Below are 111,602 nucleotides of genomic sequence, written 5' to 3'. Positions count from 1 at the left end.
GAGTGCGGGGGAGCGAGGTGCGCGCGGCACCCCGCCCCGGCCTCGGATCAGGCCTGACCGCTGCGGTCCGGTAGCTGCTGGAGTGTCCAGGTGTTGCCGTCCGGGTCGTCGAAAGTGACGAAGCGGCCCCAGGCCTGCTCGTCGACCCCCTGCGCGTCCACGCCGACCGCGCGGAGCTGCGCGAGCGCCGCGTCCGCATCGGGCACCACGATCTGCACCATGTTCTGCTGGCCGGGCTGGATGCGGTGCTCGCCCAGCCCCGTCCCGAACGCGATCGAGCACGCGGATCCAGGAGGGGTCATCTGCACGAAGCGCAGGCCCTCGAACGGCGTCTGGTCGTGGTCGGCATGGAAGCCGATCCGCTCGTAGAACTCCTTCGATCGGTCGACGTCCGTGACCGGTACGAAGATGAGCTCGATCTTCCAGTCCATGCTGCACGCTCCTTCGGTGAGAATCCCCTGGCGGTGGATCCGCCGTCCCTCCGGACGTTACGCCGGGCCTCGGACATTCGGGGTGCACCGGTTGACGAGCGTCCGACGCCCCCTCTGAGCGTCCGCGCCCCCGCGGGCGCACGCACCTGCGGGGAGGCGCGGATCCTGCGAGGGGGCCTCGACGCAACGAGCCTGCGACCGGGTCAGTCGTCGTCGCGCAGGGCCTCGGTCGCCTGGCGGTGCGGGAGCACGGAGTGCATGCCGGTGAAGCCCTCGCGCTCCTCGGCGGCGGCGATGATGCGGCGCCGGGAGGCGAACCAGCCGACGATGAGCGCCGGGATGATGACGACGAGGGAGAGCAGCACCCAGCGACCCGTCTCGGTGAACCCCATGGTGACGAGGACGAAGACCAGGAACGCCAGGGTGAGGTACCCGGTGTAGGGAGCGCCGAACATCCGGAACGAAGAGCGCCGCAGCACCCCCTTCTTCGTGAGGGCGTGCAGCCGCAACTGGCACAGGACGATCGTCGCCCAGCCGCCGATGATGCCCAGCGCGGAGACCTCGAGCACGATCTCGAACGCCTGCGACGGGACGACGGCGTTGAGCACGACGCCGGCGAGCGTGATGACCGAGGTGAGCAGGATCCCGCCGTACGGCACGCCGTTGCGGCTCATCCGGGCGGTGAAGCGGGGAGCCGAGCCGTTCACCGACATCGAGCGCAGGATGCGTCCGGTCGAGTACAGGCCGGCGTTGAGGCTGGAGAGCGCGGCGGTGAGCACGACGAAGTTCATCACCGAGCCGGCCACGGCCCCGGTCTCGGCACCGCCGAGGTGCGAGAAGAACGTCACGAACGGCGACTCTCCCGCCTTGTACGCGTTGAAGGGCAGCAGCAGCGAGAGCAGCAGGATCGAGCCGACGTAGAAGATCGCGATCCGGATCACGACCGTGTTGATCGCACGCGGCATGATCTTGGCGGGCTCCGCGGTCTCTCCGGCCGCCGTCCCGACGAGTTCGATCGACGCGTAGGCGAACACCACGCCGGAGATCGCGATGAGTGGTGCGAACAGACCCATCGGGAACATTCCGCCGTGGTCGGCGATGATCGAGAAGCCGGTCGGACCGACGTCCGTCGACCCCTGCATGATCAGGATCACCGTTCCGACGATCAGGAACGCGACGAGCGCGACGACCTTGATCATCGCGAACCAGAACTCCATCTCGCCGAACACCTTGACGCTGACGAGGTTGAGCGTGAGCACGACGAGCAGTGCGATGAGCGCGATCAGCCACTGCGGTACGGCCTGCAGCGGCGGCCAGTAGTGCGCCCAGAACTTCACGTACAGCGCTGCCGCGGTCACATCGACGATCGAGGTCATCGCCCAGTTCAGGAAGTACAGCCAGCCGCTCGCGAAGGCGAACTTCTCGCCGTAGAACTCGCGGGCGTAGGAGACGAAGGATCCGGACGACGGGCGATGCAGCACGAGCTCGCCGAGCGCGCGCAGGATCAGGAACGCGAAGAAGCCGCAGACGGCGTAGACGAGGATCAGCGCGGGACCGCTGGAGGCGAGGCGTCCGCCCGCGCCCATGAACAGGCCGGTGCCGATCGCGCCGCCGATCGCGATCATCTGGATCTGCCGGGGCTTGAGGGCCTTGTGGTAGCCGGCGTCCTCGCTCGAGAAGTCCTCGACCGCCATGAGGCGGTCGCCGGTGAGCTCGCGCTCGTTCTCCAGGGCGTCCTCGGGATCCACGGCGCGGCCGGGGTTCTGATCGCTCATCTGCGATGCCTTTCCTCTGGGCCGCCCCGGGGCCGACAGCCGATCAATCGTGCATCGGAGATCATCCCCCGCAGGTGGTGCGCAGGGCAACGAACGAACCGGCGGAGGGAGAGGATGAGTCATGATCGAGACCGACCTCGTCGGTGACACGATGCTCTCCGCGCGGAGGGGCTCGCGGCGTGCAGGACCTGGCAGCTCGCCGATATCCTGGTGAGCGGGGCCAACGCCTACGCCGCCCTGGCCGAGCAGGACTGCCGGTCGTTCGCGGCGCGGGCGGCGGGGCAGGGGGCGGCGAACGCCGCTCCGCACACAGCGCAGCGGACTGCGCAGGAGGAGAGCAGGGCATGAAGCAGATCCGATTCGGATCCGGATCCGCCCCGGCGGTCGTCGCGGGAATGATGCGCATCGACGGCCGCACGGACGCGCAGATCCGTGAGCTGTACGACACCGCCCGCACCAACGGGATCGACTTCTTCGACCATGCCGACATCTACGGCGGGGCGATGCACGTCTGCGAGGACCGCTTCGGCGCGGCGCTCGGGCTGTCCGCCGCCGAGCGCGACGAGATCATGCTGCAGACCAAGTGCGGCATCGTGCCCTCGGAGGGGATCTTCGACTTCTCCTACGAGCACATCATGCGACAGGTCGAGGGCTCGCTTACGGCGCTGCGCACCGACCGCATCGACGTGCTGCTGCTGCATCGCCCCGACGCCCTCGTGGAGCCGGAGGAGGTCGCCCGCGCCTTCGACGAACTGCACGCCTCGGGCAAGGTGCGCTCGTTCGGCGTCTCCAACCACACCCCGCGCCAGATCGACCTGCTGAAGACCGCGGTGACCCAGCCGCTGGTCGCGAATCAGCTGCAGCTGTCGATCACGCATGCGCCGACCATCGCGCAGCCGCTCGCGGCGAACATGGCAGGCCTCGATCAGAGCATCGTCCGCGACGGCGGCGGGATCGTGGAGTACTGCCGCATCGAGGGCATCACGATCCAGGCCTGGTCGCCGTACCAGGCGGGCTTCTTCACGGGCGTCTTCCTGGACAACCCGGCCTATCCCGAGCTCAACGCGGCGATCGACCGGATCGCGGCGGCGCACGGCGTCACCCCGATCGGCATCGCCACCGCCTGGATCACGCGGCACCCCGCGGGCATGCAGGTGGTGCTCGGCACGACCACCCCTTCACGCGTGCAGGAAGCCGCGGAGGGAGCGGATGTCGAGCTCAGCCGTGCGGAGTGGTACGAGCTGTTCCGCGCCGCCGGACACACCCTGCCGTAAGCCGCCGGACACACCCTGCCGTAAGGGGAGTGGCCGGGGCGCGTCCGTGATCTCCTAGGCTGTCGGCATGGGCCTGGTGTTCTCGATCCTCGTGCTGATGCTGATGATCGGCGCGCTCATCGACATCATCACGCGGCGCGATGACCAGGTGAAGCACCTGCCCAAGGTGTTCTGGATCATCCTCGTCATCATCGTCCCGCTCGCCGGATCCCTGATCTGGTTCCTGGTCGGACGGGAGTACGACGGGGAAGGGATCCGGCTGCCGCGGCCTCGCGAGCGCCGGTCGGGGCCGCCTGCCCCCGCCGCGCCGTCGCAGCCCGCCGACACGCGCAGCACCGAGCAGCAGATCGCCGACCTGGATCGCGAGATCGAGGAGTGGCGGCTGCGCGCGGAGATCGAGAAGCGCAAGAAGCAACAGGGAGAGACGGGAGCCGAATGAGCACGGCACCGCGCGGTCCCCGCGCCGTGATCGGCGGCGGCAGCGGTTATCTCGGCACCGCCCTGCGCGACGCGCTGAGGCTCGACGGCTACGACGTGCGCACGATCGGGCGCGGCGGCGACGCCGATGCGCGCTGGGACGACGAGGCCGGGATCCTGCGCCTGGTTGACGGCGCCGCTCTCGTGATCGGCCTGGCCGGGCGGCGCATCGACTGCCGCTACACCGACCGCAACCGCGATGAGATCCTGCGCTCGCGCGTGCGGACCACCGCGGCCCTGCACCACGCGATCTCGACGGCGGCGAACCCGCCCGCCGTCTGGATGAACGGCAGCTCCGCGACCGCTTACCGCTACTCGCTCGACACGCCGCGCTCCGAGGCGGATCCGCTCGAGGAGAGGGGCTTCTCGCCCGACGTGACGCGGGAGTGGGAGGCGGCGCTGTACGCGGGGGAGCTGCCTGGCACCCGCCGGATCGCCCTGCGCACGTCGCTCGTGCTCGGCCGGGGCGCCCCGGTCATGACGATGCTGCTGCGCCTCGCGCGGCTGGGGCTCGGCGGCCCGCAGTACGACGGATGGTGGTTCCCGCACCGGCGCTATCGGGGGATCGGTTCCCATCCCACCGAGCCCGCGCGCCCCGACTACGCGCACTCGCGGGGTCGGCAGCGGCTGAGCTGGATGCATGAGCAGGACTTCGTGCAGGCGGTGCGGTTCCTCCGCGACCACGACGACATCGCGGGCCCGGTGAACATGGCGTCGCCGAACGCGGTGACGAACATCGAGCTCATGCGCACGCTGCGCCGGGCTGTGCGCGCGCCGTTCGGACTTCCTGCGCCCCGCTTCGTGCTGGAGCCGGGGATGGCCGTGCTGCGCACCGAGTCCGAGCTGATCCTGAAGAGCCGGTGGGTGCTGCCGCAAGTGCTCGAGGACGCCGGATACGTGTTCCGGTTCCCCGAGCTGGACGGCGCGGTGCGCCAGATCCGCGGGCGCTGATCGCCGGAGCCTCGCGCCGAGGCCCGCTGGCCCGCCGAATGACGGGTCAGCGGGCGGAAGACGGGGCGAAGGACGCCAGGACGGCCTCCTCGAGGGCGGGGTGTGCGAAGACGTATCCGGCGTCGAGCAGCCGCTCCGGTGCGACCCACCGGCTCTTCAGGATCAGCTCCGTCTCGGTGCGGATCCCGATCGCACCGAGCTCGAGCATCCAGCGCGGCTGCGGCAGGCCGAACGGCACCCCGAGGGCGCGCCGGATCGTGGCCATGAGTGTGCGATTGTCGCTCGCCCCCGGCGCGACGGCGTTCACGGGCCCCTCCAGTTCGGGATGCTGTTCCAGGAAGGCGATGATCCCCGCCACGTCGTCCAGGTGCACCCAGCTGAACCGCTGCCGCCCGCCGCGGGCGCGGAAGTCCTGTCCCGTCCCGGCCTCGCGTCGGGCGCGGCCGACGGGCCAGTGCCCGTCGTACTGGGTGCCGCCGAGCCCGCAGCGCGCGAGCGTCCGCAGCGTGCCCAGCACGCCGCCGCCGCCCAGTACGATCGCGGTGCGCAGCGCCACGCGGCGCGTGCGGGGCAGGTCTCCCGTGAAGAGCTCGCGTTCCCAGACCTTCGCGACCTCGACCGAGAAGCCGGTGCCGAGCTCCCCGGTCGACTCCGTCTGCGGGCGATCCTCCGCGTGCCGGTAGATCGTCGCGGTCGAGGAGTTCACCCAGAGCGGGGGAGGCGTCGCTGCGCGCTCGACGGCGGTGCGCAGGGCTGCCGTCGTCCACTCGCGCGACCGGAAGATCTCGGCCCTGTTCGACGGCGTGTAGCGGCAGTTCACGCTCTTGCCGGCGAGCCCGACGACGAGACTCGCGCCGTCGACGGCCGCGTCGATCCCGGCCTGATCCTCCCAGGCCAGATCGGCGTCGTGGCGCGAGATCGTGACGACCTCGCGCCCCGCGTCGCGCCAGCGCCGCGCGAGGTCACGGCCGATGAACCCCGTGGATCCGCCCAGCACCACCCTGCCGCGGGTGCCGTCGTGCGCGTGCTCGGTCATGCGTCCTCCTCGATGTCATAGCGGAACGTCCCGGCGTACTCGTGGATGCGACCGATCAGCGGCACGTCCACGGACAGGGCGACCCGCTGCAGACCGGAGTCGTCGTCGGCGCTCTCGACCAGGCGGATCCGGGGAGCGATGCACCGCGGGAACCGGATCCGCCGTCTCCCCACCCGCACGCTCACCCGGGTGCTGCGCAGTTCGACGGCGCCGTCGGAGGGCGCCACTTCGAAGATGGCCGCGAGCACGCCGGGGCGCCCGAGGCGGTCCACGATCCGGCCGTGCGGCAGGGCGCGCACGCGATCGCGCATGGTCCAGTCCCCGCCGGGGAGGTGCAGCGTGCGCTCCGCGGATCGGCCCTCGTCGTCGCGGTTGCGCACCGTGAACGGGACGTCCTCCGCCCAGCCGGCGTAGACCGCGCCATGGCGCTGCAGCGCGCGCAGAGCCGGACTGAGCAACGCCCGCACCACGGGGTTCCGGCAGCCGACCCGCTCGAAGACGCCGTGCCCGACGCCCACCTCGCCCGAGGGGATCGCCGCGAAGTACCGCCGCAGGCGAGGATGCAGCTCCTCCGCACGCGCACCGAGCGCCGCGGCGTAGGGGGAGCGAGGATCCTCAGTCACGACCACAGCATATCGAACATGTTCAAAAAAAATACGAACGCTCTCGCGCCCTCTCCCGAACGCAGGGTCCGCGAGACTCCAACTGGGCGACGAGACTGCGCGCAAAAGCTGCAGTCTCGTCGCCCAGTTGAAGTCTCGCGGGTTCTGTCGAGGGCGGGTCAGGGGCCGGCGTCTGCGCGGGTCGTCGCGTGCGCGACGTACGCGTCGACGTTCGCCGAGGAGAGGATGTGGCGGGCCACCATGATCGCCGCACCGAGCACGGCCGCCTTCTCGCCGGCGTGCGTCTGCACGATCGCGAGATGCTGCGTCGCGAGGGGGATGGACCGGCGGTAGACCACCTCGCGGACACCCGCGAGAAGGTGCTCCCCGGCGCGTGCGATGCTGCCGCCGAGCACGATCACCGACGGATTGAGCAGGTTCACGAACGTCGCGAGGACCTCGCCGACGTCACGGCCTGCCTGCCGGGTGGCCTCGATCGCCGCGGGGTTGCCATTGCGGACGAGCTCGACGACGTCCGAGCTCGTGACCGCGTCGAGTCCCTGTGCCCGCAGCGCCGTGGCGATCGCGGTTCCGCTCGCGAGCTCCTCGAGATCCCGGTCCTCGCCGGGGGCGTGCGAGGACTCGGGGGAGTAGGGCACCTTGACGTGCCCCATGTCGCCCGCCGAACCCTGGGCGCCGCGCTGGAGTCTTCCGCCGGCGATGATCCCGGCGCCGATGCCCGTGGCGACCTTCACGAACACGAGATCCTCGACGTCGGGAAAGCTCGTGGCCTGCTCGCCGAGTGCGAGGACGTTGACGTCGTTGTCGACGAGCACCGGCACGTCGAAGGTGCGCTGCACGTAGCCGGGCACGTCGAACCGATCCCAGCCCGGCATGATCGGCGGGTTGTACGGCCGGCCTGTCGAGTGCTCGACGGGGCCCGGCACGCCGATGCCGATGCCGACGAGGGGGATGTCGCCCAGGCCCTCGGCCTCGAGCAGCGCGCGGCCGTCGGTGAGCACGCCATCGAGCACGGCGGCGGGGCCGTCCGCGATGCGCAGCGGCCGCGTCGTGCTGTCCAGGATCCGCCCGCCGAGATCGGAGACGGCGACCGTCGCGTGCGAGGCGCCGAGGTCGGCGGCCAGGACCAGGCCGACGCGGGGATTGAACGCCACCCGCGACGGCGGGCGCCCGCCGGTCGACAGGCCCTCGCCCGCGGGCACCACGAGGCCCGAGGCGAGCAGAGCGTCGACGCGCGCCGAGACCGTCGAGCGGGCGAGACCGGTGAGGTGCGCGAGGTCGGCCTTGGTGCGCGCCTGGCCGTCCAGGAGCAGCTGCAGCATGTCGCCCGCACCCGGCGAGGTGCCGCCGTTCAGCCGGTCGGGGTCGCTCATAGGGTCAGTAAACCACACGGCAATTGCCGAGTCGGACAGCGACATCTGTCGGTTGCGAAAAGACTTTTGACTAATGCTTGACAAAAGGGTGTCGATCCGTGTCAGAATCGTCGGCATGACAACGGAGGTCACTCAGACCGGTCTCGGGACGATCCGATCCGGCTTCCTCGGCGGGGGATTCATGGCGCAGGCGCACACCAGGGCGGCGCGTGCTGCGGGTGCGGTCCTCGCCGATATCGCCAGTTCCTCGCCGGAGCGGGCGGCTGTCGCGGCGGCCGAGCTCGGCGTCGAGCGTGCGGGCACGATCGACGAGCTTCTGGCGGGCAGCAGCGGGGTCGTGCATGTCTGCACGCCGAACTCGACGCATGCGCCGCTGGCGTTGCGGGTGATCGAGGCGGGCAAGCACGTGATCTGCGAGAAGCCGCTGGCGACGTCTCTCACCGACGCGAGGGCGCTCGCCTCCGCCGCCCGCGAGCACGGCGTCGTCGCCGCGGTGCCGTTCGTGTACCGGTATCACCCGATGGTGCGCGAGGCCCGCGCCCGTGTCTTGGCGGGGGAGATCGGGGCGCTGCTGACCGTGGACTGCGGGTATCTGCAGGACTGGATGCTGCTGCCGAGTGATGACGATTGGCGGGCGACCTCGGACGAGGGCGGGCCGTCTCGTGCGTTCGCCGACATCGGGTCGCATCTGTGCGATCTTCTCGAGTTCGTCGCGGGAGAGCGGATCGTGCGGCTCACCGCGCGGACGCGGCGGGCGTTCGCCGAGCGCGGTGGGCGTCCGGTGCAGAACGAGGACGCGGTCGCGATCCTCGTCGAGACCGCGTCGGGGGCGATCGGCACGCTGCTCGTCTCGCAGATGGCGGCGGGCAGGAAGAACGCGCTCACGCTCGAGCTGCACGGCACCCGGGAGAGCATCCGGTTCGACCAGGAGCGTCCTGAAGAGCTCTGGATCGGTCGCAGGGAGGGCAACGGGCAGCTGTTCCGGGATCCGCAGACCGCGCATCCCGGCGTCGCCCGGTTCTCCCGGCTCCCGGTCGGGCACGCGCAGGGCTACCAGGATGCGTTCAACGGTTTCGTCGCCGACGTCTACGCCGCGATTGGCGGGGAGCAGCCGGATGGGCTGCCGACCTTCGACGACGGGGTGCGTGCGGCCCAGCTGACCGAGGCCGTGCTCCTCGCTGCGCGTGACGAGCGCTGGGTCGAGGTCCCGGCCGAGGCGCCCTGACCCCCGACCGCTTACCCCCACGAGCTCCTGAACCGAAGAAGAGGAAGAAGCAATGTCAGACGAATACGATCTCGTGATCGTCGGATCCGGTCCGAACGGCGCGATCATCGCACGCCGGGTGCACGAGCAGAACCCGGAGGCGTCGATCCTCGTGGTCGAGGCGGGTTCTCGGATCACCGGCGTCGACGGCGAGCACCTCGTCGAGGTCGACGAGAATGCGATGAATGCCTCCTACGAGGATCTGATGCGCCGTGCGCGGCAGATCGAGTACGTCCGCGGCGCCGCCTCGATGAACGAGCTCGACGGCGACGGGTGGACGGCCGACGACACCGGCATCTTCCCCGCGGCGTTCCTCGGACACAACTTCGCCCAGTTCCCCGGGGCCTCCGTCGCCTGGAACATCGGCGGCATGGGCGTGCACTGGACCGCGGCCACCCCGTGGCCCTACGCCGAGGAGATCCCCGACTTCCTGCCGCGTGAGCAGTGGGACGAGGATCTCGAGAGCGCGCGGGGCCTGCTGCGCACCTACGTCGGACCGCTCGTCGACAATCCCTTCACGGAGCCGATGTTCGCCGCGCTCCGCGACGCCGTGCCGAGCCCGGATCCCGAGCGGCAGTTCGGGTACATGCCCATGGCGGGCATCCCGCACCGGGACCGTCCGTTCGCCCGCACCGGCCCGCGCGACATCGCCCCGTACCTGTTCGACGGCAGCGAGCCGAACGTGACGCTGCGCACCGGACTGCTCGTCACGCGGATCGAGCACGACGGCACTCGGGCGACCGGGCTCGTCGGCCGCGATCTCACGACCGGGGACGAGGAATCCTTCCGCGGACGGGTCGTGCTCGTCGCCGGGGACGCACTGCGCACGCCCCAGCTGCTCTGGGCCTCGGGGATCAGGCCGGAGGCCCTCGGCGTGCGGCTCAACGAGCACGCCTCGATCGACGGCGACGTCGTCATCGACGCGGCCCGGTTCGGCCTCACCGCCGCCGACATCCCGGTGCCGCCGGCCGGCGAGCCGTTCATCGGCTCGTACTGGAGCCCGTCGATCGGTGTCGCGCGCCCCGCGCACGGACAGCTCATGGAGCGCGAGTTCGAGGGGCAGCATGTGCTCGGCGTCGGCTGGTACTGCGCCACCGAGATCCGCCCGGAGAACCGGATCGAGTTCTCCGACGACCGCACGGATGCCCTCGGCCTGCCGCACATGACCGTGCGCTTCTCATACTCCGAGGCCGACCTGGCCGAGATCCGCCGCACGATGGACGTGCAGCGCGCGGCGGCGAACGCGATCGGCGTCTTCCCCGCGCAGGACTCCGAGATCCTCCCCGCCGGCGCCTCGCTGCACTACACGGGCACCGTGCGCATGGGCCCCGTCGACGACGGCACCTCCGTGGTCGACACGGACGGGCGCGTCTGGGGCTTCGACAACCTCTATCTCGCAGGGAACGGCGTCATCCCGACCGCCCTCACCTGCAACGCCACCCTCACGGGCGCCACGATCTCGGTGCGCATCGCGCGCGCCGTGTCGGCCGCGCTCTGACCGGATGCCCGCACGGGCGATCCACCACCCGAAACACCACCCATCATCACAGGAGAGAGCGATGCACATCACACCCTCACGGTCTCGCCGAGCGGTGCTGCTCGGCGCGGCCCTCGTCGCTTCGAGCGCGTTGCTGCTGGCCGGTTGCGGCCGCAGCGGCGACAGCGGCGCGGCCGGCAGCGGCGGCGGCGCGAAGATCGACGACAAGCCGGCCAAGGGAACCGTGGAGATCTGGACGCAGGGCGCCGACGGCGCCAAGCTCCCGGACATGTTCACGGAGTTCAAGAAGGACAACCCCGACGTCACCATCAACATGACCCAGGTCCCGGAGGCCGAGTTCATCTCCAAGATGACCGCGGCGATCACCGCCGGCACCGTGCCAGACCTCATCTATTCGTTCACCGAGTCCCAGTCGGCGCTGCTGGCGACCGGGGGGTTCGAGCCGGTGCCGGACGGCCTCGTGAAGCCCGATGACTTCTTCCCGGTGATCTGGGAGAACTCGGTCGTCGACGACGTGGCCTACGGCGTGCCCTGGTACGCCTACGCCGACATGACCATCTACCGCAAGGACTTGGCCGCGAAGGCGGGCGTCGAGGCGCCCACCGACTGGGCGAGCATGCGCACCTTCGGTGAGAAGCTCAAGGCCTCCGGCGTCGAGTACCCGCTCGCCCTCTACGTGAACTACGACGCGTACACGGCACGCCAGCTGCTGACCTTCGCCAAGCAGAATGGCGGAGGGTTCATCTCGGACGACCAGAAGACCTGGACGATCAACTCCAAGGAGAACGTCGAGGCGCTCGAGTACTGGTCCGGCCTGATCAAGGACGGCCTCGCCTCGCCGGACGGGCCCGCGTTCCTCGACACGGTCTCCTGGTCCACGACCGGGAAGAACGCCGCGATCATCGACGGCGGTCCCTGGTTCATCGGCTGGTTCGACGACGCGAACGGGAAGGGCTGGGCCGACCAGAACCTGTCCCTCGCGGTGGCCCCGACCGGTCCTAGCGGCGACACCGCGACCACGGTCGGCGGCGGCAGCTGGTTCGTTCCCAAGGACTCCAAAAACAAGGACGCGGCGTGGAAGTTCGCCCGGTTCATGTCGACGCCGCAGAGCCAGGTGAAGTGGTACCAGATCTTCCACAACATGCCGGCGCTCAAGGCCGCGTGGGACGACCCCGCGATGAAGGGCGACCGGGTGCTGGAGACGGTCAAGGCCGGTCTCGAGACCGGTGTGAACCTCCCCAAGGTCGCGACCTGGAACCAGGTGGGCGACGTCATCGGCCAGCAGATCGAGAAGGTCGTCCGCGGCAACACGTCCGCGAAGGACGCGCTCGATGAGGCGCAGAAGCAGGCGGAGTCGATCGGGACAGGCAAGTAGGACGTCATGACCTCCACGGCAACCCGTGCCCTTGTCGCCCCGGAGGTGCCTTCCCGGCGCCTCCGGGGCACCAGGAGAGCGCACGAGGGCTCCCGGGCCGAAGCGATCACGGCATGGACGTTCCTCGCCCCGTTCCTGGTGCTGTTCGCGCTGTTCACGGGAATCCCGGCCGTGTTCGCGCTCAGCGCGAGCCTGACCGACATGACCGCCCGGGACATCCGGGATCCGTTCGGGGTGAACTTCACCGGGTTCGAGGCCTTCTTCAAGATCATCGGCAATCCCGGCTTCCAGAGCGCCTTCCTGAACACCGTGATGTTCGTGGTGCTCTGCGTGCCGTTGAGCATGGGGCTGGGCTTCGCGCTCGCCCTGATGCTGAACAGTGCGATCCGCCGGCTGCGCACGTTCTTCCGCGCCGCGGCGTACGTGCCGGTCATCACGAACATCGTCGCGGCGGCCGTGATCTGGCAGTACGCGTTCTCGATCACCGGACCGGTGAACAACTCGCTCGGTGCGCTGGGGCTCCCTCAGCCGAACTGGCTGGGCGACCCGGGATGGGCGATCACCACGGTCGTCATGATGGGTGTGTGGCGCACCGCCGGCACCTGCATGATCCTGTTCCTCGCCGGCCTGCAGGCCGTGCCAGAGGAGATCTACGAGGCGGCCTCGACCGACGGCGCAGGACGCTGGCGCACACTGTGGTCGATCACGCTGCCGCTGCTGCGGCCGACCACTCTGCTGGTCACCGTGCTGCAGACCGTGTCGTTCCTCAACATCTTCGAGGAGCCCTACCTCCTCACCAAGGGCGGTCCGCTCGGCTCGACGAAGTCGATCGCGCTCTGGGTGTACGAGCAGTTCGGGTTCGGCAACATCTCCGCATCGATGGCGGGATCCGTCCTCCTGCTCCTCCTGGTTGGCATCGTCGCCATCGTCCAGTTCAGAATGCTGAGGCCGAAACATTGAAAACGCTCTCGCCGACGCGTCAGGCGCTCGCCTACGCCGCCCTGGCCATCATCACGGCCTTCATGCTGCTGCCGTTCGTGTGGGTGCTCTTCGGGTCGTTCAAGACCCAGTCCGAGTTCCTGCACAGTCCAGGAGCCTGGTTCCCCGAGTCGTTCCAGATCCAGAACTACGTGCAGCTGTTCGCCGAGCGCGGGTTCGGCAACTACATGCTCAACAGCATCATCGTCTCGGCCGTCGCCGTCGTCGGCAACGTGATCTTCAGCGCGATGGCCGGATACGCGCTCGCGAAGCTGCGCTTCCGCGGACGCGGGTTCGTCTTCCCGCTCGTCATCGTCTCGATGATCGTGCCCTATGTGGCGCTGTTCGTGCCGCAGTTCATCGTGGTGGTGCAGATGGGGCTGGTCAACACCCTCACCGCCATCGTGATGCCCGTGCTCGTGCTGCCGCTGAGCGTGTTCATCATGCGGCAGTTCGCGCACTCGGTGCCGTTCGAGCTCATGGAGGCGGCGCGCCTGGACGGCTCGGGGGAGGTGCGGCTGTTCTTCCGCATCTTCCTCCCGCTCACCGGTCCCGGACTCGCGACCGTGGCCATCCTGTCGTTCCTCTCCTCGTGGAACAACTTCCTCTGGCCCCTGGTCGTGGCGCAGTCCCAGGCCACCTATACGGCGCCCGTGGGACTGTCCGTGGCGTCGCAGGCGTCGAACACGGTGTCGTTCGGCCTGCTGCTGGCCGGTGCGATGGTCGTCCTGCTGCCGATCCTCATCCTGTTCCTCTTCCTGCAGAAGTACTTCATCCAGGGCGTCGCCGCCACCGGACTGAAGTGACCCGTCGAAAGGACCCGTCATGCCCCTGAGCGATCTGAACTTCGCCCTCAACGCCATCCAGTGGATCAACGTCAAGGAGGATCCGGACGACCTCGACAGCGCGAGCCTGTGGCGCTTCGCGGATCCTTCCTTCGTCGCCGAGTATCCGGGCGTCCTCGCCGAGATCCGCAGGGCCGGCTTCGACGCGACGATGTTGGAGGTGCTCGACACCCAGACGCTGCAGAACTACGCGGCGATGGTGGAGGAGTCGGGCCTTCGGCTCGCGCCGGGCTACGTCCAGGTGCCGCTGGCGAGCGAGCATGGCGGAAGGCTCGAGCGGGGCAGCTTCGAACGGATCCACTGGTTCGACGGGGTGCGCCGCAAGGCCGAGGAGTCGAACTACTTCGGGCTGTCGACGATCTTCCTCGCCGCAGAGGTGAACCAGGACGCGATCCGCTGGCAGCGTCCGGCCGTCGGGCACGACTTCTCCCAGGATCGTCTCGACGAGCTCACCGACCTCATCGACGAGGCCGTCGACGTGCTCAACGCCGAGGGAGTGCGCCCCGGCCTGCACAACCACGTCGGCACCTGGATCGAGACGCAGCACGAGTACGAGCACGTCCTGCAGGCTATCGACGCGTCCCGGCTGGGCGCCTCCTTCGACATCGGCCATCTGGAATGGGCCGGCATCGAAGCCAAGCAGGCCATCGCCGACTGGGCCGACCGGGTGCAGGATCTGCATCTCAAGGACCTCGATCTCGACCTGGCCCGGCGCAGCCGCGAGGAGGGCATGGGCTACGAGCGTGCGACCGACCTCGGGCTGTACCGCGAGCCAGGCCTCGGCCAGATCGACCTCGTCGACACGCTCTCCGCGCTGCCGGACGGCTTCGGCGGATGGATCATCATCGAGGTGGACCGCGCGAGCATGGATCCAGTGCAGAGCGCGCAGTACACGGCGCGCTGGGTCGCGGACGTCACGGCCGGCTGAGGAGGGACGACATGGCACTCACACGGGAGCACTTCTCGCTCAACACCCTGCAGTGGATCACCGTCTCGCTGGGGGAGTCCACCGGCGAGCCCGGCAGCGTCGGCTGGGAGTTCGACCGGCCGAGCTTCCTCGCCCGCCAGCCGCGAGTGCTCGCAGAGGTGGGCGAGGCCGGGTTCCCCGCCGTGATGCTCGAGGTGCTGCCCACGCAGACCCTGCAGGCATACGCCAGGGTCATCGCCGACTCGGGGCTGCGCGTCACCCCGGGATACGTGCACATCGGCCTCTCCGAGGAGTTCGGGCTCGACCACACGGGCGACGACGAGGCGCGCTTCCGCTGGTTCGACGGCATCCGCCGCCGCGCGGAGGAGTCGCTCTTCATGGGGCTGGACCGGGTGTTCCTGGCCGCGGACATGGCTCCGGGACGCCCGCGCATCGACGAGGCCGCGGCGGTCGGCCATGCATACGATGCCGCCCGCCTGGACCGCGTGACCGACATGATCGGCGCCGCCGCCGAAGTGCTCAGGGCCGAGGGCGTCACCGCCGCGCTGCACAACCACGTGGGCACCTGGATCGAGACTGAGGCCGAGTACGACCACGTCCTGGACGCGGTGCCGGCCTCGCTGCTCGCCGCCGGCCCCGACCTCGGCCACCTCGCCTGGACGGGGGCGGACGTCGTCGCGTGGGTCGCGGCGCATGCCGACCGCATCTCGGACCTGCACGTCAAGGACATGGACCTGGGCATCGCGGCATCGGCGCGGAGCACCCCGACCCCGTACTTCGACGTGATGTCGCGACGGTTCTTCCTCGAACCAGGCCTCGGGGACGTCCCGATCCGCGAGGCACTCGCCGAGCTGCCCGAGGACTTCGCCGGCACCGTGCTCGTCGAGGTCGACAAACCGAGCATGGAGCCCTTCGCGAGCGCGAAGACGAGCTGGGCCTGGATCGCCGAGAACTATCCGGAAGGACGATCATGAGCACGCATCCCGTCACCCTGTTCACCGGCCAGTGGGCGGATCTGCCCTTCGAGGAGGTGGCGCGGCTCGCCGCCTCCTGGGGCTACGACGGGCTGGAGATCGCGGCATCCGGCGATCATCTCGACCTGAAACGCGCCGACGAGGACGACGCCTACGTCGCGTCGCGGCTCGAGATCCTCGACCGTCACGGTCTGAAGACCTTCGCGATCTCGAACCATCTCGCCGGTCAAGCCGTGTGCGACGCTCCGATCGACTTCCGACACCGCGCGATCCTGCGCGACGACGTGTGGGGGGACGGCGACGCCGAGGGCGTGCGGCAGCGTGCGGCGGAGGACATGAAGCGTGCCGCGCGCGTGGCCCGCAAGCTCGGCGTCGACACGGTCGTGGGGTTCACGGGCTCGTCGATCTGGCCGTACGTGGCGATGTTCCCGCCGGTCGGGGAGGACGTGATCGCGGCGGGGTTCGAGGACTTCGCGCACCGCTGGAACCCGATCCTGGACGTGTTCGACGGGGAAGGCGTGCGATTCGCGCACGAGGTGCATCCCTCGGAGATCGCGTACGACTACTGGAGCTCGGTCCGTGCGCTCGAGGCGGTCGAGCACCGCGACGCGTTCGGCTTCAACTGGGATCCGTCGCACATGATGTGGCAGAACATCGATCCGGTGGGCTTCATCTGGGACTTCCAGGACCGGATCTATCACGTCGACTGCAAGGACACCCGGATGCGTCCGCAGAACGGCCGCGCGGGCGTTCTCGGTTCGCACCTGCCGTGGGGCGACCCCCGCCGCGGCTGGGATTTCGTCTCGACGGGACACGGCGACGTGCCGTGGGAGGACTCGTTCCGCGCGCTGGACGCGATCGGCTACACCGGGCCGATCTCGATCGAGTGGGAGGATGCGGGCATGGACCGCCTGCACGGCGCGGGCCAGGCCGTGCAGTACGTGCGCTCCTTGCTCTGGCCGAAGCCCACCGCGTCCTTCGACGCCGCGTTCCGCAACCAGTGAGGAGGGCGGCTCAGCTCTCGCGCAGGCGCACGAGGCGCTCGTGGCCCGATTCCTCGAGCTCGGCGATGTCGGCCCGCGACTTCAGGAAGGCGTTGAACGAGCGGTAGCCGAGCGCCTTCTCGCTGAACGACGGATCCATCCGCCGGATCTGTGTCTTCACCGCGGAGCTGTGCAGCCACTCGTCGCCGTCGCTCTTGTCGTGCCCGAGTCGCAGCGCGCGCACGAGCGTGGCGGTCGCCTGCTCCTGGTCGGAGGTGCTGGGCTCCTCCTTCTCGGCGGTCGCCCGGGACTGCTTGCGCGCCCCCTGGGTCTGCTTGGCGGCGGTCTTCTTGGGCGCCGCCTCGGCCGCGGGCGCCGGTGCTGCCGCGCGCTCGACGCCGGGCAGCGAGTCGTACGCCTCGAACTCGTCGCACGCGGCGGCCAGCGACTTCGCCGTGGATCCCGCGACGCCCACGCCGATCACGTAGCGGCCGAGGCGCTTGCAGCGCTGGGCGAGCGGCACGTAGTCGCTGTCGCCCGCGACGATGACCACATGGGTGAGGTCGGGCAGGCGGAACATGTCCTCGACCGCGTCGACCGCGAGGCGGATGTCGGCGCCGTTCTTCGCATACGCCGCCGCTGGGAAGAGCTGCACGAGGTCGACGGCGCGCGCCACGAGCTGGGAGCGGTACTCGGCGTTCACCGGGGACGACCAGTCGGCGTACGCCCGCGTGAGCACAAGGGTGCCGAACGACGACGCGTAGTCGATGATGGCGCCGACGTCGATCATCGCGGCCTTGAGCCGCTCCGCGACCTCGGTGTCGGCCGGATTGTCCTGGATCCGCTGACGGTCCTTGCTGTAGGAGTTGCGCCCGTGGACGCGGTCGTACCAGGAGATGACGATGTTGTCGAAGTCGAGATAGACGGCGACACGGGTGTCCTGCGGCTCAGCCATGGGGGTTCTCCTCCGGATTCGGTCAGTCGGTCTCGTGGGGGTAGCGGACCCCGATCTGCGCGCGGATCTCGTCGAGCAGGCCCATGATCGCGACGGACTCTGCCACGGGGAGCAGATCGCTGTCCAGGGATCCGTCGGCGACGTAGCGTTCCGCCGCGATCGCCTCGTACTGCATGCCGCGCCCCTCGCCCTCGCCGGGCCGCGCGGAGAACTCCTCGAGCACGACGCCCTCGGGGTCGATCACACGCAGGACGGAGGGCGACCACCACCAGCGCTCGATCTCCACGCGCGCCTTCGTGCCGAGCACGACCGCGGTGTTCGGCCCCGCGCTGCGCGAGGAGGAGAACGTGGTCGAGATCGCTCCGCCGTCATGCGTCATGACGGTCGCGACCTCGGCGTCGGCGCCGGTCTCGATGAGCCGGCCGACGGCCTTGACCTCGGTGGGCACGCCCAGCACGCCGACGACGAAGGAGATCGGGTAGATCGCGAGATCCAGCAGCGCCCCGCCGCCCAGCTCGAGGGCATTCAGTCGGTGCGCGGGATCCGTCGGGAGCGTCTGCGTGTGGTCCGCGGAGACGGCGCGGATCTCGCCCAGGGTGCCGGCCGCGATGATCTCGCGCAGGCGCGCCATGTGCGGCAGGTAGCGGGTCCACATCGCCTCCATGACGAGCAGGCCCTTCTCCCGGCCGAGGTCGGCGAGCTCCTGCGCCTCGGCGCGGTTGAGCGTGAACGCCTTCTCGACGAGCACGTGCTTGCCGTGCTCGAGCGCGAGACGTGCGTCGGCGAGATGCATCGGGTGCGGGGTGGCGACATAGATGATGTCGACCTCGGGATCCGCCGCGAGCGCCTCGTACGAGCCGTGCGCCCGGGCGATGCCGTAGCGTGCGGCGAACGCGTCGGCGGAATCCTGCGACCGGGATCCGACGGCGACGAGGTCGAGACCCGCGGTGCGCAGGTCGGCGGCGAAGGCGGCGGCGATGCCGCCCGTGGCGAGGATGCCCCAGCGAAGTCCGGTCATGGCTCCAGCGTACGGGCTTCACCACCTCGAGTCGTCCCCGCCAGCGGAGGCCAGGGGGTGCGCTCGTGGGGACGACTCGAAGTGGAGGGAGCGGTGTGGGGGTGGGGAGTTGAGAGGATGGGGGCATGGATGACCTCATCACCGCTGCCGAGCTCAGCGCTCTCCTCGACGAGGGGGCGGAGCTGCGCATCCTCGACGTGCGCTACCGCCTCGGTTTCACCGACGGGCATGAGAACTACCTCGCCGGACACCTCCCCGGGGCCGTCTTCGCGGATCTGGAGGCGGACCTCGCAGGCCACGGCGCGCCCTCGGACGGGCGCCACCCGCTTCCTTCCGACGAGCAACTCGAGCAGGCCGCGCGGCGCTGGGGCATTCGTCAGGGCCAGACCGTCGTGGTCTACGACGACTCGCGCTCGCTGCCGGCGTCGCGCGCCTGGTGGGCGCTACGCCGGGCCGGAGTGGCCGACGTGCGGGTCCTCGACGGCGGACTCCGCGCCTGGCGCGAGGCCGGGGGAGCCCTCGAACAGGGCGAGGTCGTGCCGCCGCCCGGCGACGTGATGCTGGGCCGTCCCGGAACCGCCGACGTGCTCGACGCCGATGAGGTGGCGGCGTGGACCGGGGTGCTGCTGGACGCGCGGGCGCCCGAGCGGTTCCGCGGCGAGACCGAGCCGATCGACCCGGTCGCCGGGCACATCCCCGGCGCGCGCAACCTGCCGATCGTGGAGCTGCTCACCGCCGATGGACGCTTCCGCAGCCCCGCCGAGATCGTGGCCGCCTTCGAGGCCGTCGGCGCCGGCGAGGAGGTGCCGATCGCGGCCTACTGCGGGTCAGGGGTGACCGCGGCGCAGCTCGCGCTCGCCGGCGCGCTCATCGGCCGCGAGGTGACCGTGTATCCCGGATCCTGGAGCGCCTGGTCGAACACACCCGGACGCCCGATCGAGGTCGGAGCCGTGCCGGGGGAGGACGATCCGCTGGAGGACTGACCGGGCCGGGTGCGAGCGAGGCACGAGGCCGGCGTCAGAGCGCTTCGATGACCTCGCGGAGCACGTCGGGGTCGTACCAGGCGATCTCGCCGCCCGCGAGGGCGTGGTAGCGCTCGTGGCCCTTGCCGAGGATCACCACGGTGTCCTCGGGGCGCGCCATCCGCACCGCTGCGGCCATCGCCTCGCGGCGGTCGGCGATCTCGGTGATCTCGACCGTGCTCGAGCGCGCGCCGGCCATGAGCGAGGCGCGGATCTCGGCGGGGTCGTCGTCGTAGGGGTTGTCGTCCGTGATGACCAGCACGTCGGCGAACATCGCGGCGAAGCGGCCCATCATGCGGCGCTTGGCCGCGTCGCGGTGGCCGTTCGCACCGAGCACCGCGATCAGGCGCCCCTCGGGCGTCGTGGTCCTGATCGCCCGCAGTGCGGCGTTGATGGCCTCGGGCTTGTGCGCGGAATCGACGATCGCGGTGAAAGGCTGCCCGAAGTCGAATCGCTGCAGGCGTCCCTCGACGCTCGGCAGCGCGGCGATGCCGGGGGCGAGGTCGGCGAGGCTCCGCCCCGACTCGGTGAGCGCGGCCACCGCGGCGAGGATGTTGTTCACGTTGAACGCCCCGGTCAGCTGCGTCGTGAACCGTACGCGCTCGCCGCCGGGGGAGCGGACCGTGAACGAGGATCCGTCCGCGCGCAGCGCGACGTCCTCCGCGCGCCAGTCGGCGGACTCGGATCCGCTCGCCGACGTGGTGCGCACGGGCACCGTCGCTTGGGCTGCGAGGACGCGGCCCCAGTGCGAGTCGATGTCGACGATGCCGATCTTCGCGTGCGCCGGCGTGAGCAGCAGCGCCTTCGCGGCGAAGTAGTCGGCCTGCGTCGGGTGGTAGTCGCGGTGATCGTGACCGAGGTTCAGGAAGACGCCCGCGTCGAAGGCGAAGCCGTCCACGCGGCCCAGGGTGAGCGCGTGGCTGGACGCCTCGACGGCGACCGTGCCGAGCTTCTGCTCGCGCATGACGGCGAAGAGCGCCTGCAGCTCCGGAGCTTCCGGCGTCGTCAGCACGGGCGGGAAGAAGTCGTCGCCCACGGTCGTGCCGATGGATCCGATCGTGCCGGACTGCTGCATGCCCGCGGCGGCCGCCACGTAGAAGGCGGTCGTCGTCTTGCCCTGCGTGCCGGTGATGCCGATCGATGTCATCGACGCCACCGGGTCGCGGTAGAGGAACGCGGAGGCGGGGCCGGCGGCCAGACGCGCGCTGTCCACGACGAGCGTCGGCACGTCTGCGGGGACGAGCGCGGCGCCTTCGGCATCGGTGAGGACCGCCGTCGCGCCTGCGGCGACGGCCTTCTCGGCGAACCGGGCGCCGTGCGCGTTGGCTCCCGGGATCCCGAGGAAGAGGTCGCCCGGGCGCACGTGGTCGGTGCCCAGTGCGACACCCGTGAATCCGGTGCCTGCGGCGTCGGGCGCCTCTGCGCCGAGGTGTGCGGCGAGGTCGCCGAGCGTGGCGCGGAAGGCCTCGATGGGGCGGGAATCCAGGCGCGGGGCGGGGTAGTTCGACACGGAGGGCATGACCGTCCGAGTCTACCGGGGCGCAGATGGACGCGATGCAGGAGGTCCCGCCGGGCGTATGGCGATCCCGGCGCGCGGATCACGGTGCGCGCATGAACTCCTCGGCCTCGCGCACCTGCTCATCGGTCGGACGGATCCCGGTGTACAGCACGAACTGCTCCAGCGCCTGCAGTGTGGCGACAGAGGCGCCGTTGATGACGGTCTTGCCCGCGGCGAGTCCGGCGCGCACGAGCGGGGTCTCGGCGGGGAGGGCGACGACGTCGAACACCGCCGTCGCGGCGTCGATCGCCGAGGACGGGAAGGAGAGGGCATCCGCCTCGGCGCCGCCCGCCATTCCGATCGGGGTGACGTTGACGAGGATGTCGGCCGTGCGCTCGCCCACGTCGGCGGCCCAGCCGAAGCCGTAGAGGCCGGCGAGCGCGCGGCCCGCGTGCTCGTTGCGCGCGACGATCGTGACGTCGGCGAAGCCGGCGTCGCGGAAGGCGGCCGCCGTCGCCTTCGCCATGCCGCCCGACCCGCGCAGCAGCACCGAGGACGCCGGATCCAGGGCGTTGCGCGCGATGAGCTGCGCGATTGCGGAGTAGTCGGTGTTGTAGGCAGTGAGCACCCCGTCGTCGTTCACGATCGTGTTGACCGAGTCGATCGCGGTGGCGGAGGGGTCCATCCGGTCCACCAGCGCGATCACGTCCTCCTTGTAGGGCATGGAGATCGCGCAGCCGCGGATCCCGAGTCCGCGCACGCCGGCGATCGCCTGGGCGAGGTCGGTCGGCGCGAAGGCCTTGTAGATCCAGTTCAACCCGAGCGCCTCATACAGGTGGTTGTGGAACCGGGTGCCGTTGTTGCTGGGTCGCGCGGAGAGCGAGATGCACAGGGTCATGTCTTTGTTCAGGATCGGCACCCGTCCAGAGTACCGAGCACCCGAGTCCCGAACTCAGTCGATCCTGCTGCCCGTCCGGCGCGCTGTCCGGGCGGGCAGCAGGATCGACTGAGTTTCGAACGGGGTGGGGGTTCAGACCGCGGCGAGCGCCGGCTCCACGACGGCGAGGGCCAGAGCCTGTTCGAGGTCGGCGAGGATGTCGGCGGGGTCCTCGATGCCGATCGACAGGCGAACCGTCGTCGCGCCGATGCCGGCGGCGGCGCGCTGCGCCGCGTTCAGGTGCGAGTGCGTCATCGATGCGGGGTGCGAGACGAGGGACCGTGCGTCGCCGATGTTCGCCACGAGGCGTACGACGTTCAGGCCGTCCACGAACCGTTCCACGCGCTCCTGATCCAGGGCTTCGTCGCCGGCCGAGACCAGGTCGATCGAGAACACCGAGGGGATCCCGCGGGGGAGGTAGCGCGCGGCGAGGTCGTGCCACGGGTTGCCGGCGAGGCCGGGGTGATGCACGGCCGCGACGGCGGGGTGCGCGGCGAGGGCCTCGGCGATCGCCTGGGCCGACGCGCTCTGCCGGGAGACGCGCAGATCGAGCGTCTCGATGCCCTGCAGGATCTGGTGCGCATTGAACGGCGAGAGCGAGGGCCCGAGGTCGTGCACATACTTGGCCTTCACGAGCGCCCCGAACGCGAAGCCCTGCCCGAACCGCTCCCAGAGCGACTGCGGCCCGAACCGGTCGTGGGTGTCGGTGAACTGCGGCCAGCGCGCGGGATCGGCGCCGAAATCGAAGGATCCGAGGTCGACCGCGACGCCGCCGAGCGAGGTGCCGTGGCCGCTCAGGAACTTCGTCGCGGAATGCACGACGAAGTCGGCGCCGTGCTCGCCGGGGCGGATCAGGTACGGGGTACCGACCGTGCTGTCGATCACGAGGGGGACGCCCGCGGCGTGCGCGATGTCGGCGACCGCGCGGATGTCGAGCACCTGGGCGAGCGGGTTCGCGACGGATTCCGCGAAGAACAGCCGGGTGCGCCCGTTCGCCGCGGCGCGCCAGGCCGCGGGGTCGTCCTGGTCGACGAAGGTCACCGTGATGCCGAAGTCGTCGAGGGTGTCCTGCAGCAGGTCGACTGTGCCGCCGTAGAGCCGGTCGGCGGCGACGACGTGGCCGCCGCGGCCCGCGAGCGCGAGGATCGTGACGGCGACCGCGGCCTGCCCGCTCGCGACGGCGACGGCGGAGACGCCGCCCTCGAGCGCGGTCACGCGCTCCTCGAGGAGCTGCTGCGTGGGGCTGGCGTTGCGGCTGTAGATGTTGCCCGTGCGGCGCAGCGCGAACAGATCGCGCGCCTCGGCCAGGGACCCGAACTCGTAGGCCGCCGACTGGTACAGCGGGGGCACGGCCGTGTTCTGCGGCGTCCCCGCGACGTACGCCGCCTGCACCTGCTTCGTCGCGAAACGGGTGTCGGGGGCGGAGGCGGCGGGAACGGTCACGCACCCATCCTCGGGCGCGCGGGCTCGATCCGCCGGGATGTTTCCGTCTGTTGCGGATCCGGCGGGGCGGCGAGCGTGCGCTCAGTCCTGGGCGAGTCTGTTCACGAACCCGGCGATCGCGGACAGCGCTGCAGCGTGCCCCTCGACGTGCGGGAGGTGCGCGGCGTCCTCGAGTTCGACGAATTCGGCGCCGGGGATCGTGGCCGCGGCATGGCGGGCTGCTGCGCGTACATGACTGAGATCCAGGGACCCCACCAGGACGAGCGTCGGGACGCGGATCTCGCCGAGGCGATCCCACGCAACGGCGTCCTGTGCTTTCGTACCGGGCGTGCCGGCTGCGAGAGCGTCGCCGTTCATCGCGAGGAAGAGCCGGCGCGGTCCGTCGCCGACGCGTCCGGTACGGCCCGGCCCGTCGAGCCAGAGCTCCGCCTCGATCCGGTTCACCGTCGCGAGGTCCCCGCGATCGAGGGCCTCGTCTCCGCGCCGGTCGAGCTCGGTCGTGATCTCGTCGAGAACCGGAGCGGGCGCGCCACTGATCGCGGGGGCGATGAGGACGAGAGCCCGCACCCGCTGCGGGGAGACGAGGGCGAGGTCGATCGCCGTGCGTCCGCCCATCGAGCAGCCGATGACGATCGCGGTGTCGAGGGCAGCGGCATCCAGTACGGCACGCGCGTCCGCGACCGGTGACCATCCGTCGTGCTCCTCGGTCACCGTCGCCCCGTACCCGCGGGCGTCGTAGCGGATGCTCCGGATCGTCGGATCCAGCACCTCGGTGAGGCCGGACCAGGAGCGCCGATCGGTCACGCCGGCGTGGATCAGGAGCGCGGACACCGCGTCGGAAGGACCGCTCTCCTCGACCGCCAGACGGGCACCTGGAACGGCGATCGTCGTCGTCCTGCCCGCGGTCACGGGCGCAGCAGGATCTTGCCGCGCGCGGCGTGCGTCTCGACGAGGCGGTGCGCCTCGGCGGCGTCGGCGAGCGGCAGCTCGGGGCCGAACTCGATCGAGAAGCGACCCTCGGCGATGAGCGCGAGCGCCACCGGCACGGCCTCGGCGCGCCACGCGAGCTCCTGTGCGGTGAGGGGGACGGGGCTGCCGCCGCTGAACGCACGGATGCCGAACGACGCCGCATCGGGTCCGCGCACGATCGTGGCGATCCGGTCGCGGTCGGCGACGAGGGCCAGTGAGGCGGCGATGGCCTCGTCCGTGCCGGCGCCGTCGAGCGCCACGGTGATCTCTCGACCACCGGCGGCGTCGCGGATCCGCTGCTCGAGGCCCTCGCCGTAGACGACGGGGATCGCGCCCAGCTCGCGCAGACGCTCCTGCGAGGACGCCCCGCCGGTGGCGATGACGTCGGCGCCCCCTGCGACGGCGAACTGGATCGCCGCCTGTCCGACGGCCCCCGATCCGGCGTGCAGGAGCAGCAGATCACCCTCTCGGACACCGAGCGAGCGCAGCGACTGGTACGCGGTGCCGGCGGGGATCCCGAGTGCGGCGCCGTGCGCGGCGTCGACCTCGTCCGGCATCACCGAGGCGTGCGCGGCCGGCACCGCGAGGGTGGTCGCATACGTGCCGCGGGTGTCCCGGATGGCGACGCGATCGCCGACCCGCAGGTCGGCGACATCGGATCCGATCGCGGTCACGACGCCCGCGCCGTCGAAGCCCTGGCGCCTGGGATCCGTGATCGGAGGGAGCGGGCGGAGGCCGCTGCGCTGCTTGACGTCGATCGGGTTGACCCCCGCCGCCTCGATGCGCACCACGACCTCGCCCGCTGCGGGGACCGGATCCGGCACCTCCACGAGGGTGAGGACCTCGGGTCCGCCGATCTCGGTCTGCACGATCGCCTGAGCCATGGCTCCAGGCTACGACGGGTCGGAGGAGTCGAGGCGCGTCCTCGGCTCGGCCACGGGGCCGCCGGCGTCGCCGACAGGAGTAGCAGGGCGGACCGAGAGCAGCACGACGGAGGCGCCGATGAGCGCGAGCCCGATCCAGCCCACCGGCGTCAGCCGTTCGCCCACGACCAGCACCGCGAGCACGGTCGCTGCGGCGGGCTCGAGGAGCGTGATCGTCGTCGCCGTGCCCGCACCGACCCTGGCCAGTCCGAGCCCGAACAGCACGTAGCCGAGGAACATCGGCACGAGCGCCATGTACGCCGCGACGGCGAACGCCGAGCCCGAGGCGACGAGGGGAGCCCCTGTCACGAGGAGCACCGGCATCAGCAGCAGCCCGCCGAGTCCGAAGACCGAGCCCATCGCGGCCGCGCGGGGGATACCGCCGGTCATGAGCGCCGCCGCAGCCCAGGAATAGGCCGCGTACGTGACGCCGGCGACGAGGCCGAGCAGGATCCCGTACACGGTCCCCGCGGGATCGGCTTTCGCGTCGCCGAGCTTCGCGGCGCAGAGCAGCACGCTCCCGGCGATGCCGAGTGCCGCAGCGATCCACCAGCGTGCGCCGAGGCGGCGGTCGTCGAGCACGCGCTCCATGACGCCGGCGGCGAGGGGAGCGGAGGCGAGGGAGACGACTGTGCCGACGGCGACCCCGGCGAGGTGCATCGAGCTGTAGAACGCGAGCGGGTACACCGCTACCGACAGGCCGCCGACCGCCACGATCCGCCACCGCGCGCGCAGCTGCGGTGCTGCCCTGCGCAGAGCCCGTGGGGCGATCAGGGCTTGCAGTATTCCGCCGATGCCGAGCGCGGCCGCGCCGATCGCCAGCGGCCCCGCGTCCGGCGCGAACGTAGCCGCGGTGCCGGTGGTGCCCCAGAGCAGCGCGGCCGCGGCCACCGCGAGCACGCCGAGGGTGTGCCCGCGGTACGGGGCCGCGGTGGTCGCGTGCGCCATGGTGCTCAGGGTAGTGGCGGCGCGCAGCAAGACCGTGTCCCCGTTCTGGTTCTGGATCCTGGTGCTTCCGGGGGCCTGGTAGGACCGTGTCCCAGTTTTGGCTCTGGATCCGGGTGTTTCGGGGCCGGATGTGGGACATGGTGCGGCCGGAAGTGGGACACGGGTGGGGCAATAGGACCCTGTCCCAGTTTTGGCTCTGGATCCGGGTGTTTCGGGGCCGGAAGTGGGACATGGTGCGGCCGGAAGTGGGACACGGGTGGGGCAGCAGGACCCTGTCCCAGTTTTGGCTCTGGATCCGGGTGTTTCGGGGCCGGAAGTGGGACATGGTGCGGCCGAAAGTGGGACACGGTACTGCCCGAACCGGGACAAGGGTGCGGGCGGACCACCCCACAGCGGGCGGGCCCCGCCGGCCTCACTTCTCGGCGAGCGCCTTCATGATGCGCTGCGGAGAGACGGGCTGTGCGGTGCCCAGGCGCTGGGCGAACAGGCTCACCCGGTACTCCTCGAGCAGCCAGCGCACCTCGACGAGCCGCGGGCCGGATCCGGCGGACAGCGGGATCGTGCCTCCGGCATCGGCGTAGGCCTGGGCCATGCGCTCGTACTCGCTCTGCCGGGTGCGGTCCTTGCCCGGGGCGTCGGCGAGGGTGCGCAGCCGATCCAGGATGCCGTCGAGGTAGCGCGGGAACTGGGCGAGACGCTCGGCGCCCGCGCCCGAGATGAAGCCGTTCGGCAGCAGGCCCGCGAGCTGACCGCGGATGTCGCCCAGCGGGCCGAGCAGGGCGAGCGAGTTCTGGCCCTTCATCCCGCGCTCGACCTCGCGCGCCTTGGTGAGGATCTTCGCGACGAGCGACACGAGCGCGAACAACTCGTCCACAACGATCGCGGAGACGCCGTCCCGCACGCGGGCGAACTCCGCCTCGGTGCGCACGATCCCCCTGGTCTCCGAGGCCGTCGAAGGCCCCGTCATCCGGTCGATCGCAGCCCGCGCGACGGCCGCGCGCGCATCCTCGATGAGAGCGGCGACAGTCGGGTACGGGGAGGCGGCGAGCGCGAGCTTCTCCGGGCTCGTGAGGTGCTGCTGCACATAGGAGGCGGGGGAGGGGATCCCGAGGAGCACCAGCCGCAGCAGGCCGTCACGGGTCGCCGCGAGCGCCGCCTCCGCCGTCGCCTCGACCCGCAGGGCGACGGACTTGCCCTGGTCGACCAGGGCGGGATAGCCGCGCACCACGCCGCCGGCCACGCGGGTGTCCAGCACTTCGGGGAGCTCGCCGAGATCCCAGGTCGTGATGCCGTCGCGCTGGGCGACAGCCGGCGCGGGCGACGCCGCAGCCACCGCCGCGGCGCCGCGGCCGCGTCCGGGGCGGGCAGGCTCGGGGCCGCGCTCGATCGAGCGGGCCACGCTCGCGCGGGACCGGTCCGCGAGTTCGCTCTGCAGCACGCTCAGATCCCGCCCTGCCCCGACCACGCGGCCGCGTTCGTCGACCGCGCGGAAGTTCATCCGCAGGTGCGCGGACACGCGCTCCATGTCGAAGTCCGCGGCGGACATCGGCTGATTCGCGAGCGGCTGGATGAGCCGGGCGAGCGCCTCGCGCAGGCTCCGCGAGGGAAGACCCTGATGCGACTCAGGGCCCTCGGCGGCGAGTTCGGCGCCGAAGGTGTCCGCCCAGTCCGCGGCGGGGACCACGTGCCGGCGGATCGCCTTCGGCAGTGCGCGCAGCAGCGCGGTCACGAGCTCTGCGCGCAACCCGGGGACCTGCCAGTCGAATCCGGTGTCCCGCACTTGCTGCAGCAGCGCGAGCGGGATGACGACGCTCACGCCGTCGTCCGCGGCTCCCGGTTCGAAGCGGTACGCGAGGCCGAGCACCTGATCCGCCTGCGTCCAGCGCGTGGGGAAGTCCTGCTGATCTGCCCGGTCGGCATCGTCGAGCAGGTCGCCCTCGCGCATCACGAGCAGCTTCGGCGTCTCGGCGAGGGCGTCGCGCCACCAGGTCTCGAACGAGCGCACGTCGAACACGTCGTTCGGGATCCGCTCGTCGTAGAATCGGAACACGGCCTCGTCGCCGACGAGGATGTCGCGGCGGCGCTCGCGCTCCTCGAGTTTCTCCAGGCGCCGCCGCAGCTCGGCGTTGCTGCGCCAGAACGCGGAGACGCGCTTGTCGATGCGGCTCGGATCCCACTCGCCCTCGACGAGCGCATGCCGTAGGAAGAGCTCGCGCGCGGCGGGCCGGTCGATGCGGGCGAACTGCACGCGCCGGCGCGCCACGATCTCCACGCCGAACAGCGTCACCTTCTCGAAGGCGACCGCGGCTCCGGACTCCTTGGACCAGTGCGGCTCGGAGATCTGCCGCTTGGCGAGGTCTCCGGCGAGCGCCTCCGCCCAGGCGGGATCGATCGCCGCGGCCGTGCGTGCGAACGTGCGGGAGGTCTCCACGATCTCCGCCGCCATGACCGCGCGCGGCGCCTTCTTGCGCAGCGCGGAGCCGGGGAAGAGCGAGAACCGGATCCCGCGGGCGCCCCGGTACTCGGCGATGCGGCGCTTCGGATCCTTCTGCCCGCCCTTCGTCGGCGGGCCCTTGGTCAGGTTGCGCTCGTCGAGGATCCCGATCTGGCTGAGGAGCCCGGCGAGCAGCGCCTTGTGCACCGCATCCGGATCGGCCGAGACGGGGTCGTTGAGCGAAGACCCCTTCTTGGGGACCAGTGTGCGCAGCTGCCGGTGCACGTCGAACCACTCGCGCACCCGCACGTAGTTCAGGTGCTCCGAGCGGCAGAGGCGGCGGAACGCGCTGGATCCGAGTTCCTTCTGCTGCTCGCGCAGGTGGTTCCACAGGTTCAGGATCGACAGGAAGTCGCTGGTCGGATCGGCGAACCGCGCGTGCATCCGCTCCGCCTCGTCGCGCACGGCCTGCGGCGCGTCGGCCGACGGGCGCTCGCGCACGTCCTGGATCGACAGCCCTGCCACGATCGCGAGAACCGCTCCGATCACGCCGCCGGCGGAGTCGGTCGCGGTCCCTGGGCCTGTCGAAGCGCGGCTCGCCTCGACGAGCATGCGGGCGAAGCGCGGGTCGATCGGCATGCGGGCGATGTCGCGCCCGATCCGGGTGAGCCGCGGGGCCTCGGTCGCGGCCCCGGCCGAAGGGCGACCCGGCTGCACCGCGCCGAGCTCGACCAGCAGATCGATCGCCGACTTCACGTCGCGAGAGCCCGGGGGAGTGAGGAACGGGAACTCCGCGATGTCGCCGAAACCCAGGCTCAGCATCTGCAGCACGACCGACGCGAGCGAGGTGCGCAGGATCTCGGGTTCGGTGTACTCCGGCCGCTTCTCGAAGTCGTCCTCGCCGTAGAGGCGGATCGCGATGCCGGCGCTCGTGCGGCCGGCGCGCCCGGAGCGCTGGTTCGCGGACGCCTGCGACACCGCCTCGATCGGCAGCTGCTGCACCTTCGAGCGGTTGCTGTAGCGCGAGATGCGGGCCGTGCCCGTGTCGATCACGTACTTGATGCCGGGCACGGTGAGGCTCGTCTCGGCGACGTTCGTCGCCAGGATCACCCGACGCCGCAGCCCCGCCACGGTCGACGGCTCGAACACCCGGTGCTGCTCGGCGGCCGAGAGGCGTCCGTACAGCGGCAGCACCTCGACCGGCGCCGTCTGGGAACGGTAGGCGCCACGGATCGCGTCGGCGGCGTCCCGGATCTCGGCCTCACCCGGCAGGAACACCAGCACGTCTCCGCGTTCCTCGCGGTCGAGTTCGCGCAGCGCGGTCACGATCGCCGTGACCTCGTCCTCGGGCTCGGACTTCGCACCCCGAGTCGGCTTGGTCGCGGTCGCGGTCGCGGTCGCGGTCTCGGCCTCGTCGTCGTCGTCGACGAGCGGCCGGTACCTGATCTCGACGGGATAGGTCCGACCCGAGACCTCGACCACGGGGGCGGGCTCGCCGTCCGCGTCCGCGAAGTGCCTCGCGAAGCTGTGCGGGTCGATCGTCGCCGAGGTGATGACGACCTTGAGGTCGGGGCGCTCGGGCAGGATCCGATGGAGGTAGCCGAGGAGGAAATCCACGTTGAGGGAGCGCTCGTGCGCCTCGTCGATGATGATGGCGTCGTAGCGGCGCAGCAGCCGGTCGCGGTGGATCTCGTTGAGCAGGATGCCGTCGGTCATGAGCGCGATCCGGGTCTCGTCCGAGACCTGGTCGGTGAAGCGCACCTTGTAGCCGACGAGTCCGCCGAGGGGCACCCGCAGTTCTTCCGCCACGCGCTCGGCGATCGTGCGGGCCGCGAGCCGACGCGGCTGGGTGTGCGCGATGCGCTCCCTGCCGAGCTCGAGCAGGATCTTCGGAAGCTGCGTGGTCTTGCCGGATCCGGTCGCGCCCGCGACGACGACCACCTGATGGTCGCGGATCGCCGCGGCGATCTCGTCGCGCGCGGCACTGACCGGGAGTTCCGGCGGATAGGAGATCACGGGCGCAGACATAGCCCTCCAGCCTATCGCGGGAGAGAGGCGCGTATCGGGGCTTCGTCCCCGTCCCGGCGAGCCGCGATACTGAGGCATCATGAGCACACCCGTCATCCTCGACTGCGACCCCGGCCACGACGATGTCTTCGCGATCTGGCTCGCCGCCGCCAACCCCGCGATCGACCTGCGCGCCCTCACCACCGTCGGCGGCAACGGCCTGCTGGAGTTCACCACGCGCAACGCCCGCATCGCGTGCACGGTCGCAGGCATCGAGGGCGTGCCGATCGCCGCCGGCGCGGCCGGGCCGATCCACGGACGCCTGCACCCCGCGGAGCAGATCCACGGCGCCAATGCGCTGGGCGGTCCGGAGCTGCCGGAGCCGACCGTCCCGGAGGATCCGCGTGACGCGCTGACGCTCATGCGCGCGGTGCTCGAGGAGTCCGAGGAGCCGGTCACGATCGTGGCGACGGGTCCGCTCACCAATATCGGTCTGCTGGTGCGCGACCACGTCGACCTGCTGCCGCGCATCGCCCGCGTCGTCTGGATGGGTGGATCGACCGGTCGCGGCAACGCGACCCCCTACGCGGAGTTCAACGCCTGGACCGATCCGGAGGCGATCGCCCTCGTGCTGGAGAGCGGGGTGGACTTCACGATGGTCGGGCTGAACATCTCGCATCAGGCGCTCATCACGCGAGAGGTGCGGGAGCGGATCCGCCGCATCGGCACCCGCACCGCGGCGTTCGGCGCGGAGCTGCTCGAGTTCTTCTGCGCCACCTACGAGATCGCCGAGCACATGCCTGACGGGCCGCTGCACGACCCGATCACGGTCGCGATGCTCATCGAACCGGCCGTCGCGACGACCGTGCGCGCCCGGCTGGACGTCGAGATCGAGGGCGTCTTCACGCGCGGAGCCACGAGCGTCGACCTCCTCGGCGTGCTCGAAGCCGAACCGAATGCGGCGATCGCGATGGACCTCGACGTCGACCGGTTCTGGGTGCTCATCGAAGAGGCGGTCGGCGCCCTCGCCTGAAGGCTGCCGACCGCCTCGCGCGGATCAGAGGACCGCGGGGATCAGAAGTGGGTGCCGCCGTCGATGCGCACCTCGGTGCCGGTGATGAAGGCGCCGTCGGCGCTCGCGAGCATCGCGACCACGCCGGCCACGGACTCGGGGCCCGCGAAGCCCTGGCCGATGGCCGGGGCGAGCTTCATGAACAGGCTCATGTCGGCGTCCTCCGGAAGGCCGGGTCCCCGGCTCTGCCCGCTCTGACCGGATCCGTCGGTCATCCCCGAGGAGATCGACCCGGGCTGCACGGCGGTGAAGCGGATGCCCCGCTTGGCGTACTCCGCCGCCAGTGCGTGGGTCATCGACTGCACGCCGCCCTTGCTCGCCGCGTAGGCGGCCATGTACGGGTGCGCGAACATCGCGGAGGTCGAGCTGAAGTTCACGACCGCGGCGTCGCGGCCCTCGAGCAGAGCGGGGATCGCCTCGCGGATCATCAGGAAGGTGCCCACGAGGTTCACCTGGATGACCTGCTGGAACTGGTCGAGCGTGGTCTGGGCGGTGTGCGAGGAGCGCAGGATGCCCGCGGCGTTCACGAGCACGTCCAGGCCGCCGAGCGCCTCGACCGCCGCGGCGACGCCCGCCTTCACGGAGGCCTCGTCGCCGATGTTGACCTCGATCGCCGTGAGGCGATCGGCGGCATCCCCCGCCTTCGCGACGGTGTCCGCGAGACCGGCGGCACTCACGTCGGCCGCCACCACGCGCCCGCCTTCGGCGAGCATGCGCAGCACGGTGGCCTGACCGATGCCGGATCCGCCGCCGGTGACCAGAGCGCGGCGACCTTCATAGCGGTTCATGTCGAAATCCTTCTTCCCTCGAAGTCCTGTCGTGCCGATATGGCACAACGTGTCATATTGACACACAACACCATGAAACGGAAGGCATTCCCGTACCCTCGGAGCATGCAGACCCGCACCGGACTCGTGTCCCGTCGCAAGGCCGCGACCGCCGGCGAGATCGCGACGGAGGCGGCGCGCCTGTTCTCCGAGCGCGGCGTCGCCCAGGTGACCGCGGCCGAGATCGCGGAGGCTTCCGGAGTCTCGCTGCGCACGTTCTACCGCTACTTCCCGACGAAGGAGGACGCGGTCGCCCCGGTGCTCGAGATCGGCGCCGCGCGCTGGCAGGCCGCGCTCGAAGAGGCCGAGGAGGAGCCGGCGGTCGCGATCCCCGCGGTGCTCGCCGCGCAGCTCACCCCGGAGACGCCTGAGGATGCCGAGGGCCTCGCCCGCATGCGCCCGCTGCTGCGCGCGCTCGCCGAGGACCGCGAGCTCAGGGCCGTCTGGCACCGGGTGAACCACGAGTCCGAGGAGCGCCTCGTCGCCCTCATCGCCGAACGCGGCGAACGCGACCGGCTCGCCGCGCGTGTGCTCGCCTCCGCGGCGACCGAGGCGATCCGGATCGGGCTGGAGGAGTGGTCGAGGTCGACGGCCGGGGTGCGCGGAACCGGATCACCCGCGGCGCTCGCCGCCCGCGCGTACGCCGCGCTTGCGCCGAGGCGCTGAGCGCTTGTCCGGCAGGGGCGAGCACCACCGCGCCGGCCTGCGGCCCCGCGCGGGAACCTAGGCTGGAACCATGACGATCCCCGGAATCCTGCTCAACGACGGCCACACGATCCCTCAGCTCGGCTACGGAGTCTTCAAAGTCGATCCGGCCGACACCGAGCGCGCGGTCAGCGAGGCCCTCGAGATCGGATACCGCCACATCGACACGGCGGCGATCTACGGCAATGAGGCCGGCGTCGGTGCGGCGATCGCGAAGAGCGGCATCCCGCGCGACGAGCTGTTCGTGACGACCAAGCTGTGGAATGACCGCCACGACGGCGACGCCCCCGACGCGGCCATCGCGGAGAGCCTGGAGAAGCTCGGCCTCGACCACGTCGACCTGTACCTCGTGCACTGGCCGACCCCCGCCAAGGACAACTACGTGCACGCCTGGGAGAAGGTCGTCGAGATCCGCGACCGGGGTCTTGCCCGTTCGGCCGGCGTCTCGAACTTCCTCGTGCCGCACCTGGAGCGCATCGTCGCCGAGACCGGTGTCACCCCCGCGGTCGACCAGATCGAGCTGCACCCGGCCTACCAGCAGCGCGACGTCGGCTCCTGGGCGCGCGATCACGACGTGAAGATCGAGGCGTGGGGTCCGCTCGGCCAGGGCAAGTACGACCTGTTCGGCATCCCGGCCGTCGCGGACGCCGCGGCGGCGCACGGCAAGAGCCCGGCGCAGGTCGTGCTGCGCTGGCACCTGCAGAAGGGCAACATCGTGTTCCCGAAGTCGGTGCGCGCCGAGCGCCTGCGGGAGAACCTCGACGTGTTCGACTTCGCCCTGAGCGACGTCGAGTTCGCCGCGATCTCGGCGCTCGATCCGGGTGACGGATCCGGCCGCGTCGCCTCCCACCCGGACGAGGTCAACTGACCGTCCTCCGGGGTCGTTTCGTCTCGACGCTGCGCTCCTCGCTCAACGACCCCTGGGGTCGGCGCGGCGTAGCGTGAAGTCATGAGCAATCGCCTCGCTGGCACCGGCAGTCCCTATCTGCGCGCACACGCCGACAACCCGGTGGACTGGTATCCCTGGGGCGCGGAGGCGTTCGCCGAGGCTGCCCGCCGCGACGTGCCGGTGCTGATCTCGATCGGATACTCCACCTGTCACTGGTGCCATGTCATGGCGCGGGAGTCGTTCCAGGATCCGGCCACGGCCGAGGTGCTGAACCGCGGCTTCGTGTCGATCAAGGTCGACCGGGAGGAGCATCCCGAGGTCGACGCCGCGTACATGGCGGCGGCCTCGGCGTTCACGCCCGATCTGGGCTGGCCGCTCACGCTCTTCGCCACGCCGTCCGGGCGGGCCTTCCACGCGGGCACGTACTTCCCGCCCGTGGCGCGAGGGCAGCTGCCGGCGTTCGGCACCGTGCTCGCGGCTGTCCGCGAGGCGTGGACCGACCGTCGCACGGAGGTCGAACAGCTGGCCGGCGCGGTAGCCGACGCCCTGGGGTCCTCGGACGCGGCGGATCCCTCCCCGCTGCCCGACGAGGCGGCGCTCGCCGCGGCCGCGGAGGAGATCGTCGGCCGGGAGGACCGTCGGTACGGGGGATTCGGCACGGCCCCGAAGTTCCCCGTCGCCACCACTCTGCGCTTCCTGCAGGCCGAAGGGCGCACCGACGTCGTGGAGCGGGCGCTCGACGCGATGGCCGCATCCGAACTGTGCGACGAGGACGGCGGGTTCTTTCGCTACGCCACGCAGCAGGACTGGTCCGTGCCGCACTACGAGCGCATGCTCATCGACAACGCGCAGCTGCTCGACGTGGCGATCGATGCGGAGCGCCCTGATGTGGCGCGCGGGATCGCCGTGTTCCTGCTCACCGTGCTGCAGCGTCCGGAAGGCGGGTTCGGCGCCGCGCAGGACTCCGAGTCGGTGATCGACGGGCAGCGCAGCGAGGGCGGCTACTACCGCCTCCCGCTCGCCGCCCGCCAGGACCTGCAGCCGCCGGCTGTCGACAGCAAGGTCATCACGGGCTGGAACGGCCTCGCGATCGGCGCCCTCGCGCACGCCGGCGCGGTGCTCGGCGAGCCGGCCTGGATCGACGCCGCCCTCCGTGCCGCGGAGACCGTGCTGGCCGTGAACCGCGATGCGACGGGACGTCTGGTGCGCACGTCGCTGGAGGGCGTGCCCTCGGACGCCGTCGCGACCGACGCGGATCTCGGACTGCTCGCGGACGGGCTGTTCGCCCTCGCGCTTGCCACCGGGGATGTGCGCTGGGCGACGCGTGCGCTCGAGGTGCTCGCCGCGGATGCCGACGCCGATCCGGTGCTCGCCGCCTTCGCGATCCCCGGGGCCGCGGACGGCGGCGACGGCGACCTTCCCTCCGGTGCGTCGGCGCGGGCGCACGCCGAACTCACCGCGTGGAGGCTCGGGGCGGGGGAGGAGCACCGCGAGCGGGCCGCCGCCCTTGTCGCTGCGCGTGCAGGCCAGTCCCTTCGCCACCCGTTCGGATCCGGGGCGCTGCTGCGGGCCGCGGCAGGGCTCGCCCGCGCGCCGCGGCAGATCGTCGCCGTGGCCTCGGAGCCGCACGGGTCGCTCGCGATCGCCGCGCGCGCCGCCGACGCCGATCTCACCGCAGTGCTGACTCGGGAGCAGGTGCGCGCCTTCGCCGACGCGGGCTTCACGCTGTTCGAGGAGCGCGACGGCGTCGACGGCGTCGTGCACGACTGCCGGGGCTTCGTCTGCCTTCTGCCTGTCTCGGATCCCGCGCTCGTCTCCATCGCGCGCTGAGCCTCGGATCCGGAAGCGCTGTACATTCTGACCAGGCAGCCTCCGCAGATGGTCGGCAGGCTGTGCGACATGCGCAGGGGTCGCTGATCCGTTTGTCCAGCGATCCAGGGCCTGGATACAGTGGCCGGATCCCCGGCGACGTCGCCGCTCCGGCCCTGCCGCCCGACGCGCCTGCCCACCGGCCCGAACGAAAAGCAGCAAGGACGCCTCGACGATGACCCTCCCTGTCACCACGCCCCCGGCCACCCCGCCGACCAACGCGCGCCTGGACGCCGTGCCGGCCTACAAGCAGGGCCGCTCCGCCCCGGAGGGCGCCTCGAAGCTCTCCTCCAACGAGTCCCCGCACCCGCCGCTGCCGTCCGTGGTCTCCGCGATCGCCGAGCGGCTCGGATCCATCCACCGCTACCCGCAGATGGCGGCGCCCGAGATCATCGGCCGCCTCTCCGAGCGCTACGGGGTCGACCCCGCGCTCGTCACCGTCGGCGCCGGATCGGTCGAGCTCGCCTCCCAGCTCATCCATGCGACGGCGGGCGAGGGCGACGAGGTCATGTTCGCCTGGCGCTCCTTCGAGGCCTACCCGTCCCTGGTGCGCATCGCGGGCGCGACCCCGGTCATGGTGCCGCTCGACGCCGAGCACCGGCACGACCTCGACGCGATGCTCGCGGCCATCACCGCGCGCACCCGTCTGATCTTCGTGTGCAACCCGAACAACCCCACCGGCACGGTCGTCGGGCCTGCGGAGCTCGAGCGCTTCGTGGCCGCGGTGCCCCGCGACGTGCTCGTCGTGATCGACGAGGCGTACGTGCACTTCGACGGTTCGCCCTACTTCGCCCCGGCGCCCGGCGCGACCGACCCCGAGCGCGGCGCGGGCATCGAGCTGTTCCGCCGCTACCCGCACGTGGCCGTGCTGCACACGTTCTCCAAGGCCTACGGGCTCGCGGGCCTGCGCATCGGCTACGCGATCGCGCCCGCCGAGATCGCCGCGGCCCAGCGCAAGGTCGCCGTGCCCTTCGGCGTCACCGACCTGGCGCAGTCCGCCGCGGTCGCCTCCCTTGATGCGCAGGACGAGCTCGCCCTGCGCATCGCCGAGGTCACCGCGCAGCGCGACCGCCTGCACGACGTGCTCGTCGACGCGGGCTGGCCCGCCGTGCCCTCCGAGGCGAACTTCGTCTGGGTTCCGGCGGGGGAGCGCGCCGCCGAGCTCGACGAGATCCTGCACGCCGGCGCCGTCGTCGCCCGGACCTTCCCCGGCGACGGCGTGCGGATCTCCGCCGGATCCGCCGAGGACATCGACCGCGTCGCGGCAGCCCTCGCTGCCGGCGCGACCCCGAGCTCCGCTCACCCCACCGCTGCCGTTCGCGAGGAGGCGACCGCATGACCACCGAAGTGCCCCTGACCACGACCACCACGAAGGGCCTGCATCCCGGGCTCACCCGCCGGCAGATCTCCATGATGGGGCTCGGCGGCGCGATCGGTGCCGGCCTGTTCGTCGGCTCCGGCCAGGCGATCGGCATCGCAGGGCCCGCAGTGATCGTGTCCTACTTCGTGGCCGGCACGATCGTCGTGCTCGTCATGGCGATGCTCGCCGAGATGGTTGCTGCCAACCCCTCGTCGGGCGCGTTCAGCTCCTATGCGCAGAAGGCCATGGGCCGCAGCGTCGGCAGCGCGGTGGGCTGGCTGTACTGGATCCAGCTCGTCGTCGTGATCGCCGCCGAGGCCACCGGGGCCGCCGGCATCGTCGCGCACCGCTTCCCCGGGCTCCCGGAATGGGCATGGGTGCTGCTGTTCGTGCTCGCCCTCACCGTCGTGAACCTGCTCGGCGTGCGCAACTACGGCCGGTTCGAGTTCTGGTTCGCCGCGATCAAGGTCGCCGCGATCATCGCGTTCCTCGTCGTCGGCGTGCTCGCGATCGTCGGGCTGATCTCCGGCACTCCTGCCACCGGCATCGGCAACCTCGTCGATCACGGCGGCTTCGCGCCGACCGGTATCGCCGGCATCGCGGGAGCCCTGCTGATCGTCGTCTTCGCGTTCGGCGGCACCGAGGTCGTCGCGATCGCGGCGGCCGAGTCGGACGACCCGTCGCGCAACATCAGCCGGATCGTGCGTCAGGTGATGGTGCGGATCCTGGTGTTCTACGTCGGATCCATCTTCGTGATCGTCGCCGTGCTGCCGTGGAACTCCGAGTCCGTGCTGGCCGGCCCCTTCTCCGCCGTGCTGGACACGCTCAAGATCCCCGGCGTGGGGCTCGTGATGGACCTCATCGTCATCGTGGCGCTGCTGTCGGCCATGAACGCCAACATCTACGGCGCCTCGCGCATGGCGTTCTCGCTCGGCGAGCGCGGTCTCGCCCCGCTCGCGCTCACCCGCACGAGCGCCGCCGGCGTGCCCCGCGTGGCCGTGCTGAGCTCGGTCGCGTTCGGGTTCGTCACCGTGATCCTGAACTGGATGTTCCCGAATCAGGTGCTGCCGGCGCTGCTGAACGTGGTCGGATCCACCCTGCTGATCATGTGGACGGCCACCGCGCTCGCGCAGTTCATCCTGCGCCGACGCGCCGACGCCGACGGCACGCCGCTGCCGATGCGCATGTGGGGTTTCCCGTGGCTCTCGATCGTGACGCTCGTGCTGCTGGGTGCCGTGATCGTGCTCACCATGTTCGACCCCGACGCGCGCACGCAGCTCCTGCTCACGATCGGGCTCACCGTCGTGCTGCTCCTGGTGGCGCGCCTCACCCGCGGGCTCTCGCGTCCCGGAGTGCTCAAGGACTCCGCCGACGAGGTGTTCCGGAGCTGACGATGCGCATCGATGCCCTCGACGCGGCCCTGATCCGGCTGCTCACCGACACGCCGCAGCTGCCCGTGCTGGAATGCGCGCGGCGGCTCGGCGTGGCCCGCGGCACCGTCACCAGCCGTCTCGCGCGGCTGCACGAGAACGGCGTGATCGAGGGCATCGTGCCGCGCATCGACCCGCGAGGGTTCGGGTACGCGCTCACCGCATTCTGCCAGGTGGAGATCGACCAGAAGGTCGGCCACGACGACGTCGCGGAGGCGCTCGCGTCGGCGATCCCCGAGGTCGTGGACATGTACACGGTCACCGGGGCGAGTGACATGCAGCTGCGCCTCGTCGCGCACAGCGCAGAGCAGCTGCAGGAGGTGCTCGACCGTATCGCCCTGGTGCCCGGCGTCGCCCGCACCGCGAGCTCGATCGCGATGCGCACGCACCTCAGCGGCCGCGTGCTGCCCCTCGTGGAGCACGCGGCCCGCGGCTGAGCCTCGCGCGGCGGAGCGTCTTCCGCGGCCGGCCTCGGCCTACTCGTCGTTCCCGGTCCAGCCCTTGTGGCGGAACCACCACCACATCAGGCCGGCCGACAGCGCCATGGAGCCGAGCCCGAGCAGGAGGAACGACCAGGGCCCGGTGAACACATGCGTCACGGCGAAGTCGAAGTTCATGCCGAAGAAGCCCGTGAGGAAGGTCAGGGGCAGGAAGATCGATGCGATGATCGCGAGCTGCTTCGACGTCTCGCCCTGCCGGTTCGCGACCGTGGAGAGGTAGAGGTCGGTGCAACCTGACACCATCTCGCGATAGCCGTCGATGTCGTCCGTGATCCGGATGAGGTGGTCGTAGATGTCGCGGAAGTGGTCGTGGCTGTCGGCTTCCAGCCCGGCCAGGTCCGTGATGACCTCGGCCTGCCGGGCGAACAGATCCCGCATCGGGACGACGGCTCTGCGCAGCTTCAGCAACAGGCGCTTGAGGCCGAACGTCTGCTGCAGCTCCTTGCGGCCGCCGCCGGCGACGATCGAGTCCTCGAGGTCGTTGATCTCCTCGTCGAGGTCGCTGAGGAGCGGGAAGTAGCTGTCCACGATCACGTCGATGATCTTGTAGACGTAGTAGCGCTCGGTCTTGGGCGCCGACGAGTTCTGCAGCAGCGCACGCACCTGGCGCAGATCCCGGGAGCGCTCGGAGTGCACCGTGACGATGAAATCGCCGCTGAGGTGGCAGTGCACCTCCTCCAGCGGGTGGTCGTTCTCGTCCTCGGGGTGCACCTCGACGGCGCCCTGCAGCACGAGCAGCGCCCCGTCGCCGTAGACGTCCAGCTTGGGGCGCTGCCCCATGCGCTGGGTGTCCTCGATCGAGAGCGGATGCCAGCCGAGCAGAGTGCCGAGCCGCTGGATCTCCTCTTCGGAGGGCGAGACCAGGTCGAGCCAGAAGAACTCGCCCTGTCTGCGCAGCTCTGCGATCAGGGATTCGTCGACGGTGTCCAGAGTGCGCATGTCAGATCCAGGTGATCATCCAGTTGTGCGCCTGCCAGAACCACCACGGCACGGGCAGGCCGATCCAGAGCGGGTAGAAGAACGCGCTCAGCAGCACGATCAGCACCAGGATGACCACCACCGTGCGTTGTCCGGACTGCCTGCGGTGCCTCGGATCGCTCCGCCGCCCGGCGATGTCGCGCAGCGCGAGCGCGAGCGCGAGGATCAGGAAGGGCGCCATCACCACCGTGTAGAACTGGAAGATCGTGCGCTCGGGGAAGGCCAGCCAGGGCAGGTAGGTCGCGGCGAGTCCCACCAGGGGGATCGCGTAGCTCCACGGCATGGGCGAGCGCAGCACCAGTCCGCGCACGAACCGCACCAGCAGGTAGACCGCGGCGGCGACCCCCAGGTACCAGATCAGCGGATTCGGGATCGAGGTGATCGTGCCGATGCAGTGGTCCGTGCCGAAGCACGGCGCATTCTGCCCGCCCACCCAGAACGCGGTGGGACGGACCAGCAGCGGCCACTGCCACGCGGGGCTCGCATAGGGGTGCGAGGACGTCAGCCCGACGTGGAACGCCAGGATGTCGGAGTGGTACTTGACCCACGAGGTGAGCACGTTGTCGGTGATCTGGCGGTCGTAGCCGCCCGTAGTGAGGAACCAGCCGCTCCATGACGCGACGTACACGGCCGCGGCGACCGGTACGAGCAGCACGAAGCTCGCGAGGCCCTGCCGGAGGACGGCGTCGGTGGGCCACAGGGCGACCCCCGCGCGGCGGCGGGCGAGCGCGTCGGTCACGACCAGGTAGATCCCCGCAGCGGCGAGCACGTAGGCGCCGGACCACTTCACCGAGGTCGCAGCTCCCAGGGCGACGCCCGCCGCGATCACCCACGGCCGGCGCCAGAACACGCGCCCCCACAGCGTCGGGTCATCGCCGCGCTCGTGGGAGGCGCGGTCCTCGAGCCGCGGCATCGTCTGCCGCCGGTCGTATACGAGGAACAGGATCCCGAGCACGATGAAGAAGGTGAGGATCCCGTCCAGCAGCCCGATCCGGCTCAGGACGATGCCGAGGCCGTCGACGGCCATGAGCAGGCCGGCGATGCTGGCGACCGTGGTCGAGCGGGTGAGGGCCTTGGCGAGCAGGTAGACGACGAGCACGGTGAGCGTGCCGATGATCGCCGTCGAGACGCGCCAGCCGAAGCTGGATCCGGGCCCGAACGCGGCGATGCCGAGCGCGATCAGCCACTTGCCGAGGGGCGGGTGCACCACGAATGACGCGGTGTCCTCGAGCGCGCTCGTGTCGCCCTTCGCGAACATCTCGTTTGCGCCGGTGCGCCAGGATCCTTCGTACCCCTGCACCCACAGCGACCAGGCGTCCTTGACGTAGTAGGTCTCGTCGAACACGATCGTGTGCGGATGCCCGAGCCCCACGACGCGCAGCACGGCGGCGAGCAGGGTGATGAGGGTCGGCGCGAGCCAGGACACCAGGCGGAGCCGGGCCGGATCCCCGAGCCAGGCGTCCCGCAGTCGCTCCCAGGCAGTGGGGCGGCCGTCGATGCGAGCGTCGAGGCCGGGCAGCAGAGGCGCGGTCACCCGCTCAGCCTATGCTGGGGCGGGTGATCATCCTCGCGGCCACTCCGATCGGAAATCTGGGCGACGCATCCCGCCGCCTCATCGAGGTGCTGGAGGACGCCACGATCATCGCGGCGGAGGACACCCGCACCACCCAGCGGCTGCTGAAGGGGCTCGGGATCGCGAACCGCCCCCGTCTCATCGCGCTGCACGACCACAACGAGAAGGCCAAGGCCGCGGAGCTGGCCGAGGCGGCCGAGACCGAGGATCTCGTGGTGCTCAGCGACGCCGGCATGCCCACCGTGAGCGATCCCGGATACGGGCTGGTCGCGGCGGCTGCGGAGCGCGGCGTCACCGTGACCGTCATCCCCGGCCCGAGTGCGGTCGTCACGGCGCTCGCCGTGTCGGGCCTGCCCACCGACCGGTTCACGTTCGAGGGCTTCCTGCCGCGCAAGCCGGGGGAGCGGCGCTCTGCGCTGACGGCGCTCGCCGGCGAGCCCCGCACGATGGTCTTCTTCGAGTCGCCGTCACGCCTCGCAGCGGCCCTGGGCGACATGGCGTCGGCCTTCGGCGCTTCTCGGCGCGTGGCGGTGTGCCGCGAGCTCACGAAGCTGTACGAGGAGGTGCGCCGCGGTGGCGCCGCCGAGCTCGCCGCATGGGCGGAGCAGGGCGTCAAGGGCGAGATCGTCGTGGTGGTGGAGGGCGCCGCGCCCCGTGCGGTCTCGCCGGAGGACGCCCTGGCCCAGGTGCAGGCGCTCGTCGCCTCGGGCGTGCGCCTCAAGGACGCCTGCACCGAGGTCGCCGCGGCCACGGGCCTCGGCTCCCGGGAGCTGTACCAGGCGGCGCTCGCCGCACGGTGAGTCGGGCGCTGAGAGAACGTCCGCCGCGCGCTGGGGTGGCGCTCACCGTGCGCTGAGGCGGCTGCCGGGGCACCCCGTGCTCCCGATGCCGGCCGGACCGAACGCTTCGCGCGGAGATGTGCGACATCGTCGGACGTATCCGCGGATCCGGTCCGACGATGTTGCACATCTCCGCGCATGCGTTGCCGCCGACCGCGTCCGGCGGACCCTGCGACGCGTTCGCGATGCGAGAACCCGAAGGCGCTGCGACTCACCGCAGCGCCTCCAGGCCTCGACCGGCGAACGGGTCAGCGCGAGTGCGACCGGATCCCTCGCTGCGGATCCGGCACGGCCGGATCCGCAGGGGGGCGGAAGACCAGTGGCACGGGCACGCTGATCGTCGGCGGTAGCGTCAGCGCAGCGGGGGTGAGCGTCGCGCTCATCGCCGTTCAGCCGTTCTCGTCGCGTGCCGGTGTGGTCGCCGGCGGCACGGTGTCGACCACCGTCGTGGACATCGCGGTCAGAGTGGTCTGCTCCTCGCCGGCCGACACGGTGCCCGCAGGATAGAACCGACGTTCGCCGATGACCTGCCCCGAGCTCGGGTCGATGATGATCTCCTGGCGCTCCCCGGCGCGCTGCGGTTCCTCCCGTCCGATGGCCACGCCGACCTGACCGTCGAGGTTCGCGACACCGTCGGTCGACGTCGTGCCGGGGATCAGCGCGAGTGCCTCGAACAGGCGCGCGCGCACGACCGCAGGCACCGGATAGGTGCGCAGCAGATCCGTGATCCGGACGAAATCGTCCTCGTCGTGGCTCGCCGACCCGCCCTGGTACTGCGCGTGGAAGTAGGCGAGCGTCTCGGCGGCGGATCCGATCGGGATCGCGCTCAGATCCTGAGATGCCCAGGCGCCGCCGTAGAACCGGCCCTCCGGAGCGTGGATCGTCTCCGTGGTGAAGCCGCCGTCGCCCGTCTCGCCGTGCTCCCAGTCCCTATACAGCGCCCAGTCGGCGCCCGCGTCGGAGGGGATGTAGACATCGATGTTCTGAATGTTGGAAGGCATCCGCGTGGTCGTCCCGTCGGCCGCGCCCTGGTGGCTGGCCCAGTCCGCGCGGATGTGGAACTTCACGTACTGCCCTGGCGCCGCCTTGGGATCGCTGTAGGTGATCGCCTCGGCGGCCGCCTTGCGCAACACGATCGCCGCGGCGCTCGCCGATTGCGGATGCGGCGGGGCGAGCACGCCGCCCACGACGACCGCCGTCGCGACGGCGGCGGCGGCGGTGAGGCCGATGGCGGCCCAGCGGACCGAGTGCCGCCGGCGCTCGCGCGGGGGACGGTTCGTCGCGGCTTTCTTCTTAGCCGAGTGCATGGCGGTCTCGAGGTTCAGATACGCGGGAGCGAGTCGAGCCGCGTCGGGCTCGGCGATATCGTCACGCAGACTGCGGAGCAAGGTCAGGTCGTCCATTTTCACCCTCCTCAGGTGTGGAGCGGAGCAGGCGCCGGGCGCGGTTGAGTCGTGACTTCACCGTGCCGACGGGGATGTGCAGGGCTTCGGCGATCTCGTCGTACGAGAGCTCGGCCCAGGCGAACAGCAGCAGGCAGTCGCGGTCCCCGGCGGAGAGCCGGCGGATCCTCCCCGCCAGCCGGGCGACCTCGCGCTGAGCGTCCAGCGCGTCGTCCGAGTCGACGGCGGCGGCTTCTGCCTCCGGCACGCTGCGCTCCATCGCCCGCAGCACGCGCGCGGTGGCGATGCGGTGGCGGTGGATGAGGTTCGTCGCGATGCCGAACAGCCAGGGTCGGGCATCCTCCCGTGCGGGGTCGAACCGTGCGCGGCGCTGGAACGCGATCAGGAAGGTCTCGCTCGTGACGTCGTCGGCGACGGCGTCACCGGCCCGCCGGGCCGCATAGCGATGCACCGCTCCTGCGTACCGGTGGAAGATCTCGCCGAAGGCCGACGGATCCGTCACCGATCTCGCGATCACCGTGTTGTCGTTGTTCACATCCTGTATTCCTCGGAGGGGCGGATTGTGTTCACGATTCTCCCGGGTTCGGGCGCGCCGGAGTGGCGAAGGCGCCATCGGCGGCGGTGCTCGGGCAGGATGCTCGACGTGGATGACGACGAGGTGGCGGCCGCCTACGACGCGCGTGCGGCGGAGTACATCGCGCTGATCGGGAGCCTCGACCAGATGGAGCATGCCGACATCGCGCTCATCGAGCGCTGGCGGGATGAGACTCCCGGCAGGTTGCTCGATGCCGGGTGCGGTCCTGGGCTGTGGACGGCGCTCCTGGGGAACCCGAATCCGAACCAGGACCCCGCGTCGGCCCCGGCCCATCACCGCGCGGCAGGTCGCGAGGTCGTCGGCGCCGACGTGTCGGGCGCGTTCCTCGCGGCGGCCCGCGCGCGGCATCCCGCGCTGCGGTTCGAGACCGCCTCGATGCGCGACCTGCCGTTCCCCGATGGCTCCTTCGGCGGAATCCTCGCCTGGTACTCGCTGATCCACCTGCTACCGGGCGAGCTGCCCGAGGTGTTCGGCGAGCTCGCCCGGGTGCTCGCGGACGGTGGCCGGATCCTGATCGGCTACTTCGACGGCCCGCCGGGCGAGCCGTTCGCGCACGCCGTCGCCCCGGCGTACTACTGGTCGTCGGATGCGCTCACTCCGCTTCTTGAGGATGCGGGGTTCTCCGTGACCCACGCCGAGCGCCGCGAACGCGAGCCCGGCTCCGTCGGCAGCGTACGCCCGCACGGCGCGATCATCGCTGAGCGAGGTGCGAGCGCCTTGGCCGGAGATGAGCAATTGCCGTGGACGTGATCGCGGAATGGATCCGCAGAACGCGAACGTCTCCGAAGAACGCGAACGTCTCCGAAGAAGGCGCATGACGCAGAGTCGCGAGGGCCGGAAGCCCGCCCGCCGTCATCGTCCGAACCGGCCCTCGCATCCCGCCTAGAATCGAACGCATGCCCGCAGGCGAGTCCTTCTACATCACCACGCCGATCTACTACCCATCGGACGTGCCCCACATCGGGCACGGCTACACCAGCGTCGCCGTGGACACCCTCGCGCGCTGGCACCGTCAGTCGGGTGACGACACCTGGATGCTCACCGGCACCGACGAGCACGGCCAGAAGATGCTGCGCGCGGCGGCGGCGAACGGCGTGACCCCGCAGGAGTGGGTGGACAAGCTCGTCAGCGAGAGCTGGTTCCCGCTGCTGACGACCCTCGACGTCGCGAACGACGACTTCATCCGCACCACGCAGGAGCGGCACGAGACCAACGTCCAGGTCTTCTTCCAGAAGCTCTACGACGCGGGCTACATCTACGCCGGCGAGTACGAGGCGCTGTACTGCGTGGGCTGTGAGGAGTTCAAACCCGAGTCCGAGATCGTCGACGGCACCGGCCCCTTCGAGGGCCTCAAGGTCTGCGCGATCCACTCCAAGCCGCTCGAGCTGCTGCAGGAGAAGAACTACTTCTTCAAGCTCAGCGAGTTCCAGGACCGCCTGCTCGAGCTGTACAAGACCGAGCCCGACTTCGTGCGCCCGGATTCGGCGCGCAACGAGGTGGTCTCGTTCGTCTCGCAGGGCCTCAAGGACCTCTCCATCTCGCGCTCCACGTTCGACTGGGGCATCCCGCTGCCCTGGGACACCTCGCACGTCATCTACGTGTGGGTCGACGCGCTGCTGAACTACGTCACCGCGGTCGGCTACGGATCCGATGAGGCGACGTTCGATCGCCGCTGGCCCGCGTACCACGTCGTGGGCAAGGACATCCTGCGCTTCCACGCCGTCATCTGGCCTGCCATGCTCATGGCCGCGGGCCTCGAGGTCCCGAAGGGCGTGTTCGCGCACGGCTGGCTGCTCGTCGGCGGCGAGAAGATGTCGAAGTCGAAGCTCACCGGCATCGCGCCGACCGAGATCACCGACGTCTTCGGATCCGACGCGTACCGGTTCTACTTCCTCTCCGCGATCGCCTTCGGGCAGGACGGATCCTTCTCCTGGGAGGACCTGTCGGCGCGCTACCAGGCCGAACTCGCGAACGGCTTCGGCAACCTGGCCTCGCGCACGATCGCGATGATCGAGCGCTACTTCGACGGCGTCGTGCCGACCGCGGGGGAGTACACCGCGCAGGATCTCGCGATCCAGCAGCTCGTCGCCAAGGCCGCGGCCGATGCCGATGCCGCCGTCGAGCGGTTCCGCATCGACGAGGCGATCGCCGATGTGTGGACGATCGTCGACGCGCTCAACGGCTACATCACCGAGAACGAGCCCTGGGCGCTCGCCAAGGACGAGGAGCAGCGCGAGCGCCTCGGCACGGTGCTGTACACCTGCGCGGAGGGACTGCGCGCGCTCGCCGTGCTGCTGTCGCCGGTGATGCCGCAGTCGACCGCGAAGCTCTGGGGTTCCCTCGGTGCGGAGGGCGGCCTCGGCGCGCTCGCCGCGCAGCCGCTGCGCGACGCCGGACGCTGGGGGCAGCTGCCCGCCGGCACCGTCGTGCAGACGCTCGCACCGCTGTTCCCGCGCATCGAGGCCACGGCCTGACCGCATGACCGAGACGCCGGACACCTACGTGCGCGAGCGTGCGACGGAGGGGCGCAAGGACCTGCGCTACCCCTCGGCGCCCGAGCCGCTCGCCGTGCCGGTGTATGACAACCACTGCCACCTCGAGATCGCCGATGGCGAGGTGGGGCTGTCGCTCGCGGAGCAGTTGGACCGGGCGCAGTCCGTCGGGATCGTCGGTGTCGTGCAGGCCTCCGGCGACATCGAGTCGTCGCGCTGGGCCGTCGACGCGGCGGAGGCGGATCCGCGCGTGCTCGCCGCCGTCGCGATCCACCCGAACGACGCCCCGACGTACGCCGAGGCGGGACGCCTGGACGATGCGATCGCGGTGATCGACGAGCTGGCCGCCCGTCCGCGCACCAGGGCGATCGGCGAGACCGGACTGGACTACTTCCGCACGGAGGAGCCGGGGCGCGTCGCCCAGCACGCATCCTTCGAAGCGCATATCGCGCTCGCGAAGAAGCACGGGATCGCGATGCAGATCCACGACAGGGACGCCCACGACGACGTGCTAGAGACGCTGCGCCGGGTCGGCGCCCCGGATCGCACGGTGTTCCACTGCTTCTCGGGCGACGAGGCGATGGCGCGGATCTGCGCCGACGCCGGGTACTACCTCTCGTTCGCGGGCAACGTGACGTTCAAGAACGCGCAGAACCTGCGCGACGCACTCGCGGTGACGCCGCGGGAGCGGATCCTCATCGAGACGGATGCCCCGTTCCTCACGCCGGTGCCGTTGCGCGGGCGCCCGAACGCGCCCTATCTGATCCCGATCACGCTGCGCTTCATGGCCGCCGAGCTGGGGCTCGACGTCGACGAGCTCAGCGCGCAGATCGCCGCGAACACGCTCGAGGTCTACGGCTCGTTCGCCTGAACCTCGTCGAGCACGGGGCGCGCGGAGACGATCTGGGAGATCGGACGCCAGACGAACAGCAGGGTGAGCGCCGCGCCCGCGAAGGCGAACCACCACGGGGCGGTGAGGCCCCAGGCTTGCGCGATCACGCCGCCCAGCGCCTGCCCGATGACCATGCCGCCGAACACGCCGACGGAGTTCACCGACGACACCCGGCCCTGCAGCTCATGCGGCACGAGCCGCTGCCGCACGGTCGTCGAGATCGTGCCCCAGACGAAGGCGTAGAACCCGAACACGACCATGATCAGCAGCGCGATCCATCCCTGCGCGGTCAGGGCGAAAGCCAGGTGCATGACCACTTCGAGCGAGAGGCAGACGCGCATCATGGCGGCGAACGACACGTGACGCTCCAGCCAGCCGAAGCTCACCGTCGCGAGCAGTCCGCCCGCAGCCGATGCCGTCGTCAGCATCCCGTAACCGACCGCGCCCATGTGCAGGTGCTCGGTCGCATAGAGCACGAGCACGCCCCACGGCGCCGCCCAGGTCACGTTGAACAGCAGGATGATGAGCACGAGCATCCGCACCGGAGGGTTCCGCCACAGCCAGCGCAGGCCTTCCGCGATGTCGGTGTGCACTTTCGCGGCGCCAGGGACAGGTGCGGTCGCCTCGGTCCCCGACCCGCTCGCCGCGCGCGGCGGCACCGGTGTGCGTGCGATGCGCGAGATCAGCACGACCGCGAGGCCCACGCACACGGCCTCCAGCAGGAAGGGCCACGCGTGCCCCGCGGCGAACAGGAACGCGCCGAGCGGAGGACCCGCGAACTGGTTCGCGACGAGGAACCCCGCTTGCAGGCGCGCGTTGCCGAGGCCGAGGTCCGCCGGCTTCAGGAGCATCGGCAGCAACGTGGATCCCGCGGTGTCGACGAACACCTCCGCGGTGCCGTAGAGGAACGCCGCAGCGAGCACGATCCAGATGTTCGCCACGCCGGTGACCAGGAACGCGCACAGTGCGAGCAGCACCAGCCCGCGCGCGGCGTTCGCGACCATGACGAGCCGGCGGCGGTCGAACCGGTCGGCGATCGCGCCCGCATGCAGGCCGAACACCAGCCAGGGCAGGAACTGCAGGATGGCACCGGCTGCGACGAGGATCGGCGACGAGGTCATCGACGCGATCAGCAGGGGAGCGGCGGCCAGTGCCACGCCGTCGCCGACGTTGCTCGTCCAACTCGAGGCGAGCAGCCAGCGGAAATCCCTGCCCATGCGCCGAGGCGCGACGAGTTCACCGATCCGGGGCATCCGAGAAGACTATCGACCGTAGGGGACAATGGTCAGATGACCGTCTCTCTGCTCGGCGCCGCCGACATCCGCCGGCTCGCGGCCGAACTCGATGTGACGCCCACCAAGAAGCTCGGCCAGAACTTCGTCGTCGATGCGAACACGGTGCGCAAGATCGTCCAGGCCGCCGACGTGCGGCCCTCCGAGCGGGTGGTGGAGATCGGGCCGGGCCTCGGATCCCTCACCCTCGCGATCCTCGAGACGGGCGCGAGCGTCACGGCCGTCGAGATCGACCACCGCCTCGCCGCACGCCTGCCGCAGACCGCCGTCGAACGCGGCGTGCCCGAGGGGGCGCTGACCGTGGTCGATGCCGACGCGATGCGCGTGACCGCACTGCCGGGGGAGCCGACGGTGCTCGTCGCGAACCTGCCGTACAACGTGTCCGTGCCGGTGCTGCTGCACTTCCTCGAGACCTTCCCCTACCTCGAGCGCGGCGTCGTGATGGTGCAGGCGGAGGTCGCCGAGCGCCTCGCGGCGAAGCCCGGCTCGAAGATCTACGGCACGCCGAGCGTCAAGGCCGCCTGGTACGGGCCGTGGAAGCTCAGCGGCACGGTGTCGCGCCAGGTGTTCTGGCCGGTGCCGAACGTCGACAGCCTGCTGGTCGGGTTCCACCGGGATCCGCAGCCGCGCGGATCCGAGGAGGAGCGCCTGCGCACGTTCGCGATCGTCGACGCCGCGTTCAACCAGCGCCGCAAGATGCTGCGCCAGGCGCTGTCCGGGATCTTCGGCAGCTCCGCCGAGGCGTCCGCCGTGCTGGAGTCCGCGGGGGTCGCGCCGACCGCGCGCGGCGAGGACCTCACGGTCGATGACTACCACCGCATCGCGCTGGCGGCCCCGATCGTCTGATCGCCGTGGACCCCGACCCTGATGCGGGTGCGTAACCCGAGAGGTCGGCCAGGGCGGAGTTCAGACCGGCCGGCGCGCGGGGCGCGCGGTCACCGGGGAGAAGCCCGCTGCGCTCCCCGCTGCACGGCTGAGCGGTCCGCCGGACCTCCGGTGCGCGCAGGCGGTGCTTCGTCAGGCCGTCCGTATAGAGGTGTGGATCTACCTGGCGGCGGGCGCGCTCCTCGGGTTCGAGGGGCTGGAGGCGCTGCTCGGCGCGATGCTCATCGCACCGGAGCTGGTTCCGCTGGTCCTGCTGGCGCTCGCGGTCGTCTGGACGGCGAAGAGGCGCGGTCGCTGGATTCTGAGGCGCATCGCGCTCGCACGACGCCGGCGCAGGGCGCGAGGCGAGCGGGGTTCGGAGGCCTGACAGGCCCCAGTGCTCGGGCGAAGTTGTGCCCTCTCGAGATCGGGTTCCCAAGAGGGCACATTCACTTCGACTGGAGGTACCTTCACGTCGGCCGAGTCCCCAGTCCCGGTCGACTTCTTCAGCTGAGGATTAGACAGTAACACCGGATCGCCTTGTCCCCCAAATGGGGGACAAAAACAAATGCTGAGAGTTTGCCGTGAATGAGTTCGCGGGGCCGGGCGGGAAGCGCTTCGCGCGCATCTCGAGGGCGTGCAACCAGGCGATCACCGACCCGAATGCGAGCCCCTCGAACACGGTGAGAGTGAGCACGCCGGCGATCAGGCAGGCCATGCCGAGGGTCAGGACGATGATCGCACCCATTGCGACGCGGTCCAGGCTCCGGGACAGGCCGCGCAGGTATCGGCGGTGCATGAGCAGCAGTCCCGCCGACGACGCGAGTGCTCCGTTGGCCGCGCGCTCGTGCGCGAAGACGTTGAACGAGAGCGGCAGCATCCCGATCAGGATGAGGCTGAGTCCGAGGGTTGCGATGAGCAGCGGCACGAGCGCGGCGGCGGCTGCCGTCCCCCGGAATCCCGCGGGAGAAGCGCCGCGGAGGCCGCGCATCACCGGCACGGCGGAGAGACCGATCACCGCGCCCGCCAGGACCATTCCGCCGTTGAAGAAGATGCTGGACGCGTCGCCCGTCGCACCCAGCCTGCTGAAGCAGGACAGCCACCAGAGCGGGGCGGAGGCCGTCAAGGCGGCGGAGGGGACACTCGCGCAGAGCACGCCCGCTGCCGTGAGGACGAGCGGTACGCGTCGGTGCCAGCGCATGACGATCCTGTCGCCGCACGCTCGGGCGAATGCACTGGCCGGGTATGGATCCGCACTCGGGCGAGCGTGATCGGACGCGGATCGGGCTCGGTCCGCGGTTGGCGGATCATCTTAGCGAGCCTGCGATGAGACGGCGACCGGCTCGATGATCGGCACGGCGTCGGATCCGGCGGCCGTGTGCCGCGGCCCGTGCATCGCACAGGCGCCGAACAGGGCGGGCGACGCTAACCTGGGACGGTGACCGAGCCGCGCTTCCGCCCTGACGTCCTCGACATCCACCGCCCCTACACCGCTGCGGCGGACCGGTACGAGGGGGCGCATTTCCGGCAGGTCGGATCCTCCGGTCTGTACCTGCCGGCGATCTCGCTCGGGCTGTGGTGGAACTTCGGCGACAACATCCCTCTGGACGATCAGCGGACCCTGCTGCGGCACGCCTTCGACCGGGGCATCACGCATTTCGACCTGGCGAACAACTACGGACCGCCCTACGGATCCGCCGAGAAGAATTTCGGCCGCATCTTCGCGGAGGACTTCCGGCCCTACCGCGACGAGCTGATCATCTCGTCGAAGGCGGGCTGGGACATGTGGCCGGGTCCCTACGGCGATCTCGGCAGCCGCAAGTACATCCTGGCGAGCGCAGAGCAGTCGCTGACCCGGATGGGACTGGACTACGTCGACATCTTCTATTCGCACCGTGTGGACCCCGTCACGCCGGTGGAGGAGACGATCGGTGCACTCGACACCCTGGTCCGCCAGGGCAAGGCCCTGTACGTCGGCATCTCCTCCTACAGCGCGGAGCGCACCGAGGCCGCGATGGACGTCGCCCGCGAGCTCGGCACGCCGCTGGTCATCCATCAGCCGTCCTACTCGATCCTGAACCGCTGGGTCGAGGACGGGCTGACCGAGGCCCTCCGAGAGGAGGGCATGGGAGCGATCGCGTTCACCCCGCTCGCACAGGGACTGCTCACCGACAAGTACCTCGGCGACGGCACGGCCGCGCGCGCGCAGAAGCGCGGCTCCCTGCCCGACAAGCCGCTCAGTGACGAGGGCCTGGCGATCCTGCGCGCGCTCAACGAGCTCGCGCGCGAGCGCGGGCAGAGCCTCGCCCAGCTGGCGCTGCAATGGGTGCTCCGCGACGGCGTCGTGGCCTCGGCGCTCATCGGCGCCTCGCGTCCGGCGCAGCTCGATGAGAACCTCGCCGCTCTCGACGCGCCCGAGCTCACCGCCGCGGAGATCGCTCGCATCGACGCCATCGCGGGGGCGGGCCTCGACGTGAACCTGTGGTCGGTCTCGTCGGAACTGTGAGCCGATGAGCATCGCGGAGGAGCAGGCGGACGAACAGCCGGTGCAGCGCGTGCACGTGCGCGCGCCGGGCAAGGTCAACCTCTTCCTCGGCGTCGGGGATCTCGACGCCGACGGCTATCACGAGCTCTCCACGGTCTTCCAGGCGGTCTCGCTCTACGAGGACGTGATCGCGACCCCCGCGGACGGCTTCACACTCTCCGTCTCCGGCGTGGCTGATCCGTCCACGGTCCCGCTCGACGACCGCAACCTCGCGATGCGCGCGGCCAAGGTGCTCGCCGCGGCCACCGGCTACGAGGGCGGCGTGCACCTGGACGTGCACAAGAGCGTGCCCGTCGCCGGCGGGATGGGCGGAGGGTCCGCCGACGCCGCGGCGGCACTCGTCGCCTGCAACGAGCTGTGGCGCACGGGCCTCGACCACGGACGTCTGCACGAGCTCGCCGCGCGGCTCGGCGCCGACGTGCCCTTCTCGCTCATGGGCGGCACCGCCGTCGGATCAGGGCGCGGCGATGTGCTGACGCCCGCGCTGTCCCGCGGCCGGTACGAATGGGTGCTGCTCCTCGACGACGAGGGCCTGTCCACACCCGCGGTGTACCGCGCGTTCGACATGGTGATGGCGGAGGACCTGAAGAGCGACCCGGAGCGGCACGCCCAGCACCGCCGCCTGGACCCCGTGCAGGTGCCCCCGTCGTTCTTCGAGGCGCTGCTCTCCGGGGAGGCGTTCGAACTCGGGCAGAGCCTGCGCAATCAGCTGGAGGCCGGATCCTTCCGGCTGCGCCCGCAGCTCGAGGAGACCATCGCTGCGGTGGTCGGCGAGGGCGGGGGGCCGGTCGTCGGAGGCATCGTGTCGGGCTCGGGTCCGACCCTCGCGTTTCTCTGCGAGACGGCCGAGGGTGCGGACGGCACCGCCGAGCGGCTGCGCGGACGGGGCCGCACGGCGTTGCGGGCGCACGGTCCGGTGCGCGGTGCGCACGTCGTCGTCGCCGATATCTGAGGCGTACCGGGCTATCGCACGGATCGGATCGGCAGGACCGCGAGGCCGCCGATGACCCCGTACACGATCGCGGCGATCAGCAGGGCCGTGTAGTTGTGCCCCGTCCCGCCGATCATGAGTATCGGCACCGCCATCACCGGCACGATGAACTGCGGCAGCTGGTAGGAGAGCGCCACGATGCCGAGATCCTTCCCCGCATCGCGGAAGTGCGGCAGCACCTCGGTCATCATCGCGACATCCACCGAGACGTACGCTCCCTGCGCCGCCCCGACGAGAGCGAGCGCGATCAGGAAGACGGGTTGGTCCGGGGCGAACATCGCGACGACGAGGCCCGCGACGGAGAAGGTGCAGGAGATCCAGATGATCGGCTTGCGCCGGCCGGTCCGATCGGAGATCCAGCCGAACAGGACCGTGGTGACCAGGCCGAACAGCGTGAACACGAGAAGGCTCGTCGCCTGCACAACGGAGGCCTCCTCCTTCGCCACGCCCAGGCGATCCATGATGAAGAACAGCAGGTACGTCGCGACCGAGAAGATCGACATCGTCACGAACATGCGACACAGGAAGGCCCAGAAGAAGTCGGGGTATTCGCGAGGGCTCAGCCAGTAGGTGGTGAGCACATCGCGCCAGCTCCACGGAGCGGGCCGCTCGACGCGCACGATGTCGCGCAGGCGGAAGAACAGCAGCGCCGACAGCAGCGCACCGACCGTGCCCGGCACGAGGAACCAGGCCCACCGCTGGTCGTTCGGCAGCGCTGCCACGATCTGTGAGCCTACGATCAGCGCAAGACTGCCGCCGGCGCTGGCGATCCCCGAGACGCGTGCGCGGATCCGCCCGGGGATCTGGTCGGCCAGCAGGGCGTGCACGGCGGCGTTCGTGGCGCCGAACCCGATCTGCACGATCACCCAGCCCGCCACGATCGCCCACAATCCCGTCGCTCCGGCCAGGACGACGACGCCGACGAGCCCGATGACCGCACCGCCGAGGATCCATGGCCGACGGACGCCGAGGCGCGACATGGTGCGGTCGCTGAACCGGCCGAACAGCGGTGTGATGACGATCACGACCAGGCCGCCGATGGCCGTGGTGATTGACAGGTTCACCTCCTTGGTCGCGTCGTCGAGGAAGGCGAAGGCCTTCGGGATCGCCGCGCTGCCGAGCGTGGACAGCACCAGATTGATGCCGAACCAGCTCAGCACGAACAGCGTCAGGAAGCCACGAGGCTGCGGGGATCCGGCGATCTCCGGGCCGAGCGCGGGAGTGCGGGTACGGGAAGCGGGGGAGGACATCGTCGTCCTTTCGGGTGGAGGGACAGGGTGGATGGACATGGCGGAGGCGCAGAGCGGGTGGGCAGGTGACGAGGCGCGGGGCCGGCGGCGCAGCTCAGCCGGGGACCGCATGCCCGGTGCCGTAGGCCCGCGCGAGTTCGTCTGCGAAGACGTGCTGCCAGTCGCGCGCGCCCTGCCACCGTGCTGTGAGGCCCGGGGTGCCGTGCAGGTGCCCGGCCCCCACATGCACCGTGACCGGTACGCCGGCCGCGCGAAGCAGCTCGCCGTAGGCGAGGCCGCCGTCGCGCAGCGGATCGAACTCGGCCAGCATCAGGAGCGCGGGCGGAAGATCCCGGTGGTCGGCGGCGAGCAGGGGAGACGCCTCGCTGTCAGGAGCCCCGGCGCGGTACAGCTCGGCGACCTCGAGCGCGTCATCCAAGCCGAAGCCGTGGCGGTACTCCGCAGCAGATCGCCCGTATGGCTGCAGCGTCGCCGGGAGCACCTCGAGCGCCTGGTGGTGCACGCGGGTGCCCCCGTCGCGCAACCGCAGCATGGCAGAGGTCGCGATCGCCGCCCCGGCGGAGTTTCCGCCGATCCCGAGACGGTGCGGGTCGACGTCGAACCGGTCGGCGTGGGCGCGCACGTGTCCGAACGCGGCCACGGCGTCGTCGACCGGGGCGGGGAAGGGATGCTCCGGAGCGAGGCGGTACTCGAGCGAGATGATCTGCACGCCCGACCGCAGCGCGAGCGCGGATCCCAGCCGGTCGTTCAGGATCTCGTCGATCGTGCCGCCGACGAACCCTCCGCCATGCAGCCACAGGAGCGAGGGAAAGGGGGGCACCGCCGCGCGGGGGCGGAATCGCCGCGCGCGCAGCGGCCCGGCGCCTCCGGACAGCGCGATGTCGTCGATCAGGACGCCGGGGGCGACGGGGTCGGCGAACTCCGCGGCGAGCCGATCGCTCAGTCGCAGCCCGGCCGCCCGCCGCACGGCGGGATCGGGCGAGGCGAGCCGGGGCAGGCCTGAGGACAGCTCGGCGACCCGCCTCATCCAGTCGCGGACCGCCGCGTCCAGGGGCAGCGTCGCGGGGTCGGCGGGGGCGAAGGCGGTCATGCGGACACCGTGGATGCGGGCGCGGAGTCCAGTGCCGGGTCCGGCTCGCCGTCGTGCAGGGCGCGCAGCCGCGCGATCACCGCACGGCGCGCCTCGGCGGCTCCCGGGATGAATCGGTCCCAGCCGAGCGAGGTGTGCGTCTGGCCGATGTAGCGCACGATGCTCACGGGCACGCCGGCCACCGCGAGCGCCCTCCCATACGCCTCGCCGTCCCCGCGAAGTGGATCCAGCTCCGACGTGCAGATCCATGCGGGGGGCAGTCCGGCGTGCGAGGTGGCGAGAATGGGGGAGGCGAGGGGATTCCTCGCCGTGCGCCCCCGCGGGCCGAGGTACTGGCGCACCAGCAGGCGGCCCATGCGACGCAGGATGACGCCGGGGACGCTCGGTCCGATCCCCCGCATGTCGGCGTGGCCCATGGTGAGATCGACGACCGGGTTCTCCAGAAGCTGCAACCGGATCGGCCGGCACCGGCGTTCGCGGTTCAGCAACGTCGTCGCCGCCGCGAGATTGCCGCCGGACGATGCACCGCCGATGGCGAGGCGCTCCGGCGAGCCGCCGAGCTCCGCGGCGTGCGCGAACACCCACTCCAGTGCGCTCCAGCACTGCTCCGGCTGCGTCGGGAAGCGCGCCTCGGGGGCGCGCGCGTAGTCGGCAGCGACGACGATGATCCCCGCATCCCGCGCGCGCTCGCGGAATCGGGCGTCCCAGGAGACCCAGTCGATGCCGCCGATCGTGAAGCCGCCGCCATAGAAGTACAGCAGCACGGGCAGACCCGCTCCGGGCTCCGCCGGCTCCGGCGTCGGCCAGTAGACGCGCACGCGCACCGCGAGGTGCCCGTCGACCGCGACGCGGTGCTCGGCGGTGGCGACGTCGATCGGTGCGATCCCGAGGGCGGCGCACATCCGGGCATCGTTCTCCTGTGCGACGCGGCGGCGGTCGGCCGCTCGGCGCGGCTCGCGCTGCAGCAGCGGCGCGACGCGCTCCTCGAACGCGGTGACATGGGAATCGACAGCGGGACGACGGTAACCGCGCTTCGGCATGGGTGACCTCCTTGGCATGTGCAACGATTGTCCGCAATCGAAGAACTTCGATGAAAGCCGGATCCGAAGGAGACGGGCATGCGGGCAGGGCCGGGCAGCGTGACCATCTACCATGTCGCCGAGCGCGCAGGCGTCAGCATCTCGACGGTGTCCCTGGTGGTGAATGCCCCGCACCGCGTGAAGCCCGCGACCCGGGAGCGCGTCGTCGCCGCGGCCACGGAGCTCGGCTACCGGATGACGGCGGGACGGCGGGTCGGCGCGATCAGGGTCGCCGTGGCGGCGCCGTTCACGGCCTATCCTTCGTACCTGCGGCGGCTCGCCGGCATGCTGGCGCGTGCCCGCACCGCTGCGGTCGACGTGATCCCGTACGACCTCGCCTCCGCCGCCAGTGCGCCCTCTCCGCTGCTGGATGCGCTGCCGGTGCGCACCGACGTGACGGGGCTGGTGCTCATGGGGGTGCCGCTGGGCGGCGCCGCGCGGCGGGCGAGCAGGGCGGCGCGCATCCCGGTCGTCCACGTCGACGTCGTTCCGCGTGAGCACGCCTCGCTGGACGGTCCTGTCGTGCTCGTGGACGACAGGGAGGGCGGGGCCCAGATCGGTGCGCACCTCGCGGCGCGCGGCCACCGGCGGTTCTGCTTCGTGCACGACGTGCAGCGCTCGCCCGCGTACGTCTCGGCCGGCATGCTGCGCGCCCAGGGGCTGGGGGAGCACGGCGAGGTGATCGGGTTCCCGGTCACGACGGCGGACGATGTGGCGGCGGCTGTACGCCGCGCGGCCGCACAGGGCTGCACGGCGATCGTGGCCGGACATGATCGGCTCGCGGCGGCGGTGCTCGCGGTGACGCGATCCGATCCGGCGCTGCATGCGCTGGCGGTGGTCGGCTACGACGACGGGGACCTCGCGCAGGCGCTCGATCTGACGACCGTGCGCCAGCCGCTCGAGGAGACGGGCCGGACAGGGCTCGAGCTGCTGCTGGGCATCGTGTCATCGGGGCGGCAGTCCGCGGAGATGGTGCGCCTCCGCCCGGAACTCATCGTGCGCGGATCCTCGTCCGCCCCCATAATGGGTAAATCCATGTGACCGTGCACATCGAGGAGGCTCTGCGTGTCGACCTCCTCCGAGCGTGCCCGGATGCCCAGCATCCGCGACGTCGCTCGCTTGGCGGGTGTCTCGCATCAGACGGTCTCCCGCGTGCTGAACGACCACCCCAGCATCCGCCCCGAGACCAAGGAGCGGGTGCTCGACGCCATCCGCGTGCTGGACTACCGGCCCAACATCGCGGCGAGGGCGCTCGCCACCAGTCGGTCGAACACGCTCGGGATCCTGTCCGCGACCACCGGCGAGTTCGGCCCGACATCCTCGATCGCGGCGATCGAGGATGCGGCGCGCGCCGAGCGCTACTCCGTCAGCACCCTGAATCTGCCGGATACCACGCCGGAGGCGATCGGCGCCGCGGTGCGCCAGCTCGTGCGGGAAGCGGTCGACGGGATCGTCGTGCTCGCGCCGCAGGTGCGGGTCTTCAACGTGCTGCGGGGGATGGCCGTGTCAGTGCCGTTCGTCAGCCTGCAGACGGCTTCGGGATCCGACGGCTTCAGTCACTCCGCGGATCAGCTCGCCGGCGCCCGCATGATCACCGAGTACCTGATCCGGCTCGGGCACAGCGACATCCTGCATCTCGCGGGCCCCCAGGACTGGATCGAGGCGGAGTCGCGCATGCGCGGCTATCTGGACGCGATGCGCGATGCCGACCTGCCGACGATTCCACCGATCCGCGGCGACTGGACCGCCGACTTCGGCTACTTCGCAGGCCAGGAGCTCGCCCGCAGGCGGGACTTCACAGCCGTGTTCGCGGCCAACGATCTGATGGCGATCGGCCTCATGCACGGCTTCCGCGACGCGGGCCTGCGGGTGCCGATCGACGTGAGCGTCGTGGGCTTCGACGACATTCCGGTCGCGGCACATGTCGCCCCGCCGCTGACGACCGTGCACCAGGACTTCGCCGAGCTCGGCCGGCGCGCGGTGCGGATCCTGCTCGCACAGCTGCGCGGAGATCAGGTGCCCGCGTTCGGGCCGGTCGTGCCGGTGCTGTGCGGCCGCGAATCCGCGGCGTCACGGTAAGGACACGAATTCGGCTTCGACACTTGACACTGTCGAAGCACACGTGCACGATGTAACCCGATGTGAACGGTAACATTGAACGTAACATCACCGGACCTGGTATCGAAGGAGATCCGTGAGCGAGACGACGACGCTGCCCACCGTGGCCGGACCGATCCTCGAGATGCGTAGCATCACGAAGGAGTTCCCGGGCGTGAAAGCCCTCTCGGACGTGTCGATCACCGTTCGCACCGGAGAGGTGCACGCCATCTGCGGCGAGAACGGCGCCGGCAAGTCCACGCTGATGAAGGTGCTGTCCGGCGTCTACCCGTACGGCAGCTATGACGGCGAGATCCTGCTCTACGGACAGGAGCAGCGCTTCAAGGACATCGCGGCGAGCGAGCATGCCGGAATCGTGATCATTCACCAGGAGCTCGCGCTGATCCCGGAGCTGTCGATCACCGAGAACATCTTCCTCGGCAACGAGATCCGTCGCGGTCCGCGCATCGACTGGACCGCGCAGAAGCAGCGCACGGTCGAGCTGCTCGCCCGCGTCGGCCTCAAGGAAGACCCTGATGTCTCGGTCAAGCACCTCGGTGTCGGAAAGCAGCAGCTCATCGAGATCGCCAAGGCGCTCAACAAGGACGTGAAGCTGCTGATCCTCGACGAGCCCACGGCGGCGCTGAACGAGAACGACTCGCAGCACCTGCTCGACCTGATCCTGGGCCTGAAGGCCAAGGGGATCACGTCGATCATCATCAGCCACAAGCTCAACGAGATCGAGCAGATCGCCGACGAGATCACGATCATCCGCGATGGACGCACGGTCGAGACGCTCGACGTCGGCCGCGGCGAGATCAACGAGGACCGCATCATCCGCGGTATGGTCGGCCGCTCGCTGGAGAGCCGCTATCCCGATCGCACCCCGGAGATCGGGGACGTGTTCTTCGAGGTCAAGGACTGGTGGGTGCGCCACCCGTCGGTCGCCGAGCGCATGGTCGTCAAGGGGTCCAGCATCGAGGTGCGCCGCGGCGAGGTCGTCGGCATCGCCGGGCTCATGGGCGCGGGGCGCACCGAGTTCGCGATGAGCATCTTCGGGCGCTCCTACGGACAGTTCCTCTCCGGCACGATCATCAAGGACGGCAGGGAGATCTCCCTCCCCGACGTCCACAGCGCGATCAGGCACGGCCTCGCCTACGTGAGCGAGGACCGCAAGGTGCTGGGCCTCAACCTGCTCGACACGATCAAGCGCTCGATCGTCTCGGCCAAGCTCTCCAAGATCGCCCGCCACGGCGTCGTCAACGACATCGAGGAGGCGCAGGTCGCGGAGCGCTACCGCAAGTCCCTGCGGATCAAGACCCCGACCGTGGATCAGGGCGTCGGCACGCTCTCCGGCGGCAACCAGCAGAAGGTCGTGCTGGCGAAGTGGATGTTCACGGATCCGGATCTGCTGATCCTGGACGAGCCCACGCGCGGCATCGACGTCGGCGCCAAGTACGAGATCTACGGCATCATCAACGAGCTCGCGGCCCAGGGGAAGGGCGTCATCGTCATCTCCAGCGAGCTGCCAGAGCTGCTCGGCATGTCCGACCGCATCTACACCGTGTTCGAGGGGCGGGTCACCGACTGCCTCCCGGCATCCGAAGCCACCCCGGAGGCGCTCATGCGCAGCATGACCTCCCTCAACCAGAAGGCGTCCGCATGAGCACCACGACCACCCCGACCCCTCCGACGACCACTCCGGCGCCGGACGAGGGCTTCCGCTTCCGCGACATCTCCAAGATGATGGGCGGCGGTCAGTCCACGCTCCGCCAGTTCGGCATCCTCGGCTCTCTGGTCGTGATCATCCTCATCTTCCAGTTCTGGACCGGCGGCCTGACGCTGTCGCCCGGCAACCTGATCAACGTCGTCAACCAGTACTCCTACATCCTGATCCTCGCGATCGGCATGGTGATGGTCATCATCATGGGGCACATCGACCTCTCGGTCGGCTCGGTCGCCGCGTTCGTCGGCATCGTGGTCGCCAAGTCGATGGCGGACTGGCACTTCCCGTGGTGGGGCGCCATCCTGCTGGGCCTGGCGCTCGGCGTGCTGGTCGGAGCCTGGCAGGGCTTCTGGGTCGCGTTCGTGGGCGTCCCGGCGTTCATCGTGACCCTGGCGGGCATGCTGTTCTTCCGTGGCGCGAACCAGTGGGTCGGCCAATCCACGTCCGTCGCGGTCCCCGCGGAGTTCCAGTACATCGGCGCCGGCTACCTGCCCGAGTTGCCGATCGCCGTTCCGTTCAACTTCCTCACCATGCTGCTCGCGCTCCTGGCCGTCGTGTGGGTCGTCGTCTTCGAGGGCTTCCTGCGTCGCTCGCAGCGCAAGGCCGGCACCGACGTGGCCCCGGTCTGGGTGAGCGTCGTCAAGGTCGTCATCCTGTCCGCCCTGATCCTCGTGGCCGGATGGCTGTTCGCGACCGGTCGGCCGGGGACGAGCTTCCCGGTCTCGGGCGTGATCCTGCTGGTCCTGGTGATCGTCTACACGTTCGTCACCCGCAACACCGTGTTCGGCCGCCACCTGTACGCGGTCGGCGGGAACCGCCAGGCCGCGCGCCTGAGCGGTGTGAAGGACCGCTGGACCGACTTCTTCGTGATGATGAACATGTCGGTGCTCGCCTCGGTGGCGGCGATGATCTACGTCGCCCGTGCCACCGCCTCGGGCCCCCAGGACGGCAACGGCTGGGAACTCGACGCGATCGCCGCGGTGTTCATCGGCGGCGCCGCCGTCTCCGGCGGCATCGGCACCGTGATCGGATCCATCATCGGTGGTCTGGTCATGGCCTTCCTCAACAACGGCATGGCCCTCCTCGGGTTCGGTGCCGACGTGGTTTCGATGGTCAAGGGCCTCGTGCTGCTGCTCGCGGTCGCCGTCGACGTCTGGAACAAGCAGCAGGGCCGTCCCTCCCTGACCGGCTTCATCACCCGACGGTTCTCCCGCGCGGAGGAACCGTTCGCCACCACCGCTCCCGGCACCGCGAGCGGCAAGTAAAAGAGGTCCGCGCCGTTCGCGGCACGATCCTGCATTCACCTGAGATGCACATACCAAGAGAGAAAGAGATCCCAATGAAGAAGATCCTCCTTTCGGCGACAGCGGTCGTCGTCGCGGGTGCGTTCGCCCTCACCGGCTGCTCGTCCGAGCGCGGCGGAACCCCCGCCTCGAGCGGCGCCGCAGCGAAGGGTTTCGCCGCCGACGCCAAGATCGGTGTCGCCCTGCCGGACAAGACCAGTGAGAACTGGGTGCTCGCGGGCAAGCTGTTCACCGACGGCCTGACCAAGGCGGGCTTCAAGCCCGACGTGCAGTACGCGCCGGCCAGCAACACGGTCGCCGAGCAGCAGAACCAGATCCAGGCCATGGTCACCGGCGGTGCGAAGGTCATCATCATCGGGGCGAAGGACGGCAAGCAGCTGTCCACCCAGGTCAAGGCCGCGCACGACGCCGGCGCGACCGTCATCGCCTACGACCGCCTGATCGAGAACACCGACGCCGTGGACTACTACGTCGCGTTCGATAACTTCAAGGTCGGCCAGCTGCAGGGCCAGGCACTGCTCGACGGCCTCGCCAAGCGCGCGGGCCACCCGGCGCCGTACAACATCGAGCTGTTCTCCGGATCCGCGGACGACGCCAACTCGGCGGTCTTCTTCAAGGGTGCGATGGACGTGCTCGAGCCGAAGATCAAGGACGGCACGCTCAAGGTCGTCTCGGGTCAGACCGAGATCACCCAGACGGCGACCGACGGCTGGAAGGCGGAGAACGCGCAGCGCCGCATGGACTCGCTGCTCACCTCCAGCTACAGCTCGGCGGCGCTCGACGGCGTGCTGAGCCCGAACGACACCCTCGCCCGCGCGATCATCACCTCGGTGCAGCAGGCCGGCAAGACCGTCCCGGTGGTCACCGGTCAGGACTCCGAGGTCGAGTCCGTGAAGTCGATCATGGAGGGCGTGCAGTACTCCACGATCAACAAGGACACCACGCTGCTCGTCGCCCAGGCGATCAAGATGGCGCAGGAGCTGCAGAAGGGCGACAAGGCCGACGTCAACGACACCAAGTCGTACAACAACGGCGTCAAGGTCGTCCCGTCGTTCCTGCTCGCACCGGTCATCGTGACCAAGGACAACGCCGCCGAGGCGTACGCCAACGTCCCGAACCTGCTCGAGGTCGTGAAGTCCTACAAGTAAGCACGAATCCCCGAAGGGCCGCGCGGACGCATCCGCGCGGCCCTTCGCCGCATGCGTGCGGCGCTTCATCGTCTGCGCCGCGAGGGCGGCTCCGACTAGACTGGGCGGCGGATCGACGTCGCTCCACCACCCCACTTCCCTCTTGAACAAGGAGCACTCTGTGGCACTGATCGAGGCTGTAGGCGCACGCGAGATTCTCGACTCCCGTGGCAACCCGACCGTCGAGGTGGAGGTGCTCCTCGACGACGGCATCGTGCAGCGCGCCGCCGTCCCGTCCGGTGCGTCCACCGGTGCGTTCGAGGCGTACGAGCTGCGCGACGGCGACAAGAGCCGTTACGGCGGCAAGGGCGTCCTGAAGGCCGTCGAGGCGGTCATCGACGAGCTGGGTCCCGCGATCGAGGGCGTCGAGGCGAGCGAGCAGCGCGTGATCGACGAGATCCTCATCGAGGTCGACGGCACCGAGAACAAGAGCCGGGTGGGGGCGAACGCGATCCTGGGCGTGAGCCTCGCGGTCGCCAAGGCCGCCGCCGACTCGGCCGACCTGCCGCTGTTCCGCTACCTGGGCGGCCCCAACGCGCACCTGCTGCCCGTGCCGCTGTTCAACGTCATCAACGGCGGCTCGCACGCCGACAACGGCATCGACATGCAGGAGTTCTTCCTCGCTCCGATCGGCGCCGACAGCTTCTCCGAGGCGCTGCGCTGGGGCACCGAGGTCTACCACGTGCTCAAGGGCGAGCTCAAGGCCGCCGGCTTCGCCACCGGTCTCGGCGACGAGGGCGGCTTCGCCCCCGACCTGCCCAGCAACCGCGAGGGCCTGGAGTTCCTGGTCAAGGCGATCGAGAAGGCCGGCTTCACGCCGGGCACCGACATCGCGCTGGGCCTCGACGCCGCCGCCACCGAGTTCTACAACGAGGGCGTGTACCGCCTCGACAACAAGGACTGGGACGCCGCGTCGCTCACCGACTACTACGTGGGCCTGGTCAAGGACTTCCCGATCGTCACGATCGAGGACGCCCTCGCCGAGGACGACTGGGACGGCTGGAAGGCTCTCACGGAGAAGCTCGGATCCCAGATCCAGCTGGTCGGCGACGACCTGTTCGTGACCAACCCGGAGCGCCTGCAGAAGGGCATCGACCTCGGCGTCGCGAACTCGCTGCTGGTCAAGGTGAACCAGATCGGCACGCTGTCCGAGACCCTCGACGCGATCAACCTCGCGCACCGCTCCGGCTACACCACGATGCTCTCGCACCGCTCCGGTGAGACCGAGGACACCACGATCGCCGACCTCGTCGTCGCTGTGAACTCGGGCCAGATCAAGAGCGGCGCGCCCGCTCGGTCGGAGCGCGTCGCGAAGTACAATCAGCTTCTGCGCATCGAGGAGGAGCTGGGCGACGCGGCGGTCTTCGCCGGGCGTTCCGCCTTCCCGCGCTTCAAGGGCTGAGCTGTACGACCGCATATCGCGGGTCTGGTCATCGGCCAGAGGCCGCTGACGGACACGAAGGAGGAGTCATGACACCACGTCGGACTCCTCCTTCGTCATCTCCGTCCGCCGGGCCGGCGAACGGCCGCGGGGCGCGCGCGCAGCGCGCAGTCGACGCGCGCGGCTGGGTTGGCGGCATCCGGCTCAGCGGGTTCATGGTGATCATGCTCTCTCTCGTGATCCTCGGCGCCTGGGTGCTTGTGCCCACGCTCGGCACCTACCTCGATCAGCGGCAGCGGATCGCAGCGCTCGAGCATTCCGTCCAGGTCACGCAGAAGCAGATCGACGCCCTCACCGCGGAGCGCGAGCGCTGGAACGATCCGGCGTACATCACCGCGCAGGCCAGGGAACGGCTGTTCTACGTCAAGCCGGGCGAGGTGGTCTACCTCATCGACAATGACATCGACCCCGCGGCGCAGCCCGTCGAACAGGGCCCCGTCAGCGACACCGTGAAGGAGAAGTCCTCGGACTGGGCGGGCCAGCTGCTGCGGAGCGTGACCGGGGCGGGCCTCGCCAAGACGGCCGCGGGCTCGGGCGCGCGCTGAGGCGTCCCGCAGGCGGACCACGTACCCTGGAGGGGTGACCACGCCCCCCTTCGCCCCGCCCACCGACGCCGAGATCGCGGTCGTCTCCGCACAGCTCGGCCGCGAGGCCAGGGGAGTCGTCGGTATCGCCGCGCGCTGCGCCTGCGGCAACCCCACGGTCGTCGCGACGCTGCCGCGGCTGGCCGACGGGTCGCCGTTCCCGACGTTCTACTACCTCACCCACCCGGCTGCCGCGGCCGCGATGTCGACTCTCGAGGCCGAGCACGTGATGCCGGAGCTCGCCGAGCTGCTGGACGACGAGGACACCGCCGCCGCGTACCTGCGGGCGCATCAGGCCTACCTGTCCGACCGCGTGCAGTACGGGGACGTGCCGGAGATCGCCGGAGTCTCCGCGGGCGGCATGCCCGCGCGCGTCAAATGCCTGCACGCACTGGCCGGCCACGCACTGGCCGCGGGGGAGGGCATCAACCCGATCGGCGACGAGGCGCTGCGCCGCGCCCGCTGGTCGCCCGAGCGCTGCGAGTGCGTCGAGCCGGGAGCCGCGCGGGCGCGCTGATCCGAGTCCGATGACCTCGCCGACCACACGCCCTCCGAACGCACGGCGGATCAGATCCGTCGTGGCGGTGCTCGCCCTCGCGCTCGCGGCCCCGCTCGTGATCGGGGCGACTCCGACCCCGACGCCGAGCGCGGATCCCGAGCGCGCCGCCGAGTACTGGCTCGAGGGCGCCCATGTCGACGCGGCGTGGAAGACCACGCGCGGTGCGGGGGTCACGATCGCGGTCATCGACACGGGCATCGCGAAGGGCCCCTCGCAGTTCGAGGGCGCCGTCACCGACGGCACCGACGTCTCGGGCATCGGATCCGAGGACGGGCGCACCCCGCTCGGTCCGCTCGACAGCGACCACGGATCCCGGGTCGCCTCGCTCGCCGCGGGCAGACCCAAGGCTGACGGCACGGGCATGATCGGCGTTGCGCCCGACGCGAAGCTGCTCTCGATCTCGCTCGGCTTCGGCACCACGGCCCCCGTGCCCTTCGCGAAGCAGGTGGCGGAGGCGATGAAGTGGGCGGTCGATCACGGCGCGAACGTGATCAACCTGTCCTTCACGACGAACACGCTGGAGTGGGACCGCAGCTGGGACGACGCGTTCCTCTACGCCTTCCAGCACGACGTGGTGGTCGTGGTCGCGGCGGGGAACCGCGGCAGCGGCACGGCCATGGTCGGCGCCCCTGCCACGATCCCCGGCGTGCTCGCGGTCGGAGGAGTGGATCAGCGCGGCATCGCCAGCAAGGCCGCCTCCACGCAGGGGATTACGATCGCCGTCTCGGCGCCCAGCGAGTCGCTGCTCGGCGTCGACGCGAACGGTTCGATCGAGACCTGGAACGGCACCAGCGGCGCGGCCCCGATCGTGGCGGGAGTGGTCGCCCTGGTGCGCGCCGCGCATCCCGACATGGACGCGAACAACGTGATCAACCAGATCATCCAGACCGCGCGTCCCGCCCCCCAGGCCACCGCGCACCCCGATCCGCTGTACGGCTACGGCCTCATCGATGCGGGCGCAGCGGTGTCCGCATCGCTGCCGGCGGTGGATCAGAACCCGCTCGGCGACCTGTCCGACTGGATCCGACTGCACCGCAGGGCGCAGGCTCCTGAGCCCGCGCAGCCGACGTCGACCCCGGTCGCGATCCCGCCGCTTCCGCACGCGGACGCGCCGACGAAGGCCACCTCGCCGCTGATCCCCAGCCCCGATTCGCTGCTGTACGGTACCCTGCCGCTCACAGCCCTCACGGTGCCTGGTATCCTGATAGCGCTTGGCGTCACCGCTGCTGCCCGGCGCATCCGTTCGGCGCGCGCATCTGCACGCCAAAATCCCGATGACTGAGGAGTTAGCCTCCGTGACTGAGAGCACCGTGGCAAAGAGCGCTGCCGCGCCCAAGATCCTGATCGTGGGTGGTGGTTACGCCGGCTTCTACACCGCGTGGAAGCTGGAGAAGCACCTCCGCAAGGGTGAGGCCGAGGTCACGATGGTGGACCCGCTGCCGTACATGACCTACCAGCCCTTCCTGCCGGAGGTCGCCGCCGGCTCGATCGAGCCGCGGCACGCGGTCGTCGCGCACCGCCGCCACCTGAAGCGCACGAACGTGGTGACGGCCAAGGTCACCGGCATCGACCACGCCAACAAGGTCGCCACGATCGCGCCGGCCATGGGCGAGCCGTACGAATTCGCGTACGACCAGATCGTCGTGACCGCGGGAGCCGTCTCGCGCACCTTCCCGATCCCCGGCATCGCCGACAACGCGATCGGGCTCAAGACCATCGAAGAGGCCGTCGCCGTCCGCGACAAGCTGCTGTCGAACTTCGACAAGGCCGCCTCCATCCCGGCCGGGCCCGAGCGGGACCGCCTGCTCACGGTCGTCGTCGTCGGCGGCGGGTTCGCCGGCATCGAGGCGTTCGCCGAGCTCCGCTCGTTCGCTTCCTCGCTCATCGCGAAGTACCCGCAGCTGTCGTTCGATGACACGCACTTCCACCTCATCGAGGCGATGGGCCGGATCATGCCCGAGGTCTCGCTGAAGACCAGCGAGTGGGTGCTCAAGGACCTGGCCAAGCGCGGCGCGAACGTGCACCTGGACACCCAGGTCAAGGGCGCCGTCGACGGCAACGTGGAGCTGTCCACCGGCGAGGTCATCCCGTCCGACCTCATCGTCTGGACTGCCGGCGTCATGGCCAACCCCACCGTCGTGCGCGGCGGCGACCTCCCCGTCGAGGAGCGCGGACGCATCCAGACCCGCGCCGACCTGCGCGTGGGCACCCCCGAGGCGTTCGTCGAGGGCGCATGGGCCGCCGGTGACGTCTCGGCCGTCCCCGACCTGTCTGGCGGCGGCGTCGGCGGCATGTGCGTGCCCAACGCGCAGCACGCCGTCCGTCAGGCCAAGCTGCTCGCGAAGAACCTCGTCGCGGTGCTGCGCGGTGAGACGCCCAAGGACTACTTCCACAAGAACCTCGGCGCCGTGGCGGGCCTCGGCCTCTACAACGGCGTCTTCCAGTCCGGCAAGCTCGCGCTCAAGGGCTTCGTGGCCTGGGTCGCGCACCGCGGCTACCACGGCCTGGCGATGCCGTCCTGGGAGCGCAAGTTCCGCGTGCTGTGGGGTTGGTGGAACAACCTCTGGCTCGGTCGCGACATCGTCGGTCTCGAGGCGATGCAGACGCCGCGTGCGGTGTTCGAGGAGTTCGCCGCGCGTCCGCGTCCGGCCGTGGACGCCGCACCGGCGCCCGCAGCCGCCGCAGCGCCGGCCGCGAGCAAGACTGCCGCGGCCCAGCGCCCGGCCGCTGCGAAGAAGCCCGCCGAGGCCGCAGCCAAGTAAGGCTCTCCCGGACGCCCCCGGATTCCGCTCACGAGCGCGGATCCCGGGGGCGTTCGTCGTTCACGGCTCGAATCGGCGCCGATGCTATCGTGGCGCGCGAACGCCGCGCTCGGATCCGGGAGGCACCCATGTCGCAGGAACGCATCCACGTCAACCCGCTGCACCGCCGGGCCTCCCGCGCTGCGGGGGCGGAACGATGAACGTCGTGGTCCTGTATCGTCTGCGCGACGGCGTCGATCGCGTCCGGATTCTTGAGGTCTTCCCGCGTCATCAGGCGTACTACCGGGCCTTCCACGAGACGGACAGTGGTCTGATCGCGCTCGGCCCGTTTGCGACGCCGGACCCCGCCGCCGGATCGATGGGCGTCTTCTCGTCACGCGAGGACGCGGAGCGCTTCATCGCCGCGGATCCGTTCGTGACCGAGGGCCTCGCCGACCCGCGGATCCTGGACTGGAACGCCGTCTGGCTGGAGCCCGGCCTCGTTGATGGCGCGGAGAAGGGCGAATGACCGGACGGGAGGAACCGTGACCGACCTCGAGACGATCGCGGCGGACCTGTACGCAGGGCCGCCGGGCGACTTCGTGTCCTCCCGGAATGCGCGCGCGAAGGAGACGGACGATGCCGATCTCGCCGCGCGGATCAGGGCGCTGCGCAAGCCGAGCGTCTCCGCCTGGGTCGTGAACGTGTTCGCCCGCGAGCGCGCGCAGCAGCTCGGCGAAGCGCTGCGCCTGGCGGACGAGCTCAGGGAGGCGCAGGCCGATGTCGACGCGGTGACGCTCGCCCGCCTCACCCGCGAACGCCGTGCCCTGACGAACCGGCTCGCGGCCGATGCTGTCGCGCTGGCGACGGCGCGCGGTCAGAGGGTCACGGCTGCGACCCTCGAAGCGGTCCGGCAGACGATCACGGCCGCGTTCTTCGATGCGACTGCGGCCGCGGCCGTCGCATCCGGCCGGCTCGTACACGAACTCGAACCTGCCGCCGAGTCGCCGCTCGACCTGGAAAAGGTTGTCGGAGGCGGCGCGCCGCACGCCCCGGAGGTACCGCCCGTGCCCGTGGACGAGGTGAAGGCGCGGCGCGAGCTGAGGAAGGCGCAGAGCGCGCTCCACGATGCCGAGCAGGCGCACGCCCGCGCCGGCCGGGATCTCGCCGCGGCGGATCGGGACGTGCGCGACGCAGCGAATCGCGCCGTGCAGGCGGAGGCCCGGGTCGCCCGGCTCGAAGCCGAGCTCTCCGCGGCCAGAACGGTGGTCAGTGCCGCTCGTGACGAGGCGACGACCGCCGAGGATCGTCAGGCGCAGGCCGCCGACCACGCCGCAACGACGGAGAAGGCGGTGGAGGCGGCACGACGTGCCCTGGGCCGGCTGACCGACGACTCAGCCTGATCTCAATACTCCTCGAACGCGGATCCCTGAGCGCGCTGCGTCGCCGTGGCCTGGGCGTTGAGCCCCTCGCACCAGCTCGGGTACACCCGGAATCCGCGCTTGCCAGGGCGCTTGCCCGAGGTGATGCCGAGCTCTGCGAGGTGTGCGCTGGTGAACCGGAACACGCCGCGGCGGCCCTGCTGCTCCACGAAGACATACAGTCCTGCGGTGGGGTCGTCGTCACCGAAAGGCGCCGTGGAACCGCCGGCATCCCGCTGCCAGAAGGCGACGAAGGCGCCCGGCTTGGTGGGAGTGTTCCGCGCCGTCCGGATGTGCCACGTCTTGTCTCCGATTCGGGCGACTCCCGACTCGTAGTCGCTGTTCTGCGCCGCCGGAGTCACCGCGACAGGCATCCGCCGGGAGGCCGCGAAGGTCTCGAACGCAGGGAACCGCATCCTGCCAAGATATCGCGCCTCGCGCGGAGCCGTGGTGGACGTCAGCGGGCGGGCACCCATTCGACGTTCATGTCGGGGCGGATCACCATGGTCTCGCCCGGCTGGAGGGTGTGGTCGCCTGGGTCGGTGCCGACGTGGTTGTACCGCCCGATCATGAGGCCGTTCGTGCAGGCGGTCGCCGATCGACCAGGTGTTGTCGCCGGGGGCGGCCGTGTCGCTGACGATGTTGCCCGCGGCGTCGCGATTCACGGCGCCGGTCGCTCCCTCGGATGGCAGGCTTATCGCCGTCGCAGCAATGGTCGGTTTGGTCGCGGTCGTCGGGCTGGTCTTTGCCGTCTGGGTGAGGATCTCGGCAGTGACGGCAACGGGGATGGAGACGCTGATGGTGCCAGTCCTTGTCTTCCTCGGCGCCTTCGCTTTGGCGGGTGGCATCGGTTGCGCCGTCCTGATCCCGCGGATCCTCAAAAGCAGAGCCCGCAGAGCAGCAACCACGTTCGTGGCGCTCACGCTTCTGCCCGGCCTTTTCGTGCTCTGGGTTGCATTGCCGACCGTCCTGTTTGGGCACAGCCGGTTCGAAGCCATCCCCTACTTGCTTCCCCTGCCCATCACCGTCGCCACGCTCGTTCTCCTCCTACTACCCGGCACAAAACGAGCATTCGCATCGGAACAGACTGCTCAGTAGTGGACTGCCTGCCTCCGATCGCCGCCCTCCGCTGAGGCCCCCGCAGGAAGCACCGAATCGCCCCGCACTCCCGAAGGAGAGCGGGGCGATTCATGCGGCGGAGGTTGTGGCTGCCAGAAGAAGCCCCACCATGTAGAGCACGACGACGAAAATTACGACCAACGGTACGGCGCACAGTACGACAGCGACGATTCCCAGCCATCGGGGTCGGGAACGCACGATGGCCCACACGCTCACCCCCGTGGCGACCAGGGAGGGAAGGAGGGAACAGCCGGCCACGAACAGGAGTGCCTGCGCGTTGGACATCCCCATGAACCCGAAGCCGAAGCCCGTGAGGACCACGAGCAGCCCCTGGTAGATGACGTTCAGGAGCGCGAGCGCCAAGGCGAGAACACCTAACCACAGCCACGCAGGACGGGGTGCGCCAGATCGGAGGGGTCATGGCGGTCATCCTATGAGGGACCTGAGGGGCCGCGGGCGGGGCTAAGGGCAACCCTAAAGGCGCGACGAACAACCCCCGCCGCCGGAGGGCCGGGGCGGGGCGGGTAGCGGGACTATCCGCGAGGAAGGTCCTTACCGCCGAGCTTGTCCGCACGAGGATCGTAGGGATCGTACGCCGCCCAGCGCTCCCCGCCCGTGATCGGGGAGCCCATACCGCTCTGGGTTTTCAGGTAGGCGTCTCGCTGTTCCGTGGTCTTGAAGACCATCAGCGTGACCGAGTCACCTTCGTCGCAAGAGGCTGCCTCGCCGCCCTGTGGCAGTTCGTTCGACGCATCGCTGTACTTGGTGCAGGTGCCGCCGGCATTCGCATACGCGGCCTTGAGGTCGTCAAGAGACGAGTATTCAGTGGTCGGTTGAAGTGCTCCAGATATGTCGCTCACCGCAATGCTGCCCGTAAGCCAGAGCGCCAAGGCCAGCGGGACGGCGCATAGTGCGGTTGCAACGATTCCCAGCCATCGGGGGCGAGAACGCACGATCGCCCACACACCGACCCCCGTCGCGATCAGAGCGGGGAGCAGGACGAAGAGGGCCAGCATCGGGAGCCTCTGCGCGGTAGGGCCACCCATGATCCCGTAGACGAATGCTAATGAAGAGACCGCCAGGTACCCGAGGAACAGGAGCGCGAGAACCAAGGCAAGAACGCCTAGCCACAGCCGCGCAGGACGCGGGTGCGCCAGATCTGAGGATGTCATGGCCGTCATCCTATGAGGGACCTGAAGGGACTGGGAGCGGAGTCAGGGCAACCCCGTAAGACGCGGCGATAGGCCCGTGCCGCCAGCACAGGCCGGGCGGGGTTCTTCTGGCGGCGATGATCGTCGGTCGTCAGCGACGGTCGTGTTCTCGCCGGTGTCAGCGCCGTCCACCATCGAGCGGTACTTGCGCCAGCTTAGGCTTGTCAGATCGGGCAGAGAAATACCTGGTCAGAAAGGCGATTCTGTGCCCTGCTGGGATTCGAACCCAGACTGAAGCGTTACGGGGTGCCCTCTAATGGGCTCTCATCAGGGTTAATATTCCGCATGATTCCGGGCCAGCAGTAGAGCGGATTAGAGCCGACTAGATTCGCAATTCGACGAGCAAACGGCGGATTCCTTCAGCCGGGCTTCTGCTTCGGCGTCACGTTCCGCCAGGTTGTAGAGGATCCGGGCTCCGATGTCACCGGACCTGCGCCAGGCGGCATATGACGGTTCTCCTCTGGACGTCACTCGGACTCGCGGCTCGCTCATCGGGAGCCCCAGCGGATCCGCGGAGGCTTGAGGGCGAGCAGCCGGCGCGCGCCAAGCGGATCCGCCTGCCTGCCCTCAATGGACGCCGCGGCGCGTTCGAGCAACACGACGTAGCGCGCGGGGGAGAGGCCGAGCTCCTTCCGGATCCGCGTCTCCTTGTCCCCGCGCCACGACGGATTGCGCGCCTCGAAGGTGAGAAGTCTGGCGGGAGTCATGTGGGTGATGCTGCCACCGGCCACGGACATAAGCTGACCGCGTGCAGACCGCGATCGAGGACGACGGGTTCGTGAGCGAGGTCTGCCCGCTGTGCGGCGTCGTGCTGCGCGACGAAGGCGGTGCGCTCGTCTGCCCCGAGCACGGCGTCGTGCACGCGCGGCCGACCGGAGTCGTCATGCCGCCCGAGCTCGATGGGCCAGACTTCCATCAGGCGTGATGTCGGCGCCGAGGCGTACGCTCCCCGCATGCCATCACACCCGCTCAACCGTGACACCCAGCTCAGTATCGCGATCGGCGCTGTGATGTCTCGCAACGAGTACACGCAGGACCCGGCCCCGGTGATCGACGAACTCTACCGTGTCGCCGGCGGGCGTCTCGATCTGCTCGCGGCGGAGGTCGGGCTGTGGGTCGGGTCCAATGACGACCAGTACCGTGCCCGGCTCGTCGCCGCGCTGCGCACGTTGCCGCTCGACATGGACACGCGATCGCGCTCGGCGCATACCGGCGGGGCCGCCCAACGCACGGCACCGGCGGCTACACGCGCCCTACCGGCGTCAGCGACCCCGCATAGCGTCGCGGCGTGGGAACCCGCCAACGTGAAGCCGACGCAGCAGCCGACCACTTCCTACTGAAGATCGCGCGCGAGAACCAGCTGCAGTCCCTCACAGAGAAGGAGCTGCGCCTCGACGAAACCCCGGTCACGAGCTACCCGCAGCCGATCCGCGCGAAGGCGTGGATCCGGTTCGGGGCGATCCCGATGCACGTCGACTGCTGGATCCACCGCACGACCTCGGACGCTGCCGGCGTCGCGTTCACGATCCGCGACAAGACGTTCCGCTGCTGGGTCTGGGGCAACGCCGTCACCCTCCCCGATGAAGCCGGCACGGCCGCCGCGCCGGCTGCCGGTCGTCGAGCGTAAGGTGGCGGCCATGTGCGGACGATTCGCGATGGACGCCAAGACCGACGAACTGATCCGGGAGTTCGTCGCCGGCGGTGGCGACCCCCAGGACTGGTGGAAGGAATGGCACGGGTCGTACTCGATCGCGCCGACTGATCAGGCGCCGATCATCCGTGACCGCGGCGACGGCCGGTTCCTCGAGCTCGTGCGCTGGGACTGGGAGAAGCCGAAGAACATGCGCCCCGGAGTCCCGCTCATCAACGCCGGGGTGGAGAAGCTCGCGGCCGGGTTCTGGGCGCCGGCGTTCACTGCGGCGCGCTGCGTCGTCCCGATGCGCGGCTACTTCGAATGGACCGGCGAGAAGGGTGCGAAGATCCCGCACTATCTCCATGGCGACGGGCTCCTCACCCCCGACGCCATGGACGCATGGCTAGAGCCGGTCAAGCTCGACCGCCCCGGCCGGGAGAACATGCTCTCCCTCCTCGACGGATCCTCCACCGCGATCGCGTCCACGATCGAGCAGTACGTCGTCGACCGGAAGGTCAACAACACCCGAACCGTCGACCGCGACGACCCGACCGTGATCGCCCCCGCGGCCTAGGCCGTCCTGGTGCTCATTGGAATGATCCGCCCGCGCGAGACGCGCACCATCACCGTGCAGGCCGAAGAACTCGACGAGATGCCGAAAAAGCGACTCGCGGGAGAGAGCCGCTCTGGCCTCTAGTGCTCGACGAGCGTCGGTTCTGCCTCTACGGGATTCCCCCACCACCGGCCGGTGGAGGCCCGGGGCCGGGCGTCTGTTGTCGCTATGGTGTGCGCATGTCCGCCAAGTCAAAGGTTCCCGCTGCGATCCGCGCGCTGACCATACTGATCCCGATTCTCACAGTCGTGCAGCTTCCAATTGCCGCCTACCTGGTCATCGGGGGCCTGATGGAAAACGGGATGAAACACAATCCGTTCGGATTGGTCACCGTGCTCGCTGGCGTGTCAAATCTCGCATGCCTCGTCTTTCTGTTGGTTTCGATCAGCGCTCTTCGACGCGGCGAGCAGCCTGCGCGCAGAACAACGACCCTCTGCATCATCCTCGTTTTTGCCTTCACCATTTGGGGGCTCATCATCATCGCGCCCGCGTTCAGCGGACCTGCGGCTGTCCCGTGGGAGTTCTGGGGGCCTCTGTTGCTCCTGCCGATCGCGATTCTGCTGCTGCTCTGGGTCGGGGCATCCGTGAGGCAGCACTTCACCGCAGCAGGTCCTCAAACACCGACCTCACCGGCCGGAACCGGCGAGGACCTTTCTGCAGGAACGACCGACAACGAGAAGGCGGTAACCGATGAGTAGCACCCGGAGCACCCCCGACTGGCTTATCAACATCGCAGTGATGACGGATCCTGGACCGCGGTCGCGTCCACACGGACATAAGCCGGCGTGAATGCCGACCCGTACTGACCCGGGCCGGGTGTCTGTTGTCGCTATGGTGTGCGCATGACCGCCAAGTCAGAGGTTCCCGGTGCGATCCGAGCGCTGACCATCCTGATCCCAGTTGTCGCGGTCATTCAACTGCCCGCCGTCGGGTACATCATCGTCGGTGGGCAGGTGGAGGCGGGGATGAATCATGACCCTGTCGGATGGGTCATGACCTGGGCCGGAATCGTGCACTTCGCATGCATCGTCATCTCGTTGATCGTGATTCGCGCTCTTCGACGCGGCGAGCGGAAAGCGCGCAGAACAACGACCATCTGTGTCGCGGTCGGCTTTGCTGTCAGCGCCTGGGCGTGCGTGATCGCGGCCCCGTCCGTGCCTATGCTCTACGCCCCTGCTGCTGCCCCATGGATGTACGTGCTTCTCCCGTTACCCCCGCTGCTCCCGCCGCTCGCGATTCTGTTGCTGCTCTGGGTCGGGGCATCCATGAGGGAACACTTCACCGCCGCCAGCCCTTGAGCATCGACCTCACCGGCCAGCGTCGGCAAGAACCTTTCTGCAGGAACGACCGACAACAAGAAGGTGGTAACCAATGAGTAGCACTCGGAACACGCCCGGCCGGCTGATTACCGTCGCGGTGATGATGGGATTGGTCGCGATGGCCGGGATAGCGACGGCTGCCGACATGGGATACGGGGCCGTGACCGCGTCCGGAATGGCAGCGTTAGGGGCACCGATTCTCCTCTTCCTCGGCATCGTTGCCCTGACCGGCGGCATCGGTTGCGCCATCCTGATCCCGCGGATACTCAAAGGCAAATCCCGTGGCCCAGCGACCACGTTCACTGCGCTCACTCTTCTGCCGGGCCTATACATGTTCCTGCATGCGCTGCCGTTCCTGATGAGTGGCGACTGGTCCGAGCCCCTCCTCCTCATCCTGTTCTTGCTTCCCGCACCCATCGCCATCGCCACGCTCGTTCTCATATGGGCACGTCAGACAACACAGGCCGTCTACCAGGTAACGAGCCGCCAGCAGACCCAAGTCCACCAATAACGACGCGAAACCGCCCCCGCCTCTCCAGGGAGAAGCGGGGGCGGTCCGTCTTACAGTTTGGCTCTGGAGCCCTCGAGGTCGGCCTCGTGCCCCGGTCCGGGGGAGACTACCCGCGGGGAAGTTCCTTGCCGCCGAGCTTGTCCACGACGGGATCATAGGGGTCGTACACAGCCCACCGCTCCCCGCCCACTATCGGAGAGCTGAACCCACCCTGGGTTTTCAGGTATGCGTCTCGCTGCTCCGTGGTCTTGAAAACCATCAGCATGCCCCTGTCGCCTTTGTCGCAACTGACCGCGTCACCTCCCGGCGGCAGTTCGCTGAGAGAGGTGAGGGGCGACTTAGGTGAAGGAGCTGAGATTTCGACCAACCCTGGTTGGTCGGGTTTTGAGCCACTAAGTCAGTACCAGACCCGAAAGGCAGTCAGAATCCAGATGACCAAGCCGACGAGAACGAGTGCCAGGCCCAGAATGCCGAGCAGTCGCGGCCGAGAACTTACTGAGATCACACCCAGAATCGCAGCGGCGAAGCCTAATACGGGTGCGGGGAAATAGTAGAGCCCCAATGCTGTGCCGCCCGGCCCGGAAAGCCCGGAGTTCGCGAAATCACCGAAGATGATGGCTGCCGTGATGACGCAGAGAAGCGATAGCACGGCCGCCGTGACCGAAAGGATGCCCAGTATGCGATGATTCCTAGCGTGAATGTCACTCATTTTCATTCATCCGTTCTGTGTTTGGGTCGTTGCGATCTCAAACCCTATGGCGCGAGCGACGCTTCACGAATATGACATCTTCCCGATCGGTGAGCGTCTGTACGTGATTCCCCGACGCTCGTGCGGGACTATCCGCGGGGAAGTTCTTTGCCGCCGAGCTTTTGCACGGCAGCATCGTAGGGCTCGTCCACCGCCCAGTGCTCCCCGCCTATTGTCGGGGAGCCGCCGAAGCCGCTCCGGGTCTTCAGGTAAGCGTCTCGTTGCTCCGTGGTCTTGAAGATCATCAGCGTGACCCTATGTCCGTCTGGGTCGCATTTGATGGCGTCGCCTCCCTGCGGCAACTCGTCCGACACATCCTCGTATTTGGCGCAGGTGCCACCGGCCTTCTCATACGCGGCCTTGAGCTCATCGAGAGACGAGTACTCGGTGGTCGGTTGCAGCGCTAGAGAAATCGCGTTCACTGCGATGCCGCCCATAACGAACAGCACCAAAGCCAAAGGCACCGCGCCTAGTGTGGTTGCGGCGATTCCCAGCCCTCGGGGGCGAGATCGCATGATGGCCCACGCCCCTACCCCCGTCACGATCAAGGAGGGGAGCAGCAGGTACAAGGTCAGCCCCCGGAGCTGCAGCCACGGAGAGATCCCCGAGAGCCCGAAGCCGAGTACACCGGAAAAGACCACCTGGTACATGAGGCTCAGAAGCGCGAGAACCAGGGCGAGAATGCCTAGCCAGAGTCGCGCAGGACGAGGGCGCGCCAGATCGGGGGGTGTCATAGCGGTCATCCTATGAGGGAGCTGAGCGGCCGCGAGCGGGTCTAGGGGCAATCCCCTAGGACACGACGAAAGACCCCCGCCGACGGCGACCCAGGCGGAGTGGATGCAAGACGCGCAGGGCCCGCACGACATCCGCGTGACGTGGCTCGCGAGGCTCGAGAAGCGGTACAGGCTCACCTCAGACTGAGCCCTCCGTCCCGCTATGCCGCCGCCCACCCCGCGACCACGACCCGGTCGTTCTCGAACGTCAGCGTGCAGGTCACGACGACCACTTTCGACACGGGCGGTGCATCCACGGACGGGCCGGGAACGATCACGGTGGCGGGGTAGCCGAGCCGGTAACGGTCCCCGTCCCACGATGCTGTCGTCGCCTCAGGCGTTCGATGAGCGGCATACCCGTCCGGATAGGTGGCAACACCCTGCGCGTCACACCGCTGAGGGGCATCTGCCTCCACGCGCGCCACCGGGTCGGTCACCGCCTCCGCTGCTGCCGCGACCGACGCGGACGCCGTGGGAGACGGCCCTGCGGCCTCGGCCGGCGAGGCGCCGACAGTGTCCGACTCATACGCGGGCTCACCCGCGCACGCGACCGTGAGCAGAGCACATCCGAGTACCCCAAGCAGCCCCAAAATCCACATGCGCCCCCCAGCCGATGATCTGCCCCTCATGGCGATCCCGCTCTCCGTACGAGCGGACGTCCGCTGCCTCAGAGAGATGTACGGGTCGCGCGCGCCCGCGCGAAGTAGCGCTTCACGGCCGAGCCACCCCACAGCAAGATCACCGCTCCGGCACTGCAGATGACGACGAGGGCCGGGGGTGCCAGTTCAAGGACAGCCGCCCCTTCGTTGATGTACACGAGGGTCATCCCCGCCGCGAGGAGCAGAACGACCGCCAGCAGGAGCGTCGTCCAGATTCGGCCGCCCGCGCTTCCCCACCCTGTCAAGATCACGTATAGGCCGAGCACGATGCCATAGGCGAAGCAGATCACCCCGAGCAGGATCCCCAGGGGCCCGTTTACGTCCGCCATCGAGGCATTCGAATTCAGGAGATTGATGCTTGTCACGAGCATCACGATGCCGCCAAGGAAGGGGCCGAGAACCGTAGCAAGAAGTGCGAAGAGCACGGCGATCGTCACCCGCGCCGGCCGGTTTGGTCGACTGCGGTCGGGAGGTGTCATAGCGGTCATCTTATGAGGAACCTGAAGGGGCGTGAGCGAATCTTCGAATCGGCGGTGTTCATGGCTAGGCCGCCGCTCGAGCTCGAAACCTGGGGCAAGATTCGTCGCACAACGATCGCCGGGAAGCCGACAGCCGTCTGCCGGTACCGCGACAGCGACGGAGTGACGCGCCCGATTCAGCGGCAAGGGAAGACGCCAGCCGAAGCCGAGCGCAACCTCATCAAGGCCTTGAAGAAGCGCCTCGCTCCCGCCGGGGAGGATCTCACGGGGAACAGCACTGTGAGGGCTGCGGGTGCCCGCTGCCTTGCTGAGCCGGAGCGTGATGAGCTCGCAGTGTCGACGCGAGCGCGATACCGGCAGAGCATGGACACACTCATTGGGAAAGGGTTCGGTGACCTGCGCCTCGCAGAGGTGACCGTGCCGCGCGTCGACCGCTTCCTCAAGCGGATCACCGACGAGAATGGACCAGGCTCCGCGAAGACCGTGCGCACGATCCTCCAGCACGTGTTCGGGCTGGCCGTGCGACATGGTGCGATGAAGTCGAACCCGGTCCGCGACGTGGGGCGCATCGTCCCGCCGAGGAAACCGGTGACCGCCCCGACCGTCGCAGATGTGCAGGCGATGCGCTGGATCATGTGGGCGTATGACGTCACTCCGGACAAGCGCGGCGCAACTCGCTCAGCCGACCTCGGCGATCTCTTCGACCTCTACATCGGGACCGGCGCCCGTACCGCCGAAGTGCTCGCACTCCGATGGGATCGGGACGTGCACCTCGACACCACTCCCGCGACCGTGGACATCCGCGGCACCGTCGTCATCGGCGACGACGGCAAGGTCATGGTGCAGCCGCATCCAAAGACCGACACATCAAACCGCACGCTGAAACTCCCAAGTTTCGCGGTCGAGGTCCTGCGTCGGCGACGCGAGATCGCGTACAGCGAGTGGGTGTTTCCGTCAGCAGCCGGCACGCTCCGATGGCCGCACAACCTCGCGCGTAACTGGCGAGAAGCGCTAGCAGGGACTCCATACAAAGGGCTGTCGCCGAGGTCGCTGCGAAAAGCCGTCGCGACGCTCCTGCGCGACCTCATGGGGGTAGACATCGCGCGGGGGCAGCTCGGGCACGCAACACCAGCAGTGACCAGGAAGCACTACATGCAGCCCCTGCACGACGGTCCCGATGCGACTGCGGCGCTGTCTGCGTGGGTTGAAAACAGCGAATAAACGACGGATGCAGTCGATTGGCTGGCAAACACTAACCCAGGTGTGAGAGAAGAATACCTGTTCAGAACTAAATAATCGGTGCCCCCGGTGGGGGTCGAACCCACACTGAAGCGATTTTAAGTCGCCTGCCTCTGCCGTTGGGCTACGGGGGCCGCCCATTGAGCCTAGCGAGCACGGCACCGTGAGCGATGTTGACTCGGAGCCAATAGGGTGGGGGAGTGCTCGAGCTCATCGCCGATCAGGGCCATGCGACCCCCCGTCCCGCTGCGCACGCCTGGGAGGATCCGGCCCGATGGTGGCCGCGGCTGACCGAGGCCACGGCGCACCTGCCCGCGCCGGTCGCCGTGATCGATCTTGAGGCGCTGCGCTACAACACCATGGACATGGTGGTGCGCACGGGCGGGCTGCCGATCCGGATCGCGACGAAGTCGGTGCGCGTGCGCGAGGTCATCGACGCTGTTCTCCGGGTGCCGGGCTACCTCGGCCTGCTCGCGTTCACCCTGGCGGAAGCGCTCTGGCTCGCCGAGGACCACGACGACATCGTTCTCGCCTACCCGACCGCGGACCGTCCGAGTCTCGAACGACTGCTCGCCGACGAGCAGGCGGCCGCACGGATCACCCTCATGGTCGACGACGAGTCGCAGCTGGACTTCATCGACGCGGTCGTCGCTCCCACTGCGCGGCCCCGGGTGCGCATCGCGATCGACGCCGACGCCTCCTGGCGCGCCCCCGCCCTCGGCCACATCGGCGTCTTCCGCTCGCCGCTGCACACCCCGGACGAGGTCGCGCGGTTCGCCCGCCGGGCCGCCGAGCGCGACGGTTTCCGCCTGGTGGGACTGCAGATGTACGAGGCGCAGATCGCCGGACAGGGGGACGACACCGGGAGCGGCGACACGCTGATCCGGACCGTGCAGGCGCAGTCGCGCCAGGAACTGCGCGAGCGACGCGCACGCATCGTGGAGGCGGTGCAGGCGCTCGTGCCGCTCGAGTTCGTCACGGGAGGCGGAACGGGATCCCTCGAGTACACCGGATCCGATCCCGTCCTCACCGAGATCACGGCGGGAAGCGGTCTGCTCGCCGGGCACCTCTTCGACGGCTACCGCGCCTTCGCGCCGGCGCCGGCCAGCGCGATCGCCTTCGACGTGGTGCGCCGGCCCGCTCCCGACATCGCGACGATCCTCGGCGGCGGATGGATCGCGTCCGGGCCGCCGGTCGCTTCGCGCCAGCCCGCGCCCGTGTGGCCGCAGGGGCTGCAGACCGCGCCGCGGGAGGCCGCGGGCGAGGTGCAGACGCCGCTGCGCGGCGAGGCCGCTCGCACGCTCAGGATCGGGGACCGCGTCTGGCTTCGGCACGCGAAGAGCGGCGAGCCGGCCGAGCGGATCCTGAGCTACCACCTCGTGGACGGCGATCGCGTCGTCGCGGAGCTGCCCACGTATCGCGGTGAGGGGAAGGCGTTCCTATGACACGACCCGGGGGAACCTGGCAGAACTGGGGTCGTTCGGCGTCGGTCCGGCCGATCAGGGTGGAGCGCCCTCGCACGCCCGAGGGGGTGCAGCGTGCGGTGCTCGCCGCCGCGGCCCAGAACCTGCGCGTGAAGGCGGTCGGAGCCGGCCACAGCTTCACGGGGGTGGCGGTCGCGCCCGACGTGCTGCTGGAGCTCGACGACCTGCAGGGACTGGTCTCGGCAGACGAGGCCAGAGGTCGCGTCACGCTGCTCGCGGGGACCCGCCTGCACCGCATCCCGGCGCTGCTCGCGCCCTACGGACTCGCGATGGAGAACCTCGGCGACATCGACCGGCAGTCGATCTCCGGCGCCATCTCCACGGGAACCCACGGCACCGGGGCGGGCTTCCGCGGCATCGCGGCTCAAGTCGTGGGCGCGACTCTGATCACCGCTGCGGGGGAGTTCCTCCGCGTCGACGAGACCCAGAACGCAGAGCTGCTGCCCGCGGTCGCCCTGGGGCTCGGCGCGCTCGGGATCCTCGTCGAGGTCACGCTGCAGTGCGTTCCCGCGTTCGTGATGCACGCGATCGATGCGCCCGCTCGGCTCGACGAGGTGCTGGAGAGCGTGCATGAGCGCGTGGCCGCGGCGGACCACTACGAGTTCTACTGGTTCCCGCACACCGACGTGGCGCTCACGAAGACCACGGAGCGGCTCCCCGAATCGGCGGTGCGTCGTCCGCTGCCGAAGGTCGGCAAATGGATCGACGAGACGCTGCTCTCGAACGGCGTGTACCGGGCCGTCTGCGCCGGCGGCGTGGCCGTTCCGGCGATCACGCCGCCGTTCAGCAGACTCGCGGTGAAGCTCACGGGGGACCGCGAGTACACGGATCTCTCCCATCGCGTGCTCACGCAGAGCCGCACGGTGCGCTTCCGCGAGATGGAGTACGCGCTCCCGCAGAACGAGATCGTGCCCGTGTTCCGGGCCGTGCAGGCGCTCATCGCGAAGCGCGGCTGGCGCATCGAGTTCCCGATCGAGGTGCGCTTCGCCGCGGCCGACGACCGCTGGCTGTCCACGGCGCACGAGCGCGCCTCGGCCTATCTCGCGGTGCACCGGTACTGGCGCCATGATCCTCGCGAGTACTTCGACGCGGTCGAGCAGATCTGCCTCGCGCACGGCGGACGGCCGCACTGGGGCAAACTGCACACGCTGGGCGCCGATCAGCTGCGGGAGCGCTACCCGCGCTTCGACGACTTCCTGGCGTTGCGGGACAGGCTGGATCCGGAGCGCCGGTTCGGCAATCGCTATCTGGAGCGCGTTCTCGGCGCCTGACCGTTCGCTGGCAGCCCGGCGAACACGGAGGATGCCGGGATAGGATGAGCCGAAACCGCGTCTGCTAGGGGGTTGTCGTCCGTGGATGTTCTCGTGCCAGTGCTCGTCGTCGTCGGTGTGATCGTCGTTCTGATCGTCGCCGTCGGCATCTATCTGTGGGCCACGTACAACTCGCTCGTACAGCTCGGGGTCCGCGTCGACGAGGCGTGGAGCGACATCACCGTGCAGCTCAAGCGTCGCGCCGATCTGATCCCCAACCTCATCGATACGGTGAAGGGCTACGCCGCGCATGAGAAGGCGGTGTTCGAGAACGTCACGCGCGCCCGCGCCGAGACGCTCTCCGCCTCCAGCCCCGGCGAGGCCGGCGCGGCCGAGGGCCATCTGCAGCAGGCGTTGAAGAGCCTCTTCGCCGTCGCCGAGGCGTATCCGCAGCTGCAGGCCAGCCAGAACTTCCTGCAGTTGCAGGCTGCGCTCGTCGACACCGAGGACAAGATCCAGGCCTCCCGCCGGTTCTACAACGGCGGCGTGCGCGAGCTGAACACCAAGATCAAGGTCTTCCCGAACAACCTGTTCGCCCGGAACCTCGGGTTCACCGAGCGCGAGTTCTTCGAGGTCGCAGACGGGGCCGCCATCGCGGAGCCCCCGCGCGTGCAGTTCTGAGACGCCCCTTTCGGGGTCGTTGAGCGAGCACCGACGTAGTCGGAGCGAGACGAAACGCGGTGCCTCGGCCTTCGGTCGTGCCCGCTCAACGACCGCGGGGCGATCAGGCCCCGAGCGGCACCTGATCCGTCCGGCCCACGTCGTGCCGGAGGACCCGTTCCGGGTGTGCATCGAGCACGTCCGCGAGGGCCGCCGAGGCGTCGCCCCAGCCCGCCACCGACACGTGTTCGAGCCCCTGCCAGGCGGCGGCCGCCCGCAGCTCGCCGGCGATGGGCTCCGGATCCTCGACCGGGCGCGCCTGAGGCTCCCACCACGCGGACTGCACGCGGAGGGTGCCCGCGGCGCGATCGGCCTTGAGGTCCACCCGGGCGGCGATCCGGTCGCCGACCAGCACCGGCAGCGAGTAGTACCCGTAGCGGCGCTTGGCGGCCGGCGTGTAGATCTCGATCCGGTAGTCCAGGGCGAACGCTCGCAGCGCCCGGTCGCGGAACCAGACGACCGGGTCGAACGGTGTGAGGATCGCCGTCGTGTCGATCCGGCGCGGCAGGACGGCATCGGTATGCCGCCAGGCGGGAAGGGGCCGCCCGCCGCGCTCCCACCCGCGCACGTGGACGGGCTCCAGCTCGCCCTGCTCCACGAGGTCGTCGATCGCGCCGAGCACGAGCGCGCGGTCCTTGACCCGGTAGTAGTCGGCGATGTCCGCCGCCGTCGCGACCCCGTGCGCCCTCGCCGCCCGGCGCACGAGCTCGCCGATCGCGGTGGCGCGGTCCAGGTCGCGTCCGAGCAGGTCGGTCGGCACCACCTGCTCCGCGAGGGCGTAGCGGCGTTCGAAGCCGTCGCGTCCCGCGATCGCGACCTCGCCGACGCGCCACAGATACTCCAGCGCGTGCTTGACGTCGTCCCACTCCCACCAGCCGCCCTTGCCCCCGGGGGCGTCGCCGCGGATCTCGGCCGGGCGTGAGGGCCCTCGCTCCCGCAGCTCCGAGCGGACCCAGTCCAGCGTGCGGGCGGACGAGGTTCGCCCCCAGAACTCGCCGCGCTTGGCGCGGAACGCCTCGCGACGGAAGCCCCACAGCGGCCAGTCCTCGACGGGCAGGAAGGTCGCCTCGTGCGCGAGGTACTCGGTGTACCGGCCGGAGCGCGCCGCGGTCGGGCGGGAGAGGAAGGCCCGCTCCAGCAGGGCGGGGTCGTACGCGCCCAGACGCGAGAACAGCGGCAGGTAGTGCGAGCGCGCGAAGACGTTCACGGAGTCGATCTGCAGCACGCCCATGCGCGCCATCGCCGTGTGCAGGTGGCGCACGCCCGGATCCGCCGGCCTCCGCCGGGAGAACCCCTGCGCGGCCAGCGCGATCCGCCGGGCCTCGGCGGCGCTCAGCATATCCACCGCGGAGTGCGCGGGCGTTCGACGGGTAGCGGCGGGGGAGTCGGTCACGTCGGTCAGCGTATCGACAGCCATCGACATCGGCGGTCTCCGTCTGCGGCGCCGTCGCACGGACGGGCGTCCGGCGCCGCGCCCGTAGACTGGGCCGATGAGCGAGGACAGCACGCCCCGGCTGCGCGATCTCATCCGCCAGCGCACCGTCACCGGCCATGTCGATGTGCGCGACGACGTGCAGCGATCCCTGCCGCCCGGGTTACGCCTCGCCACCTCCTACGCCTGGCGCCTGCTGGTGATCGCGGCCGCGCTCGGCGTCGTGATCTGGCTGGTCATGCTCTTCAAGATCCTGGTCATCCCGCTGATGGTCGCGATCCTGCTCACGGCCCTGCTCTGGCCCGCGTTCAGCACCATGCTGCGGGCGCGCTGGCCGCGCTGGCTCGCGATCGTGGTGGCGCTCATCGGCACGCTGGCGATCGTGGGCGGCCTGCTCTGGCTCGCGGTCTGGCAGATCACGCAGCAATGGGACGGCGTGCAGACGCGCACCGTCGCCGCGTGGGAACAGTTCCAGCAGTTCCTCCTCGACGGTCCGCTGCATCTGACGGCGACGCAGATCCAGGATCTGCTCGACCAGGCCGTGACCTTCCTCAGCGAGCAGGGCGAGCTGCTGAAGAGCGGCGCGATCGCGGTCGGCACCACGTTCGGCCACGTCGCCACCGGCGCCGTGCTGACGCTGTTCATCCTGCTCTGCCTGCTCGCCGACGGCGGCGGCATCTGGACCTGGACGCTCAAGCTCTTCCCCACGGCGTCCCGGCCGGCCGTCGACGCCGCAGCCCGCAACGGCTGGGCCACCGTGATCAACTACGCGCGCACGCAGATGCTGGTCGCCTTCATCGATGCGGTCGGCATCGGCCTCGGCGCGTTCCTCCTGGGCGTGCCGCTGGCCGTCCCCGTCGCCGTGCTGGTCTTCCTCGGATCCTTCATCCCGATCGTCGGCGCGGTCGTCACCGGAGTGCTCGCGGTGTTCCTCGCCCTCGTATACAACGGGCCCTGGATCGCGCTGTGGATGCTGATCGTGGTGCTCGCCGTGCAGCAGATCGAGGGTCACCTCCTGCAGCCGATCCTGATGGGATCCGCCGTCAAGGTGCACCCGCTGGCCGTGGTGCTCGTGGTGGCCGGCGGAGCCCTGATCGCCGGGATCCCCGGCGCCCTGTTCGCGGTGCCGCTCGCGGCGTTCGTGAACGTGGCCGCCGTGACCATCAACTCCGGTGCGTGGCGCACCGGTGCCGCCCCGGACGGCGACTACATCTGGCAGACCGTGCCCCGTGCGCGGAGAAGGAGCAAGCGATGACGAACGACACGATCCCCACCCTCGCCGAGATCCAGCAGGCGGCGGATGGCCTGGACGGCGTGATCGTGCGCACCCCGACGCTGCCCTCTGTCGCACTCACGAAGGTGCTGGGCTCGCCCGTGATGCTGAAGATGGAGAACCTGCAGCGCACGGGGTCGTTCAAGATCCGCGGTGCGGTCCACCGCCTCTCCCGGCTCACCGCCGAGGAACGCGGTCGCGGCGTCGTGGCGGCCTCCGCCGGCAACCACGCACAGGGCGTCGCTCTGGCCGCCCAGGCGCTGGGGATCCCCGCCACGATCTTCATGCCCATGGGCGTGCCGGTGCCGAAGCTGCTGGCCACCCGTGGATACGGTGCGGAGGTCGTGCTCGAGGGGGAGACCGTGGCCACGTCGCTGCGCCTCGCGGCGGAGTTCGCCGAGCGCACCGGCGCGGTGCTGATCCCGCCGTTCGACCACCGCGACATCGTGACGGGCCAGGCCACGCTCGGCCTCGAGCTCGTCGAGGACGTGCCGGACGTCGACACGATCCTCGTCGGCATCGGCGGCGGGGGACTGATCGCGGGCGTCGCCGCCGCCGTCAAGGCGCGCGCGGCCGAGCAGGGCCGCACCGTGCGGGTGATCGGCGTGCAGGCGGAGAACGCCGCGGCGATGGGCCCGTCGCTCGCCGCGGGCCATCCGGTCGAGATCACGACGCAGCCGACGATCGCGGACGGCATCCTCGTGGCGCGCCCCGGCGACGTGCCGTTCGCGATGATCGCGGAGCTCGTCGACGAGGTCGTGACCGTCAGCGACGACGACATCGCCCGCGCGCTGCTGCTGCTCCTGGAGCAGGCCAAGGTCGTCGTCGAGCCCGCGGGCGCGGTCGGGGTCGCGGCGATCCTGGCGGGCAAGGTGCACGCGAGCGGCACCACGCTGGCCGTGCTCTCCGGCGGCAACATCGACCCGCTGCTGCTGCAACGCGTCGTGTCGCACGGCCTCGCGGCCTCGGGTCGCTACCTCACGCTGCGCATCCCGCTGCCCGACCGCCCCGGCCAGCTCGCCCGGGTGTCCGAGCTCATCGCGCACGCCGGCGCCAACGTGATCGAGGCGATGCACACGCGCCACGGCCACGGACTGCAGATCAACGACGTCATCCTCGAGCTCAGCGTCGAGACGCGCGGCCCGGAGCACTCCGAGCTCACCCTCGACACGCTGCGCGCGGCCGGCTTCGAGCCGATCGTCGTGCAGGACTGACGGTCGGGCACAACCCTCCGGAAACGACGAACCCGCCGGCCCTCGATGGCGCGGCGGGTTCGTCGTCTGCAGGATGCGGTCAGCCCGCGAAGGTCTCGACCTTGAGGATCTCGACCTCGATCGAGCGGCCGTTGGGCGCCTCGTACGAGGTCTTCTCGCCCACCTTGAGGCCCTGGATCGCGGATCCGAGCGGGCTCGCCTCGCTGTACACGTCGAGATCGGTGCCGCCGGCGATCTCGCGGCTGCCGAGGAGGAAGACCTCCTCGCCGCCCGCGACGGTCGCGGTCACGACGGTGCCGGGCTCGACGATGCCGCGGCTGGCCGGGGCCTCGCCGACCTTGGCCGACTTCAGCAGGAGCTCGAGCGTGCGGATGCGCGCCTCCATCTTGCCCTGCTCGTCCTTGGCGGCGTGATAGCCGCCGTTCTCCTTGAGGTCGCCTTCTTCGCGCGCGAGCTCGATGCGCTTGGCGATCTCCTCGCGGCCGACCGTGGAGAGGTTCTCCAGCTCCGCGACCAGACGGTCGTACGCCTCCTGCGTGAGGAAGGGGACCTGTGCGTCGTTCGACACGGCGAACTCCTTGCGAATCGGATCCGGGAACGGAACGTCCCGGATATGCCAAGACGCCCCGGCTCCTGCCGGGGCGTCGATCAACACGATGAGCCTAAGACACCCAGCAGGAGTTCACCAAACCCGTCGTCGCGGCCGAGACGATCGGGACATGCTCCGTGAACGCCCTGGAGTGCTTCTCCGAAGCGGGGTAGGAGACGAGTCGCCAGCCCACGATTCCGAACTCCTCGTCCTGCGCCTCCACGATGCAGTGCACGGGCCGGTTCGTGGGCGCCGTGATCTGGAAGGTCACGGTCACGCTGTGATCGTCGACGAGGTGGAATCCCGTTCCCGTGACGTCGACGGTGTCCGCGGAGCCCTGCCAGGTCCACCAGCCGAAGACGCCGACGACGATCGCCGTGGCCGCGATCGCGAGGATCATCGGCAGGCGGCGGCGGGGTCCGCGGCCGTAGCGCTCGTCGAGCTGGGCGGGGGTCGTCACGGCGGGGTGCTTCCGATCGTTAGGCTTGAGGTTCCAGGTTATCCCGCGGGAGGCCCGGGGCCCGAACGGGCCGTGCCCAGAAAGGCTGAGAGATGATCGAGGCGATCCTTGCCGCTGCCGCGGCGACCCCCACTCCGACCCCGACGGTCGACCCCAACCTGGTCACCCCGGGCCCCGTGGGCTTCGTGATCGTCGCGGTGATCGTCGTCTTTGCGGCCCTCCTGATCTGGGACATGCAGCGACGGATCCGTCGCGTGCGCTACCGCGAAGAGGTGCGTGCCGAGCTCGACGCCGAAGAAGCCGCCCAGGGCGGTGCCGCCGACGGCGAGGGCGACGCGGGCGCGCCGAAGTCCTGACGACTCCGACGAGTCGGTCGGCTCAGCCCGGAAGGCCCAGCGACGGCTGCAGCGGTGCCAGTGAGATGAGCAGGCACGCCGTCCAATGGCAGAGGAATGCCAGCACGGTGCACACGTGGAAGATCTCGTGGAAGCCGAACTTCCCCGGCCACGGGTTGGGCTTCTTCAGCGCGTAGACGATGGCGCCGCCGGTGTAGAGCAGGCCGCCGACGCAGACGAGCACCATCATCGCGACGTTGGCGTTGACCAGATCGACGATGTACATCATCGCCGCCCAGCCGAGCAGCAGGTAGAGCGCGACGTACAGCCAGCGCGGGGCGTTGATCCAGAAGACCCGGAACAGGATCCCCAGGAGGGCTCCCGACCACACCAGCACGAGCAGGAGCACGCCCTTCTCCGGCCGGAGCGCGAGTGTTGCGAGGGGCGTGTAGGTGCCGGCGATCAGCAGCAGGATGTTCGCGTGATCGATGCGCTTCAGGATCGACTTGGTCCTGGGCTTCCAGTTGAAGCGGTGGTACAGCGCTGAGTTGCCGAACAGCAGCAGCGAGGTGATCATGAAGACCACGGCGGCCCATTTCGCGACCGTGCCGTGGGCGAGCGCGATGAGCACGATCCCGGCCGCGATCGCGACGGGGAACGTGCCGGCGTGGATCCAGCCCCGCCAGGTCGGTTTGATCTCGACCTGCGCGTCGAACTCGGCCGCCTCCAGGAGAGGCAGCTGGGGGACATCGGGTGCAGCGGATCGGGTCGCTCTGCGCATGGTTGAACTCTAGGCGTCCGCCCATGCCGAAAACCGTACATAACCCCTGTGTGACATGCCGGCCGGATCGCGTCCGCGCGGTAGCGTAGGGGAGTGAGCGCACGGTCCGAGCAGCCAGGGAACGGTCCCCTCTATCGGCTGTACTCCCGACGCCTGCGGCGGCGGCTGGATCCGGCGACGATGCCGCACCACATCGCGATGATGATCGACGGCAACCGCCGCTGGGCTCGTCAGCTCGGCTACGCGACTCCCGCGCACGGCCACAGGGCGGGGGCCGCGAAGATGCGAGAGTTCCTCGGCTGGTGCGATGAGCTCGGCATCCGGGTGGTCTCCCTCTACCTGCTCTCCGCGGACAACCTGGGCAAGCGCGATTCCGCGGAGCTCGCCGACCTCATCGAGATCATCGGGGAACTCGCCGACAGTCTCTCCCGCGAGGGCAACTGGCGGGTCAAGCACGTGGGGCGCGCGGACATCCTGCCCGCAGAGCTCGCGCGGGTGCTGGCCGAGGCCGAGGAGCGCACCCGGGATCACACCGGACTGCACGTGAACCTCGCGGTGGGCTACGGCGGGCGCAACGAGATCGTCGACGCCGTGCGCTCGATCCTCGCGCAGCACGACGCGTCCGGCGGCACGCTGGAAGACCTCGCGGCCAACCTCACCCCGGAGATGATCGGCGAGCACCTGTACACCGGCGGCCAGCCGGATCCGGATCTCGTCATCCGCACGAGCGGCGAGCAGAGGCTCAGCGATTTCCTGCTGTGGCAGAGCGCGCACAGCGAGTTCTACTTCGTCGAGGCCCTCGGCCCCGACCTCCGCCAGGTCGACTTCCTCCGCGCCGTCCGCGACTATGCGGACCGCGACCGCCGCTTCGGCCGCTGAGCGGCGTGCGACCTCGGGAGTGCCTGCACCGCGTGTCACACTGGCGAGATGGGTGCGATCGACGACTACACCGCTACGTTCGGTGAGGATCCCGGGTATCTGAACTGGGCCGCGTTCGGGCCGATGTCCCCGGCCGCGCGCGCCGCCCTGGTCTCGGACGCGGATCTGCTCGCGACGGGGCGCGCGGAGGGCATCGCGGCGACGGCGGGGCGGACCGCGGAGGCGCAGGCGGCCGTGGCGGGGCTCCTCGGATCCGCTCAGGAGGAGGTCACGGTCCATCCTTCCTCGACGCACGCGCTGCAGCAGGCGCTCGCCGGCCTCGAGGGCACGGTGATCGCCTCCGCGGCCGAGTTCCCGAGCGTCACGATCACGCTCGAGCGCGCCGCGGCCGCGTCGGACGGGCGACTCGCACCGCGTTGGATCACGCCGGCCGGCACGCGGGTGACGGCCGCGGCCGTCACCGATGCGCTGGACCCCGCCGTGACCGCGCTCGTCGTGAGCCATGTCGACTTCCGCTCCGGGTACCGCGCCGACCTCCCCGCGCTCCGCGAGGCACTCGGCGAGGACCGGCTGCTCATCGTCGATGCGGTGCAGTCGTTCGGCGTCGTGGACGAGGACTGGGCGGTCGCCGACGTCGTGGTCGGTCACGGCTACAAGTGGCTGCGGGCGGGACGCGGCACCGGCTTCGCGCGTTTCACGGATCGCGCCCGCGAGCGGATCCGCCCGGTGCTCAGCGGCCGGATCGCGACTGCCGCCGCGGGCCTACCCACCGACGCGCTGCCGGATCCGGCACTCTCGGCGCAGGCCTACGCGGTCAGCGCACCGGATCCGCTCGCGGCGGGACGCCTCGCGGCCGCCGCCGCCGAGATCCGGGACGTCGGGGTCGGCGCCGTCGCGGCGCGACTGTCCCGCAACGTCGACGCGGTGCTCGACATCGCCGATCGGCACGGGATCGAAGTGGCGTCCTTGCGGGCGCCCGCGGAGCGCGCCGGCATCGTGGTGCTCGCGCCCGCGGATCCGCAGCGGATCGGCGACGCGCTCTCCGCGGCCGGCATCCAGGTCACGGTGCGGTCGGGGGCGGTGCGCGTGGCGCCGCATGCCGGCACGACCGCGGAGACGCTCGGTCTGTTCGACGCCGCCCTCGCCGACGCCGGAGAGTTAACCCGCCCTTAACCGTGCAGAGGGCGTGTCCTTCCTGCGCGATGTCGGTGGGGAGTCGTACGTTCATGGCATCGGACACGGCGTCCGATCGAGTCGGCCTCAAGGATCGCGACTCGTGGCCCTGGTCGACTCGCCTAGTACCGGGAATTCCCGGGTCGGGAGAGCGTTGTGGCCGCACGTACCGCACTGAAGAGCACCACCCGCACCAGCGCCGTGAGCGAAGGGGGTGCAACGCTCGATCAGGATCTGAAGACCTACGTGCTCGACACATCCGTGCTGCTCTCGGATCCGCAGGCGTTCTTCCGCTTCGCCGAGCACTCCATCGTCCTGCCGGTCGCCGTGATCGGCGAGCTGGAGGGCAAGCGTCACGATCCCGAGCTCGGGTACTTCGCCCGGCGCGCGCTGCGCCACCTCGATGAGCTGCGCGTCGAGCACGGCCGGCTCGACTTCCCGGTCCCGATCGGCGACGGCGGCACCCTGCGCGTCGAGCTGAACAACTCCGACCAGACGGTGCTGCCCAGCGGCATCCGCCTCGGCGACAACGACAGCCGGATCCTCGCCGTCGCGATGCACCTCTCCCAGGACGGGCAGGACGTCACCGTCGTCTCGAAGGACCTGCCGATGCGTGTCAAGGCGGCCTCCCTCGGCATCAACGCGGAGGAGTACCTCGCCGAGCAGGCCGTGGACTCGGGCTGGACCGGGATCAGCTCGATCTCGCTCTCCGGCGATGAGATGAGCGACCTCTACGAGAGCGAGGTCGGCACGAGCGAGGAGGCGATCGGGCTCCCGGTGAACACGGGCCTCATCATCCACTCGGAGCGCGGCTCCGCTCTCGGCCGGGTCACCGGAGACGGCGAGTACTCCCTGGTCCGCGGCGACCGCGAGGTGTTCGGCCTGCACGGCCGCTCGGCCGAGCAGCGCATCGCGATCGACCTGCTGACCGACCCCGACGTCGGCATCGTCTCGCTCGGCGGCCGTGCCGGTACCGGTAAGTCGGCCCTCGCACTCTGCGCGGGGCTGGAGGCGGTGCTGGAGCGGCAGCAGCAGAAGAAGATCATCGTGTTCCGTCCGCTGTTCGCCGTCGGCGGCCAGGAGCTCGGCTACCTGCCCGGCGACAAGGACGAGAAGATGAGCCCCTGGGGACAGGCGGTCTTCGACACCCTCGGATCCGTCGTCTCCGGCAACGTCATGGAGGAGGTCGTCGAGCGCGGCATGCTCGAGGTCCTCCCGCTCACCCACATTCGAGGGCGCTCGCTGCACGATGCCTTCGTGATCGTCGACGAGGCGCAGTCGCTCGAGCGCAACGTGCTGCTCACGGTGCTGAGCCGCATGGGGCAGAACTCCCGCGTGGTGCTCACTCACGACGTGGGCCAGCGCGACAACCTGCGGGTGGGCCGCCACGACGGCATCGCGAGCGTGATCGAGACGCTGAAGGGCCACAGCCTCTTCGGCCACGTCACCCTGCAGCGCTCCGAGCGCTCCGCGATCGCCGCCCTCGTCACGGAGCTGCTGGAGGGCGGCGAGCTCAGCTGACGCACACGCCCTGGCGCGGGCCGGTGAGACCGGTCCGTGCCAGGGCGGAGCGCTGCCGCTAACGGGCGAGGGATGATCGCCGTGCGCGACGGAGCCTCATCGCGAGCAGCAAGGCGGCCAGCCCCCCGGCGCCGAGACCTCCGGCGAGCCAGAGCGCACTCGTCGCAGCGCCGCCGCCCGTGGCCGCGAGTCGCGAAGCCGGTGCGCTGGCTTCCGGCGGCGCGGGTGTGCTGATCTCGTGCGGCACGCCGCACTCGCCGCGATGGTAGTCGACAGGCGCGCCCGAGGACGGGATCCAGGTCGCGATCTCCTGCCACACGACCGGGAATCGCACGTCCTGAACCGCAGGGCTCTGGTACTCGCCAGGAGTCGTCGTGACGGCGACTGGCGTGCCGTCCAGCGGGAGGCGGTTCTCCGGAGTGCAGACCGAGGTCAGGTCCGACGCGCCGTCAGGACCTCGGAACGCCTCCCAGCGCACCGTGACGGCTCCTGTGCCGGGAAGGGGGCCGGTGACGATGGCGGTGTCCGTGGCGGTGCCTCCCCAGTCGACGTCGGACTGTGCTCTCGTCGTCACGAGTGGCAGTCGGATGAGCTGCGTCTGCTCGGGCAGGCCGACCTTCTCCTGCGACGGGATCACCAGATCGGGCCAGGTCTGCGCATCGCGCGGAATGGACCATTGCCAGGACATCGTTCCTTCCACCGTCTCCGGGGCCGCGATCTCGCCGGAGAGGACCTCGAGCGTCATCGTCTCCTGCGTGCCGGACGCCGTGAACACGGCCCTGACCGTTCCCCGGACCTCGGCGCCTTCGGGCAGCTCATCGGCGGCGCCCGTCGTACCCGCAGGCAGATGGACATAGTGGCCGAGAGCGACGACCTCGATCGGCCGCCCGGCGGCATCGGCGAGCCACGGCCCCGCCGTGCTCAGGGTCACCGCGTCGTCTCCGCGGCCGGCAGGACCGACGGCGTCGGAGAGGATCTTCGATGACAGCATGATCTTCATCGGCACCGTGGTGGTCTCCGACTCCATGCCGAAGGCGTGGGACCAGGCGTAGTCGGCGGGAAGGTAGGGGCGCGTCTCCGGTGGTGTGCCAGCCTCGTCGTAAGATGCCACGAACGTGTACCGGCCCTGCGGATGCGTACCCGGGATCGTGACAGTCTGCGTCGTGCCGGGGCCCGTGGCGCGCACCGTCGCGGCACCCACCGCCACCGCGTCCTGCGGGACGTCCGGGCTCTCGGCCGGTGCCGAGCTTCCGGTGGCGTACGCGGTCACGGTGAAGGACACGAGGCGATGAGCGCCGTCCAGGTCTCGCGGCCAGCCGTTGTTCACGCCGTTCTCATCCGGTGCAGTGGTGAACGTGAGGGTATCGCTCAGCTGGCCGTTCGGGCTCACCGGGGCGGTCCGGCTGGTGAGGACAGGATGGAACGTCGTGCTGCGGTCGCGCTGGTCTTCCCCGTGGACGGGGAAGCGCAGGGCGACCGGACCGATTCCCGTGATCACCCGCTGGTAGCTCGATCCATAGTCCAGAACCCGCACGCGGTCCGGCCACGTCTGCCCTCCGGAGAAGTCCCCGGCGCTCGCCGCACCGATCCGATAGGGCGCGCCATCGGCAGTGGGCGGGACTCCGATGATGGGGTAATCGACGTCGGTGCGAACACCCGTGAGCGTGTCCGAGTTGTTCTCGGCGAAGATCCCGTTCGTCAGCGTGAGGGTGCCTGTCGCCGGAACCGTCGCGGCGACCCGCAAGCGGCCACGGTAGTCGTCCGAGGGGTCGATTGTGAGGGTGACCTCTCCGCTTGCGCTTTCGCCATCCCCCGCGTCGATGATGCCCTGTGCCTGGTCGTACATGCTGCGCGCGCGTTCGATGACGTCGCTCCGAGTCGTGTACGAGGCCGCCGTGGCGAAGCCTCCCGCCTTCACAAACGCCATGGTGGCGATCCCGACAGCGGCGGCCGTCACGTCATCACTCGTGCCTCCCCATGTGCTGGCGATGAAGTTCATGCCCCTGACCGCGTCGGGGCCGGCGTCGATGGCACCGACCACTCCGGCACGCGCGGGCACGGACGACACGATCGTGTCGCTCACGATGCCCCGTCCGAACGAGATGTCCAGGCTGCTGTCGATGCAGTACACGTTGCCGATTCCCGGCTCGACCGTGGCGCCGATGTGTCCGTGAGGGCCACCTACACCGGGGCCGACCGACGACACGGCCCCCGCCATCGGCGCGAGCGTCACCGCTGTGATGGCCATGGACAGGGCCAGTGCCACGGCGGCTATGGCCCGCAGACCGCTCCGTCTTTCCCGCGATCGTCTCCGGTCATCGATCATCCTGTACTCCGTCTTGCGCCGCATCTTCGTCGCTCCTCTCAGCTAGGACGAGGATGCCGATGTCGCCGAGAGCGTGGGACGCGGAAGACGGAACCGGTGAAGAAACGTCTGAGATCCGCATCTGTGCGGACCGAGCGGCGCTCCGGGTCGTCTACGGAGACCGGCTGTGTAGAAGACGGAAGCCGCGGCCCCGAGGGGACCGCGGCTTCTGCGCGAGTGGATCCGGCTCAGCCGGCGTGCGTCATCGACAGCAGGTCGAGCTTGGCGTCGAGCTGCTCGAGGGTGAGCTCGCCGCGCTCGACGTAGCCGAGGTCGATCACGGCGTCGCGGACGGTGATGCCCTTGGCGACGGCGTGCTTGGCGATCTTGGCCGCGGCCTCGTAGCCGATGAGCTTGTTCAGCGGCGTGACGATGGACGGGCTCATGCCGGCGAAGGCGGCCGCGCGCTCGACGTTGGCCTGCAGGCCGTCGACCGTCTTGTCGGCGAGCACGCGCACGGCGTTGGAGAGCAGGCGGATCGACTCGAGCAGCGCGGTGCCCATGACGGGGATCGCGACGTTCAGCTCGAACGAGCCGGAGGCGCCGGCCCAGGCGACCGTCGCGTCGTTGCCGATCACGCGGGCGCACACCATCAGCACGGCCTCGGGGATGACGGGGTTGACCTTGCCCGGCATGATCGAGGAGCCCGGCTGCAGGTCGGGGATGTGCAGCTCGCCGAGACCCGTGTTCGGGCCCGATCCCATCCAGCGCAGGTCGTTGTTGATCTTGGTCAGCGAGACCGCGATCGTGCGCAGCGCGCCAGAGGCCTCGACGAGACCGTCGCGGTTGGCCTGCGCCTCGAAGTGGTCCTTCGCCTCGGTGATCGGCAGCTCGGTCTCGGCCGCGAGCAGCGCGATGACCTTCTGCGGGAAGCCGAGCGGGGTGTTGATGCCGGTGCCGACCGCGGTGCCGCCCAGGGGGACCTCGGCGACGCGGGGGAGGGCCGCCTGCACGCGCTCGATGCCGAGGCGGATCTGGCGGGCGTAGCCGCCGAACTCCTGGCCGAGGGTGACCGGGGTGGCGTCCATGAGGTGGGTGCGGCCGGACTTGACCGCGTCCTTCCACAGCTCCGCCTTCGCCTCGAGCGCGACCGCGAGGTGGTCGAGCGAGGGGATGAGGGTGTCGATGAGCGCCTGGGTGACGGCGATGTGCACCGAGGTCGGGAACACGTCGTTCGACGACTGCGAGGCGTTCACGTGGTCGTTCGGGTGCACGGTCGCGCCCAGGATGCGGGTCGCGAGGGTAGCGAGCACCTCGTTCATGTTCATGTTCGAGGACGTGCCGGATCCGGTCTGGTACGTGTCGACCGGGAACTCGCCGTCGTGGCTGCCGGCGGCGACCTCGTCCGCCGCCTGGGCGATCGCGTCGGCGATGGCGCCGTCGAGGGTTCCGAGCTCCTTGTTGGCGAGCGCGGCGGCCTTCTTGATCCGGGCGAGAGCTGCGATCTGCGTCGACTCCAGGCCCGTGCCCGAGACCGGGAAGTTCTCCACGGCGCGCTGCGTCTGCGCCCCGTACAGAGCGTTCACGGGCACGCGCACCTCGCCCATGGTGTCGTGTTCGATGCGGTAGTGGCTGTCGGTCACTGCTGTTCCTCCAGATGTGACGGGGTGATGAGGGGGATGTTCAGGCGTGGGCGTCGCTGAGGCCCACGGTGACGACGGGCACGGCCGTGCCATCGTTCAGCCGGTAGTTGGCGCCGACGATGCCCAGCTTGCCGTCGGCGACGGCCTGGGCGATCAGCTCCGAGGACTGCAGGAGGTCGCGCACGGTGTTGCGCAGGTGCTCCTGTCCCACGAGTTCGGCGTCGATCTCGGCCACCGTGGATCCGCCCTGCTCGGCGAGCACCTTGCGCGCGGCCGGCACGATCGGGGCGACGAGCCGCCAGATGTGCGGGGGGAGCGGAGCGGCGTCGATCGCGGTGCCGTCGATCGCGGCGCGCACGGCGCCGCAGCTGTCGTGCGCGAGCACCACGATGAGCGGAACGCCGAGGATCGCCACGGCGTACTCGAGGCTCGCGACGATCGACTCGCCGAGCACCTGCCCGGCGTTGCGCACCACGAACAGGTCGCCGAGGCCCTTGTCGAAGATGATCTCGGCGGCGAGGCGCGAATCGGAGCAGCCGAACAGGGTCGCGAGCGGCGCCTGGCCGTCCACGAGCTCGTGGCGCTTGCCGACGTCCTGATTGGGGTGCTCGGGATCGCCCGCGACGAAGCGCCGGTTCCCCTCGCTCATGAGCTGCCAGGCCTCGTCGGGGGTCAGCGTGGTGACGTCGGTCATCGTCCGCTTTCGAGTTCGTCGATCTGGGGGCTGATCTTGGCGACCAGCTCCGCCGTGCCGGCCTTGCCCAGCGCGCCGTAGACGAGGACGTAGTCCTTGCCGACCTGGGTGCCGAGCGCGTAGTTGATGTTCGCGGCCGAGTCGGGGTTCGGGATCACATACTCGTCCCAGGAGCGCCCGCCGATCTTCACCGTGCCCTTCGAGGACGTGCCGCGCAGCGGGGTGGCGGCCCAGTCCGCGTCGGCGTCGAACGCCTGCGCGACGTGCGCGTACCCGCGGGCATCGTCCGCCTGGGGGGCGACCGTGATGTCCCACACCACGGGCTTGCCGTCGATCAGGACGGCCTTGTTGACCCGCCAGTTGTTGGGCGGGGTCGGCAGCAGCACCGGACGGTTCAGGGTGCTCTGCGCGTTCTTGGCGGCGGCGGGAAGGTCCACGGCGTTGGATCCCGTGAAGTCGCCGCGCGGCACGATGAGCACGATCAGCAGGACGACCCCGACGGTCGCGATGAGGGCGGCGATGAGGCCGCGGAACGTCTGGCTGGAGCGGTAGGCGGCGGAGGAGGCCGCCTTGCGGTCCGCGGTCTCCTGCGCGGTCTCCGGCCGGCCGAGTTCGGCCACGACCGGGGCGTGCTTCGGGGTGCGGCTCATCGCGCGTCCCCCTCGGAGGGGCGGGCCGCGTCCAGGCGGCGCTTCGCGCCGAGAAGCCATTCCTCGCAGCGCGCGGCGAGCGCCTCGCCGCGCTCCCACAGGGTGAGGGACTGCTCGAGCGTCGGGGCTCCCTGCTCGAGTTCGGCGACGACGCGGACCAGCTCGTCTCTCGCCTGCTCGAAGCTGAGAGCGGCGGGATCGGCGACGGTCGTCGCAGAGCTCCCTGCGGAGGCGGACGGCTCGTTCGACACAGTCACGCCTCCATCCTAACGGCGCGCGTCGGAGCCCTCGGCCGGTGCGGAGCCTCCCGCGGAGACTTCGGCGTCGCGCGACTCGGCGATCTCCCCCTCCGACACGGCGCGGAGCGAGCCGCGGTCGACGGTGAGGGTCAGCGCGGTGCCCGCGGGGGCGTCGGCGGCGTCGCGCACGATCACGCCGTCGTCTCGATGCGCGATCGCGTATCCGCGGGCCAGTGTGGCGGCCGGCGACAGCGCGCGCAGCGAGGCGCGCAGCTCCGCCGTGCGCCTCCCCGCGGTGTCGACCGCGCGTCCCAGCGTGTCGCGGGCGCGGGCCGCGAGCAGCCACACCTCCTGCGCGCGGCGCTCGATGAGCGGCTCCGGATCCCGCAGTACGGGTCGTGACCGCAGCTGTTCGAGCTGGGCGATGTCGTGCGCGATGCGCTGCGACACCCGGGACGTGGCGCGTGCCCGCAGCTGCGCGACGAGCGCGCGCTGCTCGCCGACATCGGGCACGACGCGCTTGGCGGCGTCGGTGGGGGTCGAGGCGCGGAGGTCCGCCACGTCGTCCAGCAGGGGATGGTCGTTCTCGTGGCCGATCGCGCTGACCACGGGTGTCGCCGCCGCAGCGACCGCCCGCACCAGGCGCTCGTCGCTGAAGCCGAGGAGGGTCTGCGGATCCCCGCCGCCGCGCGCGATGACGATGACGTCGACATCGGGATCCGCGTCGAGCACCTTGAGCGCGGCGAGGGTCTCCGGCACGCAGCGGTCGCCCTGCACCGCGGCGTGCACGGTGCGGAAGCGCACCTGCGGCCAGCGCAGCTCGGCGTTGCGGTGCACGTCCTTCTCGGCGTCGGAGTTCTCGCCCGTGATCAGTCCGATCAGGTGGGGGAGGAAGGGGAGCGGCCTCTTGCGGGAGGGGTCGAAGAGACCCTCCTGGCGCAGCTGTGCGCGCAGCCGCTCGAGGCGCTCCAGCTGGTCGCCGAGGCCGACGTGCTTCATCGCCGAGACCGTGAAGCTGAAGTCGCCGGCCTTGACGAAGTAATCGGCCTTGACCGCCGCGACCACGTGGTCGCCCACTGCGAGGTCGGCGGGGATCCGCGCCCGCACGCTCGACCACACCCGGATCGAGATCTGCGCGTCGGAGCGGGTGTCCTTGAGACGCGCGAAGACGTTGCCGGCGCGTACGTTCCAGCTCGTGATCTCGCCCTCGACCCAGACCGTGCCCCACTGCGCCACGAAGTCGCGGATCGTGGCGTTCAGCCTTGCGATCGACGTCGGGGCGTCCGCGGAGGACTCCCGCGGTGCGACGGAATCGGCGGGCGGGGCCTCACCGGGCACGGAGGCGGCTTCGAAGACGGTCATCGCCTCCCCAGCGTAGCAAGGGGCATCTGCCGGATCCCGGCCGGCTGTCAGGACGCCGCCGGTAGAATCGGGGCGTGAGTTCACCCGTCGCGCTGCCCGTGCCGCAGATCCCCCGTCGCCGCCCCACGGCCGTGCGCGAGCCGCTCCAGGACCGTCCCGTCGACGGGCGCAAGCGTGTGCTGCTCGCCGCCCCGCGCGGCTACTGCGCCGGCGTCGACCGCGCCGTGGTCGCTGTCGAGAAGGCCCTGCAGCGCTATGGCGCCCCCGTGTACGTGCGCAAGCAGATCGTGCACAACATCCACGTGGTCACCGAGCTCGAGGAGCAGGGCGCCATCTTCGTCGATGAGGTGGACGAGATCCCCGAGGGCTCGCATGTCGTCTTCAGCGCTCACGGCGTCTCGCCGATGGTCGTCTCCGCCGCGGAGGATCGCCATCTGCACGCGATCGACGCGACCTGCCCGCTGGTGACCAAGGTGCACCGCGAAGCGGTGCGCTTCGCCCGGGACGACTTCGAGATCCTGCTCATCGGCCACGACGGCCACGAAGAGGTCGAGGGGACCGCCGGCGAGGCGCCGGACCACGTCACCGTGGTGAACTCCCCGGCCGAGGCCGACACCGTCGAGGTGCGCGACCCGTCCAAGGTCGTCTGGCTCTCCCAGACCACGCTCTCGGTCGACGAGACCATGGAGACCGTGAACCGGCTGCGCACGCGCTTCCCCGAGCTGCAGGATCCGCCGTCCGACGACATCTGCTACGCCACCCAGAACCGCCAGGTCGCGATCAAGAAGGTCGCCGCCGACGCGGATCTGGTGATCGTGGTCGGATCCGCCAACTCCTCCAACAGCGTGCGCCTGGTCGAGGTGGCGCGCGAGTACGGCGCGAAGGCCGCATACCGCGTGGACTACGCGGACGAGGTGCGACAGGAGTGGCTCGACGGCGTCACGACGGTCGGGGTGACGAGCGGCGCGTCCGTGCCGGAGGTGCTCGTCCAGGAGGTCCTGCAGGCGCTCGCCGAGGCTGGATACGGCGACGTCGAGGAGGTGCGCACGGCGGAGGAGGACCTGATGTTCTCGCTGCCGAAGGAGCTGCGCCAGGACGTCTCCGGCCAGCGTGACGAGCGGGCCCTGGGCGGACGCAGCCGATGACCGACTCCGGTTCCGTGGAGCAGCCGCGCCGGCCCGCCTTCGGCGAGTACGCGACCCCCGAGGAGCAGAGCAGGCGAGCGGGACGGCCGCTGCCGCCGCCCGTCGTGCACACTCCGCCGACGGCGCCTTCCGCCGTCCAGCCGGTGACTCCTGCGGAGGCCGCGGGGGAGCGTCCGGCGCACCCGGTCGATCGGATGGCGTCGATCGCGCTGCTCGCCTACGGGCTCTGGAACGTGATCACCACGGTCCTCACCTACCTCAACCCGTCTTCGCTCCTGACGACGATGATGCAGACGATGGGGATCTCCGGCACGTTCTCGAACTTCGGGCCGGCGCGCACCTGGGGCATCGTCGCCGGCGTCGTGCTGATCGTCGGCTGGATCGCGACCGCCGCCTGGACTGTGGCCCGACTGCGGCGCGGCAGGCTCACGTGGTGGCTCCCGGTCGCGGGCGGCATCGTGTTCGGGATGCTGGCGGCGTTCTGCCTGATGGTGCCGTTCTTCGCGGACCCGGCTGTGATCTCCTACTTCAACGGGCAGCTGCAGAAGTAAGCCCTTTCGACGAGAAGAGCCCGGCCCCTGCGGGACCGGGCTCTTCTCGATCCGGGATCAGTGCGCGTTGCCGTTGTTGAAGTGGTGGTCGCCGTTCCCGCTGCCGTGGCCGCCGTGCGCGCCGGGACCGCGACCGTCCGTGCCGGGCTCGACGTGGTTCGTCCTGGTGTGCACGATGTCGTAGTACACGCTCTGGTCGGCCGCGTTCGGGTACACGCGGTAGGTGAAGACGTTCTTGTCGAGCTGCATGATCGGCACGACGCGCTGGAACAGCACGGCGCCGTTCGCATCCTTGGCCGCGATCCAGCGTGACGAGCCATCGGCCGCGACGCTCCAGTCACCGTGCATCTTCGGGCTGTCGTCGAGGTTGTACATCGTGAACGTGCCGTCGGCCTGGAAGTAGGCCCAGCCCACGAAGTTCGACACGGCCGGGTCGTCCAATGCGACGCGACCGCCCTGGGCGTCGCGTGCGCTCGTCGTCTTCCACGGGGTGGACGCCAGCGTCTCGGACGGGGTCAGGACCTTCTTCGCGAAGGGCGCGGAGACTGCCGCGGACGGGGCTGCCGCGGCGGCTGTCGGGGGGACGATGGCGACGGCGGCGAGGGCGATGGTCGAGGCGGCGATGAGCGTGCGGGAGAGCGAGATGTTCATGTCCTTCACGCTAGGAATCCGGACCCCGCCGCCGCATCATCCGATCGGCTACTTCGGGCATCGCCGACCGGATGATCCCTCCGCGCCGGGTGCCGTCCGGACGGACCGAACGGTTCCAGGGAGGGCGCAGCGACGATACGGGGGTCCCGGAGCGGGTCTCGGGCGACGTCACGGACCGGCTGTTCGACGCGATGCTGATCGAGGACGCGCTCGCCGACCTCCAGATGTCGGCTGGACGTACGTCCTCACGGTCGTCGGCGACGACGGGAAGAGCACCGACCTCTCGACCTGGAAGGCGGATCCCGGCCGCACGGCCACGCTCTCGGCGGGGACCGCGCAGCCGCTGTCCGACATCCGCACCGTCGAGATCCGCAACGCCGCGGGCACCGTCATCCTGCGCCAGGACATCGGCCACGGGTCGACGTCGGGGTGAACTCGGGCGGCTGACCCGCAGACGACAGGAGCGCCGCGGGGACGGATCCCCGCGGCGCTCCTGGATGCCGGTGCGGCTGTGCCGGTGGTCAGCTCTTCGACTGGCCGTAGGAGCCGAGCTGGCGCGTCGACTCGATGACGCGCTGCGCCATCGCGGTCTCGGCGACCTTGCCCCAGGCACGCGGGTCGTAGACCTTCTTGTTGCCGACCTCGCCGTCGACCTTCAGGACGCCGTCGTAGTTGCTGAACATGTACCCGGCGATCGAGCGCGTGAACGCGTACTGGGTGTCGGTGTCGATGTTCATCTTCACGACGCCGTTCGCGACCGCGAGGGCGATCTCCGCGTCGGTCGAGCCGGACCCGCCGTGGAAGACGAGGTCGAGCGGCTTGGCGCCCGTGCCGTACTTCGCGGCGACCTGCTGCTGGATCTCGCCGAGCAGCTCGGGGCGGAGCTTCACGCCGCCCGGCTTGTAGACGCCGTGCACGTTGCCGAAGGTGAGCGCGGCGATGTAGCGGCCCTGATCGCCGAGGCCCAGCGCCTGCACGGCCTGGTCGACATCGGCGAACGTCGTGTAGAGCGCCTCGTTCGAGCCCTCGTGCGCGACGCCGTCCTCCTCGCCGCCGACGACGCCGATCTCGACCTCGAGGATCGCGTTGATCGCCTTCATGCGGGGGAGGAGGTCGCGGGCGATCTCGATGTTCTCCGCGAGCGGCACGGCCGAGCCGTCCCACATGTGCGACTGGAAGATGGGGTTGCGGCCCGCCTTGACCTCTTCCTCGGAAGCGGCGATGAGCGGCTCCACGAAGCCGGCGAGGGCGTCCTTCGGGCAGTGGTCGGTGTGCAGCGCGACCGTGACCGGGTAGGACTTCGCGACCTCGGTGGCGAACTTCGCGAAGGCGAGCGCGCCGGTGGCGCGGGCCTTGACGGTCTGGCCGGCGAAGTAGTCGGCGCCGCCGGTGGTGACCTGGATGATGCCGTCGGAGCCGGCCTCGGTCAGACCCTGCAGCACGGCGTGGATGGTCTGCGAGCTGGAGACGTTGAAGGCCGGGTAGGCGAAGCCGCCTGCCTTCGCGCGGTCGAGCATCTCGGCGTACTGATCCGGGGTGGCAACGGGCATGGCTTCTCCTGTGCTGGACGACGGGGGTCGGTGCCACTCTAGCGCCGCAGGATCGGCGATTCAGAGCGCGTGACGACGGGCCCGGGAAGGCGGATCTTCGGCCTGGTAAAGAAGCGTGGATCTTTCGGTTTCTCGGCGCGGAAATCTGCGGATCCGTAACCGACCCGCCCCTACGCTGGGGGCATGGTGAGCCTCACAGCCGATCTCAGCCCCCTCAGCCCCGACCGCAACCTCGCACTGGAGCTCGTCCGTGCGACGGAGGCCGCGGCGATCCGCGCCGTCCCGTTCATCGGCCGCGGCGCGAAGGAGGCGGCCGACGGCGCCGCCGTCGACGCGATGCGCGCCTTCCTCGGCACCGTCGACTTCGACGGCCGGGTGGTCATCGGCGAGGGTGAGAAGGACAACGCCCCCATGCTCTTCAACGGGGAGCACGTCGGCAGCGGATCCGGGACCGGCCCGCAGTGCGACATCGCCGTGGATCCGATTGACGGCACCTCGTTGACCGCGGCCGGTCGCCAGAACGCGCTTTCGGTGATCGCGGTCTCCGATCGCGGCACCATGCTCGACGCCTCGAGTGTGTTCTACATGGACAAGCTCGTCACGGGCCCCGCCGGTGTCGGCGTCGTCGACATCCGCCTCCCCGTCGCGGAGAACATCAAGCGTCTGGCCGGCGCCCTCGGCAAGCCGGTCGACGAGATCGTGGTCTCGGTGCTGAACCGCCCGCGTCACGAGCAGCTCATCCAGGAGATCCGCGACGCCGGCGCAGGTACGCGTCTGATGAGCGACGGCGATGTCGCAGGCGGTATCAACGCGGCCCGGCACGCCGCGCGCACCGACATGTGCATCGGCGTCGGCGGAAGCCCCGAGGGGATCGTCACGGCGTGCGCGATCAAGGCGCTCGGCGGGCACATCCAGGGCCGGCTGTGGCCCCGCGACGACGACGAGCGTCAGCGCGGTATCGACGCGGGCCTCGACATGGACAAGGTCTACGAGGCCGATGACCTGGTGAGCGGCAACAACACGATCTTCGTCGCCACCGGGGTGACGGACGGCCAGCTCGTCGCCGGCGTCCGGCGCGACGGCGACTACCTCTACACCGAGAGCGTCGTGCTGCGCAGCGCCTCCGGCACTCTGCGCCGTATCGCCTCGGAGCACCTCGTCTCCAAGTGGCTCTGAGCGTGGCCCGGCGGTGCTGGCCTCCCGAAGGAGCCGGGGCCGCCGCGGCCCTCTGCGGAGGTCCGTCGGTAACGACCTGATCGCATTCCGCTTGTTCTCGGCGTCACCTGTCACAATGGAGGAGGCGCCGACCGGCGTGCACGGCGCATTCAGCGCAGTTCGGAATGCGAAGCAGGGGAGCGTGGACGATGGCTGCGGAGAAGATCTACCGCCAGGAGACGGTCACCGACACCGGATCCGTCAAGATCATCGAGATGGATGCCGCTCGCCGCACCGACGTTCTTTTCCGCGTTCGCCGCGAAGAGGGCCACGAGATCAGCGCCTGGTGGATGATCGGCGCCTTCGTGCTGTTCTCCGCCACGGTCGTCGCCCTGCTCAGCGGGGTTCCCGGGAGCGCGTGACCTCCTCCTGCTCGGCCTCAGGGTCGGCCGGATCGTCGTGCTCGGTGCGATCGAAGTCTCGCTCGATCGACGCAGCAGCATCGGGGTCCTGACCACTCAGACGGGCACGCAGTTCGCCGAGGTCCGCACGGATCCCCTCCGCGTGGTCTGCGTCCGCGGATGACGTCAGCTCGTCGGCGGTGAACCGTCGCGTCGCGCTGGTCAACGTCGCGGGAGCGGTGAGGGCGTCCGCATCCACGCCGGGGAAGCGGCGGGCCGTCACGAGCACGCGGCTCTCCAGGGATCCGGCGAAACGGTTGTAGCTGTCGACCGTGCGCTCGAGCGCGCGGCGCAGGTCGTCCGCGTGGCCGGCGAGCACACCGAGCCGGTCGTAGAGCTGGGTGCCGAGATCGAGGAGCACGGCTGCCTCGGCGGAGAGCTCCTGCTGCTTCCAGGTGTAGGCGACGGTCTTCAGCACGGCCCACAGATTCACCGGGGTGGCCAGCGCGACTCGCTTGTTGAAGGCGTAGTCGAGCAGGGCCGGATCCTCGTCGAGGGCCGCGGACAGCAGCGATTCGGTGGGCAGGAAGCAGATCACGAACTCGGGACTCACCTCGAGGCCCGACCAGTAGGCCTTCTTGGCGAGCGCGTCGATGTGCGCGCGCACGGCCTTGACGTGCTGCTGCATGAGGGAGCGCCGCTGCGGGTCGTCGGATCCGAGTGCCCCCGCGGCGAGGAACGCGTCGAGCGGGGCCTTCGCGTCCACCGCGATCGATGCCCCGCCCGCGAGACGGATCACCATGTCGGGGCGGCCGTGCCCCGCATCGGAGTGGATCGTGGCCTGCAGGTCGAAGTCGACGTGCCGGGTGAGGCCCGCGGCCTCCACCACGCGGCGCAGCTGGGTCTCGCCCCACACGCCGCGCGCGGACGTCGAGCGCAGCGCGCCGGCCAGCGACTCGGTCGTGGAGCGCAGGGCCTCTCCGCTCTCCTCGGTGCGCCGCAGCTGTTCGCTGAGCTGGCCGAACTGGGCGTGCCGCTCGCGCTCCAGCACGGTCACGGTCTGCTGCATGCGGTGCAGGCTCTCGCGCACCGGGGCGAGAGCCGTGAGCACGGCGTTCTCCTGGCGGACACGTTCCGCGGCGTCGTGCTGCTCACGGCGCGCGTGCTCGACGGCGTCCCGGTACAGGTCGTTCTGCCTGTCCCTGTCTTCGCGCACGACGGCGAGCTCGGCGTCGGCGCGGGCGAGGTCGGCGGCGCCCCGGCTGCGGCCGAGGAACCAACCCACGGCGAGGCCCGCCACGGCGGTGAGTGCGGCGATGAGCAGTGCGAGCGCGTCCATGCGTCCATCATGGGCGGGGCCACCGACATCGCAGGAGAGCGAGGCCGGGGGCGGCCGGAACGGCGTCAGGCTGCGGCGCGCACCTTCGCGGGCGCGGCGGGAGCGAGCGGGTCGCCGAGGCGCACGCCGATCGCGTCGGCGAGCTGCTGCACCGTGCCCGACGCCGTGCGCCGGGCCGCGTCGATCACGATCTGCGCGCAGGCGCGTGCGTCGGCCAAGGCGTCATGGTGCGGGAACGCGCCGAAGCCGGCGGCGGCCGCGGCGACCGGGAGCTTGTAGGAGTCGAGGTCGTAGACCTTGCGTGCGACGCTCAGGCTGCAGAGCGACTGGTACGGAGGGCACTCGTCTCCGGTGGCCTCGCAGGCGCGGCGGATCACGTTCAGGTCGAAGCCCGCGTTGTGGGCGACGAGCACGTCGGCGCCGGCGAACGCGCAGAGCCGGTCGAGCTGCTCGCTCCAGCCGTCGGCGTCGGCGACCTCATGCGCCTCGATGCCGTGGATCCGCACGTTCCATTCCTGGAAGGTGTCGTGACCTGCCGGCGGGCGGATCAGCCAGCCCGTCTGTGCGACGACGATGCCGTCCCTGACGCGGACCAGGCCCACCGCACACGCGGAGGCCGGGGAGGAGTTCGCCGTCTCGAAGTCGATCGCGGTGAAGTCCAGTGCCACGCATCCACCCTCCGCCGGGGAGGCGGCGGTGCGGCTCAGGCGCGCCGGGACGGACCGGATCCGGGCGTAGTGTCGAAGCATGGTCGAACGTGCGACGAGCTTCGGATCCGAGACGGGCAGCTATGAGAAGGGACGACCGGAGTACCGGTCGGACGCGGTCGCCTGGTTGCTGGAGCCGCTGGCGGAGGGCGACAGGGCCGTCGTCGACATCGGTGCGGGGACCGGCAAGCTCACCCGCGCCGTGCTCGCCCTCGGGGGCACGGGTGTGACGGCCGTGGATCCGGATCCGCAGATGCTCGAGGCCCTGCGGGAGAAGACGCCCGGGGTCGAGGCGGTCACGGGCACCGCGGAGGCGCTGCCGTTGGCTGATGCCGTCGCCGACGCCGCCACCCTCGGCCAGGCCTGGCACTGGGTGGATCCCGTCCCCGCCTCCGCCGAGATCGGCCGCGTGGTGCGGCCCGGCGGCGTGCTCGGGCTCATCTGGAACGTGCGGGACGACCGCACCGAGTGGGTGCGACGGCTGACCGAGATCATGGGCGGCAGCGCGGCGGAGGAGATGATCGGCGACAACGCCGTGCGCGTCGCCGCACCGTTCGGTGAGCTGGAAGAACGGCGCTGGGAATGGGCCCGGGAGATGACGCGCGCCGAGCTGCACGCGATGGCGAGCTCGCGCAGCATGATCATCACGTCGCCGCCCGAGGAGAAGGCGCGGATCGCGCAGGCCATGGACGACCTGTTCGACGAGCTTGGCCTCGCCGAGGGCGCGACGCTGTCGATGCCGTACGTGACGGCCGCCTATCGCGCGATCCGCGGATCCTGAGCCAGGGCCGGCCCCGGTAGACTCGTACCCCGTGGCTCTCACCATCGGAATCGTAGGACTGCCCAACGTCGGCAAGTCCACCCTCTTCAACGCCCTCACCAAGAACGACGTGCTCGCGGCGAACTACCCGTTCGCGACGATCGAGCCGAACGTCGGCGTGGTGAACCTGCCCGACGCACGGTTGAACGCGCTCGCCGAGATCTTCGGCAGCGAGCGGATCCTGCCCGCGACGGTGTCGTTCGTCGACATCGCGGGCATCGTGCGCGGCGCGAGTGAGGGGGAGGGGCTGGGCAACCAGTTCCTCGCGAACATCCGCGAGGCCGACGCGATCGCGCAGGTCGTTCGCGGCTTCGCGGACGACGACGTGGTGCACGTGGACGGTGCGATCGACCCGAAGAACGACCTCGAGACGATCAACGCCGAGCTCATGCTCGCCGACCTGCAGACCCTCGAGAAGGCGATCGTGCGCATCGAGAAGGAGGTGCGCGGCCGCAAGACCGACGCCTCCGTGCTCGAGGCCGCCAACGCTGCGAAGGACTCGCTCGAGCGCGGCCAGCTGCTCTCCACGAGCGGGATCGACCTGGCTCCGATCAAGGAGCTGGGCCTGCTGACCTCGAAGCCGGTCATCTTCGTCTTCAACGTCGACGAGGCCGTGCTCATGGACGCTGCCCGCAAGGCGGAGCTCGCCGCTCTCGTCGCCCCGGCGCAGGCGATCTTCCTGGACGCGAAGATCGAGTCCGAGCTCATCGACCTGGATCCCGAGGATGCCGCGGAGCTCCTCGCCTCCACCGGCCAGGACGAGTCGGGCCTCGACCAGCTCGCCCGCATCGGGTTCGACACCCTGGGCCTGCAGACCTACCTCACGGCAGGCCCGAAGGAAGCGCGCGCCTGGACGATCCACAAGGGCGACAAGGCTCCTCAGGCGGCAGGTGTGATCCACACCGACTTCGAGAAGGGCTTCATCAAGGCCGAGGTGATCTCGTTCCAGGATCTCGTGGACACCGGATCCGTGGTCGAGGCCCGCTCCAAGGGCAAGGCGCGCCTGGAGGGCAAGGACTACGTCATGCAGGACGGCGACGTGGTGGAGTTCCGGTTCAACGTTTAGATTCAGCTCCTGATCAGGGATTTTTAGTTTCACTTCATTGGATGAAGTGGGCTCGCGTTCCGATCCTGCATCTGCAAGTGAGGCCGACGGCTGCCCGAAGCGGTGATGACGCGGAACTCGCTTTTATCCGGCCCTTTGGGTCGGATTCTCGTTGTCTCAGAAATCAGCGGTGATCAGCGCGTATTGAGTGCCAATCAACCGTGCAGCGGGGCGATACGAATCGATGATGTGGCGCCGAACCGCGCAGTTCTGGTGTTTCAAATATCGATGCGTCTCAAAATGCGATCGGAAGCGCAGTCGCGTGAGCTACGACCTCCTGGCGCGTCAGGATGCTCGCCCTATTTGCTGACTGTCGTAGGTGCCGTCGACGACGTTGTACCGCAATCTTTCGCATGAACTTCCTTCGGTTCATCCTGGGTGGCAGCCCGGTCGGGCAGCCACTCGCAGTGCAGGGGATGTCTCAGCTAATTCGTAAGGATCCCATAGCATCTATCTATGACGACGCAGCCTGAGGATGACGAGCTCGATCGCCTGCAACGCCGAGTGTTCTCCGCCGGTGGTAATGCTTCGAAGGCTGATACCGACCAGTTGTTCCGACTCCTCAACGCCGACAAGAACCTCGATTCGTCGTCGATGGGTGACAGCCGCGGCGAAGAAGACCGTGCAGGGGAGTTTCGTGACCCCCATATGATCCAGGATTCCGCAGACAGTCAGACATCCGCGCCGTCGCCCAATGCAGTCAGCCGGCGACGCTCGGCGCGGGCGTACACAAGGGCAGTCGTTGGGGGAGTGCTCGCTGTCGTGGTCAGTTTCATCGGCGGATACATCAGCCATGCAATCCTTGCGACACAAGCTCAGTCGATCTCAGCGCAACCCGCTACACACGCCGACTTCAGGGAAGGGAGCCTGCACTACTTCGGGGAGATTCAAGGAGCGAACGTCTGGTCCGGAGAACGCGCTGACGACGGCAAGCTCTGCCTGATCGCGGAGATCGTCAGACCGGAGTCGCTGATGGCCACCAACTGCGGAATCGATGGTGGGCCGCCGACCGTGATCGTGTCGGGCCTCACCACGGACACAGCCCGGAAGTTCACCCTGATCGTGGGAGAGCACGCGATTCCGAATCTCATCTTCGATTCTCTCAGCAAAGAGGAAGTGCTTCACGGCTGACCTCTCTTCGATCGACGCTTCAGAGCACGACTCGTCGAAGAATTCTGTCCCGTCAGAAGACCCTCCGGAGTAGCACTACCGCTGCGCCCGGGGGGGGGGGGGGGGGGGGGTTATTTTGGGGCGCGATTTTGGGGCCCGGGGGGTAAGCAGTTCAGCAAACCCGGTTGTGCATTTGTTACAGACCCCCGCCGGCCGGGGAAAATAA

Annotated in this window: 111 protein-coding genes and 1 tRNA gene; 65 read left to right on the top strand and 47 right to left on the bottom strand. The window is 69.9% G+C overall.

Features of this window, described 5'->3' with window-relative positions; all coding sequences use genetic code 11:
* Positions 1–47: 47 nt before the first annotated feature.
* Both ACFC1J_RS15135 and ACFC1J_RS15130 read right to left on the bottom strand, forming a co-directional pair.
* Positions 48–431, bottom strand: a complete 384-nt coding sequence (locus tag ACFC1J_RS15135; protein ID WP_375907690.1) for a VOC family protein — start codon at positions 429–431, stop codon at positions 48–50.
* Between the two features lie 203 nt (positions 432–634).
* Positions 635–2,125, bottom strand: a complete 1,491-nt coding sequence (locus ACFC1J_RS15130) for an amino acid permease (RefSeq protein WP_375907775.1) — start codon at positions 2,123–2,125, stop codon at positions 635–637.
* A gap of 291 nt (positions 2,126–2,416) precedes the next feature.
* On the opposite strand from ACFC1J_RS15130, the gene ACFC1J_RS15125 reads away from it, so the two are divergent.
* The 4 genes from ACFC1J_RS15125 (at position 2,417) to ACFC1J_RS15110 (ending at position 4,908) form a co-directional block, all read left to right on the top strand.
* Positions 2,417–2,554 (top strand): hypothetical protein, encoded by a 138-nt coding sequence (locus ACFC1J_RS15125; protein ID WP_375907687.1) that lies wholly within the window; start codon positions 2,417–2,419, stop codon positions 2,552–2,554.
* The gene (locus ACFC1J_RS15120) at positions 2,551–3,480 is read left to right on the top strand and encodes an aldo/keto reductase family oxidoreductase (protein ID WP_375907684.1); all 930 of its coding nucleotides are present in this window, start codon (positions 2,551–2,553) and stop codon (positions 3,478–3,480) included. Before ACFC1J_RS15125 ends, ACFC1J_RS15120 begins: the two co-directional genes overlap by 4 nt.
* Positions 3,481–3,547: 67 nt before the next feature.
* Complete coding sequence (locus ACFC1J_RS15115) at positions 3,548–3,919, top strand: PLD nuclease N-terminal domain-containing protein (RefSeq protein WP_375907681.1); 372 nt, start codon at positions 3,548–3,550, stop codon at positions 3,917–3,919.
* The gene (locus ACFC1J_RS15110; protein ID WP_375907678.1) at positions 3,916–4,908 is read left to right on the top strand and encodes an epimerase; all 993 of its coding nucleotides are present in this window, start codon (positions 3,916–3,918) and stop codon (positions 4,906–4,908) included. The genes ACFC1J_RS15115 and ACFC1J_RS15110 overlap by 4 nt, the downstream gene beginning before the upstream one ends.
* Positions 4,909–4,954: 46 nt before the next feature.
* Here ACFC1J_RS15110 and ACFC1J_RS15105 read toward each other — a convergent pair whose 3' ends face one another.
* The 3 genes from ACFC1J_RS15105 to ACFC1J_RS15095 all read right to left on the bottom strand — a co-directional run bounded on the left by ACFC1J_RS15105 (position 4,955) and on the right by ACFC1J_RS15095 (position 7,940).
* Entirely contained in the window at positions 4,955–5,944 is a 990-nt protein-coding gene (locus tag ACFC1J_RS15105; RefSeq protein WP_375907675.1) for an epimerase, read from the bottom strand.
* Entirely contained in the window at positions 5,941–6,567 is a 627-nt protein-coding gene (locus tag ACFC1J_RS15100; protein ID WP_375907672.1) for a DUF4166 domain-containing protein, read from the bottom strand. The genes ACFC1J_RS15105 and ACFC1J_RS15100 overlap by 4 nt, the downstream gene beginning before the upstream one ends.
* A gap of 158 nt (positions 6,568–6,725) precedes the next feature.
* Entirely contained in the window at positions 6,726–7,940 is a 1,215-nt protein-coding gene (locus ACFC1J_RS15095) for an ROK family protein (protein WP_375907670.1), read from the bottom strand.
* Between the two features lie 115 nt (positions 7,941–8,055).
* Here ACFC1J_RS15095 and ACFC1J_RS15090 point away from each other — a divergent pair, with 115 nt between their 5' ends.
* The 8 genes from ACFC1J_RS15090 (at position 8,056) to ACFC1J_RS15055 (ending at position 16,806) form a co-directional block, all read left to right on the top strand.
* On the top strand, positions 8,056–9,165 hold the full coding sequence (locus ACFC1J_RS15090; protein WP_375907667.1) for a Gfo/Idh/MocA family protein: 1,110 nt from the start codon (positions 8,056–8,058) through the stop codon (positions 9,163–9,165).
* A gap of 52 nt (positions 9,166–9,217) precedes the next feature.
* A complete protein-coding gene (locus tag ACFC1J_RS15085; protein WP_375907664.1) occupies positions 9,218–10,702 on the top strand; it encodes a GMC oxidoreductase in 1,485 nt (494 codons plus the stop codon).
* A gap of 61 nt (positions 10,703–10,763) precedes the next feature.
* Positions 10,764–12,077: an extracellular solute-binding protein gene (locus ACFC1J_RS15080; RefSeq protein WP_375907661.1), complete on the top strand. Its 1,314-nt coding sequence runs from the start codon at positions 10,764–10,766 to the stop codon at positions 12,075–12,077.
* Positions 12,078–12,083: 6 nt separating this feature from the next.
* On the top strand, positions 12,084–13,037 hold the full coding sequence (locus tag ACFC1J_RS15075; protein WP_375907658.1) for a carbohydrate ABC transporter permease: 954 nt from the start codon (positions 12,084–12,086) through the stop codon (positions 13,035–13,037).
* Positions 13,034–13,861, top strand: coding sequence for a carbohydrate ABC transporter permease (locus ACFC1J_RS15070; RefSeq protein ID WP_375907656.1), 828 nt, complete (start codon positions 13,034–13,036; stop codon positions 13,859–13,861). Before ACFC1J_RS15075 ends, ACFC1J_RS15070 begins: the two co-directional genes overlap by 4 nt.
* Positions 13,862–13,880: 19 nt before the next feature.
* Entirely contained in the window at positions 13,881–14,828 is a 948-nt protein-coding gene (locus ACFC1J_RS15065) for a sugar phosphate isomerase/epimerase family protein (protein ID WP_375907653.1), read from the top strand.
* Positions 14,829–14,839: 11 nt separating this feature from the next.
* A complete protein-coding gene (locus ACFC1J_RS15060) occupies positions 14,840–15,802 on the top strand; it encodes a sugar phosphate isomerase/epimerase family protein (protein WP_375907650.1) in 963 nt (320 codons plus the stop codon).
* Positions 15,799–16,806 carry a sugar phosphate isomerase/epimerase family protein gene (locus ACFC1J_RS15055; protein ID WP_375907647.1) on the top strand — a complete coding sequence of 336 codons (1,008 nt, stop codon included), beginning with the start codon at positions 15,799–15,801 and terminating at the stop codon, positions 16,804–16,806. Before ACFC1J_RS15060 ends, ACFC1J_RS15055 begins: the two co-directional genes overlap by 4 nt.
* A 10-nt stretch (positions 16,807–16,816) precedes the next feature.
* Here the strand turns inward: ACFC1J_RS15055 and ACFC1J_RS15050 are convergent, their stop codons facing one another.
* Positions 16,817–17,740: an NYN domain-containing protein gene (locus ACFC1J_RS15050; RefSeq protein ID WP_375907644.1), complete on the bottom strand. Its 924-nt coding sequence runs from the start codon at positions 17,738–17,740 to the stop codon at positions 16,817–16,819.
* Between the two features lie 22 nt (positions 17,741–17,762).
* Positions 17,763–18,758, bottom strand: a complete 996-nt coding sequence (locus tag ACFC1J_RS15045) for a Gfo/Idh/MocA family protein (protein ID WP_375907641.1) — start codon at positions 18,756–18,758, stop codon at positions 17,763–17,765.
* A 125-nt stretch (positions 18,759–18,883) separates the two neighbouring features.
* Here ACFC1J_RS15045 and ACFC1J_RS15040 point away from each other — a divergent pair, with 125 nt between their 5' ends.
* Positions 18,884–19,741, top strand: a complete 858-nt coding sequence (locus tag ACFC1J_RS15040; RefSeq protein ID WP_375907638.1) for a sulfurtransferase — start codon at positions 18,884–18,886, stop codon at positions 19,739–19,741.
* Positions 19,742–19,775: 34 nt separating this feature from the next.
* On the opposite strand, the gene ACFC1J_RS15035 is transcribed toward ACFC1J_RS15040, so the two are convergent.
* From ACFC1J_RS15035 to hrpA, 7 genes are all read right to left on the bottom strand, one after another.
* Positions 19,776–21,299, bottom strand: coding sequence for a Mur ligase family protein (locus ACFC1J_RS15035; protein WP_375907635.1), 1,524 nt, complete (start codon positions 21,297–21,299; stop codon positions 19,776–19,778).
* A gap of 79 nt (positions 21,300–21,378) precedes the next feature.
* Positions 21,379–22,197: a shikimate 5-dehydrogenase gene (locus tag ACFC1J_RS15030; RefSeq protein ID WP_375907632.1), complete on the bottom strand. Its 819-nt coding sequence runs from the start codon at positions 22,195–22,197 to the stop codon at positions 21,379–21,381.
* Positions 22,198–22,308: 111 nt separating this feature from the next.
* Entirely contained in the window at positions 22,309–23,658 is a 1,350-nt protein-coding gene (locus ACFC1J_RS15025) for an O-acetylhomoserine aminocarboxypropyltransferase/cysteine synthase family protein (RefSeq protein WP_375907629.1), read from the bottom strand.
* Between the two features lie 81 nt (positions 23,659–23,739).
* Entirely contained in the window at positions 23,740–24,567 is an 828-nt protein-coding gene (locus ACFC1J_RS15020) for an alpha/beta fold hydrolase (protein ID WP_375907626.1), read from the bottom strand.
* A complete protein-coding gene (locus tag ACFC1J_RS15015; protein ID WP_375907624.1) occupies positions 24,564–25,511 on the bottom strand; it encodes a zinc-binding alcohol dehydrogenase family protein in 948 nt (315 codons plus the stop codon). Before ACFC1J_RS15015 ends, ACFC1J_RS15020 begins: the two co-directional genes overlap by 4 nt.
* A 9-nt stretch (positions 25,512–25,520) precedes the next feature.
* A complete protein-coding gene (locus ACFC1J_RS15010; protein WP_375907621.1) occupies positions 25,521–26,498 on the bottom strand; it encodes an EamA family transporter in 978 nt (325 codons plus the stop codon).
* Positions 26,499–26,910: 412 nt separating this feature from the next.
* A complete protein-coding gene (gene hrpA, locus ACFC1J_RS15005; protein ID WP_375907618.1) occupies positions 26,911–30,960 on the bottom strand; it encodes an ATP-dependent RNA helicase HrpA in 4,050 nt (1,349 codons plus the stop codon).
* A gap of 79 nt (positions 30,961–31,039) precedes the next feature.
* On the opposite strand from hrpA, the gene ACFC1J_RS15000 reads away from it, so the two are divergent.
* Positions 31,040–31,972 carry a nucleoside hydrolase gene (locus ACFC1J_RS15000; RefSeq protein WP_375907615.1) on the top strand — a complete coding sequence of 311 codons (933 nt, stop codon included), beginning with the start codon at positions 31,040–31,042 and terminating at the stop codon, positions 31,970–31,972.
* 41 nt (positions 31,973–32,013) lie between these two features.
* Here the strand turns inward: ACFC1J_RS15000 and ACFC1J_RS14995 are convergent, their stop codons facing one another.
* Positions 32,014–32,799, bottom strand: a complete 786-nt coding sequence (locus tag ACFC1J_RS14995) for an SDR family NAD(P)-dependent oxidoreductase (RefSeq protein ID WP_375907612.1) — start codon at positions 32,797–32,799, stop codon at positions 32,014–32,016.
* A gap of 105 nt (positions 32,800–32,904) precedes the next feature.
* Here ACFC1J_RS14995 and ACFC1J_RS14990 point away from each other — a divergent pair, with 105 nt between their 5' ends.
* The 6 genes from ACFC1J_RS14990 to ACFC1J_RS14965 all read left to right on the top strand — a co-directional run bounded on the left by ACFC1J_RS14990 (position 32,905) and on the right by ACFC1J_RS14965 (position 39,528).
* Positions 32,905–33,504 (top strand): TetR/AcrR family transcriptional regulator, encoded by a 600-nt coding sequence (locus ACFC1J_RS14990; RefSeq protein ID WP_375907610.1) that lies wholly within the window; start codon positions 32,905–32,907, stop codon positions 33,502–33,504.
* Between the two features lie 70 nt (positions 33,505–33,574).
* Positions 33,575–34,411 carry an aldo/keto reductase gene (locus ACFC1J_RS14985; protein WP_375907607.1) on the top strand — a complete coding sequence of 279 codons (837 nt, stop codon included), beginning with the start codon at positions 33,575–33,577 and terminating at the stop codon, positions 34,409–34,411.
* A gap of 81 nt (positions 34,412–34,492) precedes the next feature.
* Complete coding sequence (locus ACFC1J_RS14980) at positions 34,493–36,262, top strand: thioredoxin domain-containing protein (RefSeq protein ID WP_375907604.1); 1,770 nt, start codon at positions 34,493–34,495, stop codon at positions 36,260–36,262.
* A 214-nt stretch (positions 36,263–36,476) separates the two neighbouring features.
* Positions 36,477–37,640: a histidinol-phosphate transaminase gene (locus ACFC1J_RS14975; RefSeq protein WP_375907601.1), complete on the top strand. Its 1,164-nt coding sequence runs from the start codon at positions 36,477–36,479 to the stop codon at positions 37,638–37,640.
* The gene (locus ACFC1J_RS14970) at positions 37,637–39,052 is read left to right on the top strand and encodes an amino acid permease (RefSeq protein WP_375907598.1); all 1,416 of its coding nucleotides are present in this window, start codon (positions 37,637–37,639) and stop codon (positions 39,050–39,052) included. The genes ACFC1J_RS14975 and ACFC1J_RS14970 overlap by 4 nt, the downstream gene beginning before the upstream one ends.
* A gap of 2 nt (positions 39,053–39,054) precedes the next feature.
* Entirely contained in the window at positions 39,055–39,528 is a 474-nt protein-coding gene (locus tag ACFC1J_RS14965) for an Lrp/AsnC family transcriptional regulator (protein WP_375907596.1), read from the top strand.
* A gap of 39 nt (positions 39,529–39,567) precedes the next feature.
* Here the strand turns inward: ACFC1J_RS14965 and ACFC1J_RS14960 are convergent, their stop codons facing one another.
* Together ACFC1J_RS14960 and ACFC1J_RS14955 are read right to left on the bottom strand one after the other, a co-directional pair.
* On the bottom strand, positions 39,568–40,530 hold the full coding sequence (locus tag ACFC1J_RS14960; protein WP_375907593.1) for a magnesium transporter CorA family protein: 963 nt from the start codon (positions 40,528–40,530) through the stop codon (positions 39,568–39,570).
* A 1-nt stretch (position 40,531) separates the two neighbouring features.
* On the bottom strand, positions 40,532–42,103 hold the full coding sequence (locus ACFC1J_RS14955) for a dolichyl-phosphate-mannose--protein mannosyltransferase (protein ID WP_375907591.1): 1,572 nt from the start codon (positions 42,101–42,103) through the stop codon (positions 40,532–40,534).
* Positions 42,104–42,126: 23 nt separating this feature from the next.
* Between ACFC1J_RS14955 and rsmI the strand changes: the two genes are divergently transcribed.
* The gene (gene rsmI / locus ACFC1J_RS14950) at positions 42,127–42,942 is read left to right on the top strand and encodes a 16S rRNA (cytidine(1402)-2'-O)-methyltransferase (protein ID WP_375907588.1); all 816 of its coding nucleotides are present in this window, start codon (positions 42,127–42,129) and stop codon (positions 42,940–42,942) included.
* A 428-nt stretch (positions 42,943–43,370) separates the two neighbouring features.
* Here the strand turns inward: rsmI and ACFC1J_RS14945 are convergent, their stop codons facing one another.
* On the bottom strand, positions 43,371–44,384 hold the full coding sequence (locus ACFC1J_RS14945) for a CU044_5270 family protein (RefSeq protein ID WP_375907586.1): 1,014 nt from the start codon (positions 44,382–44,384) through the stop codon (positions 43,371–43,373).
* Positions 44,350–44,919 carry an RNA polymerase sigma factor gene (locus tag ACFC1J_RS14940; protein ID WP_375907583.1) on the bottom strand — a complete coding sequence of 190 codons (570 nt, stop codon included), beginning with the start codon at positions 44,917–44,919 and terminating at the stop codon, positions 44,350–44,352. Before ACFC1J_RS14940 ends, ACFC1J_RS14945 begins: the two co-directional genes overlap by 35 nt.
* Before the next feature lie 108 nt (positions 44,920–45,027).
* Here ACFC1J_RS14940 and ACFC1J_RS14935 point away from each other — a divergent pair, with 108 nt between their 5' ends.
* The 3 genes from ACFC1J_RS14935 (at position 45,028) to ACFC1J_RS14925 (ending at position 48,342) form a co-directional block, all read left to right on the top strand.
* Complete coding sequence (locus ACFC1J_RS14935; RefSeq protein ID WP_375907581.1) at positions 45,028–45,729, top strand: methyltransferase domain-containing protein; 702 nt, start codon at positions 45,028–45,030, stop codon at positions 45,727–45,729.
* A gap of 146 nt (positions 45,730–45,875) precedes the next feature.
* Positions 45,876–47,453, top strand: a complete 1,578-nt coding sequence (metG, locus tag ACFC1J_RS14930) for a methionine--tRNA ligase (RefSeq protein WP_375907579.1) — start codon at positions 45,876–45,878, stop codon at positions 47,451–47,453.
* A gap of 4 nt (positions 47,454–47,457) precedes the next feature.
* Positions 47,458–48,342 (top strand): TatD family hydrolase, encoded by an 885-nt coding sequence (locus ACFC1J_RS14925; protein WP_375907576.1) that lies wholly within the window; start codon positions 47,458–47,460, stop codon positions 48,340–48,342.
* Here the strand turns inward: ACFC1J_RS14925 and ACFC1J_RS14920 are convergent.
* Positions 48,324–49,616: an MFS transporter gene (locus tag ACFC1J_RS14920; protein ID WP_375907573.1), complete on the bottom strand. Its 1,293-nt coding sequence runs from the start codon at positions 49,614–49,616 to the stop codon at positions 48,324–48,326. The two genes, ACFC1J_RS14925 and ACFC1J_RS14920, sit on opposite strands and share 19 nt — an antisense overlap.
* Before the next feature lie 36 nt (positions 49,617–49,652).
* On the opposite strand from ACFC1J_RS14920, the gene rsmA reads away from it, so the two are divergent.
* Both rsmA and ACFC1J_RS14910 read left to right on the top strand, forming a co-directional pair.
* Positions 49,653–50,501, top strand: coding sequence for a 16S rRNA (adenine(1518)-N(6)/adenine(1519)-N(6))-dimethyltransferase RsmA (gene rsmA, locus ACFC1J_RS14915; protein WP_375907571.1), 849 nt, complete (start codon positions 49,653–49,655; stop codon positions 50,499–50,501).
* Positions 50,502–50,691: 190 nt separating this feature from the next.
* Entirely contained in the window at positions 50,692–50,907 is a 216-nt protein-coding gene (locus ACFC1J_RS14910; RefSeq protein WP_375907569.1) for a hypothetical protein, read from the top strand.
* A gap of 129 nt (positions 50,908–51,036) precedes the next feature.
* Here ACFC1J_RS14910 and ACFC1J_RS14905 read toward each other — a convergent pair whose 3' ends face one another.
* The gene (locus tag ACFC1J_RS14905; RefSeq protein WP_375907566.1) at positions 51,037–51,720 is read right to left on the bottom strand and encodes a hypothetical protein; all 684 of its coding nucleotides are present in this window, start codon (positions 51,718–51,720) and stop codon (positions 51,037–51,039) included.
* A gap of 237 nt (positions 51,721–51,957) precedes the next feature.
* Here ACFC1J_RS14905 and mgrA point away from each other — a divergent pair, with 237 nt between their 5' ends.
* Both mgrA and ACFC1J_RS14895 read left to right on the top strand, forming a co-directional pair.
* Entirely contained in the window at positions 51,958–53,025 is a 1,068-nt protein-coding gene (mgrA, locus tag ACFC1J_RS14900) for an L-glyceraldehyde 3-phosphate reductase (protein ID WP_375907563.1), read from the top strand.
* A 4-nt stretch (positions 53,026–53,029) separates the two neighbouring features.
* Positions 53,030–54,016 carry a 4-(cytidine 5'-diphospho)-2-C-methyl-D-erythritol kinase gene (locus ACFC1J_RS14895; protein ID WP_375907560.1) on the top strand — a complete coding sequence of 329 codons (987 nt, stop codon included), beginning with the start codon at positions 53,030–53,032 and terminating at the stop codon, positions 54,014–54,016.
* Positions 54,017–54,027: 11 nt separating this feature from the next.
* On the opposite strand, the gene ACFC1J_RS14890 is transcribed toward ACFC1J_RS14895, so the two are convergent.
* The 3 genes from ACFC1J_RS14890 to ACFC1J_RS14880 all read right to left on the bottom strand — a co-directional run bounded on the left by ACFC1J_RS14890 (position 54,028) and on the right by ACFC1J_RS14880 (position 57,435).
* Positions 54,028–55,305 carry an MFS transporter gene (locus ACFC1J_RS14890; RefSeq protein WP_375907558.1) on the bottom strand — a complete coding sequence of 426 codons (1,278 nt, stop codon included), beginning with the start codon at positions 55,303–55,305 and terminating at the stop codon, positions 54,028–54,030.
* 94 nt (positions 55,306–55,399) lie between these two features.
* The gene (locus ACFC1J_RS14885) at positions 55,400–56,395 is read right to left on the bottom strand and encodes an alpha/beta hydrolase (RefSeq protein ID WP_375907555.1); all 996 of its coding nucleotides are present in this window, start codon (positions 56,393–56,395) and stop codon (positions 55,400–55,402) included.
* On the bottom strand, positions 56,392–57,435 hold the full coding sequence (locus ACFC1J_RS14880) for an alpha/beta hydrolase (protein WP_375907552.1): 1,044 nt from the start codon (positions 57,433–57,435) through the stop codon (positions 56,392–56,394). The genes ACFC1J_RS14885 and ACFC1J_RS14880 overlap by 4 nt, the downstream gene beginning before the upstream one ends.
* Positions 57,436–57,513: 78 nt before the next feature.
* On the opposite strand from ACFC1J_RS14880, the gene ACFC1J_RS14875 reads away from it, so the two are divergent.
* The 12 genes from ACFC1J_RS14875 to ACFC1J_RS14820 all read left to right on the top strand — a co-directional run bounded on the left by ACFC1J_RS14875 (position 57,514) and on the right by ACFC1J_RS14820 (position 70,516).
* Positions 57,514–58,515, top strand: coding sequence for a LacI family DNA-binding transcriptional regulator (locus tag ACFC1J_RS14875; RefSeq protein ID WP_375907549.1), 1,002 nt, complete (start codon positions 57,514–57,516; stop codon positions 58,513–58,515).
* Between the two features lie 51 nt (positions 58,516–58,566).
* Positions 58,567–59,553, top strand: coding sequence for a LacI family DNA-binding transcriptional regulator (locus tag ACFC1J_RS14870; RefSeq protein ID WP_375907772.1), 987 nt, complete (start codon positions 58,567–58,569; stop codon positions 59,551–59,553).
* 163 nt (positions 59,554–59,716) lie between these two features.
* Positions 59,717–61,237 carry a multiple monosaccharide ABC transporter ATP-binding protein gene (gene mmsA, locus ACFC1J_RS14865; RefSeq protein ID WP_375907769.1) on the top strand — a complete coding sequence of 507 codons (1,521 nt, stop codon included), beginning with the start codon at positions 59,717–59,719 and terminating at the stop codon, positions 61,235–61,237.
* On the top strand, positions 61,234–62,562 hold the full coding sequence (mmsB, locus tag ACFC1J_RS14860; RefSeq protein WP_375907546.1) for a multiple monosaccharide ABC transporter permease: 1,329 nt from the start codon (positions 61,234–61,236) through the stop codon (positions 62,560–62,562). Before mmsA ends, mmsB begins: the two co-directional genes overlap by 4 nt.
* A gap of 74 nt (positions 62,563–62,636) precedes the next feature.
* A complete protein-coding gene (locus tag ACFC1J_RS14855) occupies positions 62,637–63,749 on the top strand; it encodes a substrate-binding domain-containing protein (RefSeq protein WP_375907543.1) in 1,113 nt (370 codons plus the stop codon).
* Positions 63,750–63,909: 160 nt separating this feature from the next.
* Complete coding sequence (gene eno / locus ACFC1J_RS14850; RefSeq protein WP_375907541.1) at positions 63,910–65,190, top strand: phosphopyruvate hydratase; 1,281 nt, start codon at positions 63,910–63,912, stop codon at positions 65,188–65,190.
* Positions 65,191–65,258: 68 nt separating this feature from the next.
* Positions 65,259–65,774, top strand: a complete 516-nt coding sequence (locus tag ACFC1J_RS14845) for a septum formation initiator family protein (protein WP_375907538.1) — start codon at positions 65,259–65,261, stop codon at positions 65,772–65,774.
* Positions 65,775–65,808: 34 nt separating this feature from the next.
* Positions 65,809–66,330, top strand: coding sequence for a DUF501 domain-containing protein (locus ACFC1J_RS14840; RefSeq protein ID WP_375907536.1), 522 nt, complete (start codon positions 65,809–65,811; stop codon positions 66,328–66,330).
* 10 nt (positions 66,331–66,340) lie between these two features.
* Entirely contained in the window at positions 66,341–67,654 is a 1,314-nt protein-coding gene (locus ACFC1J_RS14835; RefSeq protein ID WP_375907534.1) for a S8 family serine peptidase, read from the top strand.
* 13 nt (positions 67,655–67,667) lie between these two features.
* Positions 67,668–69,134, top strand: coding sequence for an NAD(P)/FAD-dependent oxidoreductase (locus tag ACFC1J_RS14830; protein ID WP_375907532.1), 1,467 nt, complete (start codon positions 67,668–67,670; stop codon positions 69,132–69,134).
* Between the two features lie 196 nt (positions 69,135–69,330).
* The gene (locus ACFC1J_RS14825) at positions 69,331–69,642 is read left to right on the top strand and encodes a hypothetical protein (RefSeq protein WP_375907529.1); all 312 of its coding nucleotides are present in this window, start codon (positions 69,331–69,333) and stop codon (positions 69,640–69,642) included.
* Positions 69,643–69,658: 16 nt separating this feature from the next.
* Positions 69,659–70,516, top strand: a complete 858-nt coding sequence (locus ACFC1J_RS14820; protein WP_375907526.1) for a transposase — start codon at positions 69,659–69,661, stop codon at positions 70,514–70,516.
* Between the two features lie 2 nt (positions 70,517–70,518).
* Here the strand turns inward: ACFC1J_RS14820 and ACFC1J_RS14815 are convergent, their stop codons facing one another.
* Positions 70,519–70,950 (bottom strand): MepB family protein, encoded by a 432-nt coding sequence (locus tag ACFC1J_RS14815; RefSeq protein WP_375907523.1) that lies wholly within the window; start codon positions 70,948–70,950, stop codon positions 70,519–70,521.
* Positions 70,951–71,161: 211 nt separating this feature from the next.
* Here ACFC1J_RS14815 and ACFC1J_RS14810 point away from each other — a divergent pair, with 211 nt between their 5' ends.
* Complete coding sequence (locus tag ACFC1J_RS14810; protein WP_375907520.1) at positions 71,162–71,632, top strand: hypothetical protein; 471 nt, start codon at positions 71,162–71,164, stop codon at positions 71,630–71,632.
* Between the two features lie 90 nt (positions 71,633–71,722).
* Here the strand turns inward: ACFC1J_RS14810 and ACFC1J_RS14805 are convergent, their stop codons facing one another.
* From ACFC1J_RS14805 to ACFC1J_RS14795, 3 genes are all read right to left on the bottom strand, one after another.
* Complete coding sequence (locus ACFC1J_RS14805; protein ID WP_375907517.1) at positions 71,723–72,016, bottom strand: hypothetical protein; 294 nt, start codon at positions 72,014–72,016, stop codon at positions 71,723–71,725.
* Positions 72,017–72,186: 170 nt separating this feature from the next.
* Complete coding sequence (locus tag ACFC1J_RS14800) at positions 72,187–72,825, bottom strand: hypothetical protein (protein WP_375907514.1); 639 nt, start codon at positions 72,823–72,825, stop codon at positions 72,187–72,189.
* Between the two features lie 527 nt (positions 72,826–73,352).
* Positions 73,353–73,571, bottom strand: coding sequence for a DUF3263 domain-containing protein (locus ACFC1J_RS14795; RefSeq protein ID WP_375907511.1), 219 nt, complete (start codon positions 73,569–73,571; stop codon positions 73,353–73,355).
* A 41-nt stretch (positions 73,572–73,612) separates the two neighbouring features.
* On the opposite strand from ACFC1J_RS14795, the gene ACFC1J_RS14790 reads away from it, so the two are divergent.
* The 7 genes from ACFC1J_RS14790 to ACFC1J_RS14760 all read left to right on the top strand — a co-directional run bounded on the left by ACFC1J_RS14790 (position 73,613) and on the right by ACFC1J_RS14760 (position 76,940).
* Entirely contained in the window at positions 73,613–73,789 is a 177-nt protein-coding gene (locus ACFC1J_RS14790; protein WP_375907509.1) for a hypothetical protein, read from the top strand.
* 28 nt (positions 73,790–73,817) lie between these two features.
* Complete coding sequence (locus tag ACFC1J_RS14785; protein WP_375907506.1) at positions 73,818–74,204, top strand: hypothetical protein; 387 nt, start codon at positions 73,818–73,820, stop codon at positions 74,202–74,204.
* Complete coding sequence (locus ACFC1J_RS14780) at positions 74,153–74,491, top strand: hypothetical protein (protein WP_375907503.1); 339 nt, start codon at positions 74,153–74,155, stop codon at positions 74,489–74,491. The genes ACFC1J_RS14785 and ACFC1J_RS14780 overlap by 52 nt, the downstream gene beginning before the upstream one ends.
* Entirely contained in the window at positions 74,445–75,071 is a 627-nt protein-coding gene (locus ACFC1J_RS14775) for an SOS response-associated peptidase (protein WP_375907500.1), read from the top strand. The genes ACFC1J_RS14780 and ACFC1J_RS14775 overlap by 47 nt, the downstream gene beginning before the upstream one ends.
* A 218-nt stretch (positions 75,072–75,289) precedes the next feature.
* Positions 75,290–75,808, top strand: coding sequence for a hypothetical protein (locus ACFC1J_RS14770; protein WP_375907497.1), 519 nt, complete (start codon positions 75,290–75,292; stop codon positions 75,806–75,808).
* 144 nt (positions 75,809–75,952) lie between these two features.
* Positions 75,953–76,408, top strand: coding sequence for a hypothetical protein (locus ACFC1J_RS14765; RefSeq protein ID WP_375907494.1), 456 nt, complete (start codon positions 75,953–75,955; stop codon positions 76,406–76,408).
* 73 nt (positions 76,409–76,481) lie between these two features.
* Positions 76,482–76,940 (top strand): hypothetical protein, encoded by a 459-nt coding sequence (locus tag ACFC1J_RS14760; RefSeq protein ID WP_375907491.1) that lies wholly within the window; start codon positions 76,482–76,484, stop codon positions 76,938–76,940.
* Between the two features lie 397 nt (positions 76,941–77,337).
* Here ACFC1J_RS14760 and ACFC1J_RS14755 read toward each other — a convergent pair whose 3' ends face one another.
* The 4 genes from ACFC1J_RS14755 to ACFC1J_RS14740 all read right to left on the bottom strand — a co-directional run bounded on the left by ACFC1J_RS14755 (position 77,338) and on the right by ACFC1J_RS14740 (position 79,599).
* The gene (locus tag ACFC1J_RS14755; RefSeq protein ID WP_375907488.1) at positions 77,338–77,649 is read right to left on the bottom strand and encodes a hypothetical protein; all 312 of its coding nucleotides are present in this window, start codon (positions 77,647–77,649) and stop codon (positions 77,338–77,340) included.
* Positions 77,650–77,777: 128 nt separating this feature from the next.
* The gene (locus ACFC1J_RS14750; RefSeq protein WP_375907485.1) at positions 77,778–78,422 is read right to left on the bottom strand and encodes a hypothetical protein; all 645 of its coding nucleotides are present in this window, start codon (positions 78,420–78,422) and stop codon (positions 77,778–77,780) included.
* A gap of 200 nt (positions 78,423–78,622) precedes the next feature.
* Entirely contained in the window at positions 78,623–78,898 is a 276-nt protein-coding gene (locus ACFC1J_RS14745; RefSeq protein WP_375907482.1) for a hypothetical protein, read from the bottom strand.
* Positions 78,899–79,128: 230 nt separating this feature from the next.
* Entirely contained in the window at positions 79,129–79,599 is a 471-nt protein-coding gene (locus tag ACFC1J_RS14740; RefSeq protein ID WP_375907479.1) for a hypothetical protein, read from the bottom strand.
* 12 nt (positions 79,600–79,611) lie between these two features.
* Here ACFC1J_RS14740 and ACFC1J_RS14735 point away from each other — a divergent pair, with 12 nt between their 5' ends.
* Positions 79,612–80,820, top strand: a complete 1,209-nt coding sequence (locus ACFC1J_RS14735; protein ID WP_375907477.1) for a tyrosine-type recombinase/integrase — start codon at positions 79,612–79,614, stop codon at positions 80,818–80,820.
* Between the two features lie 79 nt (positions 80,821–80,899).
* Here the strand turns inward: ACFC1J_RS14735 and ACFC1J_RS14730 are convergent.
* Positions 80,900–80,972, bottom strand: a tRNA-Leu gene (locus ACFC1J_RS14730).
* Between the two features lie 66 nt (positions 80,973–81,038).
* On the opposite strand from ACFC1J_RS14730, the gene ACFC1J_RS14725 reads away from it, so the two are divergent.
* From ACFC1J_RS14725 to ACFC1J_RS14715, 3 genes are all read left to right on the top strand, one after another.
* Positions 81,039–82,283, top strand: a complete 1,245-nt coding sequence (locus ACFC1J_RS14725; protein WP_375907474.1) for an amino acid deaminase/aldolase — start codon at positions 81,039–81,041, stop codon at positions 82,281–82,283.
* Complete coding sequence (locus ACFC1J_RS14720) at positions 82,280–83,593, top strand: D-arabinono-1,4-lactone oxidase (RefSeq protein ID WP_375907471.1); 1,314 nt, start codon at positions 82,280–82,282, stop codon at positions 83,591–83,593. Before ACFC1J_RS14725 ends, ACFC1J_RS14720 begins: the two co-directional genes overlap by 4 nt.
* An 81-nt stretch (positions 83,594–83,674) precedes the next feature.
* Complete coding sequence (locus tag ACFC1J_RS14715) at positions 83,675–84,253, top strand: LemA family protein (RefSeq protein ID WP_233312090.1); 579 nt, start codon at positions 83,675–83,677, stop codon at positions 84,251–84,253.
* Positions 84,254–84,356: 103 nt separating this feature from the next.
* On the opposite strand, the gene ACFC1J_RS14710 is transcribed toward ACFC1J_RS14715, so the two are convergent.
* Entirely contained in the window at positions 84,357–85,685 is a 1,329-nt protein-coding gene (locus ACFC1J_RS14710) for a winged helix-turn-helix domain-containing protein (protein ID WP_375907469.1), read from the bottom strand.
* Between the two features lie 97 nt (positions 85,686–85,782).
* Here ACFC1J_RS14710 and ACFC1J_RS14705 point away from each other — a divergent pair, with 97 nt between their 5' ends.
* Both ACFC1J_RS14705 and ilvA read left to right on the top strand, forming a co-directional pair.
* Positions 85,783–86,979, top strand: coding sequence for an AI-2E family transporter (locus ACFC1J_RS14705; protein ID WP_375907466.1), 1,197 nt, complete (start codon positions 85,783–85,785; stop codon positions 86,977–86,979).
* Entirely contained in the window at positions 86,976–88,211 is a 1,236-nt protein-coding gene (ilvA, locus tag ACFC1J_RS14700) for a threonine ammonia-lyase (protein ID WP_375907464.1), read from the top strand. Before ACFC1J_RS14705 ends, ilvA begins: the two co-directional genes overlap by 4 nt.
* A 79-nt stretch (positions 88,212–88,290) precedes the next feature.
* Here the strand turns inward: ilvA and greA are convergent, their stop codons facing one another.
* Both greA and ACFC1J_RS14690 read right to left on the bottom strand, forming a co-directional pair.
* Positions 88,291–88,779 carry a transcription elongation factor GreA gene (greA, locus tag ACFC1J_RS14695; protein ID WP_045272181.1) on the bottom strand — a complete coding sequence of 163 codons (489 nt, stop codon included), beginning with the start codon at positions 88,777–88,779 and terminating at the stop codon, positions 88,291–88,293.
* Positions 88,780–88,873: 94 nt separating this feature from the next.
* Positions 88,874–89,260: a DUF4307 domain-containing protein gene (locus ACFC1J_RS14690; RefSeq protein WP_375907461.1), complete on the bottom strand. Its 387-nt coding sequence runs from the start codon at positions 89,258–89,260 to the stop codon at positions 88,874–88,876.
* A 92-nt stretch (positions 89,261–89,352) separates the two neighbouring features.
* On the opposite strand from ACFC1J_RS14690, the gene ACFC1J_RS14685 reads away from it, so the two are divergent.
* On the top strand, positions 89,353–89,616 hold the full coding sequence (locus ACFC1J_RS14685; protein WP_375907458.1) for a hypothetical protein: 264 nt from the start codon (positions 89,353–89,355) through the stop codon (positions 89,614–89,616).
* 22 nt (positions 89,617–89,638) lie between these two features.
* Here the strand turns inward: ACFC1J_RS14685 and ACFC1J_RS14680 are convergent, their stop codons facing one another.
* Positions 89,639–90,376, bottom strand: coding sequence for a hemolysin III family protein (locus ACFC1J_RS14680; protein WP_375907455.1), 738 nt, complete (start codon positions 90,374–90,376; stop codon positions 89,639–89,641).
* Positions 90,377–90,469: 93 nt separating this feature from the next.
* Here ACFC1J_RS14680 and ACFC1J_RS14675 point away from each other — a divergent pair, with 93 nt between their 5' ends.
* From ACFC1J_RS14675 to ACFC1J_RS14665, 3 genes are all read left to right on the top strand, one after another.
* The gene (locus ACFC1J_RS14675) at positions 90,470–91,255 is read left to right on the top strand and encodes an isoprenyl transferase (RefSeq protein WP_375907452.1); all 786 of its coding nucleotides are present in this window, start codon (positions 90,470–90,472) and stop codon (positions 91,253–91,255) included.
* Between the two features lie 48 nt (positions 91,256–91,303).
* On the top strand, positions 91,304–92,428 hold the full coding sequence (locus ACFC1J_RS14670; RefSeq protein ID WP_375907450.1) for an aminotransferase: 1,125 nt from the start codon (positions 91,304–91,306) through the stop codon (positions 92,426–92,428).
* A gap of 201 nt (positions 92,429–92,629) precedes the next feature.
* Positions 92,630–93,949: a PhoH family protein gene (locus ACFC1J_RS14665; RefSeq protein ID WP_375907766.1), complete on the top strand. Its 1,320-nt coding sequence runs from the start codon at positions 92,630–92,632 to the stop codon at positions 93,947–93,949.
* Between the two features lie 58 nt (positions 93,950–94,007).
* On the opposite strand, the gene ACFC1J_RS14660 is transcribed toward ACFC1J_RS14665, so the two are convergent.
* The 6 genes from ACFC1J_RS14660 to xseA all read right to left on the bottom strand — a co-directional run bounded on the left by ACFC1J_RS14660 (position 94,008) and on the right by xseA (position 100,842).
* Positions 94,008–96,197, bottom strand: a complete 2,190-nt coding sequence (locus tag ACFC1J_RS14660) for a hypothetical protein (RefSeq protein WP_375907447.1) — start codon at positions 96,195–96,197, stop codon at positions 94,008–94,010.
* Between the two features lie 305 nt (positions 96,198–96,502).
* Positions 96,503–97,897, bottom strand: coding sequence for a class II fumarate hydratase (locus tag ACFC1J_RS14655; protein WP_375907445.1), 1,395 nt, complete (start codon positions 97,895–97,897; stop codon positions 96,503–96,505).
* Positions 97,898–97,937: 40 nt separating this feature from the next.
* Positions 97,938–98,591: a carbonic anhydrase gene (locus tag ACFC1J_RS14650; RefSeq protein ID WP_375907442.1), complete on the bottom strand. Its 654-nt coding sequence runs from the start codon at positions 98,589–98,591 to the stop codon at positions 97,938–97,940.
* Positions 98,588–99,241, bottom strand: coding sequence for a DUF4245 family protein (locus tag ACFC1J_RS14645; RefSeq protein WP_375907439.1), 654 nt, complete (start codon positions 99,239–99,241; stop codon positions 98,588–98,590). The genes ACFC1J_RS14650 and ACFC1J_RS14645 overlap by 4 nt, the downstream gene beginning before the upstream one ends.
* On the bottom strand, positions 99,238–99,492 hold the full coding sequence (locus tag ACFC1J_RS14640) for an exodeoxyribonuclease VII small subunit (RefSeq protein ID WP_375907763.1): 255 nt from the start codon (positions 99,490–99,492) through the stop codon (positions 99,238–99,240). The genes ACFC1J_RS14645 and ACFC1J_RS14640 overlap by 4 nt, the downstream gene beginning before the upstream one ends.
* Positions 99,493–99,507: 15 nt before the next feature.
* Entirely contained in the window at positions 99,508–100,842 is a 1,335-nt protein-coding gene (xseA, locus tag ACFC1J_RS14635) for an exodeoxyribonuclease VII large subunit (RefSeq protein WP_375907437.1), read from the bottom strand.
* Positions 100,843–100,973: 131 nt separating this feature from the next.
* Here xseA and ACFC1J_RS14630 point away from each other — a divergent pair, with 131 nt between their 5' ends.
* Together ACFC1J_RS14630 and ACFC1J_RS14625 are read left to right on the top strand one after the other, a co-directional pair.
* Complete coding sequence (locus tag ACFC1J_RS14630) at positions 100,974–101,987, top strand: 4-hydroxy-3-methylbut-2-enyl diphosphate reductase (protein WP_375907760.1); 1,014 nt, start codon at positions 100,974–100,976, stop codon at positions 101,985–101,987.
* Complete coding sequence (locus tag ACFC1J_RS14625; protein WP_375907434.1) at positions 101,984–102,538, top strand: DUF6264 family protein; 555 nt, start codon at positions 101,984–101,986, stop codon at positions 102,536–102,538. The genes ACFC1J_RS14630 and ACFC1J_RS14625 overlap by 4 nt, the downstream gene beginning before the upstream one ends.
* 57 nt (positions 102,539–102,595) lie before the next feature.
* On the opposite strand, the gene ACFC1J_RS14620 is transcribed toward ACFC1J_RS14625, so the two are convergent.
* Positions 102,596–103,189 (bottom strand): DUF4822 domain-containing protein, encoded by a 594-nt coding sequence (locus ACFC1J_RS14620; protein ID WP_375907431.1) that lies wholly within the window; start codon positions 103,187–103,189, stop codon positions 102,596–102,598.
* Between the two features lie 521 nt (positions 103,190–103,710).
* Positions 103,711–104,739, bottom strand: coding sequence for a class II fructose-bisphosphate aldolase (gene fbaA / locus ACFC1J_RS14615; RefSeq protein ID WP_375907428.1), 1,029 nt, complete (start codon positions 104,737–104,739; stop codon positions 103,711–103,713).
* A gap of 183 nt (positions 104,740–104,922) precedes the next feature.
* On the opposite strand from fbaA, the gene glpX reads away from it, so the two are divergent.
* Both glpX and ACFC1J_RS14605 read left to right on the top strand, forming a co-directional pair.
* Entirely contained in the window at positions 104,923–105,915 is a 993-nt protein-coding gene (gene glpX / locus ACFC1J_RS14610; RefSeq protein WP_375907425.1) for a class II fructose-bisphosphatase, read from the top strand.
* A gap of 188 nt (positions 105,916–106,103) precedes the next feature.
* Positions 106,104–106,316 (top strand): UDP-N-acetylmuramyl pentapeptide phosphotransferase, encoded by a 213-nt coding sequence (locus ACFC1J_RS14605; RefSeq protein WP_375907422.1) that lies wholly within the window; start codon positions 106,104–106,106, stop codon positions 106,314–106,316.
* On the opposite strand, the gene ACFC1J_RS14600 is transcribed toward ACFC1J_RS14605, so the two are convergent.
* Both ACFC1J_RS14600 and ACFC1J_RS14595 read right to left on the bottom strand, forming a co-directional pair.
* Positions 106,291–107,634, bottom strand: coding sequence for a DNA recombination protein RmuC (locus tag ACFC1J_RS14600; RefSeq protein ID WP_375907419.1), 1,344 nt, complete (start codon positions 107,632–107,634; stop codon positions 106,291–106,293). The two genes, ACFC1J_RS14605 and ACFC1J_RS14600, sit on opposite strands and share 26 nt — an antisense overlap.
* Before the next feature lie 65 nt (positions 107,635–107,699).
* Positions 107,700–108,302 carry a 3'-5' exonuclease gene (locus ACFC1J_RS14595; RefSeq protein ID WP_375907416.1) on the bottom strand — a complete coding sequence of 201 codons (603 nt, stop codon included), beginning with the start codon at positions 108,300–108,302 and terminating at the stop codon, positions 107,700–107,702.
* A 79-nt stretch (positions 108,303–108,381) separates the two neighbouring features.
* Between ACFC1J_RS14595 and ACFC1J_RS14590 the strand changes: the two genes are divergently transcribed.
* From ACFC1J_RS14590 to ACFC1J_RS14580, 3 genes are all read left to right on the top strand, one after another.
* Positions 108,382–109,122, top strand: coding sequence for a class I SAM-dependent methyltransferase (locus tag ACFC1J_RS14590; protein WP_375907413.1), 741 nt, complete (start codon positions 108,382–108,384; stop codon positions 109,120–109,122).
* Between the two features lie 31 nt (positions 109,123–109,153).
* Positions 109,154–110,227, top strand: coding sequence for a redox-regulated ATPase YchF (gene ychF, locus ACFC1J_RS14585; RefSeq protein WP_375907410.1), 1,074 nt, complete (start codon positions 109,154–109,156; stop codon positions 110,225–110,227).
* Positions 110,228–110,722: 495 nt separating this feature from the next.
* On the top strand, positions 110,723–111,397 hold the full coding sequence (locus ACFC1J_RS14580; protein ID WP_375907407.1) for a hypothetical protein: 675 nt from the start codon (positions 110,723–110,725) through the stop codon (positions 111,395–111,397).
* Positions 111,398–111,602: the final 205 nt, after the last annotated feature.

It is taken from the genome of Microbacterium sp. NPDC056052, from assembly GCF_042266785.1.
Taxonomy (GTDB): Bacteria; Actinomycetota; Actinomycetes; order Actinomycetales; family Microbacteriaceae; genus Microbacterium.
Note: the sequence above shows the minus strand (reverse complement) of the source record. Positions and strands in the feature narration are given on the sequence as shown.

Excerpts from the sequence above, each read along its gene's own strand:
- ACFC1J_RS14985 (WP_375907607.1), top strand. The coding sequence starts at position 33,575 with ATGACGATCCCCGGAATCCTGCTCAACGACGGCCACACGATCCCTCAG.
- ACFC1J_RS14980 (WP_375907604.1), top strand. The coding sequence starts at position 34,493 with ATGAGCAATCGCCTCGCTGGCACCGGCAGTCCCTATCTGCGCGCACAC.
- mmsA (WP_375907769.1), top strand. The coding sequence starts at position 59,717 with ATGCGTAGCATCACGAAGGAGTTCCCGGGCGTGAAAGCCCTCTCGGAC.
- ACFC1J_RS14875 (WP_375907549.1), top strand. The coding sequence starts at position 57,514 with ATGCGGGCAGGGCCGGGCAGCGTGACCATCTACCATGTCGCCGAGCGC.
- ilvA (WP_375907464.1), top strand. The coding sequence starts at position 86,976 with ATGACGAACGACACGATCCCCACCCTCGCCGAGATCCAGCAGGCGGCG.
- ACFC1J_RS14870 (WP_375907772.1), top strand. The coding sequence starts at position 58,567 with ATGCCCAGCATCCGCGACGTCGCTCGCTTGGCGGGTGTCTCGCATCAG.
- ACFC1J_RS14750 (WP_375907485.1), bottom strand. The coding sequence starts at position 78,422 with ATGACACCCCCCGATCTGGCGCGCCCTCGTCCTGCGCGACTCTGGCTA.
- ACFC1J_RS14705 (WP_375907466.1), top strand. The coding sequence starts at position 85,783 with ATGAGCGAGGACAGCACGCCCCGGCTGCGCGATCTCATCCGCCAGCGC.
- ACFC1J_RS15115 (WP_375907681.1), top strand. The coding sequence starts at position 3,548 with ATGGGCCTGGTGTTCTCGATCCTCGTGCTGATGCTGATGATCGGCGCG.
- ACFC1J_RS14670 (WP_375907450.1), top strand. The coding sequence starts at position 91,304 with ATGGGTGCGATCGACGACTACACCGCTACGTTCGGTGAGGATCCCGGG.
- ACFC1J_RS14600 (WP_375907419.1), bottom strand. The coding sequence starts at position 107,634 with ATGGACGCGCTCGCACTGCTCATCGCCGCACTCACCGCCGTGGCGGGC.
- mmsB (WP_375907546.1), top strand. The coding sequence starts at position 61,234 with ATGAGCACCACGACCACCCCGACCCCTCCGACGACCACTCCGGCGCCG.
- ACFC1J_RS15080 (WP_375907661.1), top strand. The coding sequence starts at position 10,764 with ATGCACATCACACCCTCACGGTCTCGCCGAGCGGTGCTGCTCGGCGCG.
- ACFC1J_RS14815 (WP_375907523.1), bottom strand. The coding sequence starts at position 70,950 with ATGCGGTTCCCTGCGTTCGAGACCTTCGCGGCCTCCCGGCGGATGCCT.
- ACFC1J_RS14835 (WP_375907534.1), top strand. The coding sequence starts at position 66,341 with ATGACCTCGCCGACCACACGCCCTCCGAACGCACGGCGGATCAGATCC.
- ACFC1J_RS15105 (WP_375907675.1), bottom strand. The coding sequence starts at position 5,944 with ATGACCGAGCACGCGCACGACGGCACCCGCGGCAGGGTGGTGCTGGGC.
- ACFC1J_RS14885 (WP_375907555.1), bottom strand. The coding sequence starts at position 56,395 with ATGACCGCCTTCGCCCCCGCCGACCCCGCGACGCTGCCCCTGGACGCG.
- ACFC1J_RS14880 (WP_375907552.1), bottom strand. The coding sequence starts at position 57,435 with ATGCCGAAGCGCGGTTACCGTCGTCCCGCTGTCGATTCCCATGTCACC.
- ACFC1J_RS14845 (WP_375907538.1), top strand. The coding sequence starts at position 65,259 with ATGACACCACGTCGGACTCCTCCTTCGTCATCTCCGTCCGCCGGGCCG.
- ACFC1J_RS14800 (WP_375907514.1), bottom strand. The coding sequence starts at position 72,825 with ATGACATCCTCAGATCTGGCGCACCCGCGTCCTGCGCGGCTGTGGCTA.
- ACFC1J_RS14925 (WP_375907576.1), top strand. The coding sequence starts at position 47,458 with ATGACCGAGACGCCGGACACCTACGTGCGCGAGCGTGCGACGGAGGGG.
- ACFC1J_RS15045 (WP_375907641.1), bottom strand. The coding sequence starts at position 18,758 with ATGACCGGACTTCGCTGGGGCATCCTCGCCACGGGCGGCATCGCCGCC.
- ACFC1J_RS15120 (WP_375907684.1), top strand. The coding sequence starts at position 2,551 with ATGAAGCAGATCCGATTCGGATCCGGATCCGCCCCGGCGGTCGTCGCG.
- metG (WP_375907579.1), top strand. The coding sequence starts at position 45,876 with ATGCCCGCAGGCGAGTCCTTCTACATCACCACGCCGATCTACTACCCA.
- glpX (WP_375907425.1), top strand. The coding sequence starts at position 104,923 with ATGGTGAGCCTCACAGCCGATCTCAGCCCCCTCAGCCCCGACCGCAAC.
- ACFC1J_RS15015 (WP_375907624.1), bottom strand. The coding sequence starts at position 25,511 with ATGGCTCAGGCGATCGTGCAGACCGAGATCGGCGGACCCGAGGTCCTC.
- ACFC1J_RS15110 (WP_375907678.1), top strand. The coding sequence starts at position 3,916 with ATGAGCACGGCACCGCGCGGTCCCCGCGCCGTGATCGGCGGCGGCAGC.
- ACFC1J_RS15130 (WP_375907775.1), bottom strand. The coding sequence starts at position 2,125 with ATGGCGGTCGAGGACTTCTCGAGCGAGGACGCCGGCTACCACAAGGCC.
- ACFC1J_RS14605 (WP_375907422.1), top strand. The coding sequence starts at position 106,104 with ATGGCTGCGGAGAAGATCTACCGCCAGGAGACGGTCACCGACACCGGA.
- ACFC1J_RS15040 (WP_375907638.1), top strand. The coding sequence starts at position 18,884 with ATGGATGACCTCATCACCGCTGCCGAGCTCAGCGCTCTCCTCGACGAG.
- ACFC1J_RS15050 (WP_375907644.1), bottom strand. The coding sequence starts at position 17,740 with ATGGCTGAGCCGCAGGACACCCGTGTCGCCGTCTATCTCGACTTCGAC.
- ACFC1J_RS14760 (WP_375907491.1), top strand. The coding sequence starts at position 76,482 with ATGAGTAGCACTCGGAACACGCCCGGCCGGCTGATTACCGTCGCGGTG.
- ACFC1J_RS14680 (WP_375907455.1), bottom strand. The coding sequence starts at position 90,376 with ATGCGCAGAGCGACCCGATCCGCTGCACCCGATGTCCCCCAGCTGCCT.
- ACFC1J_RS14795 (WP_375907511.1), bottom strand. The coding sequence starts at position 73,571 with ATGACTCCCGCCAGACTTCTCACCTTCGAGGCGCGCAATCCGTCGTGG.
- ACFC1J_RS15135 (WP_375907690.1), bottom strand. The coding sequence starts at position 431 with ATGGACTGGAAGATCGAGCTCATCTTCGTACCGGTCACGGACGTCGAC.
- ACFC1J_RS14685 (WP_375907458.1), top strand. The coding sequence starts at position 89,353 with ATGATCGAGGCGATCCTTGCCGCTGCCGCGGCGACCCCCACTCCGACC.
- ACFC1J_RS14650 (WP_375907442.1), bottom strand. The coding sequence starts at position 98,591 with ATGACCGACGTCACCACGCTGACCCCCGACGAGGCCTGGCAGCTCATG.
- ACFC1J_RS14960 (WP_375907593.1), bottom strand. The coding sequence starts at position 40,530 with ATGCGCACTCTGGACACCGTCGACGAATCCCTGATCGCAGAGCTGCGC.
- hrpA (WP_375907618.1), bottom strand. The coding sequence starts at position 30,960 with ATGTCTGCGCCCGTGATCTCCTATCCGCCGGAACTCCCGGTCAGTGCC.
- ACFC1J_RS14975 (WP_375907601.1), top strand. The coding sequence starts at position 36,477 with ATGACCCTCCCTGTCACCACGCCCCCGGCCACCCCGCCGACCAACGCG.
- ACFC1J_RS14645 (WP_375907439.1), bottom strand. The coding sequence starts at position 99,241 with ATGAGCCGCACCCCGAAGCACGCCCCGGTCGTGGCCGAACTCGGCCGG.
- ACFC1J_RS15090 (WP_375907667.1), top strand. The coding sequence starts at position 8,056 with ATGACAACGGAGGTCACTCAGACCGGTCTCGGGACGATCCGATCCGGC.
- ACFC1J_RS15095 (WP_375907670.1), bottom strand. The coding sequence starts at position 7,940 with ATGAGCGACCCCGACCGGCTGAACGGCGGCACCTCGCCGGGTGCGGGC.
- xseA (WP_375907437.1), bottom strand. The coding sequence starts at position 100,842 with ATGACCGTCTTCGAAGCCGCCTCCGTGCCCGGTGAGGCCCCGCCCGCC.
- ACFC1J_RS15000 (WP_375907615.1), top strand. The coding sequence starts at position 31,040 with ATGAGCACACCCGTCATCCTCGACTGCGACCCCGGCCACGACGATGTC.
- ACFC1J_RS14785 (WP_375907506.1), top strand. The coding sequence starts at position 73,818 with ATGCCATCACACCCGCTCAACCGTGACACCCAGCTCAGTATCGCGATC.
- ACFC1J_RS14775 (WP_375907500.1), top strand. The coding sequence starts at position 74,445 with ATGAAGCCGGCACGGCCGCCGCGCCGGCTGCCGGTCGTCGAGCGTAAG.
- ACFC1J_RS14905 (WP_375907566.1), bottom strand. The coding sequence starts at position 51,720 with ATGCGCTGGCACCGACGCGTACCGCTCGTCCTCACGGCAGCGGGCGTG.
- ACFC1J_RS15035 (WP_375907635.1), bottom strand. The coding sequence starts at position 21,299 with ATGCCCTCCGTGTCGAACTACCCCGCCCCGCGCCTGGATTCCCGCCCC.
- ACFC1J_RS14825 (WP_375907529.1), top strand. The coding sequence starts at position 69,331 with ATGAACGTCGTGGTCCTGTATCGTCTGCGCGACGGCGTCGATCGCGTC.
- rsmA (WP_375907571.1), top strand. The coding sequence starts at position 49,653 with ATGACCGTCTCTCTGCTCGGCGCCGCCGACATCCGCCGGCTCGCGGCC.
- ACFC1J_RS14990 (WP_375907610.1), top strand. The coding sequence starts at position 32,905 with ATGCAGACCCGCACCGGACTCGTGTCCCGTCGCAAGGCCGCGACCGCC.
- ACFC1J_RS14890 (WP_375907558.1), bottom strand. The coding sequence starts at position 55,305 with ATGTCCTCCCCCGCTTCCCGTACCCGCACTCCCGCGCTCGGCCCGGAG.
- ACFC1J_RS14995 (WP_375907612.1), bottom strand. The coding sequence starts at position 32,799 with ATGAACCGCTATGAAGGTCGCCGCGCTCTGGTCACCGGCGGCGGATCC.
- ACFC1J_RS14625 (WP_375907434.1), top strand. The coding sequence starts at position 101,984 with ATGACCGACTCCGGTTCCGTGGAGCAGCCGCGCCGGCCCGCCTTCGGC.
- ACFC1J_RS14720 (WP_375907471.1), top strand. The coding sequence starts at position 82,280 with ATGACACGACCCGGGGGAACCTGGCAGAACTGGGGTCGTTCGGCGTCG.
- ACFC1J_RS15065 (WP_375907653.1), top strand. The coding sequence starts at position 13,881 with ATGCCCCTGAGCGATCTGAACTTCGCCCTCAACGCCATCCAGTGGATC.
- ACFC1J_RS15060 (WP_375907650.1), top strand. The coding sequence starts at position 14,840 with ATGGCACTCACACGGGAGCACTTCTCGCTCAACACCCTGCAGTGGATC.
- ACFC1J_RS14735 (WP_375907477.1), top strand. The coding sequence starts at position 79,612 with ATGAGGAACCTGAAGGGGCGTGAGCGAATCTTCGAATCGGCGGTGTTC.
- ACFC1J_RS14765 (WP_375907494.1), top strand. The coding sequence starts at position 75,953 with ATGACCGCCAAGTCAGAGGTTCCCGGTGCGATCCGAGCGCTGACCATC.
- ACFC1J_RS14660 (WP_375907447.1), bottom strand. The coding sequence starts at position 96,197 with ATGGCCATCACAGCGGTGACGCTCGCGCCGATGGCGGGGGCCGTGTCG.
- ACFC1J_RS14755 (WP_375907488.1), bottom strand. The coding sequence starts at position 77,649 with ATGAGTGACATTCACGCTAGGAATCATCGCATACTGGGCATCCTTTCG.
- fbaA (WP_375907428.1), bottom strand. The coding sequence starts at position 104,739 with ATGCCCGTTGCCACCCCGGATCAGTACGCCGAGATGCTCGACCGCGCG.
- ACFC1J_RS14580 (WP_375907407.1), top strand. The coding sequence starts at position 110,723 with ATGACGACGCAGCCTGAGGATGACGAGCTCGATCGCCTGCAACGCCGA.
- ACFC1J_RS14920 (WP_375907573.1), bottom strand. The coding sequence starts at position 49,616 with ATGCCCCGGATCGGTGAACTCGTCGCGCCTCGGCGCATGGGCAGGGAT.
- ACFC1J_RS14945 (WP_375907586.1), bottom strand. The coding sequence starts at position 44,384 with ATGGACGACCTGACCTTGCTCCGCAGTCTGCGTGACGATATCGCCGAG.
- ACFC1J_RS14855 (WP_375907543.1), top strand. The coding sequence starts at position 62,637 with ATGAAGAAGATCCTCCTTTCGGCGACAGCGGTCGTCGTCGCGGGTGCG.
- ACFC1J_RS15075 (WP_375907658.1), top strand. The coding sequence starts at position 12,084 with ATGACCTCCACGGCAACCCGTGCCCTTGTCGCCCCGGAGGTGCCTTCC.
- ACFC1J_RS14965 (WP_375907596.1), top strand. The coding sequence starts at position 39,055 with ATGCGCATCGATGCCCTCGACGCGGCCCTGATCCGGCTGCTCACCGAC.
- ACFC1J_RS14740 (WP_375907479.1), bottom strand. The coding sequence starts at position 79,599 with ATGACACCTCCCGACCGCAGTCGACCAAACCGGCCGGCGCGGGTGACG.
- ACFC1J_RS15085 (WP_375907664.1), top strand. The coding sequence starts at position 9,218 with ATGTCAGACGAATACGATCTCGTGATCGTCGGATCCGGTCCGAACGGC.
- ACFC1J_RS14895 (WP_375907560.1), top strand. The coding sequence starts at position 53,030 with ATGAGCATCGCGGAGGAGCAGGCGGACGAACAGCCGGTGCAGCGCGTG.
- ACFC1J_RS14590 (WP_375907413.1), top strand. The coding sequence starts at position 108,382 with ATGGTCGAACGTGCGACGAGCTTCGGATCCGAGACGGGCAGCTATGAG.
- ACFC1J_RS15055 (WP_375907647.1), top strand. The coding sequence starts at position 15,799 with ATGAGCACGCATCCCGTCACCCTGTTCACCGGCCAGTGGGCGGATCTG.
- ACFC1J_RS15010 (WP_375907621.1), bottom strand. The coding sequence starts at position 26,498 with ATGGCGCACGCGACCACCGCGGCCCCGTACCGCGGGCACACCCTCGGC.
- ACFC1J_RS14620 (WP_375907431.1), bottom strand. The coding sequence starts at position 103,189 with ATGAACATCTCGCTCTCCCGCACGCTCATCGCCGCCTCGACCATCGCC.
- ACFC1J_RS14770 (WP_375907497.1), top strand. The coding sequence starts at position 75,290 with ATGTCCGCCAAGTCAAAGGTTCCCGCTGCGATCCGCGCGCTGACCATA.
- ACFC1J_RS14970 (WP_375907598.1), top strand. The coding sequence starts at position 37,637 with ATGACCACCGAAGTGCCCCTGACCACGACCACCACGAAGGGCCTGCAT.